Source organism: Clostridium sp. DSM 17811, from assembly GCF_018861905.1.
In the GTDB taxonomy this organism is placed as follows: Bacteria; Bacillota; Clostridia; order Clostridiales; family Clostridiaceae; genus Clostridium_AD; species Clostridium_AD frigoriphilum.
In genome coordinates, this window is record NZ_JAHLDU010000004.1 from 115,344 (window position 1) to 230,686 (window position 115,343).

Annotated in this window: 103 protein-coding genes and 1 other annotated feature (2 of these 104 cut by a window edge); of the genes, 69 read left to right on the forward strand and 34 right to left on the reverse strand. The window is 30.8% G+C overall.

The genetic code is table 11. The features are described 5' to 3' along the window. From KPL44_RS07435 to KPL44_RS07455, 5 genes are all read left to right on the forward strand, one after another. Positions 1-284: the end of an MBL fold metallo-hydrolase gene (locus KPL44_RS07435; RefSeq protein ID WP_216248334.1), read on the forward strand. The gene continues 436 nt to the left of window position 1, outside the view; 284 of the gene's 720 nt are visible here — the last part of the coding sequence; the start codon falls outside the window, past its left edge; it ends in the stop codon at positions 282-284. Positions 285-335: 51 nt separating this feature from the next. Beyond that, a complete protein-coding gene (locus KPL44_RS07440) occupies positions 336-1,199 on the forward strand; it encodes a YitT family protein (protein ID WP_216248336.1) in 864 nt (287 codons plus the stop codon). Positions 1,200-1,328: 129 nt separating this feature from the next. Beyond that, complete coding sequence (locus KPL44_RS07445; protein ID WP_216248338.1) at positions 1,329-1,583, forward strand: hypothetical protein; 255 nt, start codon at positions 1,329-1,331, stop codon at positions 1,581-1,583. A 175-nt stretch (positions 1,584-1,758) separates the two neighbouring features. Beyond that, positions 1,759-2,030: a binding site (T-box leader), on the forward strand. Positions 2,031-2,096: 66 nt separating this feature from the next. Further along, on the forward strand, positions 2,097-3,488 hold the full coding sequence (gene asnS, locus KPL44_RS07450) for an asparagine--tRNA ligase (protein ID WP_216248340.1): 1,392 nt from the start codon (positions 2,097-2,099) through the stop codon (positions 3,486-3,488). A gap of 244 nt (positions 3,489-3,732) precedes the next feature. Beyond that, positions 3,733-4,584 (forward strand): YitT family protein, encoded by an 852-nt coding sequence (locus KPL44_RS07455; protein ID WP_216248342.1) that lies wholly within the window; start codon positions 3,733-3,735, stop codon positions 4,582-4,584. 52 nt (positions 4,585-4,636) lie between these two features. Here KPL44_RS07455 and KPL44_RS07460 read toward each other — a convergent pair whose 3' ends face one another. Continuing rightward, on the reverse strand, positions 4,637-4,807 hold the full coding sequence (locus KPL44_RS07460) for a DUF362 domain-containing protein (protein WP_071611800.1): 171 nt from the start codon (positions 4,805-4,807) through the stop codon (positions 4,637-4,639). 532 nt (positions 4,808-5,339) lie between these two features. Beyond that, the gene (locus tag KPL44_RS07465; protein ID WP_216248343.1) at positions 5,340-6,191 is read right to left on the reverse strand and encodes an AraC family transcriptional regulator; all 852 of its coding nucleotides are present in this window, start codon (positions 6,189-6,191) and stop codon (positions 5,340-5,342) included. Between the two features lie 163 nt (positions 6,192-6,354). Between KPL44_RS07465 and KPL44_RS07470 the strand changes: the two genes are divergently transcribed. The 7 genes from KPL44_RS07470 to KPL44_RS07500 all read left to right on the forward strand — a co-directional run bounded on the left by KPL44_RS07470 (position 6,355) and on the right by KPL44_RS07500 (position 16,722). Then, on the forward strand, positions 6,355-7,746 hold the full coding sequence (locus KPL44_RS07470; RefSeq protein ID WP_216248344.1) for a family 4 glycosyl hydrolase: 1,392 nt from the start codon (positions 6,355-6,357) through the stop codon (positions 7,744-7,746). Between the two features lie 282 nt (positions 7,747-8,028). After that, on the forward strand, positions 8,029-9,798 hold the full coding sequence (locus KPL44_RS26015) for a cache domain-containing sensor histidine kinase (RefSeq protein ID WP_216248345.1): 1,770 nt from the start codon (positions 8,029-8,031) through the stop codon (positions 9,796-9,798). Positions 9,799-9,802: 4 nt separating this feature from the next. Then, on the forward strand, positions 9,803-11,347 hold the full coding sequence (locus tag KPL44_RS07480; protein WP_216248346.1) for a response regulator transcription factor: 1,545 nt from the start codon (positions 9,803-9,805) through the stop codon (positions 11,345-11,347). 127 nt (positions 11,348-11,474) lie between these two features. Continuing rightward, entirely contained in the window at positions 11,475-12,785 is a 1,311-nt protein-coding gene (locus tag KPL44_RS07485; protein ID WP_216248347.1) for an ABC transporter substrate-binding protein, read from the forward strand. A gap of 83 nt (positions 12,786-12,868) precedes the next feature. Further along, positions 12,869-13,774 (forward strand): carbohydrate ABC transporter permease, encoded by a 906-nt coding sequence (locus KPL44_RS07490; protein ID WP_216248348.1) that lies wholly within the window; start codon positions 12,869-12,871, stop codon positions 13,772-13,774. A gap of 5 nt (positions 13,775-13,779) precedes the next feature. Next, the gene (locus KPL44_RS07495; protein ID WP_309249393.1) at positions 13,780-14,625 is read left to right on the forward strand and encodes a carbohydrate ABC transporter permease; all 846 of its coding nucleotides are present in this window, start codon (positions 13,780-13,782) and stop codon (positions 14,623-14,625) included. 27 nt (positions 14,626-14,652) lie between these two features. Continuing rightward, positions 14,653-16,722: a glycosyl hydrolase 115 family protein gene (locus KPL44_RS07500; protein WP_216248349.1), complete on the forward strand. Its 2,070-nt coding sequence runs from the start codon at positions 14,653-14,655 to the stop codon at positions 16,720-16,722. A 76-nt stretch (positions 16,723-16,798) separates the two neighbouring features. On the opposite strand, the gene tkt is transcribed toward KPL44_RS07500, so the two are convergent. Then, positions 16,799-18,790, reverse strand: coding sequence for a transketolase (gene tkt, locus KPL44_RS07505; protein WP_216248350.1), 1,992 nt, complete (start codon positions 18,788-18,790; stop codon positions 16,799-16,801). Between the two features lie 186 nt (positions 18,791-18,976). Here tkt and KPL44_RS07510 point away from each other — a divergent pair, with 186 nt between their 5' ends. Next, a complete protein-coding gene (locus tag KPL44_RS07510) occupies positions 18,977-19,813 on the forward strand; it encodes a sugar phosphate isomerase/epimerase family protein (RefSeq protein ID WP_253201661.1) in 837 nt (278 codons plus the stop codon). Positions 19,814-19,874: 61 nt separating this feature from the next. On the opposite strand, the gene KPL44_RS07515 is transcribed toward KPL44_RS07510, so the two are convergent. Beyond that, complete coding sequence (locus KPL44_RS07515; protein ID WP_216248351.1) at positions 19,875-20,600, reverse strand: DUF624 domain-containing protein; 726 nt, start codon at positions 20,598-20,600, stop codon at positions 19,875-19,877. Between the two features lie 306 nt (positions 20,601-20,906). Between KPL44_RS07515 and KPL44_RS07520 the strand changes: the two genes are divergently transcribed. From KPL44_RS07520 to KPL44_RS07530, 3 genes are read left to right on the forward strand one after another with little or no spacing between them, the layout of a single operon-like run. After that, entirely contained in the window at positions 20,907-22,694 is a 1,788-nt protein-coding gene (locus KPL44_RS07520; RefSeq protein WP_216248353.1) for an ABC transporter ATP-binding protein, read from the forward strand. Between the two features lie 25 nt (positions 22,695-22,719). Continuing rightward, positions 22,720-23,799: an alpha/beta hydrolase family protein gene (locus KPL44_RS07525; protein WP_216248355.1), complete on the forward strand. Its 1,080-nt coding sequence runs from the start codon at positions 22,720-22,722 to the stop codon at positions 23,797-23,799. Then, positions 23,796-24,767 carry a pectinesterase family protein gene (locus KPL44_RS07530; protein ID WP_216248356.1) on the forward strand — a complete coding sequence of 324 codons (972 nt, stop codon included), beginning with the start codon at positions 23,796-23,798 and terminating at the stop codon, positions 24,765-24,767. The genes KPL44_RS07525 and KPL44_RS07530 overlap by 4 nt, the downstream gene beginning before the upstream one ends. 55 nt (positions 24,768-24,822) lie before the next feature. Here the strand turns inward: KPL44_RS07530 and KPL44_RS07535 are convergent, their stop codons facing one another. The 5 genes from KPL44_RS07535 to KPL44_RS07555 all read right to left on the reverse strand — a co-directional run bounded on the left by KPL44_RS07535 (position 24,823) and on the right by KPL44_RS07555 (position 30,759). Further along, positions 24,823-25,911, reverse strand: a complete 1,089-nt coding sequence (locus KPL44_RS07535) for a glycoside hydrolase family 88/105 protein (protein ID WP_216248358.1) — start codon at positions 25,909-25,911, stop codon at positions 24,823-24,825. A gap of 54 nt (positions 25,912-25,965) precedes the next feature. Further along, entirely contained in the window at positions 25,966-27,315 is a 1,350-nt protein-coding gene (locus KPL44_RS07540; protein WP_216248360.1) for a glycoside hydrolase family 28 protein, read from the reverse strand. Positions 27,316-27,343: 28 nt separating this feature from the next. Then, a complete protein-coding gene (locus KPL44_RS07545; protein WP_216248362.1) occupies positions 27,344-28,213 on the reverse strand; it encodes a carbohydrate ABC transporter permease in 870 nt (289 codons plus the stop codon). Between the two features lie 19 nt (positions 28,214-28,232). Continuing rightward, complete coding sequence (locus tag KPL44_RS07550; protein WP_253201662.1) at positions 28,233-29,186, reverse strand: ABC transporter permease; 954 nt, start codon at positions 29,184-29,186, stop codon at positions 28,233-28,235. Positions 29,187-29,289: 103 nt separating this feature from the next. Next, the gene (locus KPL44_RS07555; RefSeq protein WP_216248364.1) at positions 29,290-30,759 is read right to left on the reverse strand and encodes an extracellular solute-binding protein; all 1,470 of its coding nucleotides are present in this window, start codon (positions 30,757-30,759) and stop codon (positions 29,290-29,292) included. Positions 30,760-31,131: 372 nt separating this feature from the next. Between KPL44_RS07555 and KPL44_RS07560 the strand changes: the two genes are divergently transcribed. From KPL44_RS07560 to KPL44_RS07585, 6 genes are all read left to right on the forward strand, one after another. Further along, positions 31,132-31,818, forward strand: coding sequence for a rhamnogalacturonan acetylesterase (locus KPL44_RS07560; RefSeq protein WP_216248372.1), 687 nt, complete (start codon positions 31,132-31,134; stop codon positions 31,816-31,818). Positions 31,819-31,842: 24 nt separating this feature from the next. Next, entirely contained in the window at positions 31,843-34,167 is a 2,325-nt protein-coding gene (locus tag KPL44_RS07565; protein ID WP_216248374.1) for an AraC family transcriptional regulator, read from the forward strand. A 254-nt stretch (positions 34,168-34,421) separates the two neighbouring features. Further along, entirely contained in the window at positions 34,422-35,372 is a 951-nt protein-coding gene (locus KPL44_RS07570; protein ID WP_216248375.1) for an ABC transporter ATP-binding protein, read from the forward strand. After that, the gene (locus KPL44_RS07575; RefSeq protein ID WP_216248377.1) at positions 35,372-36,235 is read left to right on the forward strand and encodes an ABC transporter permease; all 864 of its coding nucleotides are present in this window, start codon (positions 35,372-35,374) and stop codon (positions 36,233-36,235) included. Before KPL44_RS07570 ends, KPL44_RS07575 begins: the two co-directional genes overlap by 1 nt. A 13-nt stretch (positions 36,236-36,248) precedes the next feature. Then, positions 36,249-37,661 carry a GldG family protein gene (locus KPL44_RS07580; protein WP_216248380.1) on the forward strand — a complete coding sequence of 471 codons (1,413 nt, stop codon included), beginning with the start codon at positions 36,249-36,251 and terminating at the stop codon, positions 37,659-37,661. Beyond that, on the forward strand, positions 37,658-39,052 hold the full coding sequence (locus KPL44_RS07585) for a DUF4340 domain-containing protein (RefSeq protein ID WP_216248382.1): 1,395 nt from the start codon (positions 37,658-37,660) through the stop codon (positions 39,050-39,052). Before KPL44_RS07580 ends, KPL44_RS07585 begins: the two co-directional genes overlap by 4 nt. A 77-nt stretch (positions 39,053-39,129) precedes the next feature. Here KPL44_RS07585 and KPL44_RS07590 read toward each other — a convergent pair whose 3' ends face one another. Together KPL44_RS07590 and KPL44_RS07595 are read right to left on the reverse strand one after the other, a co-directional pair. After that, positions 39,130-39,768 carry a hypothetical protein gene (locus KPL44_RS07590; RefSeq protein ID WP_216248384.1) on the reverse strand — a complete coding sequence of 213 codons (639 nt, stop codon included), beginning with the start codon at positions 39,766-39,768 and terminating at the stop codon, positions 39,130-39,132. Between the two features lie 61 nt (positions 39,769-39,829). Continuing rightward, positions 39,830-40,321 (reverse strand): DUF6106 family protein, encoded by a 492-nt coding sequence (locus tag KPL44_RS07595; RefSeq protein ID WP_216248386.1) that lies wholly within the window; start codon positions 40,319-40,321, stop codon positions 39,830-39,832. A gap of 256 nt (positions 40,322-40,577) precedes the next feature. On the opposite strand from KPL44_RS07595, the gene ymfI reads away from it, so the two are divergent. The 8 genes from ymfI (at position 40,578) to KPL44_RS07630 (ending at position 47,034) form a co-directional block, all read left to right on the forward strand. Continuing rightward, on the forward strand, positions 40,578-41,318 hold the full coding sequence (gene ymfI, locus KPL44_RS07600) for an elongation factor P 5-aminopentanone reductase (protein WP_216248388.1): 741 nt from the start codon (positions 40,578-40,580) through the stop codon (positions 41,316-41,318). Between the two features lie 164 nt (positions 41,319-41,482). Continuing rightward, a complete protein-coding gene (locus KPL44_RS07605; protein ID WP_216248392.1) occupies positions 41,483-41,812 on the forward strand; it encodes a hypothetical protein in 330 nt (109 codons plus the stop codon). Between the two features lie 157 nt (positions 41,813-41,969). Continuing rightward, the gene (locus KPL44_RS07610) at positions 41,970-42,806 is read left to right on the forward strand and encodes a phosphatase PAP2 family protein (RefSeq protein ID WP_216248402.1); all 837 of its coding nucleotides are present in this window, start codon (positions 41,970-41,972) and stop codon (positions 42,804-42,806) included. Between the two features lie 74 nt (positions 42,807-42,880). Next, positions 42,881-43,012, forward strand: a complete 132-nt coding sequence (locus KPL44_RS25725) for a hypothetical protein (RefSeq protein ID WP_257786566.1) — start codon at positions 42,881-42,883, stop codon at positions 43,010-43,012. Positions 43,013-43,336: 324 nt separating this feature from the next. Next, entirely contained in the window at positions 43,337-44,743 is a 1,407-nt protein-coding gene (gene cysS / locus KPL44_RS07615) for a cysteine--tRNA ligase (protein WP_216248405.1), read from the forward strand. A gap of 173 nt (positions 44,744-44,916) precedes the next feature. Continuing rightward, complete coding sequence (locus tag KPL44_RS07620) at positions 44,917-45,411, forward strand: hypothetical protein (protein WP_216248407.1); 495 nt, start codon at positions 44,917-44,919, stop codon at positions 45,409-45,411. A gap of 37 nt (positions 45,412-45,448) precedes the next feature. Next, on the forward strand, positions 45,449-46,279 hold the full coding sequence (locus KPL44_RS07625; protein ID WP_253201663.1) for a type I phosphomannose isomerase catalytic subunit: 831 nt from the start codon (positions 45,449-45,451) through the stop codon (positions 46,277-46,279). Positions 46,280-46,350: 71 nt separating this feature from the next. Beyond that, entirely contained in the window at positions 46,351-47,034 is a 684-nt protein-coding gene (locus tag KPL44_RS07630) for a peptidylprolyl isomerase (protein ID WP_216248610.1), read from the forward strand. A 151-nt stretch (positions 47,035-47,185) separates the two neighbouring features. Here the strand turns inward: KPL44_RS07630 and KPL44_RS07635 are convergent, their stop codons facing one another. Further along, a complete protein-coding gene (locus KPL44_RS07635) occupies positions 47,186-47,620 on the reverse strand; it encodes a hypothetical protein (protein ID WP_216248409.1) in 435 nt (144 codons plus the stop codon). 57 nt (positions 47,621-47,677) lie between these two features. Beyond that, positions 47,678-48,121, reverse strand: coding sequence for a cell wall hydrolase (locus KPL44_RS07640; protein ID WP_216248411.1), 444 nt, complete (start codon positions 48,119-48,121; stop codon positions 47,678-47,680). A gap of 225 nt (positions 48,122-48,346) precedes the next feature. Between KPL44_RS07640 and KPL44_RS07645 the strand changes: the two genes are divergently transcribed. Further along, positions 48,347-49,465 carry a serine/threonine-protein kinase gene (locus KPL44_RS07645; protein ID WP_216248412.1) on the forward strand — a complete coding sequence of 373 codons (1,119 nt, stop codon included), beginning with the start codon at positions 48,347-48,349 and terminating at the stop codon, positions 49,463-49,465. Between the two features lie 206 nt (positions 49,466-49,671). Continuing rightward, positions 49,672-50,775, forward strand: a complete 1,104-nt coding sequence (locus KPL44_RS07650; RefSeq protein WP_216248413.1) for a C40 family peptidase — start codon at positions 49,672-49,674, stop codon at positions 50,773-50,775. A gap of 99 nt (positions 50,776-50,874) precedes the next feature. Here the strand turns inward: KPL44_RS07650 and KPL44_RS07655 are convergent, their stop codons facing one another. From KPL44_RS07655 to KPL44_RS07685, 7 genes are all read right to left on the reverse strand, one after another. Then, positions 50,875-51,969 carry a DUF3810 domain-containing protein gene (locus KPL44_RS07655; protein ID WP_216248414.1) on the reverse strand — a complete coding sequence of 365 codons (1,095 nt, stop codon included), beginning with the start codon at positions 51,967-51,969 and terminating at the stop codon, positions 50,875-50,877. A 118-nt stretch (positions 51,970-52,087) separates the two neighbouring features. Then, a complete protein-coding gene (gene mscL, locus KPL44_RS07660) occupies positions 52,088-52,480 on the reverse strand; it encodes a large-conductance mechanosensitive channel protein MscL (protein WP_216248415.1) in 393 nt (130 codons plus the stop codon). Between the two features lie 33 nt (positions 52,481-52,513). After that, positions 52,514-52,837 carry a rhodanese-like domain-containing protein gene (locus tag KPL44_RS07665; RefSeq protein WP_216248416.1) on the reverse strand — a complete coding sequence of 108 codons (324 nt, stop codon included), beginning with the start codon at positions 52,835-52,837 and terminating at the stop codon, positions 52,514-52,516. Between the two features lie 98 nt (positions 52,838-52,935). Next, the gene (locus KPL44_RS07670; RefSeq protein ID WP_216248417.1) at positions 52,936-54,036 is read right to left on the reverse strand and encodes a GerAB/ArcD/ProY family transporter; all 1,101 of its coding nucleotides are present in this window, start codon (positions 54,034-54,036) and stop codon (positions 52,936-52,938) included. Between the two features lie 46 nt (positions 54,037-54,082). Continuing rightward, complete coding sequence (locus KPL44_RS07675) at positions 54,083-54,298, reverse strand: hypothetical protein (RefSeq protein ID WP_216248418.1); 216 nt, start codon at positions 54,296-54,298, stop codon at positions 54,083-54,085. 17 nt (positions 54,299-54,315) lie between these two features. Then, positions 54,316-55,470 (reverse strand): Ger(x)C family spore germination protein, encoded by a 1,155-nt coding sequence (locus KPL44_RS07680; RefSeq protein ID WP_216248419.1) that lies wholly within the window; start codon positions 55,468-55,470, stop codon positions 54,316-54,318. Positions 55,471-55,484: 14 nt separating this feature from the next. Next, a complete protein-coding gene (locus KPL44_RS07685; RefSeq protein WP_216248421.1) occupies positions 55,485-56,966 on the reverse strand; it encodes a spore germination protein in 1,482 nt (493 codons plus the stop codon). Positions 56,967-57,278: 312 nt separating this feature from the next. Between KPL44_RS07685 and KPL44_RS07690 the strand changes: the two genes are divergently transcribed. Further along, positions 57,279-58,640 carry an MATE family efflux transporter gene (locus KPL44_RS07690; RefSeq protein ID WP_216248422.1) on the forward strand — a complete coding sequence of 454 codons (1,362 nt, stop codon included), beginning with the start codon at positions 57,279-57,281 and terminating at the stop codon, positions 58,638-58,640. Positions 58,641-58,704: 64 nt separating this feature from the next. Here KPL44_RS07690 and KPL44_RS07695 read toward each other — a convergent pair whose 3' ends face one another. Continuing rightward, a complete protein-coding gene (locus KPL44_RS07695; RefSeq protein ID WP_216248424.1) occupies positions 58,705-59,475 on the reverse strand; it encodes a hypothetical protein in 771 nt (256 codons plus the stop codon). Between the two features lie 357 nt (positions 59,476-59,832). Here KPL44_RS07695 and KPL44_RS07700 point away from each other — a divergent pair, with 357 nt between their 5' ends. Then, a complete protein-coding gene (locus KPL44_RS07700; protein ID WP_216248426.1) occupies positions 59,833-60,984 on the forward strand; it encodes an alanine dehydrogenase in 1,152 nt (383 codons plus the stop codon). Between the two features lie 58 nt (positions 60,985-61,042). Here KPL44_RS07700 and KPL44_RS07705 read toward each other — a convergent pair whose 3' ends face one another. Beyond that, positions 61,043-61,948: a chemotaxis protein gene (locus KPL44_RS07705; protein ID WP_216248428.1), complete on the reverse strand. Its 906-nt coding sequence runs from the start codon at positions 61,946-61,948 to the stop codon at positions 61,043-61,045. A 155-nt stretch (positions 61,949-62,103) separates the two neighbouring features. Here KPL44_RS07705 and KPL44_RS07710 point away from each other — a divergent pair, with 155 nt between their 5' ends. From KPL44_RS07710 to KPL44_RS07735, 6 genes are all read left to right on the forward strand, one after another. After that, positions 62,104-65,187 carry a DEAD/DEAH box helicase gene (locus KPL44_RS07710; RefSeq protein ID WP_216248430.1) on the forward strand — a complete coding sequence of 1,028 codons (3,084 nt, stop codon included), beginning with the start codon at positions 62,104-62,106 and terminating at the stop codon, positions 65,185-65,187. Between the two features lie 75 nt (positions 65,188-65,262). Further along, positions 65,263-66,075 carry an SWIM zinc finger family protein gene (locus KPL44_RS07715; protein WP_216248432.1) on the forward strand — a complete coding sequence of 271 codons (813 nt, stop codon included), beginning with the start codon at positions 65,263-65,265 and terminating at the stop codon, positions 66,073-66,075. Between the two features lie 53 nt (positions 66,076-66,128). Beyond that, positions 66,129-67,931, forward strand: coding sequence for an ABC transporter ATP-binding protein (locus KPL44_RS07720; RefSeq protein WP_216248434.1), 1,803 nt, complete (start codon positions 66,129-66,131; stop codon positions 67,929-67,931). A 15-nt stretch (positions 67,932-67,946) separates the two neighbouring features. Beyond that, on the forward strand, positions 67,947-69,779 hold the full coding sequence (locus tag KPL44_RS07725; RefSeq protein ID WP_216248435.1) for an ABC transporter ATP-binding protein: 1,833 nt from the start codon (positions 67,947-67,949) through the stop codon (positions 69,777-69,779). 160 nt (positions 69,780-69,939) lie between these two features. Beyond that, positions 69,940-72,033 carry a methyl-accepting chemotaxis protein gene (locus KPL44_RS07730; RefSeq protein WP_216248437.1) on the forward strand — a complete coding sequence of 698 codons (2,094 nt, stop codon included), beginning with the start codon at positions 69,940-69,942 and terminating at the stop codon, positions 72,031-72,033. A gap of 99 nt (positions 72,034-72,132) precedes the next feature. Beyond that, positions 72,133-73,893 (forward strand): methyl-accepting chemotaxis protein, encoded by a 1,761-nt coding sequence (locus tag KPL44_RS07735; protein WP_216248439.1) that lies wholly within the window; start codon positions 72,133-72,135, stop codon positions 73,891-73,893. A gap of 54 nt (positions 73,894-73,947) precedes the next feature. Here KPL44_RS07735 and gltX read toward each other — a convergent pair whose 3' ends face one another. Further along, entirely contained in the window at positions 73,948-75,603 is a 1,656-nt protein-coding gene (gene gltX, locus KPL44_RS07740) for a glutamate--tRNA ligase (protein WP_216248441.1), read from the reverse strand. Between the two features lie 360 nt (positions 75,604-75,963). Here gltX and KPL44_RS07745 point away from each other — a divergent pair, with 360 nt between their 5' ends. After that, positions 75,964-76,614, forward strand: a complete 651-nt coding sequence (locus KPL44_RS07745; protein ID WP_216248444.1) for a Type 1 glutamine amidotransferase-like domain-containing protein — start codon at positions 75,964-75,966, stop codon at positions 76,612-76,614. Positions 76,615-76,687: 73 nt separating this feature from the next. On the opposite strand, the gene KPL44_RS07750 is transcribed toward KPL44_RS07745, so the two are convergent. Next, on the reverse strand, positions 76,688-78,115 hold the full coding sequence (locus KPL44_RS07750) for an MATE family efflux transporter (protein ID WP_216248445.1): 1,428 nt from the start codon (positions 78,113-78,115) through the stop codon (positions 76,688-76,690). A 146-nt stretch (positions 78,116-78,261) separates the two neighbouring features. After that, positions 78,262-80,349 (reverse strand): helix-turn-helix domain-containing protein, encoded by a 2,088-nt coding sequence (locus tag KPL44_RS07755; protein WP_216248447.1) that lies wholly within the window; start codon positions 80,347-80,349, stop codon positions 78,262-78,264. A 387-nt stretch (positions 80,350-80,736) separates the two neighbouring features. On the opposite strand from KPL44_RS07755, the gene KPL44_RS07760 reads away from it, so the two are divergent. The 3 genes from KPL44_RS07760 (at position 80,737) to KPL44_RS07770 (ending at position 83,061) form a co-directional block, all read left to right on the forward strand. Continuing rightward, positions 80,737-81,417: a hypothetical protein gene (locus tag KPL44_RS07760; RefSeq protein ID WP_216248449.1), complete on the forward strand. Its 681-nt coding sequence runs from the start codon at positions 80,737-80,739 to the stop codon at positions 81,415-81,417. Between the two features lie 22 nt (positions 81,418-81,439). Next, positions 81,440-82,381, forward strand: coding sequence for a GNAT family N-acetyltransferase (locus KPL44_RS07765; protein WP_216248451.1), 942 nt, complete (start codon positions 81,440-81,442; stop codon positions 82,379-82,381). Positions 82,382-82,482: 101 nt separating this feature from the next. Beyond that, positions 82,483-83,061, forward strand: coding sequence for a 5' nucleotidase, NT5C type (locus tag KPL44_RS07770; RefSeq protein WP_216248453.1), 579 nt, complete (start codon positions 82,483-82,485; stop codon positions 83,059-83,061). A gap of 12 nt (positions 83,062-83,073) precedes the next feature. On the opposite strand, the gene queC is transcribed toward KPL44_RS07770, so the two are convergent. From queC to KPL44_RS07805, 7 genes are all read right to left on the reverse strand, one after another. Further along, positions 83,074-83,742 (reverse strand): 7-cyano-7-deazaguanine synthase QueC, encoded by a 669-nt coding sequence (queC, locus tag KPL44_RS07775; protein WP_216248455.1) that lies wholly within the window; start codon positions 83,740-83,742, stop codon positions 83,074-83,076. A gap of 37 nt (positions 83,743-83,779) precedes the next feature. Continuing rightward, positions 83,780-84,370: a GTP cyclohydrolase I gene (gene folE, locus KPL44_RS07780; protein WP_216248456.1), complete on the reverse strand. Its 591-nt coding sequence runs from the start codon at positions 84,368-84,370 to the stop codon at positions 83,780-83,782. Positions 84,371-84,373: 3 nt separating this feature from the next. Then, on the reverse strand, positions 84,374-85,039 hold the full coding sequence (queE, locus tag KPL44_RS07785; protein ID WP_216248457.1) for a putative 7-carboxy-7-deazaguanine synthase QueE: 666 nt from the start codon (positions 85,037-85,039) through the stop codon (positions 84,374-84,376). 1 nt (position 85,040) lies between these two features. After that, positions 85,041-85,472, reverse strand: a complete 432-nt coding sequence (gene queD / locus KPL44_RS07790; protein WP_216248458.1) for a 6-carboxytetrahydropterin synthase QueD — start codon at positions 85,470-85,472, stop codon at positions 85,041-85,043. A gap of 21 nt (positions 85,473-85,493) precedes the next feature. Continuing rightward, positions 85,494-86,252 carry an acyl-CoA dehydratase activase gene (locus KPL44_RS07795; RefSeq protein WP_216248459.1) on the reverse strand — a complete coding sequence of 253 codons (759 nt, stop codon included), beginning with the start codon at positions 86,250-86,252 and terminating at the stop codon, positions 85,494-85,496. Continuing rightward, complete coding sequence (locus KPL44_RS07800; protein ID WP_216248460.1) at positions 86,240-87,250, reverse strand: 2-hydroxyacyl-CoA dehydratase family protein; 1,011 nt, start codon at positions 87,248-87,250, stop codon at positions 86,240-86,242. Before KPL44_RS07800 ends, KPL44_RS07795 begins: the two co-directional genes overlap by 13 nt. Before the next feature lie 240 nt (positions 87,251-87,490). Continuing rightward, entirely contained in the window at positions 87,491-88,552 is a 1,062-nt protein-coding gene (locus KPL44_RS07805) for a 3D domain-containing protein (protein WP_216248461.1), read from the reverse strand. Positions 88,553-88,889: 337 nt separating this feature from the next. Here KPL44_RS07805 and KPL44_RS07810 point away from each other — a divergent pair, with 337 nt between their 5' ends. The 4 genes from KPL44_RS07810 to KPL44_RS07825 all read left to right on the forward strand — a co-directional run bounded on the left by KPL44_RS07810 (position 88,890) and on the right by KPL44_RS07825 (position 94,903). Continuing rightward, positions 88,890-91,856 carry a DEAD/DEAH box helicase gene (locus tag KPL44_RS07810; RefSeq protein WP_253201664.1) on the forward strand — a complete coding sequence of 989 codons (2,967 nt, stop codon included), beginning with the start codon at positions 88,890-88,892 and terminating at the stop codon, positions 91,854-91,856. 166 nt (positions 91,857-92,022) lie between these two features. Beyond that, complete coding sequence (locus tag KPL44_RS07815; RefSeq protein ID WP_216248464.1) at positions 92,023-92,436, forward strand: hypothetical protein; 414 nt, start codon at positions 92,023-92,025, stop codon at positions 92,434-92,436. Between the two features lie 425 nt (positions 92,437-92,861). Then, complete coding sequence (gene argB / locus KPL44_RS07820) at positions 92,862-93,737, forward strand: acetylglutamate kinase (protein ID WP_216248466.1); 876 nt, start codon at positions 92,862-92,864, stop codon at positions 93,735-93,737. Continuing rightward, positions 93,737-94,903, forward strand: a complete 1,167-nt coding sequence (locus KPL44_RS07825) for an aspartate aminotransferase family protein (protein WP_216248468.1) — start codon at positions 93,737-93,739, stop codon at positions 94,901-94,903. The genes argB and KPL44_RS07825 overlap by 1 nt, the downstream gene beginning before the upstream one ends. Positions 94,904-94,976: 73 nt before the next feature. Here the strand turns inward: KPL44_RS07825 and KPL44_RS07830 are convergent, their stop codons facing one another. Then, entirely contained in the window at positions 94,977-95,714 is a 738-nt protein-coding gene (locus KPL44_RS07830) for a response regulator transcription factor (protein ID WP_216248470.1), read from the reverse strand. Positions 95,715-95,717: 3 nt separating this feature from the next. Continuing rightward, positions 95,718-96,947 carry a sensor histidine kinase gene (locus tag KPL44_RS07835; RefSeq protein ID WP_216248472.1) on the reverse strand — a complete coding sequence of 410 codons (1,230 nt, stop codon included), beginning with the start codon at positions 96,945-96,947 and terminating at the stop codon, positions 95,718-95,720. A gap of 258 nt (positions 96,948-97,205) precedes the next feature. Between KPL44_RS07835 and pduA the strand changes: the two genes are divergently transcribed. The 21 genes from pduA to KPL44_RS07940 all read left to right on the forward strand — a co-directional run. Next, positions 97,206-97,493: a propanediol utilization microcompartment protein PduA gene (gene pduA / locus KPL44_RS07840; protein WP_171297598.1), complete on the forward strand. Its 288-nt coding sequence runs from the start codon at positions 97,206-97,208 to the stop codon at positions 97,491-97,493. A 20-nt stretch (positions 97,494-97,513) separates the two neighbouring features. Next, entirely contained in the window at positions 97,514-98,386 is an 873-nt protein-coding gene (gene pduB / locus KPL44_RS07845; RefSeq protein WP_216248474.1) for a propanediol utilization microcompartment protein PduB, read from the forward strand. Positions 98,387-98,409: 23 nt separating this feature from the next. After that, positions 98,410-100,074, forward strand: coding sequence for a propanediol/glycerol family dehydratase large subunit (locus KPL44_RS07850; protein WP_216248476.1), 1,665 nt, complete (start codon positions 98,410-98,412; stop codon positions 100,072-100,074). A gap of 18 nt (positions 100,075-100,092) precedes the next feature. Continuing rightward, the gene (locus tag KPL44_RS07855) at positions 100,093-100,761 is read left to right on the forward strand and encodes a propanediol/glycerol family dehydratase medium subunit (protein WP_216248478.1); all 669 of its coding nucleotides are present in this window, start codon (positions 100,093-100,095) and stop codon (positions 100,759-100,761) included. Between the two features lie 12 nt (positions 100,762-100,773). Further along, positions 100,774-101,283, forward strand: coding sequence for a diol dehydratase small subunit (locus tag KPL44_RS07860; protein ID WP_216248480.1), 510 nt, complete (start codon positions 100,774-100,776; stop codon positions 101,281-101,283). A 38-nt stretch (positions 101,284-101,321) separates the two neighbouring features. Beyond that, positions 101,322-103,142: a diol dehydratase reactivase subunit alpha gene (locus tag KPL44_RS07865; protein ID WP_216248482.1), complete on the forward strand. Its 1,821-nt coding sequence runs from the start codon at positions 101,322-101,324 to the stop codon at positions 103,140-103,142. 1 nt (position 103,143) lies between these two features. Further along, positions 103,144-103,542, forward strand: coding sequence for a glycerol dehydratase reactivase beta/small subunit family protein (locus KPL44_RS07870; protein WP_216248484.1), 399 nt, complete (start codon positions 103,144-103,146; stop codon positions 103,540-103,542). Continuing rightward, positions 103,539-104,093, forward strand: a complete 555-nt coding sequence (locus KPL44_RS25730) for a BMC domain-containing protein (protein ID WP_216248485.1) — start codon at positions 103,539-103,541, stop codon at positions 104,091-104,093. Before KPL44_RS07870 ends, KPL44_RS25730 begins: the two co-directional genes overlap by 4 nt. After that, positions 104,090-104,743, forward strand: coding sequence for a phosphate propanoyltransferase (locus tag KPL44_RS07880; RefSeq protein ID WP_216248487.1), 654 nt, complete (start codon positions 104,090-104,092; stop codon positions 104,741-104,743). The genes KPL44_RS25730 and KPL44_RS07880 overlap by 4 nt, the downstream gene beginning before the upstream one ends. A gap of 2 nt (positions 104,744-104,745) precedes the next feature. Beyond that, positions 104,746-105,561, forward strand: coding sequence for an ethanolamine utilization protein EutJ (gene eutJ / locus KPL44_RS07885; protein WP_301182943.1), 816 nt, complete (start codon positions 104,746-104,748; stop codon positions 105,559-105,561). Between the two features lie 10 nt (positions 105,562-105,571). Next, positions 105,572-106,336 (forward strand): flavoprotein, encoded by a 765-nt coding sequence (locus KPL44_RS07890; RefSeq protein ID WP_216248489.1) that lies wholly within the window; start codon positions 105,572-105,574, stop codon positions 106,334-106,336. A gap of 4 nt (positions 106,337-106,340) precedes the next feature. Next, the gene (locus KPL44_RS07895) at positions 106,341-106,613 is read left to right on the forward strand and encodes a EutN/CcmL family microcompartment protein (RefSeq protein WP_216248491.1); all 273 of its coding nucleotides are present in this window, start codon (positions 106,341-106,343) and stop codon (positions 106,611-106,613) included. A gap of 27 nt (positions 106,614-106,640) precedes the next feature. Continuing rightward, entirely contained in the window at positions 106,641-107,633 is a 993-nt protein-coding gene (locus KPL44_RS07900) for a cob(I)yrinic acid a,c-diamide adenosyltransferase (protein ID WP_216248493.1), read from the forward strand. Next, entirely contained in the window at positions 107,617-109,032 is a 1,416-nt protein-coding gene (locus KPL44_RS07905) for an aldehyde dehydrogenase family protein (RefSeq protein ID WP_216248495.1), read from the forward strand. The genes KPL44_RS07900 and KPL44_RS07905 overlap by 17 nt, the downstream gene beginning before the upstream one ends. A 12-nt stretch (positions 109,033-109,044) precedes the next feature. Next, a complete protein-coding gene (locus KPL44_RS07910; RefSeq protein ID WP_216248503.1) occupies positions 109,045-110,388 on the forward strand; it encodes a 4Fe-4S dicluster domain-containing protein in 1,344 nt (447 codons plus the stop codon). Next, the gene (locus tag KPL44_RS07915; RefSeq protein WP_216248505.1) at positions 110,385-110,933 is read left to right on the forward strand and encodes a BMC domain-containing protein; all 549 of its coding nucleotides are present in this window, start codon (positions 110,385-110,387) and stop codon (positions 110,931-110,933) included. The genes KPL44_RS07910 and KPL44_RS07915 overlap by 4 nt, the downstream gene beginning before the upstream one ends. Before the next feature lie 236 nt (positions 110,934-111,169). After that, positions 111,170-112,354, forward strand: coding sequence for a putative heme d1 biosynthesis radical SAM protein NirJ1 (gene nirJ1 / locus KPL44_RS07920; RefSeq protein WP_216248508.1), 1,185 nt, complete (start codon positions 111,170-111,172; stop codon positions 112,352-112,354). Positions 112,355-112,411: 57 nt separating this feature from the next. Next, complete coding sequence (nirJ2, locus tag KPL44_RS07925; RefSeq protein WP_216248509.1) at positions 112,412-113,416, forward strand: putative heme d1 biosynthesis radical SAM protein NirJ2; 1,005 nt, start codon at positions 112,412-112,414, stop codon at positions 113,414-113,416. Beyond that, entirely contained in the window at positions 113,416-113,868 is a 453-nt protein-coding gene (gene ahbA, locus KPL44_RS07930) for a siroheme decarboxylase subunit alpha (protein WP_216248511.1), read from the forward strand. Before nirJ2 ends, ahbA begins: the two co-directional genes overlap by 1 nt. Positions 113,869-113,874: 6 nt before the next feature. After that, positions 113,875-114,348 carry a siroheme decarboxylase subunit beta gene (gene ahbB, locus KPL44_RS07935; RefSeq protein WP_216248513.1) on the forward strand — a complete coding sequence of 158 codons (474 nt, stop codon included), beginning with the start codon at positions 113,875-113,877 and terminating at the stop codon, positions 114,346-114,348. A 184-nt stretch (positions 114,349-114,532) separates the two neighbouring features. Then, on the forward strand, positions 114,533-115,343 hold the 5' end (the start) of the coding sequence (locus KPL44_RS07940) for a methyl-accepting chemotaxis protein (protein ID WP_216248515.1). It continues 902 nt past the right edge of the window; the window shows 811 of its 1,713 coding nt (coding positions 1-811); the start codon lies at positions 114,533-114,535; its stop codon lies off the right edge, out of view.

Below are 115,343 nucleotides of genomic sequence, written 5' to 3' on the forward strand. Positions count from 1 at the left end.
GTATAGAAGAACAAACACTTGCGGAGTCATTATTTAAGGCTCATATAGAGAAGATAAAAGAAGAAAAAACTATAGATATAGCCTTTTTTCCAGTAGATCCTAGACTTTGCGAGTTTTATTATATAGGGGGAGAATATTTTGCGAAAAATATTCAGCCAAGGGTACTTATACCAATGCATTTCGGAGATGATGTGGATATTACTAAGCAATTCGCAAATCGAATGAATAAGATAAATATAAAAGCTGCTCTAATAAATTATCCAGATCAGGAGATAATATATTAAAATAATTTATGTATTTGGATAGAGTAGAAATTGGAAAGTAGGATAATTAGGATGGGAAGAGAAACTAAAAATGAAAATATTTTAAATTATGTATACATTATAATTGGAGCCACAATACTTGCAGCAGGTATAAATATGTTTTTTGCAAATTTAAAATTAGTAACTGGTGGGGTATCTGGTCTTGCTATTGTTATAGAGTATTTGTCTATTAAGAATTATGGAGTAGACATTCCGTTGTGGTTTACTAATATTGTGGTAAATATACCGTTACTTGCTATTGCTATAAAACTTAAGGGAAGAGCATTTGTTGGTAAATCTATGTTTGCTGCGGCATATCTGTCTTTTGCATTGTTTTATACAAGCTTTATTCCAGTCCCAAAGGTTGATCTATTGATAGCTAGTATATTTGGTGGTGTATTTGTTGGTATAGGCTTAGGCTTTGTATTAAGAGCATCTGCAAGTACTGGTGGAACAGATCTTGCTGCCAATATTATAAAGGTTTATTTGAAAAACATTCCAATTGCCAAAATCATATTAGTAATTGATTCTACTATAATATTATTAGGTGCTTTTGTATTTGGAATTGAAAAGGCTATGTATGCATTAATATCAACATACATAGTGTCTAAAGTAATAGACAGTATACTTGAAGGAATAAATTTTTCGAAAGCGGTATTTATTATTTCGGATTATTCAAATGAAATAGCAGAAATACTAATGAAAGATTTAAATAGAGGTGTCACAGGAATACATGCTAAAGGTATGTATTCAAAAGGAGAAAAACAGGTATTGTTTGTAGTAGTTGGTAAAGATGAAATAGTACCTCTTCAAAAAATGGTTAAGGAAATAGATACCAAAGCGTTTATTACTGTTGCAGATGTGAGAGAAGTTCTAGGAGAAGGATTTACGGAGTAAGAGGTAATAAGTTATAATTATACTCATATTATTTTTAAAATGTTTTAAAGTTGAAAATTAGGTAACATTTCCAAAGTATATTTCGAAGTCTTCATGCACAGACTAGATTTAGAAAGGAAGTGTATATATATGAACGATAGATTAAATAGTAAACCAATTACATTTGATCACCCAGAAAAACTTACAGAGGGAGTTTCTTTAGTAGAAGGAGATGTTACAGCAAAAAGTTTTATTAGCGAAGTTGATGGACATGTAACATCCAACATTGTTATTGAAAATAAGGCTACTGGAGAAAGAGCTAAGAGAGATGCAGTTATTGGTGAAATAGTTGAAGATGAAGATGAAGAAGTAGATGCAGGCGAAATTGAAAGAGACGATATATAATATTAAATTTTAAACCTTATCCTATAAAGTAGACGATGTAATAAGTTTGCTTTATAGGATATTTATATATATTAAGCAGAGTATAATAAGGATTTGACATTTATTATTAAAAACATTATAATTTAATTGTATATATAAAGTAATTAATGAATATAATAGTGTTTATAAGTTAAATGTAAAGACTAAGATGAGAAGAGTAGATATAAAAGGTAGTTTTAGCGATTTGGTGACGGTGAGAGACCAATACGAGATTTATATTGAAAAACATCTCTGAGTTTCTAACCGAAATCATTAGAGAGTAGGCTTAGACGGGTCCAATCCGTTAATGGTTGGGTAGTATCAAATTATAATTCGAAACATTGAATACATAATTTTGTACTAATTAGAGTGGTCATATTTTATGACAAATTGGGTGGTATCGCGAAATTATAGTTTTTCGTCCCTTTATTATTATGGGAAGAAAGGCTTTTTTTATTATGTACAAAAGCATTAAATTATAAGGAGGGCAATTTTATGGAAAAATTGTTAGTGAAACAAATTTATAGAGGCAGTGAAAAATATGCAGATCAAGTAGTATCTATCTCTGGATGGATAAGAACGTTAAGGGCTTCTAAAGCGTTTGGGTTTATAGAAGTAAACGATGGAAGTTTCTTTAAGAATATTCAAGTAGTCTTTGAAGAAAAGTTAGATAATTTTGTAGAGATATCTAAATTACCTATAAGCTCCTCACTTACTATTGAAGGAACATTAGTTGTAACGCCAGATGCTAAACAACCATTTGAGCTTAAAGCTACTAAAATAATAGTTGAGGGAATGTCAGATACCGATTATCCACTTCAAAAGAAAAGACATTCTTTTGAGTATTTAAGAACTATTGCACATTTAAGACCAAGAAGTAATGCGTTTTCAGCAGTGTTCAGAGTACGTTCATTAACTGCTTTTGCTATTCATGAGTTTTTTCAAAAGAGAGGCTTTGTATATACTCATACTCCAATAATTACTGGCAGTGATTGCGAGGGTGCAGGTGAAATGTTCAGAATTTCTACCCTTGATTTTAGTAATATTCCAATGGATAAAAACAAAAAGGTTGATTATTCACAAGACTTTTTTGGCAAGGAGACTAGCTTAACGGTAAGTGGGCAGTTAGCAGCAGAGGCTTTTGCTTTAGCTTTTAGAAATGTTTATACATTTGGACCAACCTTTAGGGCAGAGAATTCTAACACAGGAAGACATGCAGCTGAGTTTTGGATGATAGAACCTGAAATAGCTTTTGCGGATTTAAATGATGACATGAAACTTGCAGAAGATATGATGAAATATATAATAAAATATGTTATGGAAAATGCACCAGAGGAAATGGAGTTTTTCAACAGTTTTGTAGATAAGGGTTTAATTGAAAGATTAAATGGTGTTGTAAATTCAGAATTTGGTCAGGTTACATATACTAAAGCTGTAGATATTTTAATGAAATCAGGGAAAGAGTTTCAGTATCCAGTAACTTGGGGCTGTGATCTTCAAACTGAGCATGAAAGATATTTAACAGAAGAGGTATACAAAAAACCATTATTTGTAACTGATTATCCAAAAGAAATAAAATCTTTTTATATGAGAGTAAATGAGGATGGTAAAACAGTAGCTGCAATGGACTTGCTTGTACCGGGGATAGGTGAAATTATAGGTGGAAGCCAAAGAGAAGAAAGACAGGATATTCTAGAAGCTAGAATGGAGGAATGTGGTCTTAATAAAGAAGATTATTGGTGGTATCTAGAACTAAGAAAATACGGCGGAACTAAGCATGCTGGATTTGGATTAGGATTTGAAAGAGCTATTATGTATATTACGGGTATGAGTAACATAAGAGATGTTATTCCATTCCCAAGAACAACTGGGTCTGCTGAATTTTAACGACATTTCAAACTGAAGTCGTCAATGCATCTTCTGAGAAGTTGTTGCAGCGACCCAGGAGATGATTTAATCTAAGAAATTTAGAAATAACATAATAAAATATATATAAATATAAGTACAATATTAATCTCTTAGCCCTTAAGCTAAGAGATTTTATTTTTAAATGTGTTATTATTAATTATTACACTAAATATAACTGTATTTGATATTCAAATATTAAAATTTAAATGAGGGGGCAATAAGCATGAAAACAATTATTAAAGAATATGTATTGATAACTGTAGGAATAGCACTTGTAGCGTTAGGACTTTACTTTTTCTTAATACCAAATGATTTAGCAGTAGGGGGTGTTAGTGGCCTTGCTATGGTTATAAATCAGTATATGCCAGGTCTTACTATTGGGGCTTTAATGTTTGTATTAAATGTCGTTTTATTTGTTGTAGGGTTTATGTTTATAGGGTCAAGTTTTGGAGTAAGGACAATGTATGCTAGTTTCGGATTATCTGGTATGATATGGGTATTAGAAAAACTTTTTCCTATGAGTGGTACTATAACAAATGACATATTTCTAGAATTGATATTTGGTATATTAATTGGAGCCGTAGGGATGGGTATGGTCTTTAATCAAAATGCATCCACAGGAGGAACTGACATAATAGCTAAAATGCTTAATAAGTATTTTCACTTAGAGATAGGTAAATCTCTGCTTATAGCAGACCTTTTCATAACAATACTAGCAGGTGTAGCATTTGGTCCTAGAATAGGAATGTATGCATTATTAGGAGTTATTATTAATGGATATACTGTCGATGCAGTTATTGCTGGTATTAATAATTGTAAAAAGGTAGAAGTGGTTAGTTCGAAAGGGGAAGAGATAAAAAGGTTTATAATTGAAGATTTAAATAGAGGGGCAACACTTTACATGGCTAAGGGAGCTTATACTAATGATGAAAAAGAAATTATAACTACTGTTTTAGGTAAAAAGCAGTTTATAAAATTAAAAAATCATATAAAAGAAATTGATAAAACAGCTTTTATAATAACATATAATGTACATGAAACGGTTGGAGAAGGTTTTAAAGATATAGATGAATAAAAAAAACAATCTATTGACGAAAGCCAATAGATTGTTTTTAAATATGTTCTAATTAAGCTTCAACTGGTGCTCCTGTAGGACAAACACCTGCACAAGCTCCACAATCGATGCAAGTATCAGCATCAATAACAAATTGTGAATCTCCTTGGCTTATAGCGTTAACTGGACATTCAGGTTCACAAGCTCCACAGCTTACACATGCGTCAGTAATTTTATATGACATAATAACGACCTCCTTTTTTTACTAATTCACTACATAGTATCATAATTGGACTAATAAATAAAGTGTTTTTTTTAAATAGAGAACATTGTTAAAAAGTTAACAAATAATATACAGTTTAGTGGCTTTGCATGACACAAGTATTTTTTCTATAATAACCAATTAATAAAAATATATAGTCAATCTTAAGTATAAGTAGTGTACATAAAAATAAAAACCATAGAGTTTAATCTATGATTTTTAGTGATGGCGATTATTTATCATATAAATTTAAAGGGGAAAGTATTAAATGAACTGAATTAAATAATAGTTACAGCTAAAAACTAAATTTAACACAGTTCATTTAACACTTATAGTAGTTAGTAACTTTTAGCTGTATCTATATTAATGATGAGCTCATCCATGTAGCTGTGAGTTAATAACTATTGATAATATTATGTGTAAGATTTCACATAAGTATTCAATATAAAACAAAAAAAATTGCAAATTGTTTTGCAACTAAAAATTGCACTTGTTATTGAATATGGGATTGATATTAAGAAAGTATTTTCTTGTATTTTAATGGGGAGACACCTGTTATTGATTTAAATGCTCTCCCAAAGTGGGTGATGCTACGATAACCAACTTTTTCGGATATATTGGTAATATTTAGCTCCGTGGAGAATAATAATTTTTCGGCTGCTTTTATTCGAATAGTGTTAACGTACTGGTTTAAATTTAAACCAGTGACCTTTTTAAAAGTTCTGCTTAAATAGTAGGTGCTAATAAAGAAACGCTTTGATAAAAAATCTAAAGTTAAATTTTCTACATAATTTTTATTAATGTATGTAATGATTTCAGATATCCTTTTATGAGTAAGATTTGTTGTTTCAATGTGATAACTAGGTGCATTTTTTAATAATCTTTCAACTAAGATTAAAAACTCGGTAAGCATGATTTTTAAATAAATGGTCGTACTATCAACTTGATGTGTATCTTCATAAAGCATTTTAGATAATAAACTTTCGATAGATTTCTGTTCGTCAATTTTTAGCCTTAAGATATTAGTATTTCCATGAAAACATGAAAGTAGATCGTAATTTTTTGCTTCAACTAGTATATTATTTAAATATGATTTTTTAAATGTTATTAAAATCCTTTGATGATATGGAGCCCCGGCATCAAAAGTTTTATGAATCTCATTTTTTTCAACAAATACTAGATCTCCTTTTTTTATATCATAGATCTTATCTTTTATAAAATAATGTCGCTTTCCATCTAATAAATAATAGATTTCATAGTCGTCATGGTAGTGATTCGTTTTCATACTTACATTTCCAACTTGCTTTATTTTGGTTATTTCAAAGGCTTTTTCAATTTTATCATGATCTTTAATATTTTCGTTCATAACATCACCCAATAAAATTATAGTGCTTACTAATTATTATTACAACAAGATTTGTAGAAAATTAATTTTAAGAGCAAATTTTGTGCTGAAAGTTATCAATTGTTGCTCTATAATACAATTATAAAGACATTAAAAAGAGAATAGTTATAGGGAGGAATTACTTATGATTTTAAATGAAAATAAAGTTAAAAATGTTAATGTAGCTTATATTGGGGGTGGTTCTAGAGGTTGGGCATGGGGTCTTATGAGTGATTTGGCATCTCAAGAAGAACTTTCAGGTACAGTATATTTATACGACATTGATTATGAAGCAGCTAAGTGTAATGAAATTATAGGCAATTCGATTAAAGGTCAAAATTATTCTAAAAGTAATTGGGATTACAGAGTAGTTAAATCATTAAAAGAAGCTTTGAAAGATGCTGATTTCGTTATTATATCTATTTTACCAGGAACTTTCGATGAGATGGAATCAGATGTACATGCTCCTGAGAAATATGGTATATACCAATCAGTAGGGGATAGCGTTGGACCTGGTGGTCAATTTAGGGCTCATAGAACAATACCAATGTATGTTGAAATTGCAGAAAATTTAAAAAAGTGTTGCCCTAATGCATGGGTAATAAATTATACTAATCCTATGTCACTATGTGTTAGAACTTTATATGAGATATTTCCTGAAATCAAAGCCTTTGGGTGTTGTCATGAGGTATTTTCAACTCAGAACCTTTTAATCAATGCACTAAATGATATATTGGGCATTAAAGAAGCAAAACGGTCAGAAATTAAAATTAATGTGCTTGGTATAAATCATTTTACATGGATTAATGAAGCCTATTACAAAGATATAAACTTATTCGAAGTTTATTCAAAATTTGTTAATGAAAATTTTGAAAACGGTTACGTTGGAAATGAAGGGGGACATTGGATGAATGACACATTTAAGTCAGCTGAAAGAGTTAAATTTGATCTGTTTTTAAGATATGGAATTATTGCTGCAGCTGGTGATAGACATCTTGCTGAATTTCTTCCAGGAAATTGGTACTTAAAGGACACAAAAACTGTGGAAAATTGGAAATTCGGATTAACAACTGTGAAATTTAGAAAAAGTCAACTCAAAGAGAGATTAGAAAGAAGTGAAAGACTAGTTTCTGGCTCTGAAAAATTTGAGTTAAAAGAAACTGGGGAAGAGGGTGTTAATATAATGAAGGCACTTCTTGGAATCAGGGACCTCGTAACTAATGTTAACATGCCAAACTATGGTCAAGTAATTGGATTACCAATAGGCGCTATTGTAGAAACAAATGCTGTTTTTACAAAAAACAGTATTAAACCTGTAATGGCAGGGAAATTACCAGATAATGTGTTAGGATTTGTGCATAGAGTGGTTATGAACCAAGAAACAATACTCACAGCTACTTTAGCTAAAGATAAGAAATTGGCCTTTACTGCCTTTGTAAATGATCCTCTTTTAGTCAATATCTCATTAAAAGATGCGCAGGTTCTTTTTAATGAAATGTTTGATAATACAGAAAAATATCTAAAGGGATGGAATTAAAGATTCTGAGGATGTTATGTTAGTTTAATAATAAACAATTGACCTGAGCTAGTGATAAATACTAACTCAGGTTATTTAATTTTATTAAGAACTATTTTCTAGTAAGGATTGTTTATGATTTATAATACTTTTGTGGTAGACTAATAAATGTAAATATATTATAAATTTTTTGTATTATTGAAGTAATAAACTTTTAAAATGGGTCTGAAAATAGATTTTTACAGACTCAATTATAACGGTTTCTGTAAAAGTTTATTTTAAGACTTACTAAGGAGGAAAACTGTGGTAATAAATAATTATTTAAGTAATATAAAAAAATATATTATTAATTTTTATAAAATAATGACTATCAAAAGAAAGGTTTTTATTATATTAGCAACATTAGTGTTAATAATTAGCATGTTATCATTTCTGCTATTACAGGTAACTTTTAAAGTATATGATAGGCAATTAATTAATAATTCATCAGAGATTCTAAATATATATTCTACTAATATTGAAAATGAACTTAGAAAGGTTGAAAGTCTAAGTTTTGGTGTTATAACTTCAAATCAAACGCAGGAATATTTAAGTACAATTAATAATAAAAAATCATCTTATGAAAGATATGTTGCTATTTCAAGAATGGAAGATATTTTGCGCAATCAATCTCAATCTGAAGGTTATATATCATCTATTAGTCTTGTTGATATAAATGGCAGTATGTACACAGTAGGAAATAGCACAATTACAATTAACAATACAATCCAAAATGAAATTATGAAAAGATTAGAAAAAAAATCTGGTGGGCTTGTGTGGATAGAACCTCAAGAGGATAATAAAAATTTTATATTAGCTAGGAAGATAAGGTCTATTAGCAATTTTAAGGTAATAGGCACACTTATAATAAGAATTGATGCTGATAACTTAGTGAATTCAGTTTCAAATATGTCTCCACAATATAAAGCAAATTTAATAATATTGTCCGAAAATAAAAATATGATATATAAAGATAAAAAAATCACTTCAGCGAAGGCAATAGATATTGGATTAAATAATGTGTCAAATGAAATATATAATATTGACGGAAAAAAATTTTTATTAAATCGAGAAGTGTCAAACTATTCTAATTGGACATATGTTAATTTTTTGTCCTATGAAAATATTTTTCAGAATATAAAATTAATGAGAACTATTATGTTAGGTTGCTTTTTAATGATTTTTATTTTAGCAGTTTCTATGGGACTCGGTTTTGCGGGTAGTATAACAAAACCAATAATTACATTAAGTAAAAAAATGAAAAAAGTTGAAAATGGTAATTTTGAAATAATGGAAATAGATAAAATTTCTGATGACAAATGTGATGAAGTGGGACAGTTAAATAATGATTTTATTGTCATGGTTAACAAAATAAATGAGTTAATAAAGGAAAACTATATTAAACAAATATTAGTTAAGGAAACAGAATTAAAGGCCTTACAATCTCAAATAAATCCTCATTTTTTATATAATACTCTTGATTCAATTAATTGGATTGCTAAAGCTAATAAACAAGATAAGATATCTTTAATGGTTAAGTCGCTTTCAAATTTATTTAGGGCTTCAATAGCTAGCAAGGATAGTATTATAAAAATTGAGGATGAACTAAAGTTATTAAATGATTATATAAATATACAAAAGATAAGATATGAGGAAAGACTAGATTTTAGCGATTTGGTAGAAGAGGATATAAAGGAGTGTTATATTCTTAAAATGACATTGCAACCATTAGTTGAAAATTCTATTAAGTATGGACTGGAGCAATTAACTGGTGTATGTAAAATTACAATAAGGTCTCAAAAGCAAAAAGATTTTCTTGAGATAATAGTTAGCGATAATGGAATTGGTATGACTAAGGAATTTATCCACGAGTTAGAAATTGGTGAGAATAAATCTAGGAGTACTGGTATAGGTATAAAAAACATAGATGCACGAATAAAGTTGTTTTTTGGTGAAGAATTTGGAATATCAGTAAAAAGTCAATTAAGTGAGGGAACCACAGTTATAGTTAGGATTCCATACAAAGTGAGGTGAGAGAATGTATAAAGTTTTGATTGTTGATGATGAGAGAATAATAAGAGAAGGTATTGCAAATTCTATTGAGTGGAACAAATATGGTTTCTCACTTTGTGGAATGGCGCAGAATGGAATAGATGCTTATGAAATTATTAAGCAAATTGTTCCAGAAGTGGTTATAACTGATATTAAAATGCCTGGAATGGGAGGATTAGAATTAATTTCTAGGATATATAAGGAATATCCTCAAATTATTTTCATAATTTTGTCTGGATATGGAGAATTTGAATTTGCAAATAAAGCGATGAAATACGGCGTTAAATACTATTTATTAAAACCATGTGATGAGGATGAAATAATTAAAATTTTAAAAAAAATAGCAATAGAAAAAAAAGAAAAAGAAAAAAAGGATAAATTTCTTACGGATATAAATGATAATTTAAAAAAAGTTTTACCACAAGTCGGGGAACAGTTTTTAAGAGATTTTATAATTGGGGTAAATTATAGTAAATTAGAATGTGAATATTTTTTAAGACTGTTTGATATAAAAGAAACTAAGTTTAAACTTGTTGTATTTAAACTGGATAATGGAGTGGATTTACTAGAGAAGTTTGCTTTAAAGAATATAGCATATGATATATTGAATCAAAATGTTGTTTACTTGAGCACTATATTGGATAATAATATTTTATTGCTAATTAAGTCTATTGATTTATCTATGCTTACAGACTTATTGTCCCAAATTAAAGATATTTTTAATAAATATTTTAAATATGATATTTGTATAGGAGTAAGTAATGAAAATAGTTTTGAAAGTATACAAAAAATGTATCTAGAGGTTAAGGAATGTTTGAAATGTGAATTCTATCTTGGTGATAACAAAATAATAACAGAGAAAATTATTGAGTTTAATAAGTCTCAAGATAATTTAAATGATTCAACTTACAATGAAATGATTGCGGTTTCGGTTAAAACTGGTAATATAGAAAGCTTAAACTTTCAATTGGACAGTTTTTTTCATAAGATATATCAAGAAAAAGTAGAAATAGAAATGGCTAAAAATTATTGTTTTGAAATATTTTTAATTATACTAAGGCAAGGAAATCATAAAGAAGTTAGTAGTTATGCAAAAGGTTTATATGAAATCCAAGATAAAAGTACTTTAAAACAAATTAGTGTATATATAAAATATATAGCTAATGAAATAGCTAAAAAAAATTTTGATAATAATACAGAAAATTATGGAGCTATTATAAGTACAGTTATAAACTGCGTTGAGAATAATATACAGAATTATGAATTGTCACTTACTTGGATAGCAAAAAAAGTATTATTTATAAATGAAAATTATTTGGGGAAGCTATTTTACAAACATACTAATGAAAAGTTTTCTAAGTATGTTGTTAGGCTTAGAATGGAGAAGGCCATAGAACTTATTAGGAGTAAAAAAGATTATAAGGTTTATGAAATAACTGAGCAAATAGGATTTGGGGATAACACTCAATATTTTAGTCAAGTATTTAAAAAATATACGGGCTATACTCCATCTGAATATAGAAAACTGTAACGGTTTACAAAAAATGCTGTTTTTTAAACAAAAACAGCGTTTTTTTTGACTCTTTTTTTCAGAAAACAATTGTATAATAAAATTATAAATACAAAATCTAGTAAAACCATTAAGGGGGCAAATATTAATGAAAAAATCTATGTCTATACTTTTAGCGGCTGTTTTAACTGGTTCTTTAGCACTAGGTGGTTGTGGGAAAAGTGATACTGCAACCTCAAAAAAAGAAGTTGATGCTAATGCGCCAGTTAAACTATCAATAACTTGGTGGGGTTCACAGTCAAGGCATGATTATACTAATAAATTACTATCAATGTATACAGCTAAATACCCAAATGTAACGTTTCAGGCAACACCTTCTGGATGGGATGGTTATTTTGATAAAATTTCAGCTCAGGCGGCAGGGGATACCATGCCAGATATAATGCAAATGGATTACTCGTTTATATCAACATATTCTAACAATGATACCTTAGCGGATTTAACACCTTATGTAACAGATAAGACGATTGATTTAACAAATGCTGACCAAAACCTGGTAAATACAGGTAAAGTAAGTGGGAAGCTAACAGGAGTTGTCTTAGCTTCTACAGGACTTGCAATAACTTATAATCCAGAGGTATTTAAAAAAGCGGGACTTGCAATGCCAACATCAGCATGGACTTGGGCTGACTTTGAAAAAGATATGATAACAATCCAGAAAAAGACTGGGTCTTATGGCCAAAGTAAAATAGATAATATAAGTACTTTTCCATATTGGGTAAGACAATATGGTAAAACAATGTATTCGGCAGATGGTACAAAGCTTGGATATGATAATGATAGTGTTTTCATAGATTATGCTAATATGCTTAAAAGACTTCAAGATGCAAAAGCATTGCCTAATCCTGATCAATGGGCACAAATTAGTGCAAAAGGAAAGGAAGCTGAGCCAGTTGTTACGGGCACAGCTGGAGCTACAATGGATTGGTCTAATTATGGTGTAATAGTTTCAAAATCAAACCCTAATTTAAAGATTATAACACCTCCTTATAGTAGTACAGGAATTAAAGCTTTATGGAATAAACCAGCAATGTTTTTTTCAGTAGCTAAATCTTCAAAAAATCAGAAGGAAGCTGCTAAATTTATTAATTGGTTCTTAAATGATCCAGAAGCAAATAAAGTTATAAATGCTGAACGTGGAATACCAGTATCCTCAACAGTAAGGGACACACTAAAACCTACATTAACACCTCAACAAAAGGATATGTTTGATTATGCGGATATTATTGTTAAGAATTCAACAAAAGCAGATCCAGCAGATCCAGCAGGAGTAGCTGAGGTTACTAAAACATTGACAGATACAGTAAATTCATTTTTATATGGTAAAACTACGGCTGCACAGTCAGCAGCTAGTTTTAGAAGTAAATCCAATGAAATACTTGGAAGAAATTCTAAATAATAAATATCAATGCTTTACGGCTGGAATAATATCCAGTCTGTAAAGCATTATTAAAAATTACATTGTGAAGGTTGTGAATTTATATGAGTAAAAAAAAGAAAAACTTAAAATTTGGAAACAATAATGTAACTGGTTATATTCTTATTGCGCCATGGTTGATAGGATTTTTGATTATGTATGCAATACCAATGGTTATATCGTTATATTTTTCTTTCACAAAATATAATTTACTTAGTACACCTAAGTTCATTGGTATAGATAATTTCAGAAGAATGTTTTTCAATGATCCAAGTTTTTGGAAGTCATTAGGTGTAACATTTTATTATGTGTTTATGTTAGTGCCTTTAAGGTTAATATTTGCATTTATAGTAGCAATGTTACTTAATAGTAAAAGAAAATTTTTAGGTTTATATAGAGCAGTGTATTATGTACCTTCAATTGTTGGAGGAAGTGTAGCTGTTTCAATAGTTTGGAAACAAATTTTTGGAAATGATGGAGTTGCAATGTCGCTTCTTTCTATTATTGGGATACATCAAAAAATATCTTTTATAGGTAATCCGTCAACTGCTATATGGACGATAATATCCCTGGGAGTATGGCAATTTGGATCGGCGATGTTAATATTTCTAGCTGCTATAAAACAATTACCAAAAAGTATTTATGAATCCGCAAGTATTGATGGAGCTGGTTTTTTTAGGCAGGTTTTTAAAATTACAATACCAATGCTCACTCCAGTAATTTTCTTTAATTTAATTCTGCAAATAATTAATGCATTTAAAGCATTTACAGAAAGTTATATCATAACTCAAGGTGGTCCAATGGACAGTACCTTATTCTATGTATTAAATTTATATAGAAAATCATTTACCTACTTTGACATGGGATACAGTAGCGCTATGGCTTGGGTATTGGTTGCTATAATTGGAATATTTACTGCAGTATTATTTAAATCCCAGACATCATGGGTACATTACGAATCAAAGGAGTGATAAAGGTGGGAAAAAACAAAAAATTAAGATCATTTATGTTTCATTTTTTTACTATTTTATTAGGTCTTATTATGATTTATCCATTGTTATGGTTAGTAAGTAGTTCATTTAAAACGAATTCTGAAATATTTGTTAATTCATATTCATTAATACCTAAACATTGGGATATTGTGAAAAACTACTCTTCAGGATGGAAAGGAATTGGAGGAGTATCTTTTGGAACATTCATGTGGAACTCAGTAATTGTTGCAGTAATTGGAACAGTTGGAGGTGTTTTTTCTTCAGTGATTGCAGCTTATGCGTTTGCTAGAATAAAATTCTTTGGTAAAAACTTTTGGTTTTTCTGTGTAATGATGACGCTGATGGTACCTAACCAAGTTATGGTAGTACCACAATTTATTATATTCAAGAAACTAGGGCTTATAAATAATATTGCATCATTAATAATTCCATGGGTTTTTGGTAGTGCATTTTTCATATTTTTAACTGTACAATTTATTCGTGGATTACCAATTGAGCTAGATGAGGCTGCTGAAATTGATGGATGTAGTAAAATTCAGACTTTTACTAAAATTATTTTTCCATTAGTAGTTCCAGCTGTAATTACATCAACAATATTTTCTTTTTATTGGATATGGCAAGACTTTTTTCAACCTCTAATTTTTATGAGTAATCCAAGGCATTTCACTGTTTCTTTAGCTTTAAATTTATATCTTGACCCAAATTCATTTAATAATTATGGGGGAATGCTTGCAATGTCTGTTGTGTCTTTAATACCAGTAGTTGTTATATTTCTAATATTTCAAAAACAATTGGTAGAAGGTGTAGCAACAAGTGGACTTAAGGATTAATAAAAGCGAAAAAGAAGGGTGAAATTAATGAAACAAAATAAATTTTTTATTTTAAATAAAAATACAACTATAGAAATAATAGGAGAAAGTAGCAAGGCAATTAAAAATATTATAGATATTTTTTCACGTGATATTAACAAAGTATTTAAAGTTGAAAGCAATTTAAACGGAGATGAAAGGACAGAAATAATTATAAGATGTTCATTAGATGATACTGAGTTTCTTTTAAAGTCAGAAGAGTTTACTGTGAAATTTCAGGCCGATGATAATAAAAAAAGTGTTATGAATATAAATGCAAAGGATGAATTAGGAATAATATATGCATTGCTTTATATAAGTAAAACATATTTGGGTGTAGATCCATTTTGGTTCTGGAATGATAAAGAACCTAAATGCTTACCATATGTTAGAATTCCTATGTCTGATTATAAGTCATTTACTAGAAAGGTTAAATATAGAGGATGGTTTGTGAATGATGAAGTACTATTATCAGGTTGGAAGGATAGCCCAACAGACGAAGAAGTTTGGAAATTAGTTTTTGAAACTATACTTAGATGCGGTGGAAATATGGTTATACCAGGTACAGATAAAACAAGCAAAATAAACAAGCAGCTGGCGTCAGATATGGGATTGTGGATAACTCATCATCATGCAGAGCCTTTAGGTGCCGAAATGTTTTTAAGAGCTTACCCAGGCGAGGAGCCTATATATGATAAAAATAGTAAACTTTTTGAGGAACTTTGGAGAAGCGCCGTATTAGATCAGAAAGACACAAAAGTTATATGGAATATCGGATTTAGAGGGCAGGGAGATCAAGCGTTTTGGGAATATGATGCAACATATAAAACACCTGAGGCAAGAGGTAAACTTATAAGTAAAGTAATTCAAAAGCAATACGAAATAGTTAAAGAGTATGTTGAGAAACCGGTATTTTGTACAAACTTGTATGGTGAAATAATGGAACTGTATAAAGAGGGATACATAGAATTCCCAGAGGGTGTTATAAAAATATGGGCAGATAGCGGATATGGGAAGATGGTTTCAAGAAGACAAGGAAATCATAACCCTAGAGTATATTCATTGCCAAGTAAAAATGATTTAGGCCCTCATGGTGTTTATTATCATGTTACCTTTTATGATCTGCAATCATCTAATCATTTGACTATGCTTCCTAATACACCTGAATTTGTGAAGTCGGAATTAGAAGCTGCATTTATGGTTGGAGCTAATGAGTATTTAATTGTAAATAGTGGGAATATTAGACCGCATACTTATATGTTAGATTTAGTGAGTGAACTTTGGAAGTATGGTTATGTAGATACAAATAAGCACATGAAAAATTATATGAAATGCTATTTTCCTTCTGGAAGTGAAATTGTGGAAGAATGTTTTAATAAATATTTTAAGACACCTGTGCAATATGGACAATATGAAGATGAAAGAGCAGGAGAGCAATTTTATCACTATCCAACGAGAGAAATAATTAGCCATTGGATTAAAAATAAAAACAATGATACTGTAGAATCTTTAAATTGGGCCACGGGTCATATTTGTTTTGAAAAGCAGGTTAAGTGGTATAAGGAAAAGTATGAAGCAAATTTGAATAAGTGGGAAGTTTTAAAAAATCAGTGTGATAATGCGTTAATGTCTTTATTAGGAAAAGAGAAGAGTCTATTTTGCGATAGTTTATTATTGCAGGTAATAATTCATCTAACAGGTTGCAAAGGCTCAGTATATCTTTGCAGGGGTTATGATGCATTTAGAGAAAAAAATTATTCTCTTTCATTTGTACATGTTTGTACTGCAATGAAAGAATATGAAGAAGCACTTAGCAAAATGAAAGAATCAGAGCATGATAAATGGATAAATTTCTACAGAAATGACTGTCTCACAAATGTTAAACTCACAATATATTGTTTAGATACTCTTAGAAGGTATATTCGTGTACTTGGTGATGGTTCTAATTTTTATAATTGGGAAAAGCAATATGTTCTATCGAGTGGGGATAGAAATATTATGTTGCTCGCAACTACTACTAATCAGTTAACTGATGATGAGCTTTATGTTAAGATTAAGGAAAAGGTAATGATGATATAGTTAGAATATTAAACAAAGACCATCTATTCAATATTGAGTAGATGGTCTTTGTTTAATAAATTATATTTTAATAAAATTATTTGCCTAGTAGTTTAAGTGCTTTACTTACAACATTTTCTGTTGTAAATCCAAATTCTTTATATAAAATTTCAGCTTTACCTGAAGCTCCAAATCTATCAATTGAAATGATATCTCCGTCAAGTCCAACATATTTGTGCCAACCGAAGGAAGCAGCGGCTTCAATAGCGAGCCTTGTTCTAACGGATGATGGTAATATAGATTCCTTATACTCTTTTGATTGAGCGTCAAATAAATCTAAACATGGCATACTTATAACTCTTGCTTTAATACCTTTATCATTTAATAATTTAGCACCTTCATAAATGAATTCTACTTCAGATCCAGAAGCCATTAAAATGATATCAGGCTTTTGACCAGGTGTTTCATAAGTTTTTAATACATATGCACCTTTTAAAGCTTCTATTGATGTTTCATCATATAAAGGAAGATTCTGCCTTGTTAGTATTAATGCGGTAGGCGTTGTCCTTGAATTCATTGCGGCATACCAACCAACAGCAGTTTCTCTTGAATCAGCTGGTCTAAATACATTAAAGTTTGGTAGAGCCCTTAAAGCTGCAAGTTGCTCTATTGGTTCATGAGTTGGACCGTCTTCACCAACAGCTATACTATCATGAGTTAACACATAAGTTACTGGTAGACCCATAAGTGCAGAAAGTCTCATTGCACCCTTCATATAATCACTAAATACGAAGAAAGTTGAAACAAAAGGTTTAAGACCCCCATGAACATATATACCATTTGCAATGGCAGCCATGGCATGCTCACGTACTCCAAAATGAAGGTTAGAACCATTTCTATCGCCTTTTGAGAAATCACCCATATCCTTCATATATGTTTTATTAGAAGGAGCAAGATCTGCAGAGCCACCTATAAAGTTTGGTACATATTTTGCTAATATATTTATTATAGCTCCAGAAGAGTTTCTTGTTGCTGCTTTGCCTTCAAATTTCCATAATTCTTCAACTTTAAGTAAATCAACAGAAAGGTCACCACTCTGCCATACTTCATATTCTTTAGCGAGTTTAGGATTCTCTTTGCTATACTCAGCATAAAGTGTGTTCCAAGTTTCTTCTTTTTTGCTTAGTTTTGATTTTATGATTTCCATATGCTTAGTTACTTCATCTGGAACGGTAAATGGAGCAAGATTCCAGCCCATACATTTTTTCATTTCAGTTATATTATCTTCACCAAGTGGTTCGCCATGTGCAGATGATGTGCCTTGCTTTTTAGCACAGCCAAATCCTATAATAGTTTTGATTTTAATAAAGGTAGGTTTATTTAACTCAAGTTTTGCAGTTTCAATGGCTTTGCCTATTGCATCCATATCATTGCCATCTTCTACGTTTATTACCTGCCATCCATAAGCTTCAAACCTTTTGCCTACATCTTCTGTGAAGGCAATATCTGTAGAGCCTTCTATAGATATGTTATTTGAGTCATACATTAAAATAAGTTTAGATAACCCTAGAGTACCTGCAAGGGATGCTGCTTCTCCAGAAATACCTTCCATATTATCTCCATCACCACATATAGCATATGTATAATGATCTACAATAGCATGTTTTTTTGTATTGAATTTTGCTGCAAGATGACTTTCAGCTATTGCCATACCAACTGCATTAGCAATTCCTTGTCCAAGTGGACCTGTGGTAATTTCAACGCCGTTTGTATGACCATATTCAGGATGCCCGGGTGTTAAACTTCCAAATTGCCTAAAGTTCTTTAAATCTTCAATAGTTAGACCATAACCGAAAAGATTAAGAAGTGAGTATTCAAGCATTGATCCATGACCTGCAGAGAGTACAAATCTATCTCTATCCTGCCATTTTGAATTGCTTGGATTATGTTTCATGTGGTTTGCCCATAATGTATATGCCATTGGTGCAACCCCAAGTGGAAGACCTGGATGGCCTGAATTTGCTTTTTGTATTGCCTCAGCTGATAATACTCTTATAGTATCTACTGTTAGTTGTTCAATTTTATTCAATGTAAATTCCTCCTTATGGTTTTTAATTTCTATATTTATTTAAATTATTTGTAAAGATGTATGTCTTATATTCATTTTATCACAAACAAATATATATATGAAGCAAACTTGACTAAATTAGCAGTATAATAAATGTATATGATTAAATTTTAAAGAATGTGATAAAAAAAATGGAGGCGAAAAATTTTGATAATAGGTGGAAGAGCTCATGATTTTGGAAAATTACCAGTTGCGCAGCTTGCAGCGAAAGTATCAAAGCAGGGTTATTCATATGTTCAATTGGCTTTAAGTAAAGCGATATATGGAATAGATTGTAGTTTTGGTAAGTTAAGTCCAGGCCTTGGGAACTATATTAGGGATAGTTTTAAAAAAGAAAATGTTCAGATTGCTGTTTTAGGTTGTTATATAAATCATATACACCCGGATATCCCAAAAAGAAGGGCCGAGATTGATAGGTTTAAGGAACATATAAGATTTGCTAGAGATTTTGGATGTAGTATAGTTGGAACAGAAACTGGAACTTTAAAGGTTGATGGCTTAAGTGATTATGATAACGAGTCAGAATCAGCTTTTGAAACTTTAATTGAAAGTTTAAAAGAGCTTATATGTGAAGCTGAAAAATTTGGAGTTATAGTTGGAATTGAGGGAGGAAAAAATGAGGTTGTATCTACGCCTCAAAGAATGAGAAGAGTCCTAGATTTGATTCCGTCAAATAATTTACAAGTTATATACGATCCAACTAATTATATATCAATATTAAACTTTAAGGATCAAAATGATCTTATTAAAGATGCCTTTAATTTATTTGGTGATAGAATGGTAGTTTTGCATGCAAAGGATTTTGTAGTTCGCAATGATAAAATAAATATTGTAGCTGCGGGCAAGGGAAATTTAAATTATGAGTTGATACTGAAACTGATTAAGGAGAGAAAACCATTTATAAATATTTTGCTTGAGGATATTAAAGAAGTGGATATGGATGGAAGTATTAAGTTTATTGAACAACTTTATAATAGAGTATAATAAAAAAATACGAAATTTAAGGGGCAGTTTATTACTAAATAGTAATAAGCTGCCCCTATTATTAGAGATTTTCTAGTTTAGGTTTATCAGTATTTAGTTTTAGTTTGTTTTCAATTTCTAATAATACATTTTTTTGATAATACATTATTAAATAACAAACAATACTTGATATGAATAGTAATATAAAGGTAGAGACTTTAAAAAATACAAAGCCTACAATTAAAAAACTTGAAAGACATAAAAGTGTAACATTGAATTTTCGAATGGTATAGTATGCTGCTGTTTTAAAAATATCTTTCCAGCCTAAATAAAATCTTGAGATTATTGGGAATACATACAGATTTATTGAAAAAACAAAAACTATTATGACAAAAACGGAAACTGTTAATGGTTTTGGGTAAGCATTTGCAATAAAATATTTAATATCAATAGAGAGTATGCATAGTAGCATTATTTCTAAAGCACCGAAAAATAAAGATTGAATAAAATTGGTTTTATAAGCTTTAAAAAAATCCTTTGTAATATTTATATCTTTTTCACGTATAAGTTTGCCCATCACACTAAATAAAGCTGTTGCTGCAGGTGCTATAGGAATACAACATACAATCAGGATAGAAGTAAACCCTTGTGGGATTTTATTTGTTCCAATAGAAAAAAGTATAATGAACATAATAACTAATGGAATATTAAGAAGTAGAAAGTAAAAATTACCTAGGAGGAACCAAAATATATAATTAGTTATTGTGTAGAAAGGTCCCTCACCAAATTCTCTTTTTGATTTAGCCATTTTTTTCCTCCAACTGCATTATAAAATGCATTTATGTAAATTATTATAATAATTAAATTGTTTTATAGTCAATTAAAATGTAACACAAAAGGAGTTAAATGCAAATAGGTAGAAGTTATAAAAAAGACAAATAGATTTTGGTGCTTTCTACATATTAACATAATAGATGGTAATAGTAAGGTAAAATTTTCATTTAATTGATAAAAAAATGCTGGATATATTGTCGTAAATGTTTAATAGTGGTATAATTTAGGCTAAATGACAACGGTTACGACACAGCAAAAGAAGTGGTAGGAAGGTGCATAAATGGATGATATTAATGGACATGATTTAGAATTTGAGACACTGCTCAAAGAACAAAATATATATAAAAATAAACCCGTCAAAACATTAGCATATTTATATAAAGATAATATTTCAAAATTACTTTTATCTTTTTTATTTTTTATTATTAAGCATTTACCAACTTGGGTAATGCCAATTATAACAGCAAATGTTATTGATATTGTAAGTAGTCCAGCAAGGCATAACTTAAAAGGTTTATGGATTAATTTAATAATAGCATCTTTATTAATTATTCAAAATGTTCCAAGTAATATATTATATACAAAATATTTCAGCCAAGCATTAAGATGTGTAGAAGCGGAACTTAGGAGTAAGTTAGTAAGAAAATTGCAAATATTATCAATTTCTTATCATAAACAATTAAAATCAGGAAAGATTCAATCTAAGGTATTAAGAGATGTAGAGGCAATTACGGTACTGTCAAGGCAGATTTTTAATGGGTTTGTACCAACAATTCTTAATATTGTTGTAGCTCTTACGATTACATTAACAAAGAGTTTTACCGTGGCAATATTTTTTATGTTGTCTATGCCAGTTTCTTTCTTTATTATAAAACACTTTAGAAAGAATATAAGAAAAACCAATAGGGATTTCCGTAAAGAAATTGAAGAAATGTCTGCAAATGTGGCAGAAATGGTGGAACTTGTTCCTATTACAAGGGCACATGGACTTGAGGATGTAGAAATCACTAGAATGGATAAACAATTAGAAAAAGTAAGACATAGCGGATATAATTTGGATATTATAACTGCATTTTTAGGAGCATCAGGTTGGGCAATATTTCAAGTTTTTCAAGTTGGATGTCTTGCATTTACAGGTTACCTAGCGTACAAAGGTAAAATCACGGTTGGAGATGTTGTGTTATATCAAAGTTATTTTTCATCTATATTAAATCAGGTTTCTAGTTTAATTAATGTATACCCAGATATAGTGAAAGGATTTGAATCAATAGAGTCAGTTGGAGAAATTTTATTATCCGAGGATATTGAAGATAATAAAGGAAAAAAGAAGCTCACAAATGTTAAAGGTGATTTTGATTTTAAAGGTGTAGAATTTAATTATGAAACCTCAGAAAAGCCAGTATTAAAGGACTTTAATCTTAAGGTGAAGGCTGGAGAATGTATAGCTTTTGTAGGTGAATCAGGGGCAGGTAAAACCACAATATTAAATTTGATTATAGGGTTTAATAAAGCTTCAAAAGGAAAGTTATTAATTGATGGCATGGATATGGCCGAAATAGATTTACGTAGTTACAGAAGCAATATAGCTGTAGTGCCTCAGAATACAATCTTGTTCTCAGGTACTATTAGAAGCAACATTACTTATGGACTTACCAATATATGTGAGGAGGAGATTATAAAGGTAATAGAATCTGCAAATTTAACAGAGGTAATTGCTAAGTTACCTAAAGGATTAAATACTTCTATAGGGGAACACGGAGGGATGTTATCCGGGGGTCAAAGACAACGTATTGCTATAGCAAGGGCTTTAATTCGAAATCCACAAATAATTGTTTTGGATGAAGCTACCTCAGCACTAGACAATATTTCGGAACTTCATGTGCAAAAAGCTATGAAAAATCTAGTAAAAGATCGTACAACGTTTATAGTAGCACATAGACTTTCTACCATAAGAGATGCGGACCGTATAGTTGTTATGAATAATGGAAGATGTGTGGAATGTGGGACTTACGCCGAATTAATAAATTTAAAGGGAGAATTTTATAATTTAAAAAAATTACAGGGATAAATATCAAAAGAAAGTAGGGTAATTTATGCTAAAAGAAGAAAAATATTTTACAATCAGCAATCATTTAAAAGAATTTTATTCTCAAAAATCTAAAAAATTAGGATTTATAGCAGAAAATATTTTGGAATATGGATTATGGAAAACTGAGTTAAAAACAAAACTTAAAGAAATATTGGGAATGAATAGTATGATGTCATGTGAACTTAAACCAGAAATAGTAGAGTCAAAAAATTTTGAAGGTTACAGGCGAGATAAAGCTATTATTCAAACAGAGCCAGGAGTTTGGATGCCTATTTATATACTGATTCCTGATGGAATTAAGCTAAATGAAAAGAGAGCTTGTGTTATTGCACCTCATGGACATGGAGGAGGCGGTAAGGATTCAATTGTAGGAAAAATTGATACTCCGGGCATCAAAGAAAGCATAGATAAATATAACTATGATTATGGTTTGAAATTTGTGAGGCAAGGGTATGTGGTGTTTTGTAGTGATGCAAGAGGATCAGGTGAAAGAAGAGAAGATAAGCATCAAGGCACAGATATAAAAGCAATTATGAGTACTTCTTGTAATGATATAAATAATGTTGCTATTAGCATAGGGCAAACTTTGGTCGGTATGATGACCTGGGACCTTATGAGGCTTATAGATTACATCGAAACTCTTAGTTATTGCGATAGCTCAAAAATAGCATGTTGTGGATTTTCAGGAGGAGGACTGCAAGCATTATGGTTATCAGCAATAGACGAGAGAATAACTTGTAGCGTTGTTAGTGGTTATTTTTATGGATTTAAAGATTCTATATTAAATACACATTTATGTGGATGTAATTTTGTACCAAGGCTTTGGGAGTATATAGAACTTGGTGATTTAGCAGCTTTAATTGCACCGAATCCACTTTTAATTGAAAGTGGTACTAAGGATAAACTTAATGGCGCAAGGGGAATTGTTAATGCTATACAGCAGGTGGATATAACTAGAAAGGCATATAATATATTTAATAAAAAAAATAATATATATCATCATATATTTGATGGTCCTCATATGTGGAACGGAGAGAAAACATATGATTTTGTTAATAAGTGGCGAGAGGGGTTTGACATATGATAGTATCAAAGGATGAAAGTGGAGATTTTAAGACGGTTCAAGATGCAATAAATTCTATACCTAAGACAAATAAAGAAAAAATTATTATAAATATTAAAAATGGAATATATAAAGAAAAGATATACATTAATGTAGATAATGTAGTTCTTTTAGGTGAAAGTAAATCTAATACAATATTAACCTATGATGATTATGCATATAAGGAGTCTCTAAGCGGAGAAAAGATGGGTACTTTTAATTCATTTTCTACTTTCGTAGGGGGAGATAATTTTTGCGCACAAAATATAACTTTTGAAAATTCATCTGGTAGCGGAGATATATATGGTCAGGCAGTCGCTATTTATGTGGATGGTGACAAAGCTAAGTTTAAGAACTGTAGTTTTATTGGATGTCAGGACACTATATTTACAGGACCTTTACCACCAAAACCAAAGGAAGGTGATTGGTTTGGCGGGCCTAAAGATCGAGCACCAAGAAGGCCTGTACGCCAGTATTATGAAGATTGTTATATTAGAGGTGACATAGATTTTATTTTTGGATCTGCTACAGCTGTGTTTAATCGAAGCGAAATATTCTCAAATAATAGGGAACGCGAGGTAAATGGATATATAACTGCAGCATCTACAATTGAAGGAGAAAGGTTTGGATATATATTTATAAATTGCAAGTTACTAAGTGATGCTGCACCTAATTCCGTTTATTTAGGAAGGCCTTGGAGGGATTATGCTAAAACTGCTTTTATAAATTGTTTTATGGGAGAACATATTATAGGAGAAGGGTGGCATAATTGGGATCGCAAGGTCACTGAGCAAGCGGCTAGTTACGAGGAATATAACAGTTCAGGTCCTGGGGGAAAACTGGATAATAGGGCTACATGGGCAAAAGTATTAAGTGACGAGGAAGTTAAAGATTATAATATAGATAATATACTTGGCCATGATTTTAATTATGAATTTTATAAAAGCTAGCAAAATAAATTGCTAGCTTTACTGTTTTATTTATTAATAATTTTATAATGCTTCTCTAATTTAGAATTTCCATCTCTGCCGCAGCAAGGATAAAGGCCCCAATCCCCTTTGCATCATTTGTAACAATTGGTTCACTTATATAGTACTCATATGTACCGTCTCTTTTAGTTGCGCCACCAAGTCCAGCTACAGCGCAGGTTTTGTTTAAATTCACTAGGCCATCTTTTGTAACCATAATAAATTCATCAACAATGTTTTTATATGTTGTTTTTGCAATATCAACCCATTTTTTTGGTATATAACCTTTGTTTGATCCTTTTGCAATAGCATATAATATCATGCATGATGCAGAGGCCTCTATATAGTTACCTTTTAGGGTTCCTTTATCTAATACTTGGTACCAAAGTCCTGTTTTTTCATCGCGAACTTTAAGAAGAGCTTCTAGTACTTCATTTAAAATTTCGATTATTCTAGCTCTATCCTTATGGGTTTCTGGTAGGTAGTCTAATACATCAACTATAGACATGACATACCAACCCATTGAACGACCCCAAAAGTTTTTAGAAAGGCCTGTTTCTTTGTTACACCAGGGCTGAACTTTCTTTTCATCCCATGCATGATATAACAATCCAGTTGCAGGATCTTTTGCGTGACGTTCACATATTAAAAATTGTTTTGTAACATCATCAAATTCAGAAGTTTCACCAAATTCTTTTATAAACTCAGCATAAAAGGGTGAACCCATGTAAAGGCCATCTAACCAGATTTGATAAGGATAGATTTGCTTATGCCAGAATGCTCCTTCACTAGTTCTTGGGTGATTTCTTAATTGCTCTCTTAATAGAAAAGCAGCTTTTTTATATTTCTCAAGTCCTGTTTCCTTATAAAGAAGAAATAAAAGTTTTCCATTGTTTACGTGATCTATATTATATTCAGTAACACTATATTTTCTAATATCACCAGTTTCATCAATAAAAAAGTCCATATTTTTTTTAATAAAATCAAAGTATTTTTTGTCCTTAGTTATTTTCCATAATAACTCGATACCTTTAAAAATAACACCATTATCATACTCCCATTTACCATTAAACTCTGGAGTTCGAATCATAACGGAATCAGTCATCCTAGCGGCCCAATTTTCCATTTGTAACACCCCTCGATTTTATTTTTAGCTTTTTTTACTATTAAATTAATGTAATTATATAACGTTATTAAGTTTTATCATAGGATCATTGCCTTTTGCATCTTTTGTTTTACATCTTGAAAATTCAACATTAATACTATTTTCTACGTAAAAAGCTGGTCCTTCATTATTACTTATAGTAACATTGTTAAAGAAAATGTCTTTAACGTTTGAGCAGAAGAAACCTCTTTGCTTCATTGGATCAAGATTTGCCATCATATCTGGCATGCCAGGCTCTGCGTCTTCTGCCATAGATATTGAAATATTATTAAAGGATACATCTTCGACATACATTTCAGGAAGGCCATAGAAAAATCCAGCGGCAGCCCTTACTTCTCTAGCAGTTATATTAGAAAAGTGAATTCTTCTAAAGGCTGGAGTTTCTACTGTTATTGGGTAAGGAGCTTTATCCCAAACATATTTATCTTTTCCATTAGGTCCACAGTAGTAGTAGAGGTTTGCTATAAAAGGGCATAACACATCCTTCATTACTATGTTATTAATTCGTATATCTTCAATAACACCACCACGACCACGACGAGATTTCATTCTAATACCTCTGTCAGTTCCTTCAAATACACAATTGCTTATGGTTACGTTTCTCACATCACCACTCATCTCACTGCCAATTACTACCCCACCGTGACCATGTACCATGGTACAATTTGTGATAGTAATATTTTCACATGGAACTCTAAGGGGAGTAGCTTCTGTTCCAGATTTTATAGTTATGCAATCATCACCAACATCAATGTGGCAATTTGAGATGTGCACATTTTTGCAAGATTCAGGGTTTATTCCATCAGTGTTAGGTGAGTCATTCGGATTTTTAATTGTAATCTTATCTATGGTTACATTATCACAGCAAATAGGATTTATTGTCCAGCTTGGTGAGTTTATTAAAGTAACTCCTTCGATAAGCACGTTATTACAATTATGAAAACTTATCAATTTAGGCCTTGGATATAAGTTTATTTTATTTTTAAATATTTTCCACCAAAAGGCACCTTGTCCATCTAGTTTTCCACGGCCAGTAATAGCAATGTTTTCTTCGTTTTGCGCGTATACGCAAGAGGAGTGTACAGATTGAGCGGCTCCTTCCCACCTTGAATCTACAATAGGATACTCCGTTACATCATTTGTGAATATTAAAATAGCGCCTGAATCTAAATTTAAATTAATATTGCTTTTAAGCATGATAGAACCTGTAAGAAAAGTGCCAGCAGGTACGTACACCGTACCCCCGCCAGCCTTGCTACATGATGCTATAGCTAGAGCGAAAGCATGGCTGCAAGAGGTAATACCGTCTGGAATTGCTCCAAATTCTGTAACATTGAATATTGTTGAATATGGTGAAGTATTCATAAAAACCTCCTTTACTTTAGGGCGGGAATTATCCTTTAACTGCGCCAAGGGTTATACCTTGTACAAAGTATTTTTGACAGAAAGGATATATAACAGCAAATGGTAATATTGTAACAATTATAGCTGCATTTTGAAGAGTTTTACTATATATACCATTTGATGCAGTTGATTGAGTGGTTGTACTCTCTATTATCATTTCCCTTATTTTAATCTGAAAGTTAAGTTTATTCGGATCTGAAATGTACAACATAAAGTTAAAATATTCATTCCAAAAGGAAACAGCGAAAAATAATCCTATTGCAGCGAGTGCTGGCTTTGATAAAGGCAACACTATTTTTACGAATATACCCATAGGACTACAACCATCTATTTCAGCTGATTCCATTAAAGCCTTAGGAATTCCCTCAAAGAAACTCTTCATAAGTATCAAATTATAAACATTTAAACTTAATGGAAGAATAATTGACCATAAACTATTCATTAATCCAAGGTTCTTCATATTTAAATATGTAGGTACTAGTCCACCATTAAATAACATTGTAAAAAATAGTAGTGATGCAAATAGTTTTCTTCCAGGCATATCATCCTGAATTAGTATATATGCTCCTAGTGTTGTTAGGAATAAACCAATAAGTGTACCCAATATAGTTATATAAACAGAAATAAGAAAAGGAGTATACAAGGTTGTTTGTGTAACAACAGCTTTATAAGCTGCAAGTGTTGGATGTAATGGAATAAGTCTCAAACCATATGAACCGGTGGTATCTAAAGAATCTGATACTACTTTCAAAATAGGAACAAGTATTACAACTACAGTCGCAAGTAGAAAGAATGCGTTGAATATTTTGAAAAAAGCTCTTCCACGGTATCCTTTTTTGAAGCTAAATTTATCATTCATTAATAACTATCTCCTTTCGTTATAAAATACTTGAACCTTTAATTTTTTTACTGAGTTTGTTAGCTGCAAGAACTAACACTAAAGCTATTACAGACTTAAATAATCCTACGGCTGTAGTGTAACCATAGTCTGCTTGTTGAGACATGACCCTAAATGTATAGGTTTGAATAGTATCTGAAACACTATAAACCAAAGGATTCATAAGATTAAATACTGAATCAAATAAGTTTAATACTTTTGCAAGATCTAGTATAAATATTACAAGTATTGTATTCATAATTCCTGGAATGGTAACATGGAAACATTGTTTAAGTCTGCTAGCGCCATCTATAGATGCTGCTTCATATAATTCTGGGCTTATACCAGATAGTGCGGCTAAATAAATTATAGTTCCCCAACCAGTATCCTTCCACCTTGCGATAAAGACGAATATAGGGGTCCACCATTTTTCTGACACTAAAAAATAAAAAGGTTTATGACCTGTTTGTACAAGTAGTTGATTTATAAATCCATCTTGAGGTGATAAAATTATAGTGAATATGGAAGCTACAACTACCCAGGAAAGGAAATGTGGAAGATATAACAATGTTTGAACAAAACTTTTAGCAAATTTGTTTTTTACCTCATTTAATAATAAAGCAAAAACAATTGTTACTATCATGCCGATAAAAAGGTTAAGCAAACTAAGGCTGATAGTGTTTCTAAAGGCACTTAAAAATTGAGGCGTTTTAAATAAAGTTTTAAAATTGTCTAAACCTATAAATTTTGCAGGGGCAAAAGGACCATATTTTGTGAATGCAAATTTTATACCATACATAGGCATATAGTAGAATATAAATGTTATTACTACTACTGGAAGAGCCATTAGATAAAAATACTTGTATCTTAACATTTTTTTTAGCACACTGGTATTTGATTTTTTCATAAGACTAGTATCTGATGTTTTTTTGGGTTTCCTTATTTTAAGTTGCAATTAATTTGTCCTCCTTTATGTTTTATTGGAATTTAGAGCTTGTATACCTTATAAAATATAATTGGAAGTATTTAACTTTTACTTCCAATTATATAATAATTTATTATTTGTTAAGATCAGCTAAAACGCTATCAACTAATGCTTTTGAATCTTTATTATATTTAGCTAATCCAGCATCAACTGTCAATGTCCCAACCATTACCTTAGAAATGATTTCATTTTTAAGTGTTAATAGGTCTGGAACTGCTTTAGTAAGAACATCTGATGCAGGTAATAATGGTTCTAGAGCCGAGTCTTTAGTAAATGTTGCAAGTGAACTAGCTACTCTTTTGTCAAGAACAATTGGGTTTTTAAATTTTGTTAAAGAGAATTCTGGTGCTTCATATATTTTTGGGAAATCTATTTTAGGGTCAAGTTTGCTAGGTAATTTTTTAGAAACTCCATTTGTTACTTTGTAGTTTAAATCCTTAATTCCATTTGTAAACAACGTCTCACCTTCGCCACCATCATGCATAAACTCAATAAGATATTTGAATATTCCAGTAGGATTTTTTGCTTTACTAGTTATTCCAAGGCCTACAGGAGCTCTTTCTATATACTTAGTTTCTTTAATTGCAGGTATTGCAATCATTGTTCCGGTTTTTACAGCTTTTTGTAGGTTTTGTTCCATAACTCTGTTCCAATCTCCTGCCCAATAAGTGAATGCTCCAATTTTGCCAGCATAAAATTTATCACGAACACTTGAAGTTTTATTTGTAACTATTTCTTTGTCAATTAATCCATCAGCATAGGCTGTAGTCATCCTTTGAAGAGCAGCTTTCATATTAGGTTGTGACATACCATCTACCCATTTACCGTTAACTTTAGTAAAGTTAGGTATTGCATCTTGATAGAATTCTCTCAAATATATAGAATAAGGAACTTCTGTATTTATTACTCCAGCAGCACTGTATGGAATAATAGTTTTCTTACCGTTGGCATCTGGCATATCTTTAAATGCTTTTAAAACGGCAATGAATTCATCATAAGTAGTTGGAACTTTTAAGTTAAGTTTATCTAGCCAATCTTTTCTTAAATAAGTAATGCAACCACCACCAGTTTGAATTGGGTAGGCAAACGATTTATCGTTTACTTTAATGGAATTCGCATATTTTGGATCAATAGTCTGTAGAGTTTTAGATTTTGAAATTGCATCTGTCATATCCCAAAGTGCTCCATTGCTTCCAAAAGTAGATAAGTAAGTGCTGGCTATTTCTACTACATCAGGTACATCACCTGATGCGAATTGAAGGCTGAGTTTATCATAATATTGATTATGAACAGGTTGTGTAATTTTAAGATCAATTCCTGTTTGCTTTTTGAATCCTGCAACAAAATCAGCCATTCCATCTTCGGGTTTTAGGAAAGTATCGGTAGTCATTTTAATTGTTGTTGGTTTTACTACTGTTGTTTCTGTTGCTTTCGTTGCAGTAGTAGCTGCTGTGTCTGATTTAGAGCCACATCCTACTAAACCACCACCTATCATAGTGAGTGATAAAGCTAAACTTAAGTTTCTAAAAATTGATTTTTTCATTAATAATGTTCCCCCCTTTAAATCTATAAAAAGAAATTCAGTTGTTAACGTTTCCAACTTTAATTGAATTATATTATTTAGTGAATTTTTTGTAAAGGAGCAGTTCGCAATATACCATACAATTCAATAGAAATTAATGGATTTTATACTAAAATTATTAATGATACATTCGTTTACATATGATACAATATTAATGAATTATGAAATTAACCCTAGGAGTATCAATAACTTTTTATTATAGTTATTGGTTGAAAAGAGTATATTTAATTAAAACAAGATTTGACAATATAGCCTTATAATATAGTAATTATGAATTATAAGGCTATAATATAACTTAGATGTATTATATTTGAAAAGGGGTAGATGTGTAAAATGAGTAAAAAGATAAAGGTATTTATTGTAGGAGATTCAACAGCAGCAGCAAAAATTACTGAAAAGCGTCCAGAAACGGGTTGGGGTGAAATGATATCTATGTTTTTTAATGAGGACGTAGAATTTAAAAATCATGCAGTTAATGGTAGAAGTTCAAAAAGTTTTATAGAGGAAGGGCGTTTGAAAGAAATATCTGATAATATTTGCAATGGGGATTTCATGTTTATTCAATTTGGTCATAACGATGAAAAAGATGATAACAAAAGACATACAGATCCCTTTACTACATATAAATCTTATATTTCAAAATATATAGAAGTAGCAAAAAATTTAGGAGCAAATCCGGTACTTTTAACTTCAATACAAAGAAGAGTATTTAATAAGAATGGAACTATGCCAGATACTCATGGTGATTATTCCATAGCAATGAGAGAAGTTGCAAGACAATTTAATCTTCCACTTATAGATATGCAAGAAAAGAGTAAAAACTATTTTGAAATTATCGGTGAAGAAAAAGCTAAGGAAATATTCTTATGGGTTGATGCTTCAGAGTCATTAAATTATCCAGAAGGAAAAAAGGATAATACTCATTTTTGTGAAAAGGGAGCGAAAAAGATGGCGGAGCTAGTTGTTGAAGGAATAGTAGAAAATAATATTGAGCCACTTTCGAGGTTTGTAAAGGGGTAATATATATTGTGGGGGGGGGTATTTTTGTTTAAAATATATAAAAACTTTGATAATAAACTGTTTCTAAAATTCATTGTGCCATATATTTTTATATTAGCAGTTCCATTGGTCATGGGTTTTGGTGTTTATAGAATAGCCGCAAATATTGTTAAGGAAGATATCAAAGAATCAAATATATCTATGCTTAACCAATCAAAAAACATAGTTGAAAAACAACTACAGCAAATAGATCATTTATCTGTTCAACTAGCGACTAATGATAAATTGGTTAGCCTATTTGACCTTAAGGAACCACTTTTAGATAGTGATTACTTGAAAATTAAAGAAGTAATTGAAGAACTCAACAAGTATACTAGCAATATGGATTACTTATCTGGTTATTATATTTATTTAAAGAATAGTAATTATATTATAACCCAGGATACTTTGTATAAGGCAGATATTTATTATAATATGGTTTTAAAATTCAAAGATTCAGAGTATAAAACATGGGTTAATATGTTAATGAGTAATCATTTCGCTCCAGAGTATGTTTCACTAAAATCATATGACGTAAAGGGTTTAGGTTCTAATAATACAAATTTCATTCAATCAGTTCCTTTTGGATATAATGAAAAACCAATGGGTGCAATAACAATATCTTTTGAAAATGAAAAAATAAAAGAACTAATTTCATATATTGATATATCAAAAGGAGGATTTGTTTACGTTGAAAATAAGAAGGGAGAACTAATAACTAGTTTACCTGAAAATATGAACTTGCGTAATCAAATTAACTCAAAAGAGTTAACAAAAAAGGAAGGATTTTTCTCCAAAAATATTGATGGCAAGAAAATGATGGTTACATATATAACATCTAAAGAAAGAGGTTGGAAATATGTTATTGTATTGCCATCTGATTTGGTATTTGCGAATTTAAATGATTTTACGTTTATTACAGTTAAATTGTTTTTAATAACTCTTTTAATAGGAATTTTGGTTGCAAGTATTCTTGCTTATCGTAACAGTAAACCGGTTTTTGATATTGTTAAGCAGTTAAAACAATTTAATGGAGATGATTCGGTTGTTAATAAGAATACATTCTCTTCAATAAATGGGAGTGTTTCTAATTTGATTTTAACAAACAATGAACTTCAAAAGGATATAGATAATCAGAAGTCTTTAATTCATTCAGCTTTTCTTGAGAGGCTTATACGTGGGCAAATATATAATGAGGCAGAATTCTTAGCAATTTCTGCGTATGTAGGAATTGATATTTCAAAGGGTAAAAGTGTTGTAATATTACTTAAGGTATTTAATAATGAGTCAACTGTAATAAATTTAAACAATGAAATTATAAAGGAATTAAATATTTCTAAAGCAATTATTAGAGGAGTATTAACAAAACATTTTACAGGAAATGTATTCTTTCATGATATAGACCAACAAACAATTGCTATTATATTGAATTCTGATATAAAAGATACAGAGGCTTTTTATAAGAAAATAGAAGATAATGTAGTAAATGTTAAAAAGGAACTTTTAGATAATATTAATTTAAAAGTTGATGCTTCTGGAGGAGAACCTTATTCAAATCCTTTGGAGCTTTGGCATTCATTTGAACAAGCTGTACATGCTTTAGATAATTCAGATGATAAATATTCAATAGTTTGGTCTCACAATCTTGAGATAGAAACTGAAAATTACTATTATCCACTAGATGTTGAGCAAAAGTTATCAAATCATACAAAAATAGGAGATAAAGGTCAGGTTAATAAACTTTTAGATTTCATTTATCATGAAAACTTTGAGACTAGAAATTTAAATTCTTGTAAAAGTTATGATGTTATAAAGGAATTAAAAAGTACTATTAGAAAAATGTTGCCTGATTTTAAAGATAATGAAGATAGTAAAAATAATGAAGAGATAAAGGATATTAATAATATTTTAAGAGAAGTAAATTCAAAAAATTCTTATGATGTCAATTTTAAGTTGGTGGCGAATGCTTATTACAGTTTATGCGATTTAATACTAGTACAGAAAGGTAATTCTAATTTAAATCTAATGAATAAAATTAAAAGGTATATTGAATCAAATTATATGGATAAAAATTTATGTCTTTATAAAGTATCTTCAGAATTTAATTTAAGCGAGGGTTATTTTTCACATCTTTTCAAAGAACAAACAGATATCAATTTTACAGATTATCTAGAAAAAACTAGACTTAACAATGCAAATATTCTTTTGGAAAATCGCGAATTAACAATTACAGGAATTTCTGAGATGGTTGGGTACAATAGTGCACAGTCATTTAGGAGGGCTTTTAAAAGGTTGTTTGGAGTGAGTCCTACTGATGTCAGAAAAAATTAGGTAGATCATTAGAATGAAGAGCATAAAACAGGGGAGGATTACCAAAATAAATTGAGGTAAGTCTTCCTCTTGTTTATATAAAATTCTAATATAATGATTAATTTTGGAATTTAATATAATTAATGTTATAATTGAAATTGTTTACAAAATGCTCATAAAATAAAATTCATTTTGACATAAATAAGTTATATTATGAGAATAATAGAATAATTTATAAAAAAACATGTGAAAAAATGATTATAGGGGTGAAAAAAATGATAGAAATGGAAAATGTAACAAAATGTTATGGAAATCAAGTAGCTTTAGATGCTCTTAATCTTACAGTGGAAAAAGGAGAGATACTGGGATTTCTAGGGCCAAATGGTGCTGGTAAATCAACTGCCATGAATATTCTCACAGGGTATATATCCGCAACAAACGGTAATGTAAGAATTGATGGTATTGACATACTTGAACATCCTGAAGCTGTAAAGAAAAAAATAGGATATCTTCCTGAAATACCTCCATTATATTTGGATATGACTGTTGAGGAATACCTTAAGTTTGTATTTAGAATAAAAAAGGTTAAATCTGATTCTATTGAGCAAAGTATGATAAAAATAATGTCGCTTGTCAAAATATTAGATGTTAGAGGAAGGCTTATAAAAAATCTTTCTAAGGGTTATAAACAAAGAATAGGGCTAGCTCAAGCATTAGTTGGAGACCCCGAGGTACTTGTTCTAGATGAACCTACGGTAGGGCTAGACCCAAAGCAGATTATAGAAATAAGAAATCTAATTCAAAAAATAGGAAAGACATGCACCATTATATTAAGTTCACACATATTATCAGAAGTTAGTGCAATCTGTCATAGGGTTATTATAATAAATAAGGGCAAGATTGTTGCTTCTGGAACTCCAGAAGAATTATCAAAAGGAGTAAATAACAGTAACAAAGTCCTTTTGAGGGTTAAAGGGGTAAAAGAGGATGTATATAAACATATAAAAGCAATGGAAGATGTTAAATTAGTTGAGGAGCAAGGTGTTAATGAGATTGGTACGGTAGATCTTTTAGTTGAGGCAAAAAATAATTTGGATATAAGAGAAACATTATTTGTTACGCTTAGCCAAGCTGGGTTTATTATCTTAATGATGAAGAGCCAGGAAATTAATCTTGAAGAAATCTTCTTGGATGTTACAACAAACAAGAAAGTAGGAGGTATGTAATGTTAGCTGTATTTTTAAAAGAACTTAGATCATATTTTACTTCAGCTATTGGTTATATTTTTATAGGAACATTTCTATTAATAACAGGAATCTTTTTTACAATGTATAATTTATTAGCAGCAAGTCCAACATATAATAGTACGCTTCAAAGTCTAATTACAATATTTTTGTTTATTATTCCAATATTAACTATGAAGATTATATCTGAAGAAACTAAAACTAAAACAGATCAATTATTGTTTACTTCACCATTAAAAATAAGAGATATTATATTGGGTAAATATTTTGCAGCCGTAGCTATTTTTACTATTTCTCTTTTAATAACGGTTTTGTACCCAATAATTTTAAGTATGTTTGGAACTGTCTCACCATCTGAAATATTTACAGGATATATTGGTATGTTCTTGCTTGGAGCAACTTTAATATCTATAGGTTTATTTGTATCAAGTTTAACAGAAAATCAAGTTACATCAGCAGTAATATCTTTTGGAGTATTACTTTTTATATTTTTAATAGACAGTATAGAGCAGGCACTTCCTAGCACTAGAATTTCTAGCATAATTTTCGTTCTGGTTATGGTGGGGATATTTGCTTTTGGTGTTTATTTTTCAACTAAAAATATATATGCAGCGTCAGCTACAACATTAGCAGGCATAATTATAACTATAGGAATATATTTAGCAAAAAAGGAACTTTTTGATGGTATGATTCAAAAGGTTTTCGAATGGTTTTCTTTAATAAAACGTTATGATTTATTCTCGCAAGGCATATTAAGTCTGAATTCTGTGGTGTATTACTTATCATTTATTGTGGCATTTGTATTTTTAACTATAAGAATGGTTGACAAGAGAAGATGGAGTTAAGGGGTGGATGAATATGAAAAAGTTACAAATAAAAAACACATTTAAAAATAATAAGTTTAGATATGGTGGTTATGCAACACTAATTACATCTATGGTACTTGTAATATTGCTGATTGCTAACTTAGTAATTGATAAAATGGATTTTAAATATGATATGACAAAGAATAAATTATATTCATTATCAAATCAATCTTATAAAGTCATGGACAAGCTAAGCCGTGATATTAATATTATTATCTTTTCAAAGCAGAGTAGTTATGATCAAGGAATGACAGAAATAATAAACAAATATCCTAGTAAATCTAAGAAAATAACTGTAAAATATGTAGATCCAACTACTAACCCTCAAGTTGCAAAAAAATATAGTAGCACTGAAAATGAGATTGCAAATGGGAGTATAGTTGTTGAGAGTTCTGGTAAATTTAAAGCTATTAAGGAAAGTGAGTTATATAATACCACCGAGGATCAAACTACTGGTGAGACATCTGTGAAATCTCTTGCAGTGGAACAAAAAATCACGGGAGCTATAATGTACGTTGCAGGCGATAAAAATTCAGTTGTTTACAATTTACAAGGGCATAAGGAAAAAGCATTATCTACTGAAGCTTCCAGTAATTTAAGCAATCAAAACTTTATAGTAAAACAATTGAATTTATTAACAAATGTTTGGAAACCAGAGGCTGGAGATATGCTTCTTGTTAGTTCTCCATCAGTTGATATAAGTAAGGACGAATTAATTAAGTTAAAAGATTTCTTTTCAAAGGGTGGTCATGGAATATTTTTAATGGATGTTCAGAATGGCAAGTTCCCGAATTTTGATAATCTCATGAGTACTTTTGGAATTCAAATTGAACATTCTCTAATAGTAGAAGGAGATTCAAAAAAATATTATAGGGAACCTGCATACCTTATTCCTAAAATGAATAGTCATGCAATTATCGACCCTATGGTTTCTGCAAATCTACCTATTCTTTTTCCAGTGGCACAACCAATTGACCAACTAAAAGTTAAGAAGGCTTCTTTAAAAGTTGAGCCGCTACTTACGACTTCAGGCGAGTCTTTTGGAAAGAAAGATATAAATAGCACAACAACACAAAAGGCATCTGGGGACACAGACGGTCCTTTCGATGTAGCAGTTGCAATAACTGATACCCAAGAATCAAGTGTGGCTAAAATTGTTGTTTTTTCATCTTCAGGTTTTATTAATGTTGCAGCTGGTGGTAATCTAGACCTTTTCATGAATAGTATGAATTGGGTACAGGACCGTCAAGAAAATATTTCTATTACGCCAAAGGATTTAACAACTCAAACCTTAGAAATGACTAAGGCACAAACACTTGGATTTTCTGCTTTGGTTATAATAGTAATTCCTGCTATAGTTCTTATCATGGGGGTTGTAGTATGGATTAGGAGGAGACATTTATGAAGAAATCTAAGAGTATTATAATACTCGCTCTTATTATACTCTTATTAGGCGGAGCATATTTTTATGTTTCAAGTAATCCCAAAATAGATAAGAAAGATACAAGTTCTACAAATGTAAGTACAAGCAGCGTTGAAGTTTGGAAGATTGATAACACTAAAGTTTCCCAGGTAATTATTAAAGATAGCGGTGCGGGGAATACATTTGTTAAAAAATCTAAAGAATGGGTTATTGAAAATTATAATCACAAGATCAAACAAACTACTATTGATAGTATTACAGATTCAGTAATAAATTTATCAGGAACACTTGTGGAAAAAAATGCTAACGATATGGGTAAGTATGGACTTGATAAACCAACTATAAATATAGTGATAGTTGGGAAAGATTTGAATAAAACACTATGCGTTGGAGATAAAACTTCAGACGGAACTAGCTATTATGTAAATGAGAAAGGAACCCAAAAAGTATATTTTATAGCGGCCAGTATTGTAGATGGTCTTACTTTAAAGCAGTCAGCATACAGAGATAATACTATTACCGCTATAGATGCGACTTCGCTTTCATACATGAAAATTGTTAAAGCTGGAAGCTTACCAGTTGTGATAATAAAGAATGCAAATCAAAGCAAAGATGAAGCTAAATACAATATAAATACTTGGATGCTTACGGATGCGTATAATTCACCAGTAAATTTAGAGGTTGAGAAAATTTCTCCCGTAATAGCCGCTATCGCAAGTCTTAAAGCTGGTGATATAGCTGATGATAATCCGAAAGATTTAAGCAAGTATGGATTAGATAAACCATCTCTTGAACTTACATTAAAGGATAGTAAAAGTGTATTGCAACTTTTTATAGGTAAAAACAAGGATGGTAGTAGTGTATATTTTAAAGAAGGTAAAGGTGACACCATATATACAATGGATAAGACCGTAATTGATCTCTTTAAGTTTAAACCTTTTGATGTGATAAGTAAATTTGTGTACATTGTAAATTTAGATTATGTAAATAAGATAGTTGTAGAGGGAAAAGGAAAAACGGATACAGTCTTAGTTTCTAGAACTACGGCTAAAGCTGAAACATCTGGAGATCCAGATGTTGTAACTACAAATTCTAAGGTAAATGGTAAGAAGATAGAAATTAATAAATTTAAGACTGAATATCAAGAAATAATAGGGCTTACCGTAGATGCTGAAAATGATAAAAAACTAGAAGATAAACCAGTGATTAGCATTACATATAGTCTTAATAATGGAACTAAAAAGCAGGAAATCATTGATTTCGTACCTTATAATGATCAGTTTTATGCAGTATTTAGGAATGGAAAATCTGATTTTGTAATAACAAAAGATAAAGTAAATAAAATGATAACTAGTTTGGAAAGTTTAAAATAAGATGGTGAAAAGGTAGTATAAGAAAAAGGCTGCTAAACAAGTGAAATATCGTTTCCTTGTTTAGCAGCCTTTTTAATTTATTTATTTAGCAAATATTTAAGGATTAAAATTGAATTGTATTTTTGTTTAGTTGATCCGACAATTCCAATCACCTTATTTTTTGTATCAAATCCCAATTTTTTAAATAACACAATATCTTTGGCATCTATAGCATAAACACCGTTCTTTTTATCACTTCCGGTAGCGTGAATTTTTTCACCTTTTAGAGAATCCAAATTGAGTTCACTTATATTATCTAATCTCAAAAACATATCTTGTTTTACGAAGGATTCAAACATGATTTTATCTAAAATGATAACATCGAGTTCTCCAACAGATACCTCAGCAGTAAGTTTTTGCATATACTGGCTTGTTGTTTGAAGGTTTGCATTTTTTGAAGTATCAATTGGCATAGTGCTTACTCTAGCTTTTTTTCTAGTACTTCCATCTTTGACAACAACTTTTGTAAGTAAGGATTCTAAATTAGTTATCTTATTCGTATCTGAAATGTTTGAAATCATAGTTAGATTAAATACATAATCCGGTTTTGTTATTTGGCTATGTATAATAGAAATTATTATACATATGGCAGCTAAAGTACCAATAATATGCAATTTGTAATAATCCCAGATATATTCAGCTCTTTTATGTTTGTTCATCCCTTTTAAATCAACCATAGTCTTCATCCCTTTTATTCGAATTTCAGTATCAACATAAAATATTTATAAATTTATTATGTTACTTTTTTACTGCCCTTGGATTATATTTAAAACAATGATTAATAAATTTTTCATCAGGCATAAACATCAATTGCATTTTATCGTTTCCTTCTGTAATCATTGCAACATATATTGGTCCTTTTGCGGTTGTTGGATAACATTTTACTATAGAAGTAGGCTTGTTCGAATAATCTTTTACAAAATCACTATCATTAAGAGCTAAAAGGTCTACCTCTTTTATATTAAAAGTAGTTACTTTTTTTCTTTTTTTCATTTCTAATATCTTTTCTATATCAATTTCACCATTTGTAAATTGATATTCATATTCTACATATAATTTTGATTTGTAAAAATAACATGCTACAGCCAAAGCAATTAATAATATAGCAAAAATCATATTTACACTAGTAAGAAATAGTCCAATTAATCCAAGTACATAGGTTGCTTTACTTACTAGTTTGTAAGTAGTTGTTTTAGATGTTGTTAGAAGTTGCTCATAAAAGTTATCCATTTTTTTGTCCCCTTTAATTATAATGTGATTTATTAGTTAAGAAAAGCATTACAAATTGTATTTTATTTAATAATTCACCTATAATTATAACATAATCCATATATTATAAAAGGTTATTATGACTAAATTATATAATTTATAGTTGCAAAATATATTTAATAATATGATAATAAAGATATATGAGTTAAAAATATTATTATGAGATTCTTATACAAAGTGTGAAAAATATAAAATAGTCTAAGTTAGGGGCGATATTATGAGCTTAAAAGGAAAAGTTGCAATAGTTACAGGAGCATCTAGAGGAATAGGCAAAGGAATTGCTATGGAACTTGCAAAAAACGGATGTTGTCTTGTAATAAATTATAAAAGTAATGATGAAGAAGCTGAAAAAACTTATAAGGAAATTAGAGAGCTAGGGGCTTATGTTTTAATGATTAAAGGTGATGTAAGTAATTATGAGTTTGCAAAGCAGATGGTGGAAACTACTGTTGAAAAATTAGGAAAAATAGATATTTTAATAAATAATGCAGGAATATCGAAGGTCGGGTTATTTATGGATCAGGAGCCTAATGAATGGAATAATATTTTAGATGTAAATTTAAAGGGTACTATTAATTGTTCTCATAATGCCGTAAAAGAAATGATAAAACAAAAGAGCGGTAGCATAATTAATATATCTTCAATGTGGGGAGAGGTTGGGGCTTCTTGCGAGGTGATTTACTCTGCATCTAAAGGAGCAGTTAATGCTTTTACAAAATCATTAGCTAAGGAACTTGCTCCTTCAAATATTAGAGTAAACGCTATTGCACCAGGAGTTATAGATACAGAAATGAATAAGTGGCTAAACAAAGACGAACGTGCAAATTTAATAAATGAAATACCTATGATGAAATTTGGAGAAATTTCAGATGTTGCTATGCTTGTAACGTTTTTAGCCAGTGAAAACTCAAAATATATTACAGGACAAGTAATAACTATAGATGGAGGATTCTTATAGTTGATCTAAAATAAATTTAACAGATTTATTTTATTTATTAAATTATTTAATGGATTATTCATTTTTTCTTAAGGAATAATTAATATTTGAATCTGTTTATATGTTATAATTATATTATCATTTATTGATTAAATCGTATGAAATGAAAGAAGGCTAATATTATTATGGAATATACAAGGGGTAAAAATGTAATTTCAAAGTTATTCAAATCAGCTTTAACAATAGGTGCTTTTATTGTATTAGCAATAACAATACCTTATATAGCTATCTTTGTTATTAGAGCCTTATTTGTAATTGTAGTTTTTGGAGTTATTGTATGGTATAGTTTAAAATTAGTAAAAAGTGTTAAGAAGTTTATCTACAAATCAAGTACAAAAAAAGACGCTACGACAAAATCTAATGACTTTAGTAGTGACAAAGATATAAGTGGTACTAATGATATTAATTATGATGATAGTGTTATTATTGATGTAGATTATGAAAAGGTAATATAATGAACATATAATGAAAAAAATTAAGTCTATAACTATAGTTAAAGGACCAATCTATGATATAAGATTGGTCTTTTATTTTTTTATAATATAAAGAATTTAATAAAACGATTATGAAGCAAGAATGTATTAACTTTATGACGTATATAAGGAGGGCACTATGCAGGTAGAAATTATAAAACATATACAATATATTATATCTCCCTTTTGGGACACATTTTTTCAACTAGTTACAATGACTGGGGAGGAATCCTTTTATATTATTGCAGCTGCAATAATATTTTGGTGTGTAAATAAAAAATTTGGGTATAAGTTAGGTTTTGCATTACTTACAAGTACAATAACAAACATTATTTTAAAGGATATGATTAATGCAGCTAGGCCAATAGGAGTGCCTGGAATAAGGTCGCTTAGAATAGAAACAGCTACAGGACAATCTTTTCCAAGTGGTCATACACAGGGGGCTACGACATTTTGGATTTCTTGTATTATTAAAGTGAAAAGAAAGTGGATTTATATAGTTGGAATTTTAGCAATCATTTTGGTGAGTATTTCAAGGCTTTATCTTGGACTTCATTATCCAAGAGATGTAATTGGCGGAATAGTAATTGGAATTATATGTGTTATTATTTCTAATTATATTTTTGACTATGCAGAAGAAACCCAAAAAGCATGGGTATTAATGATAATTATTGTACCTACACTTTTTGGAATGATATTCTTTAGAGAAAAAACATATTATACAATAGCAGGAACGGTATTAGGATTTTTTATTGGATATATATTAGAGTCTCGATATGTGTTGTACGAAGTTCGAAGTAGTATATTAAAGCAATTAATGAAGTTGGTATTTGGATTAGCAATTCTCGTGACCTTAAAAGGCATGTTAAAGGTAATTCTTCCACTTAATATACTTTCTGACTTTTTTAGATATGTTGTAATTGGATTGTGGATCACCGTGGGAGCACCGTGCATTTTTAAAAAATTTGTTAGGTAGATTTAACTAATTAGAATATTTTTTTGAAAATAGTAAAACCTATTAATAGCAATACAAAAAAGGGAGATGTTTTTATGCCTAAAGATAGTCAACCAGATAATAAGTTTTCTAGATTAGTAAAGAGTAATTATAATACCCCTATAACTCGCGAAACTGCGAAAAATCAAAATGCTACAAATAAAAAACAATCTGCTGATAGAAAATAAAAGTATTAGAGCATATAAACATTTGTTTATGTGCTTCTTTTCTTATATTGAAGAAAAATATAGAACAAAAGGTAAGTTATTTGCATATAAAAAATTTGTGGTTTTCTAATAAATAAGAGATTATTTATTGCATTATCTTAATACTATGTTAGAATTTATATATGACTATTTTAGTAGTAAGTATTTAATATTACGTTTATACTGTGAAGTCTAGAGCTGCAGCATGTCTGTAGTTTTTTATATTTTAAAATGCAAAGATTATTTTAGTAATGGTTTCTGCAAAGCCTTAGATATTATTGTATTATTTAAGAAGGAGTGAATGAATTGAGTTTTAATGTATATAATACCATGACTAGAAGTAAAGAAGAGTTTATACCTTATGTAGAAGGAAAGGTTGGAATGTACACTTGTGGTCCTACAGTTTACAACTATGCACATATAGGTAATTTGAGAACATATATTTTTGAAGATGTGCTAAAAAAAGCATTGGAGTATTCAAAGTTTAAAGTTAAGCATGTAATGAATATTACTGACGTTGGGCATCTACAATCAGATGGGGATGAAGGTCAAGATAAAATGGCTTTAGGAGCAAAGCGTGAACATAAAACCGTATGGGAAATTGCTAAGTTTTATGAAGATGCTTTTTTTGAAGATTGTAAAAAACTCAACATAAAAAGACCAACTATTGTATGTAGAGCTACAGAGCATATTCAGGATATGATAGAATTTATAAAAAAACTTGAAGAAAAAGGATACACATATGTTTCGAACGGAAATGTATATTTTGAAATTGATAAATTTCCGGATTATGCAAAACTTGCACATCTTAGTTTGGATGAACTTGAAGCTGGTAGTAGAATAGAAGTAGATCCTAATAAAAAAAATCCACTTGATTTTGTATTATGGTTTACAAATTCTAAGTTTTCAAATCAAATTATGCAGTGGGAGTCGCCATGGGGCAAAGGATTTCCAGGATGGCATTTAGAGTGTTCTACTATGTCTGTTAAATATATTGGTGAATATTTAGACATCCATTGTGGAGGAATTGATCATATTGCTATACATCATACTAATGAAGTAGCTCAATCAGAAGGAGTACTTGGACATAAATGGGTGAAATACTGGATGCATGGAGAGTTCCTAGTCCTTGACAGTGGAAAGATGTCAAAGTCTAGTGGAAACTTTTTAACAATATCTAGTCTTGAAGAAGAAGGATATAGTCCTCTTGATTATAGATATTTCTGTCTTCAATCTAAATATAGAAAACAGCTAGTGTTCAGTTTTGAGAGTTTAAACGATGCTAGGAATGGCTATAAAAAACTTAAAGAAAGAATTGCTCTTGTTTTAAGTGCTATAAATACAAATGATATAGTAAGAGATGAGAAAATTTTATTATACAAAGAAAAATTTTCATTATTTATCAGTGATGATCTAAATATAGCAAATGCATTTACTGTACTTTTTGATGTTCTAAAAGATATTGAACTTAATAATAAGGAAAAATCTATTCTTATAGAAGATTTTGATAAGGTATTCTCACTTAATCTTATGATAATTGAAAAAGAAACTACAGATATAGATGAAGAACTTATAAATAATCTTATTGTTGAAAGAAATGCTGCAAGGGCAAGTAAAAATTGGGCAAGGGCAGACGAGATAAGAGATGAGTTTATAGCTATGAATATTGAACTTCTTGATTCTAAAGAAGGGACAACTTGGAAAGTTAAATAAAAATAAAAAAGTGACATTTTATGTTTGCATGCAGTGTGAAGGTTAAACAGTTAATAATTGTTTAACCTTTCTATTTACTTTAGATTTTTATAATGCACTATAAGATAATTTAGATTATAATATTATGTGTAGTTAAAAGTATAGAGAAATATTATTAAGTAGAGGTGATGGATATGGATAGAGTAAATTTAAAAGCATCAATAGTAATTGCAATTATTGGTATAATTTTAATATCAGTCATATATTTTAGACCTGTAAGCATTAATAGAAACTATAGTGGATATATGTATGGTGAGAATAGTGAACTCGATAAAGCAGTAGAAATAAATCTTGATGGTGAATTAAAAAAGAACTTATCTCTTAATTATGTATTTACAGGAAGTATAGAGGTGGATGGTATAAAAAAACAGGTTGTACTAAAGCGAATATGGGCAAAGTACAATGTTTTTAAAACTATAGAATATAGTGCTTTTATAGAAACTAAAAATGATAAAACTGGTCAATATGAGGTAAATGGAACAGTTAATACATCGAAGAATTTCAATGAAATACTTATAAAATTAGATGATGTAGACAGTAAATACAATAGTAAATTTAATATTTGTGGACCAAGTAATACAAGAGATGAGGCAAAGGGCATTATAACTAAATTGGGAAAAAATAATTAATGATAATAATATATTAATAGTGAATGGGGGAATTGTAATGTCAGAAGGAATGGTTTTAAAACTAGAGCCATATTTAAGCGAAAAAATATGGGGATGGGAGAAATGGGTACTTTCTTGTCATGAAGATGGAAAATCGACAATAAAAGAGGGGATTTATAAAGGACAAGAATTATCTCAGATCTTAGGTTGTGGCAATGATTTCCCTATATTAAATAAAATTATAAAGGCGGAAGATACTTTATCTGTACAAGTACATCCCGATGATGTTTATGCTAAAAGAGTTGAAAACGCTAATGGAAAGACAGAGTGTTGGTATATACTCGAAGCAAAAGAGGGTGCAACCTTAGTATCGGGAATAAAGAAGGGCCTAAATAAAGAAAAGTTAAGACAAATTATAAAAGAAGATAAATTAGAAGAGTATTTAGAGCGCATTTATATTAAAAGAGGGGATTTCATTTATATACCAGCAGGTACAGTGCATGCTATAGAGTCTGGTGTAAAGCTTATTGAAGTACAGCAAAACAGTAATATTACTTATAGGCTTCATGACTGGGGACGTGGTAGAGAGGTCCAGATTGAAAAATCCCTAGATGTTATAGATTACGAAGGAAAAAATAAAGGTGGAAGAATCGAAAGCTTTGTAAAACTCGAGACCCCTTATTTTAAAGTTGAAAAAATCACTGTTAAAAGTAATTATTTTGATACTGTTAATGAAAGTTTCCATAGCTATACTGTAATAAGTGGTGAGGGAGTAATAGAATTTAACAAAAAGAAAATGAATCTAAAAGAAGAAGAGACAATTTATATATCAAAAGGGACAGAATATAAACTTAAAGGAAATATGGAATTACTTAAATCAAGTGTGTAAAAGAATTTACAGAGAAAAACACAAGTTATGTTACCTAATTTGTTAAAAGGAGAGTTTAAAAGATGAAACGAATGAAATTACTTAAAAAAAGCATGATATTATTTACATTGATTTTTGTTGTTTTCGCTAGTGGATGTGGTAATATAGTGCAGAAAAAGGATGATACAACCTCTAAAGATGTTAAAACACAAACAAAGGTTGTTACGGAAAAAGGAGCTAAGGACAAAAATCCGTTGGTTACTATTGTAATGGAGGATGGTTCAACTATAAAAATAGAATTATATCCAGAAATTGCACCGAATACCGTTAGAAATTTTGTTTCTTTAGCTAATAGTGGTTTTTATAATGGATTAATTTTTCATAGAGTAATACCAGGGTTTATGATACAAGGGGGGGATCCAAAGGGAACAGGCACTGGTGGACCGGGTTATGCAATAAAAGGTGAGTTTAGCGAAAATAATTTTAATAATACATTAAAACATGGAAGAGGAGTTATCTCTATGGCCAGAAGTACTGACGCAGACTCGGCCGGTTCACAATTTTTTATAGTGGTTGCAGATTCTGATAATAATTCTACTGCTCTAGATGGTAAATATGCTTCATTTGGTAAGGTTACAAAGGGTATGGAAATAGTAGATAAAATAGTTTCTGTAGATACTGGTAGTAACGATAAACCGAAAAAAGATCAAAAGATGAAAAAAGTTACTGTAGATACTTTTGGAGTTAAGTATGGTGTTGTGCAAAAGGTAAAATAATTAAATCTATTTGAAACATTAAAAGTATATATTTCTATAAAATAAATTTATAGGAATATATACTTTTATTTTTTAATGTTTTGGGCATTTAAGCTTTAACATAGAACATATAACTATGGATACTTGTATAAAATTATATTTAGGATTTATGTTACCTAGGAATTTGATTTTGATTACCGAATACCGTTACAAACTTAATTGAATATATATCACACATTATTAAATTATTGGTACTACTTTCTTTAAGGACAATAAAACTAATGCCAACGTCTTGTAAAATGCCTTGTCTATCTTGAAAAGTATTAGTTCCAAGTAAAAAATCTACTCTTACATATTTACCGATTTGACCTTGCAACCAGCCTTGATTATAAAGTGGATTATTTACTATGGGTGATGTAGGGCCAAGATCGAAAGCTTGTGTAGTAGATGGAGCTGGGCTAGTAGAAGAAGCTCCGGGCATAGGCCCTTGCCTTGAGTCATCGTTCATGCCGAATTTTGGCATAGGAGTCATTGGTGGTTCTAAAGACGATGAATCGGTGTTCCACATTGGGGATTGATTGAAATTATTAGGTGGTGATATAAACATAAAATATCCTCCTTAAGAAATTATATTGTGTTTGAAATATTGTAAGTTCGATTTTATTTAAGTAGTGAAATAGCGGGCTGTTGGATTGTAAAAGCAATGCTGAAGAACTGAAACTTGGAAGGTGCCACTACCATTGAATGGGAATTCATAGGGGCAACCGGGTAGGTATGGATTAAAATACCATAAAGACTCGCCAGTTGTATATAATCTATTCCCAGCTAAAGCCCAATCAGCAATATCATAATGTATTTGTTCTGGTGGACTTGACCAAATTGTTTGAGGATTAGCTATGCCGCCAAGTACAGAAGTTGCACAATCAAATTGGCCTGTTTGAAAAATAACTTTTCTTAAATCGCCTTGACCTATTCTAAAATATTCACCATCGGCTACATTAACTCTGTTCATAATTACAGAGGCAACGGCTTTCATTCCATTTTCGCCCTCCCCACCAGCCTCACATTTTATTATTCGAGCCAATAACTCTCTAGCACTGTAAGCCATCTTTAGTCATCTCCTCAATTCGTTTTACAGTATTATTATATTCATAATATTAATAATGGTACTTAAAAAACGAAAAAAAATATTGTCATAATTTTAGAAATATTATCTATAACATATGGTAAATTCATTGAAAGTTTGGTACAATTGCAATGTATTTGTAATCTTATTTTTAAGACAAAATAATTTGTGGTAAAAGTGCAATATCAAATATACAAGAGGTGAATTATGTTAAATAGTGGAGATATATTAGATGAAAAATATGAGGTAATTAGAACCCTAGGAAAAGGTGGAATGGGTGTTGTTTACTTATGCAAAAACATAATACTTGGAAATCTTTGGGCGATAAAAGAAGTAATACAAGATAAAAAAAATATAGATATTTTAACAGAAGCTAATATTTTGAAAAATTTAAATCATCCAGGTATTCGGAAAATAATTGATACATTTTATACAAATAACAATTTATATATGGTTCAGGACTACATAGATGGACAAACATTAAAGGAATATGTTAAGGCAAATGGTATAATACAAATAGAAAAAATTTGCAGGATAGTATCAGATTTATGTGATATTATTGGTTATTTACATAATCAAAATCCAGTCATCATATATAGAGATATAAAACCATCTAATATAATGATAATGAAAAGTGGAAAAGTCGTGTTAATAGATTTTGGTATTTCGAAAGTTTATAAGAATGATATGTCACAAGATATAGATAGGATATGTGCGGGATCTAATGGTTATGCAGCTCCAGAGCAATACGGCTCAGGGAAATGTTGCATGCAAACAGATATATATGGAATTGGAATGTTAATATACTTTATGATGAAAGGGAGGACTCCGTATACAGGCATAGAGCCCCTTTTGGATGAGAATTATGGACCAGAAATTAATAATAAGCTGAAAAAGATAATACAAAAGTGTGTAAAAATTGATATTAATGAGAGGTATGCCGTAGTTGAAGACTTAAAAGAAGCTATTTCAAATATATTACCAAAGAATGAAAAAGTAAAATTAGAAATCTTAAATGATTCTAATATCAGCAAAAGTGTAATTACTAAAAAAGTTAATATTAAAATTATAAATAAATCTATGTACGATAGGTCTATTAGGGTCTTTTTCTGTTTTACATTTGTAATTATAGCAAGTATTTATATTTTGTATGGGAACAAAAAAGAAAGTACATTTTCGAATACTGCAGATGCAAAAGAAATAGTGAGTCCTATAGTGGGATCATCAAGCATAGAACAAAATTCTATAAAGGAATTTATAAATAAACCGACAAGGAGAATTATGATAGTTCCGATAAAAGAAATATCTATTTCAATAACGCAATGAGTTAAAAAGAATGTACCATCATTCTGAAATGTCGTTAAATCAAATTAATAGGAGATTATGGGAGTTAATTTATATTAATCTCTGATAACGGTTACGGTAGCGTAATTTGTTATTAGGAGTTCTTATAATATAATGCTATAATAATATCATTAATGAAATAAAATGAGAATTTATGATTTTAAAACAATTAATGTGGGGGAATAATGATGAGAAGAAAAATATTACCATTACTTATATCAATTGGGTTAACTATGTCTGTAAGTATGTCAACAATAGCTGCGCCATTATCACAGCAACAGGATTCATACAGTTTAGCACAGAAGAATTTAGAAAAATTAGAGTTATCCATTGAGACGCTAGATTTTAATATTGAAAATATCTACTCTGGAATTGACAAAGCAAAATATGATATCATTAGTACTCAAAAGAAAATAGATCAAAATACAAAAGATATTTTAGTTGCACAAAGTAATATAAAAGGTGAACAAGTCCTATTTAATGAGCGAATGAGAGCCATGTATATGAATGGTGCAGGTAGTTACGTGGAAATATTACTAGACTCAAACGGAGTAGGGGATCTTATTTCAAGAGTGGAAAATATAAAAAATATTGTAGAATATGATAAAAAAATTATAAAAGGATTAAATGACAAAAAAGAAGCTATTGAGCTTACCCAAAAATCATTAAATGCTAATAAGGTAAAAGTTCTAGCATTAAAGGTAAGCAATGAAAATAAATTGGACAAGCTTAGTGCAGAGAAAAAAGTACAAAGTAAATTAATTGTTGAATCTAAAAAACAGCAGGAATTACATAAGGATGAAATATCACAAACATCTAAATATGATGTTGTTATGAATACGCAGAGTGTTAAACAAATTACTCCATCAAGAGGTAATATGGTAAGAGATGTAGTTGAAGCTCAACCTAGCACGCGAGAAAGTGCACAACAATCATCATCAACTAGTTCAAATGCAATAATAGAATATGCTAAGACATTTTTAGGAACACCATATGCATGGGGTGCTAATGGCCCGAATACATTTGATTGTTCAGGCTTTACTAAATATGTATATGCTCATTTTGGAATAGATATGGGTAGGACTACATATGACCAGATAGATCAAGGTAAATATGTGTCTAGAGGGAATTTACAAGCAGGAGATTTGGTATTTTTTGGAACAGGAAGTCCTCATCACGTTGGTATTTATGTGGGAAATGGTTCATATATACATGCACCTCAAACGGGAGAAGTAGTAAAAATATCACAGATGACAAGAAGCGATTATATGTCAGCGAGAAGATTTAAATAATATATCGTACAATAATAACAAAAATGAATAAATAAACTTATTCGTATAAAAATAATTTCTTTAACACCGTGCTTCATTTTAAACAATGTGTTAAAGGGATTATTTTTTTCTGGAATTAGCAAGAAGCAGATCCACCATCGCACTATAGCTTTTTAGGCCGGATTTTTGACTTGCAGATTTAAGATAAGTATCATTGATTTTTTCACTTATTTTTTCAATACGACCAGAATAATTTTTCCAAAAGTTTTCATTATATATCATATCATTAAGCACACCTTTACTACAAAATGAAAACAGTTCCTTATATTTTTGAGGATCATATTGTCTTAATGAACTAAGTGAATATGTTAATGCTGCAAGGGTACCAGAATATTTAAAATTTATATCAGGATTATTTATGCAGGCTATATAAGCAATAAAGTTTGCTTCATCTTCCTTTGCAAAGCCTATTTGATGAGCCATCTCATGGGATGTCGTAAAAGGTAGATATGAATCAGGTTCTGCCATATTGATATTTGTTTCACTTGTAAAGGGAAAATAAAAACCTGTAATCCCCGTATAACACATTGGATATGAGAGTAATATGCCCTTAGGTGCTCCATAAGTACCTTTTAATATTACGTATTGTAATGAGGCTTTATCATACCCTAGGTGAGCAGTTTCTAAAATGACTTTTTTGTTATAGGGAAGTTCCATTACACCATTTTTATTTTGACTAATTTTATCCCTTAAAGTATTTGAACTAGTTATAAGGTCTGCACATAGATGTGCAAGTTCATTTGTGGTTGAATTATGAACATCTAATTTGAGTATTTTGTCTAGTGGAAGCCTTTGATAGTTAAAACCCCACAAAAGTTGAAATGAAAAATATATTAGTCCTGATGCAGCAAGTGTATTTAATAACAAATTTTTTAGAATCCTTGTTCTTTTAGTTTTGTGTCTTAATAAACTAAAAATTGTTTTAGAAATATACCATAATACAAACATTGAAAAAGATATAATTATACATTCGGCAATAGAAAAGGGAAAAAAGCCTGTAATTGAACTTATAGTGGTAACAACTATTTTATAAATAAATAAGGAATAAAATCTTTCTGTAAAATTTGGAAACACTCTACACAATTGAGTGAGTGAAATACCTATTGGTAATAGTAAAATTAAAAACAATTGTTTCCTAGATAAAGAAAATTTCATAAAAAACTCCCTTTCATACATTATATGTATATATTGTAATTATATAGATTGATTTAAAACTAGAATAAGTCGTATAAAAAGCTCCAAGCATAAATTTTACCCGAAGCTTTTTATATCATTATTTTTGCTTCAATAAGTCTCTGATTTCACTTAATAATATTTCTTCATTGGAGGGACCTTTCACAATTATTTTTTCTGTCTTTTTCTTTTGAACAGATTGTATAACTTTTATAAAGATAAAAAGTGAAAATGCAATTATTAAAAAGTTTATTACAGATTGAATAAATAATCCATAATTAATTGATACAGGTACTCCACCGGATATGGATGAGGGTATATTATATTTTAAACTAGAAACATTAATTCCACCTATTATTATACCAAGTATAGGAGTTATAAGGTCAGTAACTAAAGAAGCAACTATTTTAGAAAATGCACCACCGATAACAACAGCTAATGCCAAATCTAAAATATTTCCTTTAAGAGCGAATTCTTTAAATTCTTTGAACATATATGTAACACGCCCTTCCAAAGTATGTTTTAACTATTTAGATATATCGTATTTCCAAGAAGCTATCCCACGACTTAGATGATATATATTTTTGAAACCATTGTCTTCCAAAATATCTACGGCTATTGGGCTTCTTCTGCCAGATTCACAATAAACAAGCACTTTTTTTTCTTTATATTTATCAAGTTCATCAATCATTGACGTAAGATCTTGAACAGGAACAAGTTTTGCTCCTGGAATGTGACCAATCTCGTATTCCTCTTTACTTCGCACATCTAAAATAACAAATTCTTTGTCGTCTTTTATAAGATTATAAGCTTCTTTTGCACTTACATCTTTAACATTTGAATCAAACATAATTTATGCCTCCTTTTGATGAAAAATCTATAGTATTAGTATATCATCTGATAGATAGATAGTAAAATGTAATAAATATATGAATGTAATAAAGAATATTATTTGATTACTTTTGTGGTTTTTGAATTTCTATTTTTAATTTCTGCTAAAATAAAAATAACCAAAGGTATTATAACTTCAAAGATAAAGGCATAATATGGGTATACATTGAAAGCCCAAAATGACATTTCCATGGTGCTTTTGTATAGAATAAAAGAGAAGCTTAACATCAAAAGAGCTACAGGGGTTGCAATAAATTTGTAATCATTAAAGCCAAAAACCTTTGAAATTCCATTGCAGACTGCCAAAGTACAGATACTTACTTTAACAAAAACACATATTAAAAATGCAATAACTACTAAAATTTCAAGCCTTTGAAGTATAGAACCTAGGTGAATAAGACTTACTAACATGGTGGTAGGAAAATATAGTCTAGCTATGGTTTCACTACCTAATACTAAAATATTTCTAATTGTTGCTAAAAATATAATTCCTCCACCTATGAGTAAACCTACTATAAATGTTTTATTGTAATTCTTAATGTTAGATACATTTGAAAACAACATTGTAAAAACTACTGTTTCAGCAAAGGGAAAACAAAAACTTGATAAAGTACCCTTTAGAAGAGGCGATATACCATTGTTTAATATTGGTTTTAATCTATTTATACTAATTTCGGGTATTAAAAATACAGTTAAAAATAAAGAAATTATCAGCACAATCCAGATGAAGAACTCGGACCATCTTCCTAAAACTTCAATACCAGCTTTTAAACTCCATATAATTAGCATAGTTAAAAAGATCATAGGCATTACCACTGGGGTATCGGCGAATATTAAAATATTAGTGAACTCAGATAGGTTTCTAAGAACCAAGGCTCCAAGATGAAAAGCAAACCATATCATTAATATACTTATAATTTTCCCAGTGAATTTCCCCATAACAATTTGAAGAATATCAAATAAATCCTTTCCAGGGTATAAAGATAAAATTCTAGAGTACATAAGTAATAATATAATAGAACATAAAATAGCAATAATTACTGCGATCCAGGCATCTTGTTTTGCAGCACCTCCAGATCCTATTAAAAAGGTACTTCCAATTATGAAAAGTGTTATAAGTATAATACCTTGTCTCTCAGAGATATTTTCATTTTTCATCTAAGCCTCCTACAACATTTATTGTAATTGCAAATAGTAAAAAAAATTAATTGCTTTTACCAAATATTGAAACTACAATATTTTTTATAATATTAGATGGACTTGGTAGCTGAACTCCTAAAGAGAGTAGAATACTGATTGTCATTGAAAATATAATTAGAGTAAAATAAAGGATTGTTTTACCCTTATTTTTTTCTTTTAATAGTGGAACAGTTTCAAGAAATATTATTATGAGATAGAAAATTATTACAAGTAAAAACATTCCGAATTCTCCTTTGATTATTGCCCTATAGTGATAGGCTTCATTGTTTTATTACTGCCCTTTATTTGCACATGTACGTTGACTGTAGTCTTCATATTTGTAAAAATGTCTTTTCCATTTTTCTTGAAATCTTTACTAACTTTTGGTTTTTCTTCATTAAATTTTTCTCCGAAGCCTAAAACATCGCTATCATAATCCTTTTGTAATTTACTAATTAAAGTCTGTATCTGAGACCCGATTTTTTTTTCAGCTTCACTCTGAAGTATTTCTAAGTTTTCTTCTTTCATGAAATCTTTAGTTCCTTGAATTTCATGAATACTTAGAGTTGGATAAACATCTATTATCATTGAAACTGATCCATTGTTATAAATGGGGGTTAATTTAGTTCTATTATCATTTAGTTCTAAGGTTACGTTGGTGTTTGAACCTGAAACATTTATTAAGGTAATTAAACTTTGTTTTATTTTATTTTTAATCATAAGCATATATAGGGTTTCGTTTCCATTTATATACCCAACAAGCTTATCTGATTTAAAAATAGCACAACCTTCTACAATGGGGAGAATAGCGCCATCACTAAGTTTATTTTCAACTGTAGTTACTGCTTCGGACTTCCCAGGTGATGATAATTCATCTATAAATGACCATACCATTGAATTAGTAAATTTAGAAAGAACACTCCAGGAATTCATAGTATCATCAAGATGAAAGGAAGTTACTTCATTAATCTTAACCTTAGTCTTTAAAATTTCAGAAGCTGTATTTCCTTTTGCTACTAATAGCCACATATCTGGTCTAACAAAGTTGGATCTATTAGTCCAATCAATTGCAGGAATTATACCTTCTCTTGCTATGGAATCACTTATTATTACAACTTTCGAATCACTCCAAAAAAGCCTTAAACCAGTCTTTTTTATCGCGTCTCTAACTGCACTAAATACACTGTCACCTTCAGTCGTGAAAATCTGAGAACTAATGATTGAGGATACCCCTTGAGCTTGCGTGGTTATAACTTCTGTTGTGAGTATGTATTTATTTGTTACCATATCTTTATCTAATGCCATACCAGCTACTATTGCTAAGGTATCTATCTCTCTATAGTTCCAGCATCCACATAGTATAATAGGGCATATAATTATAATAAAAATTATGGATACTATTTTTTTTTTCATTTAAACGCCCTCTTTCATCTTTTTTTCATACGTTTTTTATTTTTTGTAACCATCTTCGGTCTTAAATGCATATTCCACCAGGGAGCCCTAATTATAGTATCTTTTACATCTTGTTTAGAAAAAGAAGGTACGTTACTCATATAAGGTATACCAAAGGAACGTATAGACATCATATGAAGGACTAAACCCATTACGCCAAAAATATAACCGTATAAACCTAGGAAGGAAGATAATAATAAAAAAAATATCCGTATTTCAACTATTCCTAGAACTTGAGGTAACATAAGACTTGCAATTCCAGTTATAGCAGTAATTATTACTACAGGTGCGCTCACTAGTCTTGCATTAACAGCAGCATCACCAAGAACCAGGGTGCCTACTATAGTAATTGCTCCTCCAATATATTTAGGCATTCTAAGACCTGCTTCTTTAAGTATTTCAAAAGTTATCATCATAATCATAGTCTCTACGATAGAAGGGAAAGGGGCTCCTTTTCTTGCGGAATATATACTTATAAGAAGAGGAGTTGGGATAAGTTCTTGATGGAAGGTTACAAGTGCAACATATATGGCTGAAACACTAGTACCAATAAAAAAGCATAGCCATCGTAGTAATCTGACAAATGATGAAAACAAAAAATTATCATAATAGTCTTCATTGCTTTGAAAAACTTCAACGAAGATACTTGGAAGAGTTAAAACAACAGGACTTCCATCGCAGATAACTGCAAATTTTCCCTCAAGAAGTTTACCTGATACCACATCAGGTCTTTCTGTATTAATAATAGTCCTAAAGGGCGAATATGGAGCATCCTTAATAATTTCTTCTATATAACCAGAATCTAAAATACCATCAATATCAATATTATTAAGCCGCGTCATAAGTTCTTTATGTATAGGTTCTTTTGCAATACCCTCAATATAACATACACATATTTGAGTTTTAGTTTGTTTCCCAATTCTCATGAATTCAAATTTTAAGTTAGGATTAATAATCCGACGCCTAAGAAGTGTAAGGTTTAAATTCATAGATTCGGTGAAGCCTTCACGCGGTCCCCTAACTATAGTTTCAGATTGGGGTTCTGAAATTGCTCTTGTTTGCCATCCGATAGTATTTATAGAAAGCACATTAATCAAACCATCTATAAAAAGTATAGTTTTTCCATATATTATTCCATTAACAAGATCATCTACAGAAGAGGTCTTTTTGTTGTCAGCGGTTAAAAGCACCTTTTGTATTAAAATGTCAATAATGTTATTGTTGTTAATATTAGACATATCACTTAGGAAAAGTGGTTTTATAATATCCTCATTAATTGCTTGTAAATTTGCCATTCCATCAATATATACAATCATACACTTGATTTTAGTAGGTTTTCCAAGCAATAACTCTCTATATACCACTGTTGTGTCGTTAATAAAAATGTTTTTTATTATATTAATATTTTTTTCTAATGATTGTGTTAGTTTTACATCTGAAAAGTCATTTGTATTCATAAGTTAAATCATCTCCTGGGTCGCTGCAATATTAACGACTTCAGAGGGAGATTAATACACCTACTGAAATTTTCTATTTGTTAAGGTATACAACTCCCAATTAAAGTAGTGGGGGACTTTTCTTCTGAAATGTCGTTAAACATCCTTTATATTATAATAACTAACTCTATATATATACTTTATCCAATTCCTAAATATTTTAGTCAAAGATATATATCAAATGGATTTAACGACATTTCAGAAGTATTCATTAAAAGAGATTTAGTTAATATACTTAATAATGAAAGTTAATCATTAGGAGGTAGCTTATGTATGGCGAATAAGTATACAACAAATGAAGTACTCAATACTTCGCTACCGGTAGTTGCGGAGATAACAATATATACATTAATGTCTATATTTGATTTAATGATGATAGGGAGATATGGTGGAAATATAGCAGTAAGTGCTGTAGGGTTAAGTAATAATTTAACAAATGCATTTATAGAGGTATTTATTACCGGAGGATTTTGTATAAGTATTGTTTCATTAGTTTCTAGATTAGTAGGTGCTGGGCAATATAAAAATGCTGAGAGATTTGCGTCATTAGGATTTATTTTAGGAATTGGGTTTTGTTTAATTATTACAATAGTAGTTTTTTTCTTTGGTGAAGAGCTTCTTTATTTACTTGGGGCTAGGAATGAAATACTCAAAATAGGATATTCATATATAAAGATAAACTCTGTAGGCTTATTTTTTTTCATGAGTATGAGGCTTTTAAATTCCATTTTAATAGGATATGGGAATACTTTCATACCATTTATATGTTCTTTAATTGTACTTTTTATAAAGAGTATTTTGAATTATTTATTGGTTTTTGGTATCGTGTTTAATACAAGGGGAATAGACGGGTCAGCTATAGCATCTACAGTTGCTTATTTATGTGGATTTGTTTTTTGTTTCTATTATACTGTGTTTAAATCACAAGTTAAACTTAAACTAATCTATATTTTTTCTGTATGTTTTAATGATATTAAAAGAATACTAGTACTTGCTATTCCATGTTCAATGGAAGAAGCAGCGTTTAGTATCAGTAAGCTTATGTGCGTTGCTGTTATAATTAAATCTGGAAGTATTTCATTTGCAGCTGATGCAATAGCTAATATGATAGAGGGTATCTCAGTTATGCCAAGTATTGGTTTTGGTATTGCAGTTATTACTCTAGTGGGTATTAATGTCGGGAAAAGAGATTATAAACAAGCGAAAAAAGTTGCGTTTAACTGCGCATTTTACGCAGTAGCTATGATGAGTATATTCGCAATAATATTCTTATTTATGCCGAATTTTTTGGTGGATTTATTTGTAAATAATAATGAGAAGAGAGTTGCTTATTTAGCAGGAAAGTGCCTTGCAATTGGAGCAGCAGAGCAGCCGTTTATAGGCTTATCATTAGTATTTGCAGGAGCACTAAAGGGGATAGGTGATGTAAAGAGTCCATTTTTAATTAGCTGCTTTACAAGTTGGATTATAAGGCTACCATTAACATATTATTTTATTAATGTTTTAAATTTCCCAATCACAGCAGTTTGGTGGGTAACTGCATTTCAATGGGGAGTAGATGCACTACTTATGTTTATTTTCTTTGAGTATAAATTCAATAAATTATCAAATGGATCAAAAGGGAGCTTACTTTAACAAGCTCCTTTAGAAAATATTAATAAAAATAAATATAGTTGCTATTTATTTTTGAGGTAGAAATTTATCTGTTTTTATTTATAATATCTATTAAAATCTTCATTCTTTCATGAATGTTTGGTTTTATATTATCACGTTTATAATGAAAATCATTTGGATCTAATAGGTAACTATGAGTTATTCCAAATAGTTTTTTATTTTCATCGATACCTTTTTGAAGCATTTCTGAAAGCTTTTTAGTATTAAAATATTCAAGTCTTAATTCTTCGGTTTCATTTTGTGCGTAAACAGATATTGGAGTTAATTCATTTTTTATCACTTTATATTCAGGTCTGTAAACATTGTGGGATTCATACTTAATGTCAGTTAATTCATTTAATATCTTTGATGTGTTATCGTCTATAGAAAAATATCCTCCGCGAAAAGCTTGAATTGGCTCAATTCCTAATTTAAAAATATATTCATAACAATATTTTATTATAAGTTTTTGCTGGTCATAAGAGTAGTACGACAATAGATCTTCATCACTTTTTATAAAGGTACAGTGTTTTTCTATTTCTTCCGGTAGATTATTTGGATGAATATGAAGGCCGAATATAACTTTATAATTATTTTTTATCTTTTCAATTAGATTAAGTTCTTTCAACATTTGAGCGAAGTAGGGAGTTATAAATAAAAGAGTGTATATATTGTTTTCGGAATTTAATTTTAATAACGATTCTAAGTTAAGGACATTGTTTTTTAAATTTTTATCGAAATTGTATCCTTCACAATCTATAGTCAAAATAAAATCAAAATTTGTTTCTTTAAGATACTTATCTAAAAAATACTTCATAAATTATCGTTACCTCCTAATATAATATTGCAAACTTACAACTTGCATTGTATAATCAAGTTGTAAGTAAGAAACAACTTAATTATACGGTTCAAATTGTTACTTGTCAAAGATTCAATAAGAAGTAATGTTATAGTGATTCATAATACAATTCAACTATAAATACAATCAAAGTTTAAACACTTCAAAATAATCTTTTATTGTTATATCTAATGTTCAATTATAAAGAAAATTTAAAAATAAACAGTTTAATGATGTTGCATGCAGATAATGATTTTATTCCACAGAGGAATAGGCGGGGGAATAAAAATTAATATATGTTATTTTCGCGACCGCAAAATAAGGAGGATGATTTTATTGAAAACTATAAGTTTTCCAAGAATGCATAAAGAAACAAATGAGAAAAGAGATTTTTTACCATCATTGATTGGTATACTTAAAAAAGAAAATGTGCAAGTATTTCTAGAAGAAGGATATGGTTTAGCATTAGGTTATACAAATGAAGATTATCTAAAGGAAAATAAAACAATACAATTTGTATCTAATAAGGAATGTTATGAAAAAGATATCGTTGTAGTTTTAAGGTCGCCAGAGTTTAAGCAAATTGAGTATATGAGAGAAGGCAGTATTTTGCTAAGTATGCTTCATTATCCTACTAGAGCTACTAGAGTAGAAAAGCTTAAAGAAAGGGGCATATTTGCTGTTTCGATGGATTCTATCCGAAATGATTTTCTTGAAAGAATTGTTGTTGATTATGAGGGTACATCAGGAAATGGAATTAATGTTGCATTTACAGAGCTTGCTAAAAATTATAAAAGCGAAAATATTTGTGCGCAAAAACCTATAATTGTGAGCATAATGGGTATGGGACGAGTGGGACTTACGGCAGCGAGAATGGCAGGTAAATATGGTAATAATAAAGAAAGTGAAGGAATACTTAAGGAAAAATCGAAGGGTGTACTTGTTAATATGTTACCAAGAAATATAACAGATGATAAAAAACAGATGATAAAAATATTAACAAAGACAGATATTTTAGTAGATGCAACTACTAGAAATGATGCGACAAAATATATTGTCACAAATGAACTAATCGGATATTTAAAGGATCATTCTATAATTTTAGATTTAACGTCAGACCCATACTTAACAGATATTTTTCCTTTCCAAGTGAAGGCAGTAGAAGGTATACCACATGGAACATTAGATAAAATTGTTATGTACCCAAATGATGCTCAATATAGTGCTGTGCCAAAGTGCATCGAAATAATTAATCAAAGGACAGTTGTAAGTTGTAACGCATGGCCAGGGGTTAAACCAAAAGGCAACATGGATTTATATGGTAAGCAACTTGTATATATTATACAAAATCTTATAGGGTACTCTTCTAGCGACTTTAATTTAAATAACAATGATTACTTTAATAGAGCAATATATAGAGGAACTATTGAATGTTTTGAAGAAAGCTTAAATGGTTATGAAAATGAGGTATCAGAGATAGTAATGTAGTTATAAAGCTGTGAATTAGACATTCACAGCTTTAATAGTCATATACAATGCTTTTTTATTAACTGGTTTTGTTAGTAAACCCATCAATGCAAGATACAAGTTCAGCTATTTCAGGCTTGCTAAGTTGAGCATCTGCACCAACTGCTTCACCTTTATGTTTTAAATCACTTGTAATTAATGAGGAGAATAAAATAACTGGCAATTTTCTTAGAATAACATGTTCTTTAATTTTTCGTGTTAAAGTATGACCATCCATTTGTGGCATTTCAATATCAGTTATAAGAACTTGGACATCTTTCGTAAATTCAATTCCTTTTTTTGAAACTAAATCCAATAAATAATCTAAAGCTTGCTTTCCATCATTAAATATTTTTAAGTTAACAAAACCGGCTTTAATAAGAGTATCATTTAATAATTTTCTAATTAAAGGAGAATCATCGGCGAGTACTAGTTTAACGTTAGACCTATCCTTGTAATCTATATCAACTATTCTGTCCTCGCTAATTCCAGTAGAAGGGCTGATATCGGTGACTATTTTTTCGAAATCTAACATTAATATTATTTTATTGCTTAAAACAATATTTCCTATAACTAGTGAATTAGTAGATATATCATCTGGTTTTGTTATTTGTTCCCACTTAATACGGTGAACGCCTACAATACTATCAATACTAAAGGCTACCTCAATTTTATTAAATTCACAAAGAATGATCGGTGATTCAATTTCGTTTTTATGTTGTTTCTCTAAGACGTATCTTAAGTCAATTAAGGTTATTATTTTATCTCTATACAGTGTAAGTCCTGCTATGGCAGGATGTGATTCAGGGAGTTTCGTTAAATTGTTTGCATTTATTACTTCTTTAACTTTTATAATATTAATTGCATAAAATTTATTGTTTATAATAAATTCAAGTATTTCAACCTCGCCAGTTCCGGATTCTAAGAGTATATTATTAGTATTCATATTTTCCCTCACTTTCAAATAGATATAAAGATAGTATTTCATAAAATTATATGTACTTAATATCTCGAACAAAACTGCTATAACTTTACGTTTAAATGAAAAGTCGAATTTAAAATAATAAAATAGAATATAAAAGTGAAATTCTTAAGCTAAATATGGTAAACTGTATAGTACGTAGAAAAATGTTAACAGCATTATTAGAGGGTGAAGTAAATTTGATATTAAATGGCGGATGGATAGAAACTACAGAAGGTATGCATACATTTATATTGTGGGGCGAGAGTGGCGAAACTAAGTGTACAAGAAGAGGTAGGAAACCTAAAAATGCACTTCCACTATATGAAAAAATGTCTTCAGTTATTGAACTTAGAAGTATTATTAAAGATCGAGCAGTAGACATAAAACATGGAAAGTATAAATACGATTTTGAATCTAAGGATCTTCTTAAGAGAGAAATTAGGGGGATTGCTTTTAATAATTTAGATGCATTCGATATGATTTTAAATATAGATAGAAACAATCTTTATGAAATTGAGTTATCAGGGGAATTAAAGTTTTGGATTATAGTAGCTAAATTTACAGCTGAGCTTATAATAAAACATAAATATTTACCATCATTAACTATTGATCGGGTAAATAAAAAAGTGAATTCTCAGTGGAGATGGCATACAAGTGATCCTAAGTATATTGATAAGAAAAAGATCTTATGCAGCAATATGCCTGCAACTTGTAAATCATATTTTGACCTAGAAAATCAAGAATTTGTATACACAAATGCTACTAAATTGGTAAGCAATTTTATGGATTCTATGATTGATAGTATGGTTAGAAGTAGTTGCACTGGTATAAACAATGAGACTAATAATTTAGAGGATGGTTTGAGTAACTTAAGTAGTAATTGGATGTTTTCTCTTTTCTCAGAATTACCGGAGATGCCTATTTCAACAAGTGATCAGATAAAAATGCTAAAGGAATATAAGAAATGGATAGAACCTATAAAGATTAAAAATAATAACTTTAAGTTTCGAACATGTTTTAAGGTTAATCCACCAAGAAGAGAAGAGGATTGGACAATAGAGTATTTGCTTCAAGATAAGGATGATCTTAGTCTAATGCTACCAGCAAAAATGATTTTTGAAGAGTCTGTTGATACAATAACATATTTGAATAAAAAATTTAATAATCCACAAGAGAGGTTACTTGAGGATTTAGCGGTAGCATCAAAGATATTTATTCCTATTGAAAGGAGTCTATACGATTCAGTTCCAATAGAATGCAAGTTATCTGAGGAGGAAGCCTATTCATTTTTAAGAGAATCAGCTTATTTTTTGAAGGAGAAAGGGTTTGGTATTATTACACCAGCTTGGTGGAAGAAACCTTCAAGGCTTTCTGTTAAATTAAAGGATAAAAATCATACTACTAATACTAACTTAGCGGTAAAGAGTCTATTTAATATGGATACTATTCTTGAATATGATTGGAGATTGGCATTAAATGGAAATGAAATAAGTGAGAAAGAATTTGATAAAATATCAAATTTGAAGGTGCCTTTTATTCAGTTAAGGGGTCAGTGGGTACAGGTTGATATACATCAAATTAAGTCACTTTCTAAGATGAAAATGAATAAGGGGCTTAATGGAAAGATTCCAATGGGAGAATTATTAAGACTTAACTTAAGTGATGAAGAAATAGTTCCTGGAGTTAGTGTTGATAATATGGATAATCAAGAGGCTGTTGGAAATTTTTTTGAAAAATTATTTAATTTAAATAATATAGAGCAAGTTAGTATTCCAAAGGGCTTTAGGGGTACTCTTCGTGAGTATCAAAAGAGAGGTTTTTCATGGTTAACATTTCTTAGAAACCATGGTATAGGGGCTTGCCTTGCTGATGATATGGGGCTTGGAAAAACAGTACAAAGTATATGCCTTATGCTTTATGAGCGTGAAAAGAGGTTAACTGATAAAACAACCTTAATAATATGTCCCACATCTGTCGTAGGAAATTGGGAAAGAGAAATTGAAAAGTTTGCACCAGGTCTTAAGTCTGCAATTCATCACGGAAATAGCAGATGGAGTTATGAAAACTTTAGCAAAGAAATACATAAAAATGAGGTTGTTATTACAACCTATGCTCTAATAGTAAGGGACCGGGATTTATTTCAAAAGGAAGAATGGGCAGGGATTATATTAGATGAAGCACAAAATATTAAAAATAGTGCGTCAAAACAAACGCAGTATATAAAAACCCTTAAAGCGGAATATAAAGTTGCATTAACGGGAACACCAGTTGAAAATAGACTCTCAGATTTGTGGTCTATTATGGACTTTTTAAATAAAGGATATCTATACAATTGGTCAACTTTTAGAAGTGAGTTTGCAGTCCCAATAGAGAGGGATGGAGACCCTAAAAAAAGTAATAAACTGAAAAAAATAATTTCACCATTTGTATTAAGAAGACTTAAAACTGATACAAACATTATTCGCGATTTACCAGAAAAAATTGAGACGAAGGAATATGCATCTTTAACAAAGGAGCAAGCTACTTTATACCAAGCTGTGGTAAAGGATTGTTTAAATAAAATTGATGACTCTGAGGGTATTCAAAGGAGAGGACTTATTATTTCTTCATTAACAAAATTCAAGCAAATCTGTAATCATCCCGTACAGTTTTTAAAGGACCATGGCGAGATTGAGGGTCGATCTGGAAAACTTGAAAGGTTACTCGAAATGTTAGAAATTGTTATTGCAGAAGGGGATAGGTCACTGGTATTTACTCAATTCGCAGAAATGGGACACATTTTGGAGTCAGAAATTGAGAAGAAACTAGGAGTAAAGACATTGTTTTTACACGGAGGAACGAGCAGAAAAAAAAGAGAAGAATTAATTAATATATTTCAAAATGACACGAGTGAGCCCATGGTATTTATATTATCATTAAAAGCTGGAGGACTTGGTTTAAACCTAACAAAAGCTAATCATGTATTTCACTTTGATAGATGGTGGAATCCTGCTGTAGAAAACCAGGCAACGGATAGAGCATTTAGAATAGGGCAAGTTAAAAATGTGCATGTGCATAAATTTATATGCATGGGAACTCTTGAGGAAAAAATAGATCAAATGCTAGAGCGAAAACAAGCACTTGCTGAAAGTGTAGTGTCAACAAATGAAAATTGGATATCAGAGATGAGCAATAAAGAGCTCCGAGAATTATTTATATTAGAGCATGACAATAAAGAATAAAATTCACAGGTAACAATTAAAGAGATGATTTAATAGTTGTTATTTGCATAGATAGAGGCAAGGAGATGTAACTTCGTGACTGGAAGAATAAGAAATGAATTTGGTAGCAATTGGTGGTCTAAAAAGTGGAATAATGCAATTTCGAGTTTTACTGAAAGTTCGACGATTGACAGCGGACGCGAATGCGCAAGAGATGGCAATGTACTGAGTTTAGATTTTTGCAAAGGAGAAATAAATGCAAGAGTTCAAGGCAGCAGTGAAGGTCCCTATAAAGTAAATATAAAAATAAGTGCATTTACAGAAGATCAGTGGAAAAAAATAATGAATGTTATGGTACAAAAGGCTATATTTTGTGCTAAACTTTTAAATGGAGAAATGCCAGAAAACATAGAAGACGCTTTTAAAGAAGGAGGGGTAACTCTTTTTCCTAAAAAACAAATACATTTAGTAAGTGAGTGTTCATGCTCAGATGTTGCAAATCCATGTAAGCATATAGCTGCAGTTCATTATATGCTTGGAATTGAATTTGATAAAGATCCCTTTGTAATTTTAAAGCTTAGAGGCATGGATAAAGAAAATTTTTTAAAAGCACTAAGAACTCTAAGAAGTGGAAATGAAGGGGAACAGGTCAATAGAAAAGCAAAAATACATCGTAGGTCAAGAAAAACTATAGAAGATTTAAAACGAGAATTTGAGAATTTTGATAGAATAGATGAAGATGTGTTAAATATGACATTTTCATATATAACACCAGAAATTAAACATGAAGTTATAACGACACTTGGAATTCCAAAATTTTGCATGAGTGATGATGAGTTTAAATGTAAAATGACGGTGGCATATACGAGCACTGAAGAGGAAACAAGGAAGTATTTAATTGGAAAGTAAGTATTGATGTATTATCATCATTTGATGGGTAAAGTCGCGAGGAGAAAAATCGTATGAAGAAACTAATAAATTTAACTAAAGGTAATAGAGTGTTATATATCGTAGCAATAATTTCCATAGCGGCAGCTACATTTATAGCAATGCTTGAGCCTTTGATTGTAAAAATAACAATAGATTCAGTAATAGGGAATAAACCAATGGATGTGATAAAACCTCTGCAAAAGATTATTATGGCAGTAGGTGGCAAGGAAGTACTTATAACAAATTTATGGGTTTGTGCATTAAGTCTTGTAACATTAACATGTATAAGAGGGGTTTTCTTATTCTTAAGTGGAAATTTTTCAGCTAGGGCTGCTGAAAATATATCAAGAAATATGCGAGTGAAGCTTTATGATCATATTCAAAACTTGCCATATGAGTATCATGTGAAAGCAGAATCAGGAGATCTAATTCAAAGGTGTACATCGGATGTGGAAACCGTTAGAAAGTTTTTTGCAACGCAAATGGTGGAAATAGGAAGAGCATTCTTTATAGTAGTATTTGCAATAATAATGATGTTGTCACTTAATAAAAAGATGACGATTATTGCCATGGTAATAGTACCAATTATTTTTATATTCTCATATGTGTTTTTTTATAAAATTAAAAGTACTTTTGAAAAAGCAGATGAACAAGAGGGTGTTCTAACAACTGTTCTTCAAGAAAATCTAAGTGGAGTTAGGGTTGTAAAAGCATTTGGAAGGCAGAATTTTGAAATTGAGAAATATGAAAAAGAAAACAAGAAATATAGAGATTTAAATTTCAAATTAGTAAAACTAGAATCAATTTATTGGTCATCATCTGATATACTTTGTATGACTCAAATTGGTCTAGTTTTGGTTTCGGGTATTTATTTTGCAGTTAATGGAGTAATAAGTCTAGGTACTTTGGTGGTATTTAATACCTATGAGGGAATGCTATTGTGGCCAGTAAGGCAACTGGGTAGAGTTCTAACTGATATGGGTAAAATGGCAGTTTCACTTAAGAGGATATCTAAGATTCTCGATACTTCAGTGGAAAGTGAAGATGGAAAGGCTCTTAAGAGTGAGATCAAAGGAGAAATAATTTTTGAAAATGTGTGCTTTGAATACGAGGAAGGTAATGAAATTCTAAAAGACTTAACTTTCAAGGTTGCGAGAGGTGAAACAGTTGCGATTGTTGGGCCAACGGGTTCAGGTAAGTCATCACTTGTACATCTATTATTAAGGCTTTATGACTATAATAGTGGGTCTATAAAAATTGACGGAATAGAACTTAAGGATATTGAAAGAAAACATATGAGAAGTAATGTAGGTATAGTGCTTCAAGAACCCTTTCTTTACTCAAGAAGTATAAGGGAAAATATTAAAATGGCAAAGATACACTCAGAGGATATAGAAATTTATAGTGCAGCTAGTGTAGCCGCTGTGCATAATGTTATAACGACATTTGAGAGGGGCTATGACACTGTTGTTGGAGAGAAAGGTGTTACACTTTCAGGAGGACAAAGACAAAGAGTGGCCATAGCAAGAACACTTGTTAAAGATATGCCAATACTAATATTTGATGACTCATTAAGTGCAGTGGATTCTGAGACTGATAGAATCATAAGGGGAAAACTAAAAAAGAGGAGTGAAAACAGTACTACATTCATAATTTCTCACAGAATTTCAACAGTAATGGATGCAGATAAAATAATAGTATTAAATCATGGAAAGATTGAAAACATAGGAACCCATGAAATGCTTATTAAAAAAGATGGTATTTATAAAAGAATATGGGAGATACAAACAAATATTGATGATTTTACGGACGATGCGCCAGTAAGTTATGAGTAAAAGGCAGGTAATATTATGGATAGAATAGATAAACGTAAATCAGCTCAAAAAATAGATATAGGTATATGGAGAAAACTTTTTAAATATCTGTCAGAATTCAAAAATGGACTTATTTTTTTAGCATTTCTAATGGTTGGAGTTGCAGGTATTGACGTAGTAATGCCGCTACTAACGAAGTATGCAATCGATAATTTTATAGTTAAGAAAACTATAGATGGGCTTCCCATATTTGCATTAGTATATTTTTGTGTTATTGTTTTTCAAGGATTAAATGTAAGATTATTTATAATACATGCAGGCAAAATAGAAACACATCTGGCCTATCATATAAGGAAAATTGGGTTTAAAAGGCTTCAAGAGTTATCTTTTTCATATTATGATACATCCTCTGTGGGATGGCTTATGGCAAGAATGACCTCTGATGTAACAAAGCTTAGTGAAATAATATCATGGGGACTAATTGACATGGTATGGGCACTAGTTATGATGGCTGGATTCATAGGAGTAATGCTTTATAATAATGTAGGATTAACACTTATATGTATGAGTGTGGTACCGGTTCTATTTTTAATAGGAATGTATTTTCAAAAGAAAATCCTTAAATCATATAGAGTTGTCAGAAAATTTAATTCACGATTAACCGCGGATTTTAGTGAAGAAGTATCTGGGGCTAAAACTACTAAAACGCTTGTTCGTGAAGAAGAAAACTTAAAAGAGTTTAAATTAGATGCAGGTAAAATGAGAAACTCATCGGTGAAAGCTGCAGTGTTTTCTGCTCTATTTCTACCTATAGTTATATCTATGGGTAGTTTAGGTGTGGGTTTTGTTTTATGGATAGGTGGGGAAAAAATTATAGCAGGAGATTTATCCTATGGTACTTTTGTAATGTTTATTGCTTATACAGTTCAGTTTTTTGACCCTATAAATCGTTTAGCTGGAACAATTGCAGAACTTCAGAATGCACAAGCATCTGCAGAAAGAATTATAGGCTTAATAGAAACAAAACCTGATATATGGGACAGTAAAGATGTGATAAAAAAATATGGTGATTTATTCCATTCAAAAAGAGATAATTGGGAAAAAATACATGGGGATATAGAATTTAAGGACGTAAGTTTTACATATAAAAATGGAGAAAAGGTGTTTAGAAATTTTAATTTAAAGGTTAATAAAGGTGAAACTATAGCGCTAGTTGGAGAAACAGGTTCTGGTAAAAGCACACTAGTAAACTTACTTTGTAGATTTTATGAACCTTCTAGTGGGGAAATATTAATTGATGGTATAGATTATAGAAAAAGATCATTATTATGGCTTCAATCAAATATTGGATATGTGCTTCAAAGCCCACATCTATTTAGTGGAACAATTAGAGACAATATCATATATGGTAAACTTAATGCATCAATACTTGAAATTGAAAATGCGGCAAAGCTTGTGAATGCTCATAGTTTTATAAGTAAGCTAGATAAGAAATATGATACGCAGGTTGGTGAAGGTGGAGGAAATTTGTCAACAGGAGAGAAGCAACTTATATCCTTCGCTAGAGCAATACTCGCAAATCCAGCATTGTTTGTACTCGATGAGGCTACATCATCTATAGATACAGAAACAGAAAGAATGATACAAAATGCTATAGAAAAGGTTCTGAAAAGTAGAACTAGCTTTGTAGTTGCTCATCGACTTTCAACAATTGTATCCGCTGATAAAATTCTTGTTATAAGAAATGGAAAAATCACGGAATCAGGCAACCACAGAGAGCTATTAAAGAAAAAGGGGTATTACTATAGCCTGTATACAAATCAGCTCTTAGAGGATAAGGAAATGGAGAGTAAAGACATATTATCATAAACGCGACGTTAAACAAAAATTAAAGGGACGGTTAATAACTTATATTAAAGTTATTAACCGTCCCTATAAACTTTAACATTTAGTTAACATGGACTTAACTTACGTCAAGTAATATATAAATTGACAATATATACAATGTTATCTAAAGGAGCTGTATCCGATGAACGCAAATTTTAAAAAGCAAAAGACAACAATTACAACATCTAACATTTTTACAAGGGTTAAAAATATTTCCATTCCTATAAAAATCATTTTAATAGTAGCTGTGACCTTAGTTTTCTTTATGGTTATAGAAAATGCAATTATATATAGGGTTACTTATAATAAAATGGTAAGCACTAATAAACAAAATATGAAGTTAGTGTCTAATGAGGTATATGAAAATTTCATAAATTTGATAAAATTACAAACTAGTGATGTTGAAAAAAATGCATTAAATAGTGATGTTATTGGAGTTGTAAAACATAAAAATGTTACAGATCGGGATGCGTTTAAAATAAAATATAAAGATGAAATTGAAAAAATGACAAATAGGTTAAAAACATATGCTAAAAGTAATAAGAGTGATGAACATGAGTTCATTGCAGATAAAGATGGAGTAATTATAGTTGATAGTGATGAGGAGTATTTAAATAGTGATTTAAGCCAAAATGATTATACAAAAAATGCTTTGAGGGGTATTCCATCCGTAAGTTCAGTATATACATCAGTTGTAAATTTTAAGCCAGTAGTTACATTTGTGCAACCTATTAAGGATGAAAATAATAATGTAATAGGACTAGCTGGAAAAAGTGTATACATAGACTACTTTTCTCAAAGATTTGATAAGTTTAAATTCTTAGACGATGGATTTTTGTTTGTAGTGGATAGTTCTCAAAACATAATATATCATCCAGATAAACATCGTATTAATAAAAAACTCGATATTACTGAATTGATAAGCATAACTAAGGATAAAAATAATTTTGAAAGGAATGGTATGAAGGAGTTTACATATAAGACAGGTAAAGATACATTTAATGCGTTTTATATTAGTGTACCTGAGCTTAAAAGTTTAGTAGTTTTTACAGTAAATGAAAATAATATGAAAAGTGCATCAAATACAATAGGAAAACTTATAGTGTTAATGACTTTTATAATGCTTTTAGTAATGGTGCCTTTATGTTATATATTTATAAGGAAAATTCTGAGACCAATGAACATCCTTGTGAAAAATACAGTAGAGATTTCAAATGGAAATCTTGCAGTTGTGAATATAATAAAAAGCAATGATGAAATTGGTAAACTAGGTTTAAGTTTTAATACTATGACGCAAAATATTAAATCCTTAGTTTATGACGTAGCTAAGGTGACAGAAGAGCTTTTACACATTAATAAGGTAACTTGTACAACGCAGCATAATATAGTAATAGGCATGGAGATAATTACAGAAAATACTCAAATGGTATCTAACGACACAAATAAATTAACTAGCGTAATAAATTCAAGCGTAAGGTCTGTTGAAGGCATAACTAAAAAGGTACAAAGCATAAAAGAACGATCTACGGATATGTATCTAAAAGCTGAAAATATTAAAACTATTAATAATTCAAACATAAGTTCAATCACTAGTCTAAAACATATAAATAAAGAAAGTACAAATAAACTAAATGGCGTAAATAAATCATTCAAGGAATTATATACGGATTTTATGGGTATTAAAAGTATAGTAGATGTTGTAAATAACATATCTAAAAGAACTCATATATTATCTTTAAATGCGTCAATAGAGGCTGCAACAGCTGGGAAATATGGTGCTGGATTTAGTATAGTTGCTAGAGAAATTAGAAGCTTGTCAGATGGTATTGGTGAGCAAATGAGTAAAATACAAGATATAGTTAGTAGTGTAAATAATAATATGTCAAGGACTGAAATTAGCATAGATGAGGTAAATAGAGTTTTTAATGAGCAAGATAACGCTATAAATGAAACTATTTTAAGTTATCAAAAGGCGTTAAGATCTACAGAGGATATAGTATCGTCAATTGGCAATATTGACCTTAGTATTGATGTTTTAAATAATGAAAATACAAGTGTTATAAATACACTTAAAGAAGTAAATATTATTTGCGGGGAGTTTACAGATTCTGTTGGGAAAATAAGTGCTGTAATTGAAAATCAATATGTTGAAACTAAGAATATGGACGGTTTAGTAATACAATTAGAGAATTCAACTAATGAACTTAGAGTAAAAATGAATAAATTTACTTTATAATAATATAAAGACAGGAAAGAATATATATTTAAAAGTAGTCTTAAGTAATAATCGTTTACAACGATAATATAGAGACGATTGTTAAGGGGGGTACAACTAATGAAAAAAGCGAATACTAAAACAAAAGGTTTGAATATTAAAACGAAACTCATAATAGTTACAGGAATGTTATTACTTATACCTGTAATTGCATTAGGCTTAATAAGTTATAAAGTCGCCAAAAATGAACTTGAAGATAGCGGAAAGGTTTTACTTAAAAATAGTGTGGAAATGACACTTATGGTAATTAGTGAAAATCAAAAACTTGTAGATGAGGGAAAACTAACGCTTGATGAAGCTAAGGAAAGAACACGTGAGTATATGTTAGGTAAAAAGCAAGCAGATGGTACAAGACCTATTAATAAAAAAATTAGTCTTGGGGAAAGTGGTTATTTGCTAGCATATACAAAAGATGGTGTAGAAGCTGCACATCCTACCCTAGAGGGTAAGAGTGTAATAGATGTTAAGGATAAGAAAGATGGTTCTTATTTTGTTAAGGAGCAAATTAGAATAGCGAGTAACGGTGGGGGTTATTTAACATACTTCTGGACTCCAGCTAATTCCGATGAAATTGCGAGTAAAATAACTTACCAAAGGGTGGATCCTAATTGGGGCTGGACTGTTAGTGCAGGGACTTATACAAATGATTTTAATGTTGGCTCAAACAAAATTTTAGGTACTACACTTCTTGTACTTTTAGCTGTGCTTGTTTTAGGAGGAGCAGTTATTATATTATTTGCGGAGCATATATCCGCTCCAATTAAAAAGATTGGTAAGGCAGTAGATGTTGTAGCTTTAGGTAATTTAAGTATTCCGGATTTAAATATAAAAAATAGAGATGAAATTGGGAAGCTAAATGAGTCGTTCAATAGAATGGTTAAGAATGTAAATGAACTAATAAGTTCTGTGAAAAATTCTGCTACTGTTGTATTTGAATCATCTCAGGTGTTAGATTCCATTGTGGATGAAAACACAGCATCAATTAATGAGGTAGCAGCATCTGTTGATGAGATTGCAAGAGGATCAAGTGAGCAGGCGTTAGAGACACAAAATGGAGTTAGTAGGGTTAAAATTTTAGCAGATAAAATAGAACTTGTAACAGCGCTTTCTGTAAAAACTAATGAGGTAACAGAGGCAACGGTTGTGATAGGAAGCAAAGGATTTTCTGCATTTGAACAGCTTATAGAAAAAACAGATGAGAATAGCAAGGCATCAGGAAAGGTAAGTGATATAATACTTGAGGTTGATAGAAGTTCTATAGAAATTGGAGCAATAACCCAGGCAATTAGTCAAATATCAGAGCAAACAAATTTATTAGCATTAAATGCTGCTATAGAGGCTGCAAGAGCTGGTGAACAGGGAAAAGGATTTGCAGTAGTTGCTGAAGAGGTAAGAAAGCTCGCTTCAGAGTCTGCTATATCTGCTGCAAAAGTTAGAGAACTAATTGATGGAATACAAAAAAAATCGAAAGATGCGGTTATAGCAATGGAAGTTGGAAATGAAATAGCAAAAGAACAAAGTAAATCTGTAATAGATGCTAAAAGTATATTTGTACAGATACTAGAAGCTATAGGTAATATTTCAGAGGATATGAAAAGTATTAAGGGATATAGTCTAGAAATGGAAACAGAGAAGAATGTAATAATTGAAATTTTGGAAACCCTTTCAGCTTCAACAGAGGAAAATTCAGCTGCGACTCAGCAGGTTGCAGCGACAACAGAAGAGCAACTAGCAAGTATAGATCAGATTGTTTCACATACACAAGATTTGAAGAATCTGGCAGTAAAGCTTACAGCTGCAGTGGACGAATTTCAGGTTTAGGGTATAAACAAAGAGGGAAACCAAATAAATATTGGTTTCCCTCTTTATTATATATTATTTAAAATCTTGGCTTAATCTTTGTATAACACGTTTTTCACCCATAGCTTGCATAACTTCATGTAGATCTTGAGTTTGTGTCTTATTAGTTAATGCAACTCTTACAATTGTCGCAACATCTGATAATTGACCTTTAAATAACTCTGGATTTTTTTTATAAGTTTTTGCATTTTTGGCATATCCAAGGTTTAAAGCAAGCTCTTTAAGGGTCGCAAACCAAGTATCATTATCATGAGAAAAATCATATACACCAATATAACTTGAAAGAACACTTCTTACCTCATCCATTGGTATATGATCAGGGAAATTGTATCCTTTGGTAAGGCTATCTCTATAAAGATCATCAAAGAAATACACAATATGTTCTTTTACATCTAACCATTTTACAAAATCTTTTCTTGGCTTATCATTTTCTCTTTCTATATTAAATATTTTTTTAGCATATTCTTCATTTTCTATTAATAAATTCGACATTTTAACATCATAAGCTTTAGCCCAATTAAGATAAAGTTCATATACAGTAGTTGCATTCATGGTAGCTATAACATCTTTACTAATATCGTTAAGTTTCAAAATATCAAATAAAGCTCCACTTTTACTCATATTTTCAAGGGTAATATTAAAGCTTGTGCAAGGAATATTTTTATTAGCATCTCTCCACTCTTGAAAATCTGAATTAATTAAATTTACAAGATATTCAGTTACAGCTATAAAAGGATACCCCTCAGATCTGTAAAATTCAACTGAGATTTCTGGGTCTTTTCTCTTACTAAGCTTACGTTTTGATGTTCCATCCATTTTCATTATTGTAGGTATATGAGCATAATGTGGGGTTGTAAAGCCCAACATTTCAAATAGCTGCAAATGTATAGGGAGAGATGATAGCCACTCCTCACCGCGAATTACATGGGTTGTTCCCATTAAATGATCATCTATAGCATGAGCAAAATGATATGTTGGAATTCCATTCGTTTTAAGAATTACAATATCTTGGTCATTTTCTGGCATGCTTATGGTACCTTTAATTAGATCATTACAAACAACTCTTTTGCCAGATTCCTCAGGTGCTCTAAGTCTTATAACATAAGGGGTACCCTTTGCGAGATTAGAAGTAATCTCATCCATTGTTGAATTCCTGTGAATTGCCCATTTCCCATGATATCCAGTATTAATTTTAAGTTCTTGTTGAATTGTTCTCGTTTTATCTAGATCTTCTGCAGTGCAAAAGCAAGGGTAAGCTAAGCCTTTTGATATTAGAGACTTTACAAAGGCATGATAAATATTAATTCTGTCACTTTGCTTATATGGACCATAGGCACCTTTTTCATTATTAGAATCTATAACACCTTCATCAAAGTTAATACCGAAATCTCGAAGAGTGCTTGTGCTATCTTCAATGGCTCCAACTACCTCTCTTTTTTTATCAGTGTCCTCTACTCTAAAGTAAAATATACCTTCACTTTGGTGTGCAAGCCTTTCGGATATAAGAGCAGCAAAGACACCTCCAAGATGTTGAAAACCAGTAGGACTTGGGGCGTATCTTGTAATCATAGCATTAGGTTTAAGATTACGTTTTGGATAAAGAGTTCTATAGTATTCTGGAGTTTCTTTTACGTTAGGTAATAATAAATCAGCCAGTTTTAAATAATCCATATTAATCATCCTTTCTTATGTAAGTATTTTAATTTAAATAAAAAACCTCTCATCCTAAAATATAATAGGACGAAAGGTAAACTTCCGCGGTACCACCTAAATTGAAATTATATATGCTTATATCTTTTAGTACATTTAAGCTTAATTATACATATATTTTTAGAAGATGTCAATATAGAATACTCTCACTTTTTTTGATAAAGACCATATGTTAGTAGTAGAGCAGGAATATTGTGTTTAAAATTCTCATAGACTAAAAAAAGAAATATATATATAACCATGTATAGGTTTTCATAAATGTGGTATAATATATAAAATAATGAAAATTTTATAAGAAAATGAAAGTGAGGTGATAATAATATGGGCGCGTTAGTTTTGCTCAGTGGTTTTACGCAAAAGGATAATGTTAATTTAATAAAGAGGATGAAAGAAATATTTTTAGATAGAAAATATACTTTGAGTTATATACCTTCAATTACAGATAAGAAATTAGAAGGTTTTAAAAAGGCAAAAATACAATTGCGTGAATATGGAAATTTTGAATTTAAGTATTTTGATATAGATGATTTTTGTAGTATAGATACAATAGATGCAATATTTAAGTCAGATGTAATATATTTATCAGGTGGAAATGCTTACTATTTTTTAAATAATCTTAAGAAAAGATATTTTATAACAAGGTTAAGACGATATGTCCAAAATGGTGGTTGTATTATAGGGGTATGCGCAGGTGCGATAATGATGGCAAAGGATATATCAGCTGCACAATTTGGTAGTGAGGATATAGTAGGTTTATCAAATCTATCATCTTTAGCTCTAGTTGATTTTAATTTTATGCCACATTGGAATATGAGTAGTAAGTATTTAGATGATTTAAAGAAGTATTCTAATAATACTGGTAATGTAGTTTATACATGTAATGATGGGGATGGAATAGTTGTAATTAACAATGAATTACAATTTTATGGAGATATAAATATGATAAAAGAGGGGGAAATAGAGCAAGTATAATTAAAAATCGATGTTATAATATATTTTATACATCGATTTTTTTAAAACTATGTCGTTGTTTTATAGAAGTATATTAACTAGCAGCACTCGCAATGCTCGCAAGTCTTATTTTAATCTTATTAAGTTTAAAAATTTGATGTCTCTCTAGTATTTCAAGTGTGGTATAAGTGTACCTAATAAATATAGCAGCTGTAATAAAAGATATCACATCTGAAATGGGATAAGCGAGCCATGCTCCGGATACACCCATATTAAGCCCAATTACAAATGAATATACAAGTGGTATAAATACTATTAGCTGCCTAAATATTGATAACTTGAAAGATGCCTTAACTCTATTTATAGCTTGGCAATAAGATATTGATAGATAATATACGCCAATGCAAGGGAATACAGCTATAACCATTCTAAAAGCCTTCGATGTTTGTTCAATAATGGCTTTATCATTTATAAATAGGCCTATAAATGTATCTGAAAAAATCATAAATATTGCCCATAATAAAGTTGAACTTACAGATACTGCAATTATGGACGACTTAACAACTTCTTTTAACCTTGTATAATTTCCTGCACCAAAATTATATGCAGCGATGGGTTGCATAGCTGTGCTTATACCCATTACTGTCATAAATAAAAACATTGAAACCCTTGTAGTTAAACCAATTGTTACGATGGCAGAATCTCCGCCATAGGAAAATAATAAATTGTTTAATATAGCAGCAACTATCGCGTCTGATATTTCTATTATAAATGTTGAAAATCCAACACATACTATTCCAACAGACACTGCTTTGTTTAGGGTTAATTTAAAAGAAAATTTTAGGCTCATTTTTAATTGAATAAATACAATAAGAACATATATAAACGCTATTATTTGAGATACAACGGTTGCTATAGCAGCTCCTTTTACTCCGTAAGAGAATACATTTATTAGAAAATAATCTATAATTACATTGAAAATTGCTCCAATAGAAGTGCTTAATAAAACTATTTTTGTGTTTCCAAAAGAAGTTATAATATATGATGCGATTATAGTAAAGGATTGAAAGATTACACCGATTAAGATTATATTTATATAATCTTTTGCAAGAGAAAATGTATTTTTAGAGGCTCCTAGGCTAATTAGAATTTTATCTTGAAAAACAAAAATGCTAATACCAATTACGGATATTGTTATAAACATTAAAACTATAGCATTTGGTATAATTATCTTAAGATTTTCGAAATCTTTGTCTCCACAACTTCTTGAAACGGAAGTTGAAGCCCCGATAGCTATAAGCATAGATATGGCAAAAAACAATCTTTGAATTGGGAAGGCTATGGTTAGAGCACCAATCGCATTAGCGCCTATAGCTTGACCTAAAAACATAGAATCAACCATGTTGTACATTTCGGCTACCATTAAAGAAATTATTGCTGGCACAGAAAATTTAAATAATAGTTTCCCGATTTTTTCTTCACCAAACATTTTGTTACTTTCTGTGATATTACTTATCGTCATTAAATCCACTACTCCTTAAAATTTTTGTTTCTATGATATTATTCTACGCTATTATGTATTTTTAAACATTCACACGATTGCTAGATAGAAAGTACAAAGTTGCTAACATGAGACTTTGTATTATACTTAAATAACAAAAAAGCACCCTAAAATAGGTGCTTTTGTACTTCTTGAAGAACTATTAATGTAGAGCCATAACCTTCTATCTTTATTATATTATTATAAACTGCATTTTTTTTAGCATAGGATAAGGAAATGTTAGGGGTAGAAATTTTAGTTAGAAGCTTCCACTCATCATAACCAAGTCTTTTGGGTTTACCCATTCGTAACCAAATATCATAAGCTGATCCAACTTTTTCTCCAATTTCATATTTAATAACTTTGTAGTCATGAATCAAATTTTTAATTGATAAAGATATTTTTCGCTCAGTAATATTTTTACTACCTTTACCTTTAGCTAAATCTTCTAGCTTAATTAGGGTATTAAGTTCATCACTGTAACTGTAAAGCAAAACTTGGATATCTTCATCTCTTCTTGTGATAATATATCCATCACCTTTATCAATAACTTCATTTCCTAGTTTAGACAATAAATAATAGGCATAATACGAAGCTTTTTTTATTCCATCTAAGGTAAGGAGGCCAGGAGATCCAAAAAATAGTTCATTATTTAAAATCGAGCTTTCTTCTACGGTGTCAAAAGCCTTTAGTGCATTCAAACTGCTAGTATCATTAATGAAATTATGAATAATATATGGAAGCATGTATGAAGAGTCATAAATAGTATTTATAGCTTCAGGACCATTAAAAGGTTTTTCTATTAAATCCTGTAATTGATATTTTTCGAAAATTTGTTTTGAAATATCTATATATTCTATAGATAGATCCTTTGAGACTTGGAATTTCCATAACTTCACAACTTCAATTCCATATATATCAGCGAAATATAATACAAAACTTTCTAAAAGTTTTATAAAGGAATTTTTATCTTCAAAGATTTGATCTAAAATTATTACTGGAACAAGGGATATGTCCATTAAAAATTCTAATAGTTTTTCAACTTCATTCCAATTTAAGAAATTTACATTTTCATTAAAATATATTTTCATTTCTTTTCCAAAGAGATTTTGAACTATACCATTTTTAAAACCTATAGCCTCTTGAAAAGTTCTTAGATATTCTTGTTCCCTTGCTTTAATAAGCTCCTTTGCTTGACCTAAATTTATGTTTTCTTCCCATTTGTGGTATAAATGCGCACCTTTCAGCGTGAAATCTGTTTGTAGTTTTATAATTTTATTTGTATAGTTAAATCTATCATAGTCTTCTAAATAATTAGATAAATAATGAATGGAAGTAGATAGGTCATAAGTTTGTATTTTTTTAAAACTATCAAATTGATCTGCTGGTATATCATATTTTTTTCTGAATTGTAGTGGTGTGCACTTATAATGATCTTTAAAGCTTTTATTGTAATACCTGGCATGAGAAAAACCAACATCAAGAGAAATATCGGATATGGTTTTATCAGTATCTAATAACAATTTAATAGATTCATCTACTCGTACATTATTAACTAATTCTTTTAAATTTGTTCCAGACATTTCTTTTATTTGATGACATAAATAATAAGAACTTAAATATTCTATACTTGCAATGTCTTGCAAACTTATCTTATTCATATAGTTATTATATATATACCTAATGATTCTATGGTACCTCTGAAATTGCGTTACATTTTCTTTTATATCTTTCTCATCATATGAAAGATAGTGAAAATTGTTTATTAAATGGAATAGTAACTTTACTAAAATGGATTCTATTTGATCATCAAAATTCTCGCTTTTTTGTATTACTTCGCAAGCTAAAATAGACAAATATTTTCGTAGAACATCATATTTTTCTTCTCTTTGGACGCCTTCTTCACTTGAATTTGTATAAAAATATATATTTTTCATATCATCATAATATTTTTCGAAAAATGTAGGGTCTAAGTGGAAAATTAATACCTTGTTTTCAACCTCTGAGTAAATTCTATGAGCTTCATCACAATTTATAATTTCAAGTTCACGCTCGTATACTTCATAATTGCCTGATTCTATAAGTACATTAATAGTGCCCTCTAGTACAAAAATTATTTCGATAGAATTATGCCAATGTATTGGGTAGTCATTTATATTCTTAAGGGAGATACTTATAGGTAAATCATTCATATAACTTATATATTCTTTTCTCATTGTAGTAACCTCTTTACTTGCGATTATGTGTATATATATTATACATCTTAAATTGCAAGATGATACATCACATAATTTAAATAGTAATTTAAATTTTATATTCTAGGTAATAAAGAAGTGTTATGGTTATTTTATTATTTATCAATAAAAACTTAGCAGATTATAAATAACATAAAAATTGGATAACTGAGAATAATATTAGAATATATTAATTGATAAAAATATATTATAAAGGATGATTTCTGTGGAAAATAATTATTCTAAAGTTTATAATATAAATAATTTCATTTTTTAATTCTAAAAATATTATTATATGCAAATATAAAGTTTAGACATCTTTTAGAAGGAAAGTCATCTATTTATATAAGTGGATACAAGGAGAAATGAATGGAAAAGTATGTTTATGTTATTATTTCAAGAACACCAACATCTACAGGCAAGATAGTTAGAAAATTTTTAAAAGAAAAATACAATCATGCTTCAATTAGCTTAGATAAAAATTTAAGTCAAATGTATTCTTTTTGTAGATTGTCAGTAAGTAATCCCCTTGTGGGGGGGATAGTTCATGAGAGTGTGTTTACCCTTACTATAGGATTAAAAGAGAATGTACCTATAAACATATATCGGATACCTGTAACAGCAGAAAAATATGAATTGATAAGTAAATTTATTTATGGAGTTTATAACGATACAGAAGTTTACTACTACAATTTTCTTCAAGCTATTGGGCTTATTAACAATAAAAGGCATGCTATTTACAAGACATATATATGCACTGAATTTGTTATGGAAGCTCTAAGGCAAGCAGGAATAAGGCTTACAACATTAGAACCATATCAGATAACACCTACAGATATTTGCAGGATCATGGGTAAATTTATTTGCTATTCAGGAAATATAGATGACTATCCATTTAGGGCACAGATAAAAACGAAAAACGATGAGATCTTCTTTTGTAAAACAGGTTTTTTTTATGAAGGATTACATACTATTAAACACTTCTGGATGGTTGTTTCTAGAGATAGAAGTAGTAAAAGAAGTAGTAAAAGCAAGAAAAGTAGAATTTAAGGTAAATACTAGGGGGAGAATAATGGAAAGTTATAATCATACTATTTGTATGAAATTAAAATTAGATGAGGAAGAAAATAAGGCTGTTAGGACCCTTTGCGCTATTTGTAATGAAAAACAAAAGATCTACTTAAAATTGGAACTTGATTTAAAAAAGAGGCAAAGAAAAGAAACTGCAAAAGACGAAGCTCTGTTAGAATTTCTTTATTATGAGAATAAGATGTTAGTAGGATACTTAGGAGTATGCAATTTCGGAGGAAATTCAGTCCAAATAAGCGGGATGGTACATCCTGACTTTAGGCGAAAGGGGATATTTAGAAAATTATACCTTATGGCAAAGGAAGAATGGCAAAGAATATCGAAAGCTGAGGTTCTAGCGCTATGTGATCATACATCTACTTATGGAATAGATTTTATAAATTCTATTGGGGGTGAATATGTATCCTCAGAGTATAAAATGTGCTTAAATAAAAAAGATTTAGAGTGCAAGATTAAACAGTCACATGAAAATGCTAGTATTATTAAACTTAGATTAGCAACGAGTGAGGATGTCTCTGAAATTGAAAAGCAAACTTCTATTTATTTTGGGAAACCATTAAATGAAATGGATGATAAAGAAGCTAAAGTAGTTAATATGAATAAAGAAGACGTAGAAAACTCTTTCATTCAGCAAGGTAATAATTTCATTAGCTATATGGCAATTCTTAAAGAGAAAATTATAGGGAAGGTTCATATTAGTATAATTAATAATGAAGGTTTTATTTATGGATTTGGAGTGCTTCCAGTATTTAGAGGAAAAGGTTATGGAAGGGAAGTTCTATTAGCTACATTAGATATATTAAAAGAAAAAGGAGCTGACAACATTTTTCTCGAAGTTGAGTCACAAAATAAAAATGCACTTGGACTTTACGAATCTTGTGGGTTTGAAGAGGTTAATGTAATGGATTATTATGTAATAACTTAAAGCGATTGGTGATAATAATACTTAAATAAAACATAACCTTTATTTAACCTGTTCTTAACTTTTCATGCATATAATGAAAGCATAGAGGAGAGTGAGGCATTATGAAAAATTTAAATATATGTATTGATATTGACGGAACAATAACAGATGCTTATTATTGGCTTAATATTACTAATAAATATTTCAATAAAAATATAACAGAGGATGAGGTAACCAAGTATTATATACATGAAATAATGGGTGTTAGTTTAAAAGAATATGATGAATTCTATCAGCAAAACAAATTTGAAATCCATTCAGAGCAGATACTTCGGGAAGATGTTCAAATTGTTATAAAAGGACTAAGTGAACTTCATAATATTTATTTTGTTACAGCAAGAGAAAAAGAACTAACTATGTTTACTCATTCATATCTAAAGAGAAATAATATTGCATATGATGAGCTGTTTGTATTAGGTAGCCATTATAAGGTGGATAAAGCAAGAGAATTAGAATGTAATGTGTTTATCGAAGATAATTATGATAATGCAGTTCAACTATCAAATGCAGGATTTAAGGTTCTTTTAATAGATACGAATTATAATAGGAAACCATTAAATGGTAATATAGTTAGGGTTTATAACTGGAAAGAAATATATTATACAATAAACAAACTGTTATTACAAAGAAAAGCGGTGTAATAACAGTTTGTTTTATTTATTTTGCAACAAATATTTTTCTTTGAATTCTATATAACCCTTTTTTCTTAATTTGCAAGATGGGCAGTCTCCACAACCATTACCTTTTATACCATTATAACAAGTTAATGTTTGCTCTTTAACAACGTCAAGCACACCTAAATCATAAGCCATTTTCCAAGTTTCTGCTTTGTTAATCCACATCAAAGGTGTTTCAATTACAAAATCATAACCCATGGCTAAATTTAAGGTAACATTTAAGGATTTAATAAACACATCTCTGCAATCTGGGTATCCACTAAAATCACTTTGAGATACACCAGTTATAATATTACTTATACCTCTTTGCTTAGCAAACACGGCTACAAAAGTTAAAAATAATAAGTTACGTCCATCTACAAAGGAATTAGGAACACTATCTTTTGGGGCTGACTTGTCCACTTTCATATCTTTTCTTGTTAAGGAATTGGGTGCTAACTGATTAAGTAAGCCTAAGTCTAAAACATGAAATTCAACGTCATGTTCTTTGCATATAGTTTTTGCACAATCAAGTTCTAATATATGTTTCTGGCCATAATCAAAAGACACAGCTATAACTTCCTTATATTTTTTTAATGCCCAAAATAAACAAGTTGTGCTATCTTGTCCGCCACTAAATACTACTACTGCTTTATCTCTATTCATAATCTACACGCTCCTTTTAAGTTGTTTAAATCTTTACTTATTTATTATAAAGCATCATTAATTTATTGTTTAAAATTACGTCAGTATTAAATCTTCCTCTAAAAGTAGTAGACATTGTTTTAGTACCTGGTTTTTTTATTCCACGAGTAGTCATGCAGGCATGTTCACCTTCTATAATAACAGCAATGTCCGAAGATGTTGTTACTATTTCCATGATTTCTGCAATGTCTGTTCCTATTCTTTCTTGAAGTTGAAGTCTTCGGCCTACCATATCAGCTATTCTTGCTATTTTACTTAGACCAATAATTTTTTTATTAGGAACATATGCTACTGTTACTTTCATATCATACATAAGCGCCAAATGGTGTTCACAATGACTGAAAATTTGTATATCTTTCATTATAACTATATCACGAGAATCATCATTAACTATTAAATCATCAACAAATGTTGTATCAAACATTTTAGCAATTTCAGCATTGCTGTAACACATACCGGCAAATACTTCTTCATACATTTTAGATACACGTTTTGGTGTATCTATAAGTCCTTCACGGGTTGGGTCATCACCTAGTGCTATTAAAATGCCTCTTATATGTTTCTCAATTGCTTTTGTATCAATTGCCATAACTTATACACCTCTCTTATTTGGATCCCAAATGATTTTATGAAGTTGAACTTGAAGATTAACACCATTCATTTTATTACTTTTCATAAATTCTACAATATCTTCTAGGTCAATTTGTCCAAATACTGGACTAATATACACATTTGTTTTATTTGTTAAGGAATATTTATCTATTATACATTTGGATTTTTGTAAATCTTCCATGCTACTAGCTACAAACTTAACTGTATCTTTATAAGTTAAATAAGCAAAGTTATTTAAATCCATTGATCCCTCCATACCACTTGCGGGTAGTTTATAATCCATATTAAAGCTCGGTGGGTTGTAAGTATTTGCAAATTCACCTAAATTAATACTACCATTAGTCTCAATTTCAATATGAATGGAGTTGTCGATTGACAAAATCTTTAAGAGATCTTTAATTCCTTCTTGTAATAGTGGTTCACCACCGGTTAAGGTTACATTTCGAATTTGGGTAGATTTTATATATTCATATATATCATCAGGTGTCATGAGGTTATAACTGGCATCTGTCTCATTAGCCCAAGTGGTGTCACAGTAGCCACAATTAAGGTTACAACCTGCAAATCTTATAAATACTACAAGTTGTCCTGAGAGCGGTCCTTCTCCGTTAACACTTATAAACTTTTCAACTACTTTATATTCCAATTTAATGTGCCTCGCTTTCTTCATATGATGCGCTATTATTAGGTGTTTCATAAACGGTAGTTCGTTTTACATTATATCCTTTATCTTTCATTTGTTTAAAGAAAAATTTTGCAAAGTTTTCAGCTGTTGTTCTAAAATCAACAAGTATCACTTTAAATCCGTCCTGTTTTATACAATTTAGGGTCTCATCTCTCATGCTACCTATTTGCACAATTAGAGCATGGTCATAGGCGTCAGCCATGGACTTAACATCCCTTTTTAAATCACCAAAATCTATTACCATACCTTCTAATTGACCGCCTTTTGTTAAGGCTTCTGATTGTACTTCGACTTCAACCTTCCATCTATGTCCATGAATATTTGCACACTTTCCTTCATATCCAGAAAGAAAATGCGCACTATCAAAGCTATGTTCTGATTTCAAAATATACATATGGGGCATTCCTCCTAAAATTTATAAAAATTCACTCCCGTAATAACAACATCCAATGGCCCCATTAAATTGAGGGTCTTCGATAGAAACTATTTCATCGTAATTGTTGCTTAAATATTTTTTAATTGCAATATTACTTGCAACACCACCTGTTAAGATTAATTTTTTACCACGGAACTTACTAAGTAATGGTAGGAGCCTTTTGTATAGGGAGTAATTAACGCTAGAGCACAAACTTTCTATACTTATACCTTCGGCTATTTTACCAATTAATTCTGATTCAGAAAATACTGCGCAAGTTGAATTGAGTTCTATAGCATTTTCATAATGTTTGCTCATCTCGCCAAGTGATACTTCTAGAACACTTGCCATATTCTCTAAATATCTACCACAAGATGCAGCGCATTTTTCATTAAGCTCTAGGTCTGTTGTGATACCTTTTTCTACTTTTACAATTTTAACATCTTGACCACCTATATCTAAAAGTATAAAATTATTTAAACCTGTCTGATAAAATCCTCCATATACATGAGCTTTTATCTCATTTATTGGTGAAAATAGTAATAAATCAGTGTTGTTTTTACCATAACCTGTAGAAACTGCTTTATCAATATGGCTAATATCAAGTTTTTCTAAATCAACAATAATTTTACCATCAAACTTACAATAATTTCTGTAAAAACTCATTGTGCTTACTTTCTTTTTTTGCATAATCTTATTGTCTTCCATTAAAACTATTTTAACCTCGCGGCTTCCAAGGTCTATACCTAGTACTCGCATTCTTTAGCCTCCTTCAAATCTAGCAACATATCAAGGAAGGCTTCTAACCTAAGCTTTGTTCTTGCGTCTAAGACGTTTAATTTGTCGCCTTCAATATTTAATATGGGAATATTTAATTTCTCTTTTAAAACTATATCTGCAACTGCCCTATAGCAAAATGCTTGAGTGTAGTGAATTATTCCGTCTAATTTACGATTGTCTATTTGTTTTTGAATCTCTACAATCCTAAAACTCGTATCATAAGGATAAGTATAATCATAGTATTGATGATATATATCAATGGCGTTATTAGCTCTTGGAAAAGCAAATTCTCTTTGAACCTCATTGTATACAAAACTAGCATTAAGATTTTCAACAAATGCGTAGATATCTGGAGTCATAGGTGGTACACCCATATAGCCAAGGCGAAGTTTTCTAATTACTGGTTTTCTGTTTTTAATTTCACAAATAATTTTTTTTAAATCAACGTCAAAAGCATCTACATTACAATTAAAATCACTTGAACTTACTTGATAAAGATGATTTTCAAAGCCTGTTGCTTTATTATGTATATAAGTTAATTCATCAATTTCTTTGACCAAGGCGCGAGTTTTATTTATGCGGGTCTTAACTATTTCAACTTCTTTTATTGTTACATTAAAGACATTCATAAATTTTTTTATTTCATGTTCTACATCCTCTAACTTGTGACTATGAGGGAAGGAAAATGGATAAACTTTTATTCCTCGTAGTTCTAGTACTTCAATTAGAGCTTTTGTGTTAGAACAATCGCCCTCAACAACTCCAACTATTTCTTTTATGTCATTTTGTAAACAGGCTCCATAAATACCCTTTATCCAGGTACATAAACTCCTAGGGAAGCCATCTCTTTCCGCAATGTCTATATATTTCAAATAGTCATCTGAGGTTATAAAAATATTGTTTAAATCGACAGGTGTATAACCTGCTGCAATTAGAATTTCTACTGGAACAGTAGTTGTTAAACCTATTTTTTTCATTACGATTCCTCCTAAAAGATAACAAAAGAACCATCTGATACCAAACAAAAAAACTACCTAAAACGGTAGTTACGTCCTAGTTTTGTTTATAGACAGGATGGTTTAGAACTGTCTTATTTAAGTTTTATATTAATAAAGTTTACTATATTTTAATTGCTATGTCAAATTGTCTCGAAAAATAAAAACTGCCACAGAAATAATATCTGTAGCAGTTTTTGTATAATTAAGTATATAAAATATTTAGTTTAGTATATGCACCGTCAGGTATTGTACACCCCAATCACCGCATTCACCTTCATTATTAAAGAATAGATCTATAAAATTTCCTTTTATTGCTGAACCGGTATCAGCCGCGATAGCATTTCCATAACCCTCTATATATAATTTTGTTCCAAGAGGTATGACACTTGGATCTACAGCTACGGTACTATATCCATTTGGATTTCTAACAGCCTTTTGTCCTGAGGCAGTATAAGTGTTATTAGTTCCTTCAGAACCCCAGTAAGCAGTAGTTTTTACAGAAAAAGTTTTACTATATGAATTACTTTTGGAAGAAATGGGAGTTGCTTTTGATGCAGTAGATTCTCTGGAAATTGAAGATCCCCTTGAAACAGATACTGCTGGCATAGTACCCTGAACTATGATTTTATCTTTAGGCTGTGTAACTAAGGTTTCTTTAACAACTTTCCTAGCCACTTCTTTTCCATTTTCATAAGTTACATTTAATGTAATACTTTTCAAGCCATTAACTCCATTTTGTGAAACTGTTCTTTCAGATTTTAATATACTATCATTTTCTTTAATAACAGTTTTAAAATCAACAGGTTTTGACTGATTTATTGTTTTTGAATTAACCCTAGTTATTGTTATGCCTAGGCCACTCGATAATTTAGTTTCTTTTGATGGTGAAATTTTATCAGTGGGGCTTATGTCTATCTGTTGTGCCTTTAACATTAAAGCAACATCTTTTTCTGCAGATTTAACATTAAGTTTCTTATTATCCACAAAGACGTTAACGTTTATAGCACGGGTTATAGTTATAACGCCGTTGTTTTGTATTTTTGAATTCAGAGCCTTATCAACTTTATCTTTTACGTCTATGCTTATATCTGATTTTTTTAGAGCGTTACCAAATGTCTTTTGATAAGTTACCATATTAGTTGATTTACCGTCTATAACTACCGTAATGTTTTTTCTAATGGAGCATACAAAAATAGTTGAAGTTGTAATTATTGCCACCAGTATGAATCCAATTACAAATTTTATTCGTCTACCTTCCATAAATCTAAATATAAAAATCATCTCCTATTATTAATTTCAGTATAAAGCACCAGGGACTTATTATTACAGATGCCTAAATACTTAGGTCTACAGTGCTCTTGGGTATATTACAATTAAGAGCGCTCTCATAAAACACATGAGAAGTAGGGGAGTCATGTATACTTATACCAATAAATGTATTGGTAAATTATTGTAACAGTATTGTAACACGTTTAGGTAAAACATGCAAATGATAACGATTTCTTACCCGGTTTTCCCTTAAGTGATATAATTATTATAGCATATAAAAGTTTAGTTCGTTTAATTTATGTGATTTTAGAGGTATTATTAAATTGGAGGTGATTAAGACGTGAAGTTAATGGAGTTACAAAGTATAATATTCAAATCATCTTCAGAGAGTATGAGAAGTCAGGGTAAAAAGGCTTTTAATGAGGGATTAGTTAGTAAAATCAAAGGAAAAAAGATAAATAATATGTATCATATTTATGGAAAGGTTAATAATGATACTAAATCAAAAGAATTAAATACACACATAACAATAGATTTAGCTAAGATGAAATTAGATAGTATAAAATGTACCTGTGAGGATTTTAAAGAAGTCTCTATTGTAGGTCATTTATTTATGTGTAGTCATTTAACAGCTACAGCATATAGTTTTTTGAATATATATACAAAGGGTAATTCTAAAAAATCAGAGAAGGATGAAAAATCAGGGAAGATACGGGAGAATGATGCTAGTAAGAAACACATAAGTAATATTATAAAGTTGAATCGAAAAGTAGCGAAAGGTTCAATTTATTATGAGGCTCAACATCAAATAGGTATGGAAAAAACAAAAATAGAGGCAAATTACTTAAGAGGTTTTCTTTCAGGGCTTAATTATAAAAAAGTTAGATTAAATTATGATGGGTTTGAGTTTGAAGCACCAATTGTAAAGCAGGATTTACCTCTAACATTTACGTTAAAGATGCGAGAAAAGCATTTTGTTTTAACTACGCATAAGCAATTCCCAATATCATTAAATGACAAAAATGATGTATATTTATTCAATTGGAAACTGTACTTACCATCAAAGGGTCAAGTACAAAGGTATATTCTTATTTGTGAAAGGTTAAGAAAAAATCGTGAAATTTTATATGGCGTAAATATTACTAATTATAATAAAATCATATCTTTTTTAGGCACTATTTCAAGGGATGTAAATATTAGTGAAGAAGTCAAAAATTTTGCATCAAACTTTATAAAGGCAGAATTTCACTTGTATGAGGTAGATAGCCATATTTATTGTGATTTGTTAGTTGTTTATGGTAATGAAAAAATTAACATACTAAAGAATGATAGGAGTAAAGATAAAATAACCCGTGAGCATAAAACAAATACACGTGATTACAAATTTGAGGACAGAATCCTTATGGAACTGGAGAAATATAGGTTTATAAAAAGAAATGAGAGGCTACTTTTTATAGGATCAGATGAGCAGCTGTTTGATATATTAAATAAGAGTAAAAACAATCTTTATTCCCTTGGAAATGTTACTTTTGGAAATGGACTTAAGCATATGAAAATACAAAATACAAAGAATATAAAAGCAGAGATTAAGGAAATGGATGATTACTATGATTTTTCTTATAGTATAGACAATATTTATGATAATGAGTTAAAAGCTGTGATCGATTCATTTAAACAAAATAATAGATTTTATAAAACTAAGAATAATAATTTTTTGAACTTTGAAGATGAGACAGTTAGGAGTTTTTTTGATCTAATATTAGTATTAAGTGCTGATGAGTTACTAGAAGATGGTTCAATAAGGATAGAAAAAAATAAGGCATTGTATTTACAAAACAAAATAAAAAACAAAAAATTTGAATTCATTAAGGGTTGCGAAGTGCTAAAGGATATAGAAGACATCTATGATAACATAAATAAAATGGAAATAAAGGTACCTGTGAACTTAAAGGCTACGCTTCGTGAGTATCAAATTGATGGTTTTAAATGGCTTAAAAGACTAAGCGCTTTGGGACTTGGGGGGATACTAGCAGATGAAATGGGTCTTGGAAAAACTGTTCAGACCATAGCTTTTCTATTATCATTTGAAAATAAAAAATCTATTATCATTAGTCCAACTTCCCTTATTTATAATTGGAAGGCGGAATTTGAAAAATTTGCTCCTAGTCTAAAGGTTGCAATTGTACATGGAGAAAAAAAAGGAAGGTATGAGTTAATTCATAATTTGGAGGATTATGATATAATACTTACGACCTATGGAACTCTAAAAATGGACTTAAATCAGTATGATAATATTGTTTTTGATTATTGTATTATAGATGAAGCGCAAAATATAAAAAATTATTTATCACAAAACACAAAAGTTATTAAAGACGTTAAAGCTAAAGTAAGATATGCAATAACTGGCACTCCTATTGAAAATAATTTGTTAGAACTTTGGTCTATTTTTGATTTTGTAATGCCAAACTATTTATATTCCAAAGAAACTTTTGAACTAAAATTTATTTCTGGAAAAAAGGTTGATTTAGGAGAACTAAAATCACTTATTAAACCTTTTCTATTAAGAAGAACTAAAAATGAAGTGCTTAGAGAATTGCCAGATAAAATAGAAAAGAAATTTCTAGTTGAGATGACTACATCTCAAAAGGCTGTATATAAAGCCTATATCAAAGCTGTCAGGGATAAAATGAAAAACAATACTGATGGGAAAATAGAGGTCTTTTCTTATTTAACAAGGCTCAGACAAATATGTCTAGACCCATCACTTGTGATAGAAGGATATAAAGGCGGAAGTGGAAAGATAAACATTGCAACAGAACTTATTCAAAAACATGTGAATAGTGGTGGAAAAATAATATTGTTTTCTCAATTTACATCCGCGCTTAAAAATATAGGAGAAAACTTAAAAGAAAAAGGAATGCCATATTATTATCTAGATGGAAAAACTAAATCTAAGGATAGAATTAAGATGGTAGATGAATTCAATAAAAGTTGTCAAACATTTGTATTTTTAATATCATTAAAGGCAGGGGGAACAGGCCTTAACTTAACGTCAGCAAATTTGGTGATTCATTTTGACCCTTGGTGGAATCCGGCAGTTGAGAATCAAGCCACAGATAGGGCTCATAGAATTGGTCAAAAAAATGTAGTTGAAGTAATTAAATTAGTTGCAAAAGGGACTATTGAAGAAAAAATCATTCTACTTCAAGAAAATAAAAAAGATCTAATTGAGAGTGTAATTACAGGGGAACTTACGAATAGTGATGTTCTTGGGAAACTTACAAAAGAAGAAATTTTGGAGATACTCATGATTTAAAGCTGCCACCCATATGACAATGATTATGATATAATAAAGCAAGTAATATAAAAGAAATAGCAGAATACTTAAATTTAGTACCTTCAACTATAGGTAAACTGATTTCTCGTAATAAAATAGTATAAGATGCCACTTGCCAAGTGTGGCACAAATAGGAGATGAAACTATGTACGTAGAATTTAATAGTACGATTGTAGAGAGTAAAGATATAAAAGATACAATCGAGAAAAACACAGAATTTAAAGTACTTAAAGATATGAGTAAAGGTTCAAAGAGAGAGGATATATTAGCTTTTAATTTAAGTATAGCTATTAATACCTTGAATGATTTAATGGAAGGCGAAAATAATTTAAATGATTTAACAGAAGATGAATTATTTGAAGAATACCTATCGCTTGCAGAAGAAATTGCAATGGACATTGAAGAGTATGTACCAGATGGTGCAGTACTAGACATCAAAGTTTATAAATGGGATAAATCAGATGATGGCATAAGACTTGTTATAATTATAGCTCCAGAAGATATAAATGATCTTAAATTAAAGGATATTATGAGAAAACTAATAACTCAAGTGGAATAACAATTAGGACTGTAGCAAGATTAAAATAATTTAAATCTTGTTATGGCTTTTTTATTTATATGAGCTTGTCACTTTTGCCACTTGCCACGTGGGTGGCACCTTGTTGTCTCATTGCATAATTATGCAAGAAAAATGGTGCGATTGGTTATAAATACACTGTTAATAAATAAACATAATAAAACCACAAAAAAAATAAACAATATGTTGAATAATTATTCATATTGATGTATAATTATTCAAATGGTTAAATCATCACCTGTGGTGCTGAAATATTAAGACTCCAGAAGGAAATTTATACTCATACTGAAATTATCTCTTTATTATAGTATGCAATTTCTAGTAAAGAACTGAGAGACTTTCCTTCTGAAATGTCGTTAAACAGTTATATAATTAGTGAAAATTAAGTATTAGGTTTGGAGGTTATAATGGATATATTAAATAATGAATCAAATAAAAAAGATTTTTTAGAAATGTGTAAATATGAGGGTAAAACCTTTGTTATAAAATATGGTGGAAGTATAATGAGCAATGATGTAGCTAAGGAAGCATTTGTAGAAGATATTGAGCTTATGACAAAAGCAGGCATAAAAGTTGTTATAGTACATGGCGGAGGTCCTTTGATTAGCAAATGGGTAAAGAAATCTGGCGGTGAAAACAAGTTTATAAATGGGTTAAGAGTTACAGGTCAGGATACTATGGAAATTGTAGAGATGGTATTATCAGGTAATGTTAACAAAAGATTATCTTCAATTTTAAGTCTTAGAGGATTAAATGCCATAGGTATAAGCGGTAGAGACAGTAATTTAATTCAGGCTAAAAAGAAGTATGTTTTAGAAGATGGCCAAAAAATTGATATTGGTTTTGTTGGAGAAGTTGCCAATATTAATACCAAGGTATTAATTACTTTGCTTAAAAACAAGTATATACCAGTTATTTCTCCAGTTGGGGTAGGGTGTGAAGGAAATAGTTATAATATAAATGCGGATTATGCTGCAGCTGCTATAAGTGGAGTACTTAAAGCTGAAAAGTTATTAATTATGACGGATATAGATGGTGTATATACAGATATAACTGACCCAACAACGCTTTTATCATCAATAACGGTTGCACAAACTAAAGAGTTTATAAATAAGGGTATGATTTATGGTGGAATGATTCCAAAGCTAGAATGTTGCGTTGCTGCAATTGATAAGGGAGCTAAGAATGTTCATTTAGTAGATGGAAGAAAAAAGCATGGTTTATTATTAAATATAATTAAGGATAGTGGAACTAAAATTATAACAGCAAAAGGGGTAATATAATGGAAGAAAATTGTGTAATGAATACTTATGGAAGATATGATGTTACTTTTGAGAAAGGTCTAGGATGTAAAATTTATGATTTAGTGGGTCAAGAGTATATGGATTTTGTATCAGGAGTTGCAGTGAATTGTCTTGGGCATAGCCATCCTGCTATAATAAATGCAATAACTACGCAAAGTAGTAAGCTCATGCAGAGTTCTAATTATTATTGGAATACACCTCATAAGCTACTCGCAAAAAAACTAATAGATAACTGCGATCACGATAAAGTGTTTTTTTGTAACAGTGGGACAGAAGCCATAGAAGCAGCGCTCAAGATAGCGAGAAAATACGGAGCATTAAAAACAACTAAAGATAAAAATGTACTTATATATATGGACGAATCTTTTCATGGTAGAACTATGGGTTCATTATCAGTTACTGGTCAGGAAAAATATCAAAAGGATTTCCGCCCATTAATTGGAGGTACACAAAAGGTAAAATTTAATGATGTAGAAGAGTTAAAAAAGAATTTTAATGATAAAGTATGCGCTGTAATAGTAGAACCGATTCAAGGAGAAGGCGGAATAAATATTGCAACAATAGAGTTCTTAAAAGCAGCAAGAGATTTGTGCGATAAATATGATGCTCTATTAATTTTTGATGAAGTACAATGCGGTATGGGACGCCTTGGAAGTCTTTTTGCTTATAAGAAATTTTCAGTTATTCCTGATGTTATATGTATTGCAAAAGCACTCGGTGGCGGTTTTCCAATAGGGGCAACTATTACAAATCTTAAAGCATCAGCGGCATTTGTACCAGGTGATCATGGAAGCACTTTTGGTGGAAATCCACTTGCATGTGCTGTTGGTGAGGCTGTTTTAACAGAGCTTCTTGATGGTGGAGTTATAGAGAAAATTGACGACAAAAGTGCATATATGAAAGAAAGATTACTTAAAATAAAAGAGAAATATGGTGTGATAGATGAAATAAAAGGTATAGGTCTATTGATTGGAATAAAAATAAACACAGATACAAAGGAATTTTGTAAGTCGTGTTTTGACAATAAATTGCTTGTAATTGCGGCTGGAAATAATGTGGTAAGATTACTTCCTCCACTTAATGTAACAAAGGGAGAGATTGATGAGGCATTAGATATTCTTGAAAAAGTAATTTCGGAAATTTGATGCGTAAGTTTACTATGAAAATAAAGTAAATAGATAAAAGCTGCATAACGAATTCGTTATGCAGCTTTTATCTTTAGAAATGTTGTTTCTTGTTTTGACACCTAAAGTGATTTGGGGACATTCCAACACTTTTTAAAAAAACTTTACTGAAATAACTTGAATCAACATATCCAACATTTTGTGATATTTCTGTAATATTTTTATCTGTATTTAGGAGCAAGTCTTTTGCTTTTATTACTCTAAAGGAAGATAAATAATTAATAAAGTTAATACCAATTTTACTCTTGAAGTATCTACTGAAATATTGTGGGTTAAGATGAACATAAGCTGCAATTGATTGAAGACTTATATATGTATTATAATGTTCATCGATATAATTCATAGCTTCTTTAATTAGCGTATCATCTTGGTTATCGCTTATGACTCTATCATTTTGCTTATTTATTAAAGAGATGCTTCTGTTAATAGATTCAATTAAATCGTTAGGTCTTATGGGTTTCAAAAGGTAATCGATTACTTTTATTCTAATTGCACTCTGGGTAAAAGCAAAATCATCATAAGCGGATAGAATGATTGTGTGTACATTTGGCAAAAATTTAATTATCTCTTTTTGAGCTTCAAGGCCGCTAAGTTCAGGCATTTCTACATCCATTAAAATAATATCGGGGGTACTTGTTTTAGCCATTTCAATAGCTTCTAAGCCACTTTTAGCTTCACCACAAATATTAATACAACTTAGTTTATCTTCAATGATATACCTAAGCGCTCGTCTTTCAATATTTTCATCTTCAACTATTAGTAAATTGTGCATTAGTTACTCCTCCCTTTTATTTAATTTAATACAAGGAACCTTTATTGTAGCGGTAGTTCCACATTCTTTAGTCGATTTAAGTTCGATGCCATATTTAGACCCAAAGAAGTGTTTAATCCTGTCGTCTACATTTTTAATTCCTAGACCAGTAAGGTTCTCATAAGAATTTTCAACTGAAAAAATTGTTTTAAGTCTGTCTTCATCAATACCAATGCCATTATCAAAAACTTCAAGTGTGAGATAACTATTATTAAAATTTTTACCTGTTATTTTAACTTTACCATTTATCGTCATATTTTTAAGACCATGAATTATTGAGTTCTCGACTAATGGTTGAAGAGTCATTACAGGAATTTTAAAGTAGAGTATTGAAGGATCAATATCTATTTTGTAATCAAATCTATCACCAAATCTTGTTTTTTGAATATAAAAATATTTTTTAATATTAGTTATTTCTGAATATATTGTAACCATGTTATTTGAATTCTTAAGACTATATCTTAATAGGTCAGAAATCGCATAAATGAGATTTTCAGTGTCGGGGGCCCCTTCTATTAAAGCCATTCTTGCAATGGTATTTAGAGTATTATATAGAAAATGAGGATTAATTTGAGCCTGAAGGGCTTTAATTTCCATGTTTTTAAGAAGTTCTGTAAGTTTCATTTTTTCTTTAGTTTCGTCCAATAGTTCTGATTTTGTAATTGTTGCTATTCCCATTTTAGCGATGAAATTAGAGAAAAGAAAAAGATAATCAGCAGATACCAGAATCTTTTCATAATCAACTACCGGAACTTCATTTAATGCATCATTTAGATCATTCTCAGATAAACTAAGCTCATGTGATAATCTCTTAACATCTATGATTGTTTTATTTTTAAAGTTTGTACTTGTTACTTGTCCACATAACATAGATCCAAGATAATTACCGTTTACAATTATTGGCGCGGCAAAATCAATGAGACCAGTATGGCAGTTATAAATAATAGGTTTACCAGCCTTCATTGCCATTGTTCCACCAATTGAATCACAATGTTTACAACGGCTATATCCTTCAGTGCTGCTTCTAATTAAGCTACACCATTTAGTAAAATAACTGGCGGGCACAACAGGTGTTCCATCTCCATCAACTGTTACAGTTGAGAGGCCAACTATTTTTGCGAATTTATCTTGAATATCTTTAAGCGAGGATACATCAATAATTTCTTTGAGTTTATATTTAGGATGCATTGTCATAATATTCCTCCTTTATAAGAAGCTTTAATACCATTAACTATATAGTGAATATATTACCATTAATTGTAATAAAAACATACTATATTTAATATAATAAAAATATATTAGCACTATCTATATAGTAATAATAATACCTACAAATGTCAAAATAATTCCTTTTTATGAAATCAATATTATACTTAAATAGAGCAATATATTGACATCGAAAAGTGTGAAAATTCGCTATAATGAAGATATAAAATAAATGGAGGTGTTTTTATGGGACAAGAATCATTAGGAATGATAGAAACAAAAGGTTTGATTGGTGCAATAGAAGCTGCAGATTCAATGGTTAAAGCTGCAAATGTAGTTCTTATAGGTTATGAGAAAATAGGTTCAGGACTAGTTACTGTTATGGTTAGGGGAGATGTTGGTGCTGTTAAAGCCGCTACTGATGCCGGTGCCGCAGCTGCAAAGAGAGTTGGAGAAGTAATATCTGTTCATGTAATTCCAAGACCTCACACTGATGTTGAAAGAATATTACCTAAATATCCAGTTTCAGAATAAATAGTGAGAGGTTGATGTAAATGAATACACAGCTAATTGAAAAGGTTTACGAAGAGGTTAGACGTAAAATTGCTAGTGGAGAAATAAAACCAAATGACGTAGAGGTGGCAGTTAAAGAAATTGCAAAATGTGAGAATGAAGGTAAAGTTAAAAATGAAGTTATAGAGGTTAAAGAAGTTAAAAAGGAGGGGAAATTTATGCAGGCACCAGGATTAACCGAATTTGTTGGAACAGGTATTGGGGATACAATTGGTTTAGTTATTGCAAACATAGACTCGGCACTACACGCGGCTATGGGAATTGATAAAAAATTCCATTCAATAGGTATTATAGGAGCAAGAACCGGAGCAGGTCCACAAATAATGGCTGCTGATGAGGCTGTTAAAGCTACTAATACTGAAATCGTTTCAATTGAACTTCCAAGAGATACAAAAGGTGGGGCTGGCCATGGTTGCCTTATAATATTTGGAGCAGAGGATGTTTCAGATGCAAGGCGTGCAGTTGAAGTTACATTAAAAGAACTTCCTAGAACTTTTGGTGATGTTTATGGTAATGATGCAGGACATCTTGAAATGCAGTATAGTGCGAGAGCTAGTTTGGCAATAGAAAAAGCTTTTGGAGCACCTGTTGGAAAGGCTTTTGGATTAGTTATTGGGGCGCCGGCAGCAATTGGAGTAATGATGGCAGATACTGCTGTTAAAACTGCAAATGTAGAAATAGTTGCTTATTCAAGTCCTTCTAAAGGGACATCACATTCAAACGAAGTTATACTTGCAATAACTGGAGATTCAGGAGCAGTAAGACAAGCGGTAATCGCAGGAAGAGAAGTAGGAAAGAAACTTTTAAATGCGTTAGGTGATGAACCAACTTCAACTACCGAACCGTACATTTAAATTAAGGATGGAGGGTTGATATTATGAAAAGGTCAAAAAGATTTGAAGCATTAGAAAAAAGGGAAGTTAATAAAGATGGGTTTGTAAAAGATTGGCCAGATGTAGGCCTTATTGCAATGGATGGTCCAAATGATCCTAAATCTAGTTTGAAAATTGAAAATGGTAAAATATCTGAAATGGATGGAAAGAAAAGAGCTGATTTTGATTTTATAGATATTTTTCTTGCAGATCATGCTATAAACCTTGGTGATGCAGAAAAATCTATGGCAATTAGTTCACTTGAAATTGCTAGGATGCTTACAGATATAAATGTCCCTAGAGCAAAAATTGTAACTATTGCTACATCAATTACACCAGCAAAACTAGTTGAAGTTGTAGATCATTTAAATGTTGTTGAAATGATGATGGCACTACAAAAAATGAGAGCTAGAAAAACACCATCTAATCAGTGCCATATTACAAATGTAAAAGATAATCCAATCCTTATTGCGGCTGATGCTGCAGAAGCCGCTTTAAGAGGTTTTGATGAAATGGAAACTACAGTTGCTGTAACAAGATATGCACCGTTTAATGCACTTGGATTATTAATTGGAGCACAAGTAGGAAGAGGCGGAATATTAACTCAATGTGCTCTTGAAGAAGCAACAGAACTTAAACTTGGAATGCTTGGTTATACAGCATATGCTGAGACTATATCAGTTTATGGTACGGAGCAAGTATTTACTGATGGAGATGATACTCCTTGGTCAAAGGCTTTCCTTGCATCTGCATATGCATCACGTGGTCTTAAAATGAGATTTACATCTGGTACTGGTTCAGAGGTTTTAATGGGCTATGCTGAAGGTAAGTCAATGCTTTATCTTGAAGCAAGATGCATAATGATCACAAAAGGTGCTGGAGTTCAAGGATTACAAAATGGTTCTATAAGTTGTATTGGTATACCAGCAGCTGTTTCAGGTGGAATAAGAGCCGTACTTGCGGAAAACCTAATAACTTCAATGCTTGACATGGAAGTTTGTTCAGGAAATGATCAAACATTCACACATTCAGATATAAGAAAAACTGCAAGAACTATGATGCAATTCCTTCCTGGAACAGACTTTATATTCTCAGGATACGGTGGAGTTCCTAATTATGATAATATGTTTGCAGGTTCTAACTTTGATGTTGATGATTATGATGACTACCTTGTACTTCAAAGAGATTTAAAGGTTGATGGAGGGCTCAAACCAGTAAAAGAAGCAGATGCAATTGCTGTTAGAAATAAGGCTGCTAAAGTGCTTCAAGGAGTATTTAAAGAAATGGGATTACCACAAATAACTGATGAAGAAGTTGAGGCCGTAACATATGCACATGGAAGTAAGGATGTTCCAAACCGAAATGTTGTAGAAGATTTAAAGGCTGCTCAAAGTATACTGAAAAATGGAATTACAGTTCTTGAAGTAGTTAAAGCTCTTTCAAAGAGTGGTAATGAAGAGATTGCACAGAGAGTTCTAAGTTTGGTTAAACAAAGAATTGCTGGAGATTATCTACACACCTCATCTATTTTTGACGATAAATTCAATGTAATTACCGCAGTAAATGATCCTAATGATTATATGGGACCAGGAACTGGGTATAGGCTTGAGGGAGCAAGATGGGATGAAATCAAAAACATTAATCAGGCTCTTGATCCTAATAAAATGTAGTTAGAGGAGTGATGTGATATGAATGTAATGTCTAATGAAGAATTAATCAAAATTATAACCAATGAAGTTGTTAAAAAATTACAATCACAAGGCAATTCGCTTGATGATGCAACAAATAATAAAGTAGATACAACGAATTCGAAATTAGAGCTTATTGAAGTTGGAGAAGCGAAAGTGGGAATGCGACGCGATGAAGTTGTTATAGCAGTAGCTCCTGCATTTGGAATTTATCAGACAAAAACTATTGTTGATATTCCACACAATGAAGTACTTAGTGAACTTATGGCAGGGATTGAAGAAGAAGGTGTTACTTCAAGAGTTATTAGAGTAACTCGTACATCGGATGTTTGTTTTATGGCTCATGATGCAGCAGTTTTAAGTGGCTCAGGAATTGGTATTGGCATTCAGTCAAAAGGAACAACTGTTATTCATCAAAAGGACCTTGAGATGTTAGAAAATCTTGAACTTTTCCCACAAGCACCATTAATTACAAGAGAAACTTTTAGAGCAATTGGGAAAAATGCTGCTAAATATGCAAAAGGTGAGTCACCAGATCCTGTTCCTACATTAAATGATCAGATGGCAAGGCCTAAATATCAAGCAAAAGCAGCAGTTCTTCATATCAAGGAAACACAGCATGTTGTGCCAAATGCAAAACCTATGCAGCTTAAAGTTGTATTTAAGTAAGGGGTGAATTATATGGATGATAATATGAATATTGAACAAATAGTAAAAGAAGTTATGAAAATGATGAACAATGAACCACAAGAGGTTAAAGTAGCAAGTAATGGTAATGCTAAGAAGTTAACACTTAAAGACTATCCATTAGCAATAAAGAGTAAAGAACTTATTAAAACGAAAAATGGTAAAGGGCTTGACGACATAGATGTTAAAAGTGTGCTTAGTGGAGAGGTTAAAGATGATGATATAAAAATTACATCAGAGGTACTTTTATATCAAGCACAAATTGCAGATGAGGTTGGAAGAGTTCAATTTGGTAAAAATTTAAGAAGAGCTGCTGAAATGGTTATAATTCCGGATGCAAGAGTTCTTGAGATTTATAGTGCACTTAGACCTTTTAGATCTACAAAGCAGGAGTTATTAGATATTGCGACAGAGCTTGAGGATAAGTATAATGCCACAATAAATGCTACATTAGTAAGAGAAGCCGCTGATGTATATGAAAAAAGAAGTAGGCTAAAAGTTTAACGACAGCATCGAAGATGATGATTAATGAGGTGATTGGTTTGAAGTTTATTGCAGGTGTAGATGTAGGTAATTCTACAACAGAAGTAGCTATTGCGGATATTGAAAATGGTCTAAATTTTGTTTCTAGTAGTTTGTCTAAAACTACAGGGATAAAAGGAACTTTAGATAACGTTGTTGGAATTTTAAATTCACTAACTGACGCATGCAAGAAGATTAATATAGAATTATCTGCATTGGATTCCATATGTATCAATGAGGCAACGCCTGTAATAGGTGATGTAGCAATGGAAACAATTACAGAAACAATAATAACCGAGTCAACTATGATTGGACATAATCCAGATACACCGGGTGGACTAGGTATTGGTATTGGTAAGACTGTGTATATTGATGAAATAGTAAATCTACACAGTATGGAAGATGTAATTTGTATAATTCCAAAGTCAGTAGATTTTGAAACTGCTGCTATGAGAATTAATAATGCACTTGATAATAATGTAAAGATTAATGGGCTTATTGTTCAAGCAGATGATGGTGTTATTATTTCTAATAGGCTAAGGAAAGTTATCCCGATTGTTGATGAAGTTTCTCTTATAGAAAAAGTACCTATGGGAATGATTGCAGCTGTTGAGGTAGCCGCGCCAGGTTCTAACATAACAGTACTTTCAAATCCATATGGCTTAGCTACAATATTTAGTTTAACCCCAGATGAAACAAAGCATATAATCCCTGTTGCAAGGGCTCTGATTGGAAATAAATCAGCTGTTGTAATTAGGACACCAGAGGGAGACGTAAAGGAAAGAACGATTCCTTCTGGTAATCTTATTTTATTTGGAAAACAAGAAAAAAAAGTTGGCATCGAAGAAGGTGCAGTTAAAATAATGCAGGCACTGAGGGATGCTTGGCCAATAAATGATGTGGTGGGTGAGAGTGGAACTAATGTTGGAGGGATGATTGAACGAGTTAAGCAGGTCATGGGTCAATTAACTAAGCAGAAAAGCTGCGAAATAAAAATTCAAGACATTCTAGCAGTAGACACATTTGTACCTCAAAAGGTAAATGGAGGTATAGCAGGAGAGTTTGCTTTAGAAAATGCAGTCGCACTAGCAGCAATGGTTAAAACAAGTAGACTGCCTATGGAAAGTATAGCAAGAAAACTTGAGCAGGAGACAGGCATTAAGGTGATTATTGGTGGAGTTGAAGCAAATATGGCAGTCCTTGGAGCATTAACTACTCCAGGTACGGACAGACCAATGGTAATACTTGATTTAGGTGGGGGATCAACAGACTCTGCCTTTATAAGTAAAACAGGAGATGTAAAATCTATTCATCATGCAGGAGCAGGAGAGATGGTAACAATGCTCATAAACTCAGAGCTTGGAATAGATGATTATAACCTGGCTGAGGATATCAAGAAGTATCCTCTTGCGAAAGTTGAAAGCTTATTTAATATAAGGTATGAAGATGGTAGTGTTTGTTTTTTCCAAAAGCCGCTTAGTGCTTCTATATTTGCAAGAAATGTTGTTGTAAAAGAAAATGAGATGCTTCCAGTCCATTCAAAACATTCAATTGATAAAATAAGAATTGTTAGACGCGAAGCTAAAAAGAAGATATTTATAACAAATGTTGTAAGAGCGCTTCAAGATATAGCACCAGGGAATAACCTTCGCGCTATTGAGTTTGTAGTACTCGTTGGTGGATCAGCACTTGATTTTGAAATACCTGAGATGATATCTGATGAGCTTTCTCATTATGGCATAGTTTGTGGAAGTGGTAATATAAGAGCAAAAGAGGGCCCTAGAAATGCAGTAGCAACAGGTCTTGTAATATCTTACTACAATAGCTTGAAAGGAATATAAAATGGAGAATAACAGTAGACCTTGTATTGTTGTTGTTACAGATAAACCAGATATTAATATACTTAAGCATATACTCGCAGGAATTGAAGAAGAAGGCATCCCATATGAAGTTGATGTAGTTAATGGTGATGAACTTTTAAAGATCACTCATAAGGCTGCAGTTTATTCAAGGATGGGGGTCGGGATAGGAATAAAACAAAATAGAGTTTTGCTACACTTTAGCAAACTTAAAATTGATAAACCAATTCTCGACGTCAACTTGAATGAAAATATTAAAGATACTGCAAGAAATATTGGTAATAATGCTGCGAGATTATATAAAATAATGCCTTTTAAAAATATGGGCGAGGGTATTATGGAAGCATTAAATCAGAATTTCGCCAGGGAGGAAAACATATGAGCAGAGTTGCCCTTGGGTTAATTGAAACAGTAGGATTAGCTGCAGCGATTGAAGCAGCGGATACTTGTATGAAATCAGCAAATGTTGAGCTCATTGGGTATGAATTGACTAAAGGTTATGGCATGGTTACAGTTAAGATTAAAGGTGACGTATCAGCAGTTAAAGCAGCCATTGAGTCGGCTAAAGTAAGTGCAGCGGCTGTAAACACAGTATATGCAACTCTTGTTATACCAAGACCTGTGGATAAATTAGATTTAATGATTGAATCAAGTAATACTATTGGATTAAAAAATAAATTTGTTGGCAAAAAAGAAACAATAGAAATTCCAGAAGAAATAATAAAGGAAGAAGAAAGAAAAATAGTAGAGAAGCAAGCTTTAGTAGAAGAATCAGTTGTAGTTGTTAATTCAATCATTGTGGATGGAGCAGTGCAGGAAACACCAACAGAGGGGATTTGCAATTTATGTTATGACCCTAAATGTAGTAGGAAGAAGGGAATGACTAGAAAGGCATGTATGCATTATAAGGATAGTGAAGGTGATAAGAAATGAATGAATTTGATGATGCTCTTTTAAAGGATATAGTTGAAGAAGTTTCAAGGAAATCATGTATTAAAAATAGAGAATATGTTATTCCGGTTGGAGTGTCAAGTAGGCATATTCATGTGACCAAGGAAGATCTTGAGATTCTATTTGGAAAAGGATATGAGCTTACTGTAAAAAGCAAAGTTAAACAAATAGGTCAGTTTGCAGCAAATGAAACTGTTACATTAGCAGGACCTAAGGGAAGCTTAACTAAAGTTAGAATACTCGGGCCTATAAGAAAAGAAAGTCAGATTGAAATATCACTTACTGATTCCTATGCACTTGGAGTAAAGGCTCCACTTAGAAATTCTTCAGACATAGTAGGGTCAGAAACACTTAGTGTAATTGGACCAAAGGGAATGAAAATTTTTAGCGAAAAAGTAATTGTTGCAACTAGGCATGTTCATATGTTACCACGTGACGCAATAAAATTTGGAGTTTCGGATGGTGACTTTGTTGATATTGAAACTAAAGGGCTTAAAGGTATTATTTTTAAAAATGTACTTGTTAGAGTTGGTAATAATTCAGTTTTAGAGGTTCATATAGATACTGATGAGGCAAATGCAGCAGAAATAAAAAATAATGGACTCATTAGGATTGTGGGGTTAAGTAGATAATTATGATGGAGAAAGCAAATGCGCTTATATTGCAAATGGAGAAATGTATAGCTAATGAGAATCCAATAAAGGTAGAGGGAAAGCTTAAGGTTGGAGTTGATCTTGGAACTGCGAATATAGTTATTACAGTACTTGATTCTAATGATATTCCGGTTGCAGGAGCAATTTATCCAGCAGATGTTGTACGTGATGGAATAGTTGTTAATTTTGTAGAGGCAGTACAAATTATAAGGAAGCTTAAAGCTCAGCTTGAAAAGCAACTTGGGCGTGAGCTTATATATGCAGCAACTGCAATCCCACCAGGAATTATGGAAGGTAATGTACGTGTTATTAAGAATGTAGTTGAAGGTGGAGGTTTTATTGTTACAAATGTACTTGATGAGCCAACGGCGGCAGCTAACATATTAAATATTAACTCTGGAGCAGTTGTGGACATAGGTGGTGGTACTACGGGGATTTCGATACTCAAAGATGGAAAAGTTATCTATAGTGCAGATGAGCCAACAGGAGGAAGACATTTGACTCTTGTGACGGCAGGGGCTCTAAATATGGAATATGAAGATGCAGAGGAATATAAAAAGGACATTAACAATTATAATATGGTGTTTACAATGGTTAGGCCGGTAATTGAAAAAATGTCATCGATTATACAAAAACATATAAAAGGTTACAATATCGATACAATATATCTTGTTGGAGGTACTTGTTGCCTTAGGAATATTGAAAATGTTGTAGAGGAGTACACTGGGGTTAAAACTGTTAAAACGTATAATCCACTTCTAGCAACTCCACTCGGAATTGCAATTAGCGTAAAGTGAGGTGATATAGTTGGATATTGAAGAGCTAATAAAAGCAATTACAATTCAAGTATTAGGTTTGGTTAATAAAAAAGTATTAGTTTTTATTTCAGGCGGGGTAGTAAATGTGGAAGAGGAATTTAAGATTTTAAAAGAATTTAATAATTTACAATATAGTGTTGTTTTATCTGATTCTGCAAAGGATATAATTCCTAATAAGTTTATTGAAGACCTAAATGCAGATTTGATTTCTGATATAAAATTAATGTCTAAAAAGATAGATGAAGTTGATTTTATATTGATACCAGTTATGACAAGAAATATACTTGCAAAAACAGCTTTCGGTATTCGCGATACATTTATTACAACAGGAATTTCGGATGCAATTATGAAAAATAAGAAAATAATTGTAGTAAAGGATAGTTTTGATCCTGATAACCCAGTTAATGTTTCACTAGGTTATTCACAAAATGTTTCATATAATGAAATGATAAAAAATCATATAAAAACAATAGAGAGCTTTGGGGTTTCATTTATTAATGCATATGAGCTCAAAAAGGCTATAAACGAATTACTTATTATAGAAGAAAAGAAAACAACACAAATTACTACTATTAAAAAAGTTGTGACAAGAGAAATAGGTCAAGTAACATTAAAAGGAATAATAACAAAAACCGATTTGCTGTCTATTGGGAGTTGTAGGAATATAAAGATTTCAAAAGGAGCGGTTATTACATCTCTTGCAAAAGATTACATAGACTCAGAAAACATTGCAATAGATTATATTGAGGGGTGAGAATATGTTTTTGGCAAAAGTAATTGGGACGCTTGTTTCCACAAAGAAAGATGACAGATTGATCGGAAGTAAGCTTCTGATAATTAGAAAAATTAATGAATTCGAGGAAGAAGAGAAAGATACGTTAGTTGCAGTTGATACAGTAGGCGCAGGAAATGGTGAGATAGTTCTTGTAATTACAGGCAGTGGAGCAAGACTTTTAGAAGATAACAAAGATACACCAATTGATACGGCTATTGTAGGTATTGTAGATTATCTTGAAGTAAGCAAACAATAATTTAAACTCCCGATAGGAGATGAATTTATGAAAATATATACAAAAACGGGGGATAAAGGTCAAACAAGTTTAGTTGGGGGAAGCAGAACTTCAAAATCTGATTTAAGGGTATGGTCGTATGGAACATGCGATAGTGCGAATTCGACCTTAGGTTTTGCAAGAAGTTTTATAAAAGATGAAGAGATAAAAGAAATAATATTCAAAATTCAAAAAACACTTTTTGAAGCAGGGGCGGAACTTGCATCGCTTGGTACTGATAAATTTAAGGAAAGAATAGTTAAAGAAGATATAGATTATTTAGAAACAGTAATAGATAAGTTAGACATGATTATACCAAAACTTAATAGTTTTATAGTTCCTGGTGGAACAATTGAATCGGGAGCGCTTGATGTAGCAAGAACTAAGGTACGCGAAGCGGAGCGATATATAGTAGAGTTATGCGTGAGTTATGATGTAAGTGCTAATTTATCAAAGTATTTTAATAGATTATCAGATGTTATATACACCATAGCAAGATACGAGGATTATAAAAATGTATTAATAAAGGTTCAGGCAAATGTAGCAGAGGCACTAGGAAAAAAAATTCATAGCAAAGGTAGTGAGAAAATGAATAGTGAGCTTAGTGAAAAGATAATAGAAAGTTGTATAAAAAAAGCAGTGCAAATAGAAGTTCCAATGGTGATTTGGGTCATGGATGAACATGGAAACCCTGTAATGTTTGAGAGAATGGATGGATCACTTCTTGCAAGTATTGAAATTGCAAAAGGAAAGGCTTATAGTGCAGTGGCATTTAAGTTACCTACACATGAACTTAATGAACTAGCAAAAAACGGAGAACTTTATGGTATTAATAACCTAGAAAACGTTATTACATTTGGAGGCGGATATCCGTTAAAGATAAATAATCTTATAGTTGGAGCAGTTGGTGTAAGTGGCGGAACAGTTGCACAAGATATGGAAGTTGCGACCTATGCGGTTAAAACGTTTGAGGAGATGATAAGTTATGGAGATAAAAAATGATGAAATATCAGCAATGGTTGAAAAAGTGCTTCAGGAAATGAACAGGAGAGATCTTAACATCTCTGAGAGTGATGGCGTTTTTGATGATATGGATGAAGCAATTGAGGCTGCATCCATTGCGCAAAAGCAGCTTATATGTATGAGCATTTCACAGAGGGAAGAGCTTATAGCTGCAATGCGAAAAGCTATACTTGATAATGCTACAAAAATAGCAGATATTTGCGTTGAAGATACTGGAATGGGAAGAAAAGATCACAAGTATTTAAAACTTAAACTTGTGGCTAATAAAACTCCTGGAACAGAAGTGCTTAAAACAATGGCAATATCAGGTGATAAAGGATTAACACTTATAGAAATGGGACCATTTGGAGTAATTGGTGGAATAACGCCTTCAACTAATCCATCTGCGACAGTTATGTGTAACAGTATTGGAATGATTGCATCAGGCAATGCGGCTGTATTTTCACCACACCCAGGAGCAATAGAAAGTTGTCTTATTTCAGTAAGAGTTCTTAATAAAGCAATAACTGATGCTGGCGGTCCTAGAAATTTAATTACAACGTTAAGTAAACCATCACTTGAAAGTACCGATCTTATGATAAATAATCCTAAAATAAGACTTGTAGTTGCAACTGGTGGACCTTTTATTGTTAAGAAAGTGTTATCATCAGGCAAAAAAGCAATTGGAGCAGGAGCAGGTAATCCTCCGGTAGTTGTTGATGAAACTGCAGATATAGTTAAAGCTGCAAGGGATATAATCGCAGGTTGTTGTTTTGATAACAATCTTCCATGTATAGCAGAAAAGGAAGCAATTGTTGTTGAAAGCGTATATGAAAAATTAATTGCAGAGATGCTTAAAAACGGAAACGTATATGAATTAGATGAGCAGCAAAAACAAAAGGTTTTAGATGTAGTAATGAATAAAACTGAAAAGAATGGAAAAATAAAATATGGAGTTAACAAAAACTTTGTTGGTAAAGATGCAACAGTTATTTTAGCCGCAGCAGGAATAGAGGCTCCTAAAGGTGTTGAATGTTTAATTTGTAGGGCAGAGAATTTACATCCATTTGTACAAGAAGAGTTAATGATGCCAATACTTGCGATTGTTAAAGTTAAAGATGTTGATGAAGCAATAAACACAGCCGTTTTAGATGAACATGGAAATAGACATACTGCGATGATGCATTCGAAAAATATTGATAATTTAACCAAGATGTCAAGACTTATAGATACTACAATATTTGTTAAAAATGCACCATCATATGCAGGAATAGGTTTTGGTGGAGAAGGTTGGACAACATTTACAATAGCTGGGCCAACAGGTGAAGGTATTACAAACGCTACATCATTTACTAGGCAGAGAAGATGTACAATGGTTGATTCTTTTAGAATCATATAAGGAGGGTTTAATATGGAATTATTAGACCAAATATATAAAGCCGGAGTTGTAGGAGCAGGGGGAGCCGGATTCCCAACTCACATTAAACTAAAATGTAGTGTTGAATATCTTTTAGTTAATGCAGCAGAATGTGAGCCACTTATTCAAACTGATAAGTATATTATGCGCCATAATGCAGATGAAATAATAAAGGCACTAAGTTTTATGGCACCACTGGTAGGCGCAGATAAAGTTATAATTGCAATTAAAGGAAAATACGAAAGAGAGATACAAGCTCTTCAAAGTGCAATAAAAAAGCTCGACTCAAAAGTTGAACTTTTTTATCTTAAAAGTATTTATCCTGCAGGTGATGAACAAGTTATTGTATATGAAGTTACTGGCAGAGTAATTCCACCTGGAGGAATACCACTAAATGTTGGAGCAGTGGTGTCAAACGTTGCAACAGTGTTAAACATATATGATGCAACGAGAGGCAGGAGTGTTACTGATAAAATAATTACTGTAACTGGTGAAGTGAATAATCCAAGTTTATTATCAATTCCAATTGGAACACCGGTTTCAAAATGTATAAAAGCTGCAGGTGGTTTAAATATTAAGGATTATTGTGTAATTATGGGCGGTCCTATGATGGGAAGAATTTTAACATCAGATGAAGTAGAGAAAAGAAGTATAACTAAAACTGATGGTGGAATAATAGTACTTCCTGCAGATCATTATATTAAAGAAAGAAAATCATTATCTGTGCAGCACATAATTAATCAAACAAAATCATCATGTATTCAGTGTTCATATTGCACGCAAATGTGCCCAAGATATTTACTGGGTCATCCACTAAGACCACACAAAATTATGAGGGCAATTTCAATGTCACTAGATCACTCAGAGGAAATTTTTAAAGAAGCCTTAATATGCAGCGAATGTGGAATATGTGAAATGTATGCTTGTCCTATGGGGATATCTCCAAGGCAAGTAAATATAATGATAAAAAATGAGTTAAGACAAAAGGGAGTTAAGTTTAATACAACTTTAAAAATAATCCCAAATGAACAAAGAGATGGCAGGCAAGTACCTGTATCAAGGCTTCTACAAAGACTTAACTTAGGTAAATATAAAGATATAAAATTTGATGATGACGCAATTGAGGTAAAGGTTAACATTGTGAGCATACCATTAAAGCAACATATAGGTAAATCCGCTGCTGCAATTGTAGCAGTGGGCGATGAAGTTAATAAAGGACAACTAATTGGCGAAGTTAAGCGGGAGGATATGGGGGCTAATATTCATGCAAGTATTAGTGGAAAAGTTACAAATGTATCTGATTGTATAATTATTGAAAGTAGTGAGGTGATATTATGATTAGATCAATAGCATTAATAGAGCTTAACAGCATATCAAGAGGAATAGCAGTAGCAGATGTTATGCTAAAGTCTGCAGAGGTGAGACTATTATTTTCAAAACCTACTTGTCCAGGGAAATTTATAATACTAGTTGCTGGTGAAGTTGGGGCAGTAAAAGCTGCTCAAAAGTCAGGTGTTGATTATGGTGGGCAGTATGTTGTTGATGATGTTTTAATTGCTAATGTGCATCCTGATGTTATTGGCGCTATTAATTGTAATGCAACAATAGATAAAGTAAATGCACTTGGAATATTAGAATTCTTTTCAATAGCAGCGTCAATTGTAGCAGCGGACGCTGCTGCAAAAGCAGCACAAGTTAAGTTAATTGAAATAAGACTTGGAATGGGAATTGGTGGTAAGTCATATATAACTTTGACAGGTGATGTAAGCTCGGTTAAAGCCGCTGTTGAAGTAGGTGCAAATGCAGTAGTACAAACAGGAATGCTTTTAAATAAAGAAGTTATTGCATCTCCTAAAAAAGAAGTGTTTAATAATTTGTTATAGTAAAGTAAGATAAGAGCCTTATACTAAAAATTTAGTATGAGGCTCTTATCTTACTTATTTTTAGTTAAGGAATAAACAGTACATTAAATAGATGTGCTGTTTAATAATCATAAAAATACGTCTTAGTACATATAAACTAAGTAAATGTAAATTTTAATTTGAATATTTATGTGGTACAATGGGATTATATGACTTTTTTTATTAGCAAAATAGCTATCAAGTAGGGGAGATAAAATATGATTGGAGTATCAAAATTACTATGTGGGACTGAAAATTTTGGAGACAAATTAAGGTATGTAAGCGGAGCTAGCACGCAAACAAATGGGGTTAGTAATGGTCGTGGGCCTGTTGTTGTGTGGAATTGCACAAAAACTTGTAATTTGAAATGTATGCATTGTTATGCTAATTCTGATAGTAAAAAATACAAAGGTGAATTAAGCACTAAAGAGGCTATATCTCTTATTGATGATTTTCATAATGCTAAAGTACCAGTAATATTATTTTCCGGGGGAGAACCTTTACTTAGGGGAGACCTGTTTGAGTTAATAAAGCATGCAGGAGAGCAAAAAATACGAAGTACTATTTCTACTAATGGTACACTTATTGACAAAGATGTTGCAAAAAGAATTAAACAAAGTGAAGTCGGATATGTAGGAATTAGTTTGGATGGTATTGGTGATAGGCATGATGAATTTAGGCGTACTAAAGGATGTTTTGATAAAGCTTTAAATGGAATAGAAAATTGCAAAAAAGTGGATCAAAAAGTGGGGGTACGGTTTACTATTAATAGTCACAACTATGATCAAATAGAGGATATATTTCATCTAATTAAAGAAGAAAAAATTAATCGTGTTTGCTTTTATCATTTGGTTTATTCAGGAAGAGGAAGTGAGATGATTAAAGAGGACATATCTCACGCACAGTCAAGAGCTGCAATGGATTTGATTATGAAAAAAACCGTAGAGCTCGGAGATAAAGTAGAAATACTTACTGTAGATAATCATGCGGATACAGTTTATCTTTATTTGCAAGCATTAAAAAAATACCCTCATTTAGCTGATAATATATTAAAATTGATGGAGATGAATGGTGGAAATAGGTCTGGTATTGCTATTTCAAATGTTGATTACCTAGGAAATATACATGCGGATCAGTTTACCCCACAATATACTTTTGGTAACGTTAAAGAAAGAGCGTTTAAAGAAATTTGGGAAGATACAACAAGTCCAATTATGAAGGGGTTAAAGGATAGAAAAAATTTGCTTAAGGGTAGATGTAGTAAATGTAAATGGTTAAGTGTATGTAATGGTAATTTTAGGACAAGGGCTGAATCAGTGACTGGAGATTTTTGGGCATCAGATCCAGCATGTTATTTGAGTAATAAAGAAATTGGTGTAGAAGATGAAATTGGATTAGTTTAAAAAGAGTTAGAAAAGATGGTTAACAGCTTTGAAAAAGATGGGTAGGGGGCATAAAATATGATCATGTCATGGAACACAACTAATAAATGCAATATGTATTGTAAACATTGTTATAGAGAGGCAGGTATTCAAGCTGAGCATGAACTAAATACCGCTGAGGGTAAATCATTAATAGAGGAAGTGGCGAAGGCGGGATTTAAAATAATGGTATTTTCAGGTGGGGAGCCTTTAGTAAGGCCTGATATTTATGATTTAATAAAGCACGCAGTGAAAGTTGGATTGAGGCCGGTTCTTGGGAGTAATGGAACGCTTATAACTAAAAGAGCTGCTATGGAGTTAAAAAATGCAGGGGTTATGGGTATAGGAATTAGTTTAGACAGTCTTAATCCTAAAAAACATGATGAATTTCGAAGTTACACAGGTGGATGGAGAGAAGCTGTAATTGGCATGAAAAATTGTAGAGAGGCCGGACTTAATTTCCAAATACATACAACGGTAATGAATTGGAATAAGGATGAAATACTTGATATAACCGATTTTGCGATTGGAATGGGCGCTGTAGCTCATCATACTTTTTTCTTAGTACCAACAGGAAGAGGCGCAGATATTGAAGAAGAATCATTAAATCCAGAGCAATATGAGTCGTTATTAAAGGATATAATGTTAAAACAAAAGGATGTAAACATAGAGCTAAAACCTACATGTGCACCTGAGTTTATGAGAATTGCAAAGGAAATGGGAATGAATCCTAGGTTTAGTCGCGGGTGCTTAGCTGGAACTAGTTATTGTATTATTAGTCCTAGTGGGGATGTGCAGCCTTGTGCATATCTAAATATTCCAATTGGAAATGTACGAGAGACACCTTTTAGTGAAATTTGGAGAGATAATCATATATTTAAAGAATTAAGAACTATGAATTACAAAGGTAAGTGTGGGAGTTGCAACTATAAAAAAGACTGCGGTGGATGTCGCGCTCGCGTTGCATATTATAATGATGGGGATTACATGGCAGGCGAAGACTGGTGTTCATATTCTAATGATAATACAAGGAATATAAATTAATGGATGAAATAAATAAAAATTTACTTAATTTGATTCAGTCTAATTTTCCAATAGAATCAAGACCCTTCAACAAAATTGCAAATGAGTTAAACATTTCAGAAAATCAGGTTATTGATATGATTAAGGAACTTAAAAATGATGGATATATTAAACGAATAGGTGGAATTTTTGATTCAAGAAAATTAGGATATTCTAGTACTCTATGTGCAATAAGGGTTCCCTTTGATAGGATTACTGAAGTAGCAGACATTATAAACAGTTATAATGGAGTTACTCATAATTATATTAGAAATCATTCATACAATATGTGGTTTACAGTGATTGCTCCTTCAATAGTTGAGGTTAAAGAGTTCCTAAATGACATTAAGATTAAAACAGATATTGATGAGATAATTGAGCTCCCTGTAGTTAATTTATTTAAAATTAATGTTGTTTTCAATATTAAGGAGTGATTATATATGTTAAGCTGTTTAGATGTAAAAATTATTCGTAAAATTCAAGAAGACATGCCGTTGGTACCAGAACCTTATAAAGAAATAGCTCAGGAAATTGGAATTACAGAAAATGAATTAATGGATAAAATTAAGGAATATTGCAAAAGTGGTATTATTCGAAGATTTGGCACTATCTTAAATCATAGAAATGTTGGATTTAAGGCAAATGCAATGGTTGTGTGGATAGTTTCGAAAGAGCGAATTAAAGAGGTTAGTAAAATCATGATATTATTTCCCCAAGTTAGTCATTGCTATCAGAGGTCTACATTTCCGGGGTGGCCGTATAATGTTTTTACAATGGTTCATGGAGAAACGAAGCAGGAATGCGAAAAAGTAGTTATGGCAATTGCAGAAGCAGTTAATATTAACGAATACGATTTGTTGTACAGTAGTAAAGAACTAAAAAAGGTTAGCATGAAATATTTTATAGAAAAATAATTTTAAATAGTATTAAAAAATCGTTGCTACATATATGTAATAACGATTTTTTTTATTATTTATGGGAGACCATTAAATTTAATTATGTTAATGAGAATATATACAAATCATCAAAATAATATTAAAGTTGTGTATGTAATGAACGATATATTATTGTAATATATTATTTGAGGAGTGTAGATTAATGAAATTTTTTAATAATTTAAAAATGATTCAGAAATTAGTATCAGCATTTTTACTTGTAGCAGTGTTCCTAGGGTTAGTTGGATTTATTGGAATATATAATATGAAGAATATTAATACAAATGTTAAGGATATTTACAATGATGATTTGATAGGTGTTAAAGACTTAATTAGTATCAAAGCTAATTTATTATCGGTAAAAAGCGATACATTGTTAATTCTTGATCAAAAAAATAAAAATGATATACAAACACACAAAGATGATGTAACTAATATGAAAAATGCTACTATCATTCTTATCGCTGAGTATAAAGAAACGATAAATACAGATATAGAAAAGACTCAATTTGCTGAATTTGAAAAATTAATGACGGGGTATCGTATTGCAAGAGATGAATTAATTGAAAAGGCAGTTTTAGGAGATTATAAAAAAGCATATGAACTCTTACCTGCTGCTGATAAAATAAGAGATGATATGTTGATGAGTTTAGATAAAGAATTGAAAATAAACGTTGCTACGTCAAAAGTTGATTATGATAAAAGTCAGTCATCATATAAAAGCGCATCAGTTCAAATTAATATAGTGATTGCCATAGGGTTATTGGTTGCTATAGCACTGGGGTTAATAATAGGAATTGCAATATCAAGACGATTAAAGAAAGTATTAGTAGTTGCACAGTCTCTTGGAGAAAATGATTTATCAAAAACTGTTGATATTGAGAGTAATGATGAAATTGGTATTTTATCAAAAGCTTTAAATAAATCTGTAGTTAACTTAAAGATATTAGTTTCTGAAATATCAGAAAGTGCTA

Excerpts from the sequence above, each read along its gene's own strand:
- KPL44_RS07895 (WP_216248491.1), top strand. The coding sequence starts at position 106,341 with ATGTTTTTGGCAAAAGTAATTGGGACGCTTGTTTCCACAAAGAAAGAT.
- KPL44_RS07500 (WP_216248349.1), top strand. The coding sequence starts at position 14,653 with ATGAAACAAAATAAATTTTTTATTTTAAATAAAAATACAACTATAGAA.
- KPL44_RS07465 (WP_216248343.1), bottom strand. The coding sequence starts at position 6,191 with ATGAACGAAAATATTAAAGATCATGATAAAATTGAAAAAGCCTTTGAA.
- KPL44_RS07690 (WP_216248422.1), top strand. The coding sequence starts at position 57,279 with ATGGCGAATAAGTATACAACAAATGAAGTACTCAATACTTCGCTACCG.
- KPL44_RS07915 (WP_216248505.1), top strand. The coding sequence starts at position 110,385 with ATGATTAGATCAATAGCATTAATAGAGCTTAACAGCATATCAAGAGGA.
- KPL44_RS07545 (WP_216248362.1), bottom strand. The coding sequence starts at position 28,213 with ATGAATGATAAATTTAGCTTCAAAAAAGGATACCGTGGAAGAGCTTTT.
- KPL44_RS07830 (WP_216248470.1), bottom strand. The coding sequence starts at position 95,714 with ATGCACAATTTACTAATAGTTGAAGATGAAAATATTGAAAGACGAGCG.
- KPL44_RS07810 (WP_253201664.1), top strand. The coding sequence starts at position 88,890 with ATGGAGTTACAAAGTATAATATTCAAATCATCTTCAGAGAGTATGAGA.
- folE (WP_216248456.1), bottom strand. The coding sequence starts at position 84,370 with ATGGCAATTGATACAAAAGCAATTGAGAAACATATAAGAGGCATTTTA.
- KPL44_RS07670 (WP_216248417.1), bottom strand. The coding sequence starts at position 54,036 with ATGAAAAATGAAAATATCTCTGAGAGACAAGGTATTATACTTATAACA.
- queD (WP_216248458.1), bottom strand. The coding sequence starts at position 85,472 with ATGTATATTTTGAAATCAGAACATAGCTTTGATAGTGCGCATTTTCTT.
- KPL44_RS07880 (WP_216248487.1), top strand. The coding sequence starts at position 104,090 with ATGAATGAATTTGATGATGCTCTTTTAAAGGATATAGTTGAAGAAGTT.
- KPL44_RS07730 (WP_216248437.1), top strand. The coding sequence starts at position 69,940 with ATGAACGCAAATTTTAAAAAGCAAAAGACAACAATTACAACATCTAAC.
- KPL44_RS07610 (WP_216248402.1), top strand. The coding sequence starts at position 41,970 with ATGCAGGTAGAAATTATAAAACATATACAATATATTATATCTCCCTTT.
- KPL44_RS07585 (WP_216248382.1), top strand. The coding sequence starts at position 37,658 with ATGAAGAAATCTAAGAGTATTATAATACTCGCTCTTATTATACTCTTA.
- KPL44_RS07590 (WP_216248384.1), bottom strand. The coding sequence starts at position 39,768 with ATGGTTGATTTAAAAGGGATGAACAAACATAAAAGAGCTGAATATATC.
- KPL44_RS07900 (WP_216248493.1), top strand. The coding sequence starts at position 106,641 with ATGAAAATATATACAAAAACGGGGGATAAAGGTCAAACAAGTTTAGTT.
- KPL44_RS07725 (WP_216248435.1), top strand. The coding sequence starts at position 67,947 with ATGGATAGAATAGATAAACGTAAATCAGCTCAAAAAATAGATATAGGT.
- queC (WP_216248455.1), bottom strand. The coding sequence starts at position 83,742 with ATGAATAGAGATAAAGCAGTAGTAGTATTTAGTGGCGGACAAGATAGC.
- KPL44_RS07570 (WP_216248375.1), top strand. The coding sequence starts at position 34,422 with ATGATAGAAATGGAAAATGTAACAAAATGTTATGGAAATCAAGTAGCT.
- ahbB (WP_216248513.1), top strand. The coding sequence starts at position 113,875 with ATGTTAAGCTGTTTAGATGTAAAAATTATTCGTAAAATTCAAGAAGAC.
- KPL44_RS07665 (WP_216248416.1), bottom strand. The coding sequence starts at position 52,837 with ATGTTTGATTCAAATGTTAAAGATGTAAGTGCAAAAGAAGCTTATAAT.
- nirJ1 (WP_216248508.1), top strand. The coding sequence starts at position 111,170 with ATGATTGGAGTATCAAAATTACTATGTGGGACTGAAAATTTTGGAGAC.
- KPL44_RS07735 (WP_216248439.1), top strand. The coding sequence starts at position 72,133 with ATGAAAAAAGCGAATACTAAAACAAAAGGTTTGAATATTAAAACGAAA.
- KPL44_RS07515 (WP_216248351.1), bottom strand. The coding sequence starts at position 20,600 with ATGGCTAAATCAAAAAGAGAATTTGGTGAGGGACCTTTCTACACAATA.
- KPL44_RS07595 (WP_216248386.1), bottom strand. The coding sequence starts at position 40,321 with ATGGATAACTTTTATGAGCAACTTCTAACAACATCTAAAACAACTACT.
- KPL44_RS07490 (WP_216248348.1), top strand. The coding sequence starts at position 12,869 with ATGAGTAAAAAAAAGAAAAACTTAAAATTTGGAAACAATAATGTAACT.
- KPL44_RS07485 (WP_216248347.1), top strand. The coding sequence starts at position 11,475 with ATGAAAAAATCTATGTCTATACTTTTAGCGGCTGTTTTAACTGGTTCT.
- KPL44_RS07605 (WP_216248392.1), top strand. The coding sequence starts at position 41,483 with ATGGAATATACAAGGGGTAAAAATGTAATTTCAAAGTTATTCAAATCA.
- KPL44_RS07825 (WP_216248468.1), top strand. The coding sequence starts at position 93,737 with ATGGAAGAAAATTGTGTAATGAATACTTATGGAAGATATGATGTTACT.
- KPL44_RS07535 (WP_216248358.1), bottom strand. The coding sequence starts at position 25,911 with ATGGAAAATTGGGCCGCTAGGATGACTGATTCCGTTATGATTCGAACT.
- KPL44_RS07695 (WP_216248424.1), bottom strand. The coding sequence starts at position 59,475 with ATGAAGTATTTTTTAGATAAGTATCTTAAAGAAACAAATTTTGATTTT.
- KPL44_RS07720 (WP_216248434.1), top strand. The coding sequence starts at position 66,129 with ATGAAGAAACTAATAAATTTAACTAAAGGTAATAGAGTGTTATATATC.
- KPL44_RS07575 (WP_216248377.1), top strand. The coding sequence starts at position 35,372 with ATGTTAGCTGTATTTTTAAAAGAACTTAGATCATATTTTACTTCAGCT.
- argB (WP_216248466.1), top strand. The coding sequence starts at position 92,862 with ATGGATATATTAAATAATGAATCAAATAAAAAAGATTTTTTAGAAATG.
- KPL44_RS07630 (WP_216248610.1), top strand. The coding sequence starts at position 46,351 with ATGAAATTACTTAAAAAAAGCATGATATTATTTACATTGATTTTTGTT.
- KPL44_RS07760 (WP_216248449.1), top strand. The coding sequence starts at position 80,737 with ATGGAAAAGTATGTTTATGTTATTATTTCAAGAACACCAACATCTACA.
- KPL44_RS07555 (WP_216248364.1), bottom strand. The coding sequence starts at position 30,759 with ATGAAAAAATCAATTTTTAGAAACTTAAGTTTAGCTTTATCACTCACT.
- KPL44_RS07835 (WP_216248472.1), bottom strand. The coding sequence starts at position 96,947 with ATGACAATGCATCCTAAATATAAACTCAAAGAAATTATTGATGTATCC.
- KPL44_RS07855 (WP_216248478.1), top strand. The coding sequence starts at position 100,093 with ATGAATGTAATGTCTAATGAAGAATTAATCAAAATTATAACCAATGAA.
- ahbA (WP_216248511.1), top strand. The coding sequence starts at position 113,416 with ATGGATGAAATAAATAAAAATTTACTTAATTTGATTCAGTCTAATTTT.
- KPL44_RS07520 (WP_216248353.1), top strand. The coding sequence starts at position 20,907 with ATGGATGATATTAATGGACATGATTTAGAATTTGAGACACTGCTCAAA.
- KPL44_RS07795 (WP_216248459.1), bottom strand. The coding sequence starts at position 86,252 with ATGCGAGTACTAGGTATAGACCTTGGAAGCCGCGAGGTTAAAATAGTT.
- pduB (WP_216248474.1), top strand. The coding sequence starts at position 97,514 with ATGAATACACAGCTAATTGAAAAGGTTTACGAAGAGGTTAGACGTAAA.
- KPL44_RS07770 (WP_216248453.1), top strand. The coding sequence starts at position 82,483 with ATGAAAAATTTAAATATATGTATTGATATTGACGGAACAATAACAGAT.
- KPL44_RS07815 (WP_216248464.1), top strand. The coding sequence starts at position 92,023 with ATGTACGTAGAATTTAATAGTACGATTGTAGAGAGTAAAGATATAAAA.
- KPL44_RS07905 (WP_216248495.1), top strand. The coding sequence starts at position 107,617 with ATGGAGATAAAAAATGATGAAATATCAGCAATGGTTGAAAAAGTGCTT.
- KPL44_RS07455 (WP_216248342.1), top strand. The coding sequence starts at position 3,733 with ATGAAAACAATTATTAAAGAATATGTATTGATAACTGTAGGAATAGCA.
- KPL44_RS07675 (WP_216248418.1), bottom strand. The coding sequence starts at position 54,298 with ATGTTTTTACTTGTAATAATTTTCTATCTCATAATAATATTTCTTGAA.
- KPL44_RS25725 (WP_257786566.1), top strand. The coding sequence starts at position 42,881 with ATGCCTAAAGATAGTCAACCAGATAATAAGTTTTCTAGATTAGTAAAG.
- eutJ (WP_301182943.1), top strand. The coding sequence starts at position 104,746 with ATGATGGAGAAAGCAAATGCGCTTATATTGCAAATGGAGAAATGTATA.
- KPL44_RS07850 (WP_216248476.1), top strand. The coding sequence starts at position 98,410 with ATGAAAAGGTCAAAAAGATTTGAAGCATTAGAAAAAAGGGAAGTTAAT.
- KPL44_RS07710 (WP_216248430.1), top strand. The coding sequence starts at position 62,104 with ATGGTAAACTGTATAGTACGTAGAAAAATGTTAACAGCATTATTAGAG.
- KPL44_RS07580 (WP_216248380.1), top strand. The coding sequence starts at position 36,249 with ATGAAAAAGTTACAAATAAAAAACACATTTAAAAATAATAAGTTTAGA.
- KPL44_RS07540 (WP_216248360.1), bottom strand. The coding sequence starts at position 27,315 with ATGAATACTTCACCATATTCAACAATATTCAATGTTACAGAATTTGGA.
- KPL44_RS07460 (WP_071611800.1), bottom strand. The coding sequence starts at position 4,807 with ATGTCATATAAAATTACTGACGCATGTGTAAGCTGTGGAGCTTGTGAA.
- KPL44_RS07685 (WP_216248421.1), bottom strand. The coding sequence starts at position 56,966 with ATGAATACAAATGACTTTTCAGATGTAAAACTAACACAATCATTAGAA.
- KPL44_RS07530 (WP_216248356.1), top strand. The coding sequence starts at position 23,796 with ATGATAGTATCAAAGGATGAAAGTGGAGATTTTAAGACGGTTCAAGAT.
- KPL44_RS07805 (WP_216248461.1), bottom strand. The coding sequence starts at position 88,552 with ATGATTTTTATATTTAGATTTATGGAAGGTAGACGAATAAAATTTGTA.
- KPL44_RS07650 (WP_216248413.1), top strand. The coding sequence starts at position 49,672 with ATGAGAAGAAAAATATTACCATTACTTATATCAATTGGGTTAACTATG.
- KPL44_RS07635 (WP_216248409.1), bottom strand. The coding sequence starts at position 47,620 with ATGTTTATATCACCACCTAATAATTTCAATCAATCCCCAATGTGGAAC.
- KPL44_RS07705 (WP_216248428.1), bottom strand. The coding sequence starts at position 61,948 with ATGAATACTAATAATATACTCTTAGAATCCGGAACTGGCGAGGTTGAA.
- KPL44_RS25730 (WP_216248485.1), top strand. The coding sequence starts at position 103,539 with ATGAGCAGAGTTGCCCTTGGGTTAATTGAAACAGTAGGATTAGCTGCA.
- KPL44_RS07445 (WP_216248338.1), top strand. The coding sequence starts at position 1,329 with ATGAACGATAGATTAAATAGTAAACCAATTACATTTGATCACCCAGAA.
- KPL44_RS07750 (WP_216248445.1), bottom strand. The coding sequence starts at position 78,115 with ATGACGATAAGTAATATCACAGAAAGTAACAAAATGTTTGGTGAAGAA.
- KPL44_RS07910 (WP_216248503.1), top strand. The coding sequence starts at position 109,045 with ATGGAATTATTAGACCAAATATATAAAGCCGGAGTTGTAGGAGCAGGG.
- KPL44_RS07755 (WP_216248447.1), bottom strand. The coding sequence starts at position 80,349 with ATGAGAAAAGAATATATAAGTTATATGAATGATTTACCTATAAGTATC.
- KPL44_RS07800 (WP_216248460.1), bottom strand. The coding sequence starts at position 87,250 with ATGAAAAAAATAGGTTTAACAACTACTGTTCCAGTAGAAATTCTAATT.
- KPL44_RS07480 (WP_216248346.1), top strand. The coding sequence starts at position 9,803 with ATGTATAAAGTTTTGATTGTTGATGATGAGAGAATAATAAGAGAAGGT.
- KPL44_RS07625 (WP_253201663.1), top strand. The coding sequence starts at position 45,449 with ATGTCAGAAGGAATGGTTTTAAAACTAGAGCCATATTTAAGCGAAAAA.
- gltX (WP_216248441.1), bottom strand. The coding sequence starts at position 75,603 with ATGGATTATTTAAAACTGGCTGATTTATTATTACCTAACGTAAAAGAA.
- KPL44_RS07645 (WP_216248412.1), top strand. The coding sequence starts at position 48,347 with ATGTTAAATAGTGGAGATATATTAGATGAAAAATATGAGGTAATTAGA.
- mscL (WP_216248415.1), bottom strand. The coding sequence starts at position 52,480 with ATGTTCAAAGAATTTAAAGAATTCGCTCTTAAAGGAAATATTTTAGAT.
- nirJ2 (WP_216248509.1), top strand. The coding sequence starts at position 112,412 with ATGATCATGTCATGGAACACAACTAATAAATGCAATATGTATTGTAAA.
- KPL44_RS07870 (WP_216248484.1), top strand. The coding sequence starts at position 103,144 with ATGGAGAATAACAGTAGACCTTGTATTGTTGTTGTTACAGATAAACCA.
- ymfI (WP_216248388.1), top strand. The coding sequence starts at position 40,578 with ATGAGCTTAAAAGGAAAAGTTGCAATAGTTACAGGAGCATCTAGAGGA.
- KPL44_RS07655 (WP_216248414.1), bottom strand. The coding sequence starts at position 51,969 with ATGAAATTTTCTTTATCTAGGAAACAATTGTTTTTAATTTTACTATTA.
- KPL44_RS07640 (WP_216248411.1), bottom strand. The coding sequence starts at position 48,121 with ATGGCTTACAGTGCTAGAGAGTTATTGGCTCGAATAATAAAATGTGAG.
- KPL44_RS07560 (WP_216248372.1), top strand. The coding sequence starts at position 31,132 with ATGAGTAAAAAGATAAAGGTATTTATTGTAGGAGATTCAACAGCAGCA.
- KPL44_RS07620 (WP_216248407.1), top strand. The coding sequence starts at position 44,917 with ATGGATAGAGTAAATTTAAAAGCATCAATAGTAATTGCAATTATTGGT.
- KPL44_RS07470 (WP_216248344.1), top strand. The coding sequence starts at position 6,355 with ATGATTTTAAATGAAAATAAAGTTAAAAATGTTAATGTAGCTTATATT.
- asnS (WP_216248340.1), top strand. The coding sequence starts at position 2,097 with ATGGAAAAATTGTTAGTGAAACAAATTTATAGAGGCAGTGAAAAATAT.
- KPL44_RS07765 (WP_216248451.1), top strand. The coding sequence starts at position 81,440 with ATGGAAAGTTATAATCATACTATTTGTATGAAATTAAAATTAGATGAG.
- KPL44_RS07860 (WP_216248480.1), top strand. The coding sequence starts at position 100,774 with ATGGATGATAATATGAATATTGAACAAATAGTAAAAGAAGTTATGAAA.
- KPL44_RS07440 (WP_216248336.1), top strand. The coding sequence starts at position 336 with ATGGGAAGAGAAACTAAAAATGAAAATATTTTAAATTATGTATACATT.
- KPL44_RS07745 (WP_216248444.1), top strand. The coding sequence starts at position 75,964 with ATGGGCGCGTTAGTTTTGCTCAGTGGTTTTACGCAAAAGGATAATGTT.
- KPL44_RS07680 (WP_216248419.1), bottom strand. The coding sequence starts at position 55,470 with ATGAAAAAAAAAATAGTATCCATAATTTTTATTATAATTATATGCCCT.
- pduA (WP_171297598.1), top strand. The coding sequence starts at position 97,206 with ATGGGACAAGAATCATTAGGAATGATAGAAACAAAAGGTTTGATTGGT.
- KPL44_RS07525 (WP_216248355.1), top strand. The coding sequence starts at position 22,720 with ATGCTAAAAGAAGAAAAATATTTTACAATCAGCAATCATTTAAAAGAA.